Source organism: Bradyrhizobium sp. CCBAU 51627, assembly GCF_028128765.1.
Taxonomy (GTDB): Bacteria; Pseudomonadota; Alphaproteobacteria; order Rhizobiales; family Xanthobacteraceae; genus Bradyrhizobium.
Genome location: NZ_LBJG01000092.1, coordinates 57672 through 173014, shown reverse-complemented (window position 1 = coordinate 173014; position 115343 = coordinate 57672). Strand labels below are relative to the sequence as shown.

Below are 115343 nucleotides of genomic sequence, written 5' to 3'. Positions count from 1 at the left end.
CAGAAGTCGGAGCGTTGCGACGACAGCGCAGCACAGGTAAACAGATCGCAGCTGGGCCCAACTGAAGGTCATCGCCCCAAATTCGTCCGCGCCTGTACGGAAGGCTTTCAGCAGTTGCATGATGCGCTTTCGCGCTGAGCAGCGGATGTCCGCCGTGGTGCATTCCCGCAACCGCAGGAGTCCTATCGGCTTTCCAAAGGCGTCGGCGAGGCTATTGCAAACTGGCCCCGTCCAACTCAATTTAATATTGAGCTCGACATGCAAACAATCACGAGCGTCGCTGAACTTCGCCGCACTCTCACAAAATCCCGCAGTGCGATCAACGGGTCGGATTCGTGCCGACGATGGGCTATCCCCACGGTGGCCACCTGGCGCTGATTGCGGCAAGACAGGCGAAATGCGATGTGAGCGTCGTCACAGGAAGTCTATCCGAGCAATTTCGAAACCTTTGTTGAACCTGGCGACCTCGCGAGACCTCTGTGCGGAGCCTTGAGGCCTGGACATTTTCGCGGTGTCGCGACTGTCGTATGCAAATTGTTCAACATGGTGCAGCCTGACAACGTCTTTTGGCCAGAAGGATTGTCAGCATTGCACAGTCGTGCGTCGTATGGTGGTTGATCTCAGTCTCCCTATCGAGATCATCACCGTACCAAACGGTTCGCGAAAAGGATGGGCTCGGCATGAGTAGTCGCAACCGCTATCTCAGCAAGAGAGAACGTCAGTAGGCCCTAGCGATCAACCAGGGACTATCCGCAGCGCTCGATGATTTTCGGTCGGGAGAGCGCAACGTAGAAAAGCTGATTGCGGCCGCAAAGGCGCATTTAGAGGGGGTTGACAGACTGCAGTATCGACGGTGACACGGCTCAAAGCCGCCGACAGTCCACTGCGGCTCCCCGCGATGCTATGTGCGGCCGCCTACGTTGGCTCAACGCGCTGATCGACAAGTAATCCCGGCGTTGCCAACTCGGTGGCGCAAGGCGTGGCCAAGCCGCGCACAGCTTAGTCAGCTGACAGAAACGTTCAGGCGCTATTCTGAGAGGTGTATCGAGCTGGCAGCAGAGGGCGAGCTCCGAGAGGACTTTGTTCGGCGAGTAGCGAAGCGATATCGCGTGCCCACGGAATATGTAGGGCCGTGAACTGTGTGTCCGGCAACCCGCAAGTCTTGCGACGGAGATCACCGGCCAATTCGACAAACCTTGGTATAGTGCTTTGCAGCCGATGCTATATCACCCACTTACCTTTGTAGAGTTGAGCACCGGTCAGATCGTTTGTACTTTCGATGTCGAACCTGGATCGTTCGGTCTGCGGGACAGTGCGAAGCCTGAACTAACGCCTTGCTAGAAGTCGTTGCGTTCCAATCAGTTGTTAAGACGAACATCTTGGTTCGAATCTTTGGCCGAGTGCACGCAAAAAGGGCAGGGACTTCGTAGCTGGGGCTCTGGCACAGTCGCCGCGTTGCCGATCATTGCCATAGTAAGTTGCTGGCAAATTTACATCCCACTCCGGAAATACGAGTCGACATGGCATTTACCGCGCTTTTCATCAAACGTCCGGTATTGTCAATCGTCGTCAGTCTCCTGATCTTGCTGATCGGCTTGCGCGCCGCCACCCTACTGCCGATCCGGCAATATCCGAAGCTATCCAATACGGTCATCAATATCACGACTGTCTATCCTGGCGCCTCTGCCGACACGATCCAGGGGTTCATCACCACTCCCCTGGAGCAAGCAGTCGCGTCCGCCGAAGGCGTCGACTACATCAGTTCCTCGTCTGTGCTTGGTGCCTCGACGATCCAAGTCTACATCAAGCTGAATTTCGATCCAAACGAAGCGCTCACGGAGGTGCTCTCGAAGGTCAACTCAGTCAGATACCTAATCCCGAAGGAATCAAACGATCCGGTGGTCACGAAGTCGAGCGGTCAGACCACTGCTGTCATGTATATCGCTTTCTCCAGCGAGGAGCTGGCGGCCAGCGCGATAACCGACTACCTCTCGCGGGTCGTGCAACCGGTTATCTCAACCGTCGACGGGGTTGCAGCGGCAGACATCCTGGGCGGCCAGAGTCTTGCAATGCGGCTATGGCTCGATCCTGCGAAAATGGCTGGGCATGGCGTGTCGCCGGCTGAGGTTTCGGCTGCAATCGCCGCCAATAACTTCCAGGCCGCGGCGGGCCAGGCCAAGGGCTATTTCACTATCTCCGATGTCACGGCAAATACGGATCTGCGGAGTGTGGATGATTTCAAGCGGATGATCGTCAAAGCCAATGACGGTGGCTTTGTGCGCATGGAAGACATTGCGGTAATCGAGCTTGCCGCGCAGACGACAGACACTAGCGTCGCGATGAACGGCGAGCACGCGGTCTTCATCGGCGTGCAGGCGAGCCCGCAAGGCAATCCGCTAAACATAGTACGAGGCGTCCGAGCGCTGTTTCCGGAAATGGAGCGTAACCTGCCGCCGTCGCTGAGAATGAAAGTGGCCTACGACTCCACCCAGTTTATTCAATCATCGATCGATGAAGTGGAGAAGACGCTCATTGAGGCTGTCGCGGTCGTGGTGATCGTGATCTTTCTGTTCCTGGCCTCGCTGCGGTCGGTCATCATTCCTGTAGTCACTATTCCGTTGTCGCTCGTGGGTGTCTGCAGCATGATGCTCGCGCTGGGGTTTTCATTCAATCTCCTGACTCTCCTTGCGATGGTTCTCGCGATCGGTCTCGTGGTCGACGACGCGATCGTGGTGGTGGAGAACATTCATCGCCATTTAGAAGAAGGTGCGACGCCCCTACTGGCTGCTACAAGGGGCGCGCGCGAGATCGTCGGTCCTGTTATCTCCATGACGATCACCTTGGCTGCGGTATATGCACCGATCGGGTTTCTCGGCGGCCTCACCGGTGCGCTGTTCCGCGAATTCGCGTTTACGCTGGCGGGAGCTGTGATCGTGTCGGGAGTGATCGCTTTGACGCTGTCGCCCATGATGTGCTCGCTCTTCCTGAGGCGGGCCGAGGGGGGGCGATTTGCAAGGCTTGTGAACCGCGGGTTCGGCGCCATAACACGATGGTACGGCCGCAAGCTCGACCGCTCGCTCGACTATCGCCCAATTACCGGCCTATTTGCGCTGACCATGTTAGGCCTTGTCGGTTTTCTCTATATGAATATTTCCAAGGAGCTGGCGCCGGAGGAGGATCAAGGTATCGTATTCGCGCTAACGAAGGCGCCGAAATACGCCAATATCGACTACCTCGACTATTACGGCACCAAACTTGAAAACGCGTTCAAGAAATTTCCAGAGAGTGACTTGAGCTTCGTGCTCAATGGCATCAGCGGCCAGCAGAGTGGGATGGCCGGCATGTTGCTCAAGCCGTGGGACGAGCGCAAGCGATCATCGATTGTACTAAAATCCCTTGTTCAAGCCGAGCTGTCCAAAATCGAAGGCATTAACGCGTTTGCCTTTAGCTTGCCTCCGCTTCCGGGCGGTTCGGGTGGCCTACCGGTGCAGATGGTGATTAATTCGACGGTTGGCTTCCAATCCGTTTACGAGCAGATGTCGAAGCTGAAGGATGTCGCGCGCAAGAGCGGTCTGTTCATGGTGAGCGACTCCGACCTCGAGTTCAACCAGCCGGTGGCACGAGTTAAGGTTGATCGGTCCAAAGCCAACGACCTTGGCATCACCATGCAGACTATCGGTAGCGCGCTCGCCACTTTACTTGGCGGAAACTACGTCAATCGCTTCAATTTGCAGGGTCGTTCCTACCAGGTGATCCCGCAGGTCCCACGTCAGGAACGCCTGGCGCCGCAAGCAATCGGGAGCTATTATGTGAAAACTGCGACGGGCTCGATGCTCCCGCTCTCTACCGTAGTCTCCATCGAGACTGCGACCGATCCGAACGCTCTCACCCACTACAATCAGCTCAACTGCGCGACCTTTCAGGCCGTGCCGATGCCTGGCGTCACGATCGGTCAGGCTGTGGACTTCCTGGAAGCCGAGGCAAAGAAACTGCCCGCAGGATTCAGCCACGACTTTCTGGCCGACGCCCGCCAATACGTGTACGAGGGTAACCAACTGGCGATTACCTTTGCATTTGCAATCATCATCATATTCTTGGTGCTTGCGGCGCAGTTCGAAAGTCTGCGCGATCCCCTCATCATCATGATCAGCGTACCGATGGCAATCGTGGGTGCCTTGATCCCGCCATTTTTTGGCTGGGCCACTATGAACATCTACACCCAGGTCGGACTGTTGACGCTGGTTGGGTTGATTTCCAAGCACGGCATCCTGATGGTTGGGTTCGCCAATGAGCTGCAGCTCAAGGAGAGACTTGACCGTCGCTCGGCTATAGAGATGGCGGCGCGCGTCCGACTGCGTCCAATCTTGATGACTACGGCGGCAATGGTCACGGGCTTCATACCCTTGTTGACTGCAACCGGAGCTGGCGCCGCGAGCCGCTTCTCGATTGGGCTCGTGCTCGTCGCTGGCATGACTGTCGGCACGCTGTTCACGCTTTTCGTGCTGCCGGCGGTCTATGTCGTGTTCGCGTCCGACCACCGCGCCGATGCGAGCTCCGGCCGCGCGAAGAACGCCGCCGAGTTCGGCTTCACCGGCGCGGCTGATTCCCAGCTGGCCAAGCAATGACGATAAATTCAATCCAGGTTCGCTCAGTGGCAAGCGAGGGAGCCTGCGATCGCTTCACGCTCCGTTACGCATTGAGATCTTCACGCCGTGGTGCCGAGCTTTGCGGCTATTGGGGGCTCGGAAGAACACATCGGTGATCCCCGGCTGCTCCGCTAAGGTGTATTGCACCGTGCATTTCAAGGCAGCGGAATGCCCAAGCTCGACATCGCCGGGGGATAAGGGAATTGATCCTCGCCTGACAAAAGGTGCGTTGCTATTTATCCCAGGGCTCTTGAAGGAGAATTGTTTGCTTCCGTCTAACCGCGTCGCGTTGCTAGCTGAAAAATGATGGCGCTGAACCGCTTAGGGGTCGAGACGAGTTCAATTCCCTGGGAACGGCCCCGTACCCATGACCGACGCACTTACGGCTTTCGATACGAGAACCATTGATCGACAAGCCGAGAAACAAGCCGACGCGTTTTGGCTGAATGATCGTTGCCGGGTACCGGGAAGTGCAGCACAGCTTGCGTTGCACGATCGAAGTCGAGAACAAGAGCAACTGCTGAACGCAAAAACGGCCGCTGCCATTGTGAAGACGGGCGGAGCTGCTAAGCGAATGTCAGAATCTGCCGCAACCCGATGACCAATGGCCGCGCTGGCTCCCCGGCGTGTGACCGACGCCCTCCGGAGTGGGAAAATTAAGGAAATCCTGAGTTTGATGCTGCTATCTGGTTTCTGGCCGCAACGACGTGTTTTGCTGCCTTTGTAAATGGAGCCATTGGCTACGGCTTTTCGTCGCTGACTGTACCCTTTGCGCTAGTTTTTCGCATTCTCAACCCCGCCATTGTCATCATCGAGGTCTTCGTCAACGGGGTGGCGCCGCCCTATCGGAGCAAGCTGGCTGATCGGCCTGCCATTGGGGTGGATGCTGGGCGCTCTCTATTCGCTGACGACAATCTCCGGGCCTCCCATAGCGATGCTGTTTAACAACCAGGGCTTGGTCAAACACGAATTTCGCCGGCCTAGCGCTGGTTCGCGTGGTGGAATCGAGCGTTACCGCCTTCGTCTACTATCAGCTCGGCTTGTTCATTTACGAAAGCGGCAGCTTGCTCTATGTTTTTGTACCGAGTGTCATGCTTGGCGTCCCGCTGGGGTCCTACGTCATTCGCCGGCTTGATCCGGAGATATTCCGACGCATCTGTATGAGCTTTAATGCTTGGATCGTGGGCTTCGGTTTGTCACGGGTGCTGATTGAGGTCGATCTAGTGCAGAGCGCCTGGGCTTATAGCGTGATGGCGGCGGCGATACTGATCGATCTCTGCCTGCTATACTTGTTCTTTACAACGCACAATCCAATCTGGTCAGAGCGACGGTCTCGGCGAACTGCGGATATAAGCGCTTGAACGATGCCGGCGGGCAACTCGGTATCGAATGCGCGCGCGTCCTGGACCTGATCGACGCCGCCCTCTTCGGCGGCGATAATGATGGCATGCAAATCTGGTTGATTGCTCCAGACTTCCCAGCCCACCGGTGCCAGGAACCCGGGATCGCAGGACACCCCTGAACTGTTGGAGGCTGATGTTGCCGCCATGCCACTCGAAATGGCTGTTCCCGGCGGGCGACACGCTGGCCCAGAACAAACGAACTTAGGCCCAATGGCGGGAACCATCTGGCGGCCGGAAACCAGGACGAACGAATATCAAAAGCATCGGGGCCGACATTGGCCGCTTGCGCGTGGTAGCGGGGCTCGTTGTAGTGATCTCGCGAGACAGCGCCGCCACTTGTGATGAGAGCTTCCGATTGTGCAAAGTTGTCGGAAAAACGACGGCCGTGTTAGCCCCAACTACATAGAGGCGTGGGGGCGACGTCGGCTTTGTAGGCGTTGCGACAAGCCATGCTGAGCGTTGCGATCCGGCTGTCGCAGACCAGCAAAAACCATCGCCCTCGTATGGCCAGCTCATCCGGGAGAGATTGGCCGAAACACCGCCATCCCCAGGGGCTCGACGATCACCCCGGCTTGTCGCTCTCCGTGTGACGCAGTTCAGTATTTGTGACGGCATCGCATTTGCAGGGATGAAGAACGTCAATTTGAGGCCATCATCGTCGAGCCGCGCGCCGCGCTTGCAGGCGACGCACGCAGGATGAGGGGCGCCGCGCCCGCGAGTCCGTTCTCTCAGGAGCGTCCGTGATACCATGTGCCAATTTGTCTGCCGGCCTGCTTGGGACACGCCTGACATTTTTTGTGGCCGGATTCGGCCTCGCGGCCTGGGCGCCTTTGGTGCCACTCGCCAAGGAGCGGCTCGCGGCGGATGACCGCATGCTTGGTCTACTGCTGCTCTGTCTCGGAACGGGATCCGTCGTCGCGATGCTTTTGACCAGCGTGTTGAATTCGCGTTACGGCAGCAAGCCCATTATCCTCGCGGGTGGACTTGGACTCGCGATCATCCTGCCGTGCCTTGCAATTTCCGACACACCTGTAAGGCTCGGTGCCACGCTATTTGCTTTCGGCGTTTCACTCGGCTCGATCGATGTAGCCATGAACGTCCATGCGATTGAACTGGAGCGCGCCACGGGCCGTCTATTGATGTCCGGCTTCCACGCCCGGTACAGCATTGGGGAAGTCACCGGCTCTGCCGCGGTCACCTTGTTCGTCTCGCTGCAGTGTGGCTCGCTTCTCTCGACGCTGGTCTGTTCGGCGTTAGTAACGATCGCGATTGTGACGGCCTGGCCGAGGTTGCTGGCGACGGGTTCGAGACAGCAGGGGCCATTATTTGTCTTGCCCCACCGCAGTGTGTTGCTCATAGCGGTGCTCGCGGGTATCACCTTTCTTGTAGAAGGTGCAATGCTCGATTGGAGCGCTTTGCTTCTCGTTGAACGAGATCTTCTATCGGAGGCGCACGGGGGCATTGGTTATATGCTCTTCTCAATCGCCATGGCCGCAGGGCGTCTCAGCGGAGATGCCGTGGTGGCGCGAATCGGCGACCGTGCCACATTGATGCTCGGGACTGTGCTAATGGTAACAGGCTTCTTGGCCGTGATGGCCGCGCCCGTTGCGTTGATTGCTATGGCAGGGTTCCTGCTTATCGGATTGGGTATTTCAAATGTTGTACCCGTACTGTGTCGACGCGCCGGCAAACAGAACGTGATGCCAGCAGGCATAGCGATCGCTGTCATCACGACAGGCGGCTACGCGGGTATACTCGTCGGGCCAGCCGGCATCGGGCTCATCGCACACATCTTTGGCTTGCCCATGGCGTTCGGGATGTTAGGCGCGCTCATGTTCATCGTGATGCTGTCGGCGAGGATGATGATGACCGACCATTGCTAAGGCATTGGTCAAGAGGAAGGGAGCGCCGGTTCGCTTCCGGCTAGTGATCGCCCGTCGGCGTTTGAGATTTAGAGTCGATGAGCTCTCAACTGCTGGCAGCACGTCTCGATCTGATCATTCTCCTTTTCCTGCAAGTCGGCAGGGGTCCTTGGCGGCGACTGAGGGCAGTTGTTGACAATGAACGTTCGTCAACTTGCGAAGCAAGATTGATCGTGACGTGAGCGGCGAGTCTGCTAGGCCCGGCGTTCACCGCCGGTTGATCGTAGGATCGCCCCCTTATCCGGGAACAAGCGAATCACTCTGGTGCCGTCCGTCGCTGTCAGCCCGATACGCCCAGTATGCCAGCTGAATGCCATCCTTTAGCGAAGTCGTGGCGCGCCAGCCGAGCCCGGACAGCCGACGCACGTCGAGCAGCTTGCGCGGCGTGCCGTCCGGGCGCGACGTATCGAAGCTGATCTCACCTCGAAAGCCGACGGCGGCCGCGACCATGAGTGCGAAGTCGGCGATGCTGATGTCCTCGCCGCTACCGATATTGACCAGTTCCGACGAGGAATAGGTCTTCATCAGATGGATGCAGGCATCGGCGAGATCATCGACATAGAGGAATTCGCGGCGCGGCGTGCCGGTGCCCCACACCACGACGTTGCGGCTGCCCGAAATCTTGGCCTCGTGGAAGCGGCGGATCAGCGCGGCGACGACGTGGCTGTATTCGGGGTGATAATTGTCCCCGGGGCCGTAGAGATTAGTCGGCATCACGCTTATGAAATCGGCGCCGTACTGGCTGCGATAGGCCTCGGCCATCTTGATGCCGGCGATTTTGGCGATGGCATAGGGTTCGTTGGTCGGTTCCAGCGGGCCGGTCAATAACGAATCCTCTCGCAGCGGCTGAGGCGCCAAGCGCGGATAGATGCAGGAGGAGCCGAAGAACATCAGCTTCTCGCACCCATTGGCATGCGCCGCCTGAATCACGTTGCTCGATATCGCCAGATTGTCGTGGAGAAACTCGGCGCGCAGGGCGTTGTTAGCAACGATGCCGCCGACCTTGGCGGCGGCGAGGAACACGGCTTGCGGCCGCTTCGCGGCAAACCAGGCGTTCACCGCGGCCTGGTCGCGCAAGTCGAGCTCGCTGCGCGGCACCGTCAAGAGATCGGCCTGTTCGCGTGCTAGCCGGCGCATCAGCGCCGCGCCGACCATGCCGCGATGGCCCGCAACGAAAACCGTCTTACCCTTCAGTTCAAACGACGTGCTTGCCATTGGTCGCATCCTGCGTGGCTTCGACGAGATCGCTGGCGACCATTTCCTTCACCAGTTGCGAGAACGGCATCTTCGGAGCCCAGCCGAGCTTGGCGCGCGCCTTGCTGGCGTCACCGATCAGGAGATCAACCTCGGTCGGACGGAAATAGGTCGGATCAATCTGCACCAGGGTCTTGCCCGAGGCCTTGTCAACGCCGACCTCCTCGACGCCCCTGCCGCGCCATTCGATGCTGCGCCCGACCTCGGCAAACGCCACCTCGACGAACTCGCGGACCGACCGCGTCTCGCCGGTCGCGAGCACGAAGTCGCCGGGCTCGTCGACCTGCAGGATCCTGTGCATGCCATCGACATAGTCGCGGGCATGACCCCAGTCGCGCTTGGCGTCCAGATTGCCGAGATAGAGCGTGTTATCGAGGCCGACCTCGATGCGGGCGACGGCGCGCGTGATCTTGCGCGACACGAAGGTCTCGCCGCGGGTCGGGCTCTCATGGTTGAAAAGGATGCCGTTGCTGGCGAAAATGCCATAGGCCTCACGGTAGTTCACCGTGATCCAGTAACCATAAAGCTTGGCGACGCCATAGGGCGAGCGCGGATAGAATGGCGTGGTTTCCTTCTGCGGCACCTCTTGCACGAGCCCGTAAAGCTCCGAGGTAGAGGCCTGGTAGAACCGCGTCTCCTTTTCCATGCCGAGGATGCGGATCGCTTCCAAAAGGCGCAGAACGCCGATTGCGTCGGCGTTGGCGGTGTATTCCGGGCTCTCGAAACTGACCTGGACGTGGCTCTGGGCGGCCAGGTTATAGATCTCGGTCGGTCGGATCTGCTGCACCAGCCGGATCAGATTGGTCGAATCCGTCATGTCGCCATAGTGCATCAGGAACGGCACGCTGCCGACATGCGGATCCTGGTAGAGATGATCGACGCGCGCGGTGTTGAACGAGGACGACCGGCGCTTGATCCCGTGCACGTCGTAGCCGAGACCGAGCAAATACTCGGCGAGATATGCTCCGTCCTGCCCGGTGACGCCGGTGATCAGCGCAACGCGCCGCTTTGAGTCTTGAGCCGTCATGGTCTCTCGTAGTTGCGCCGGAAAGAAAGCCCTATGAAACGCTAGTGGGAGCCTTTTCTCGGCAACGCCTAGATGCGCAAGCCCCCGCCACCCGCAATTTGAGGAAAGCGATCGTTAGGTCCAGTGATACACATCATGTAGGAAAGCACACTATATACATAGATTTAGATTGGACGGGAGTGTGCCCACGCATTGATCTTCAAAACATCGAAGTCAACTAACGCTCGCATCTTCTTATATCCGCGATGATCCTAAGCAGGCGAGATGGATGCGATCGCCGTTTCGAGCGCAAGGGCGCGCTTGTCCAGGCTATATCTCCAACGAGATAGAAGCTGACGATCTGTGTTCCTATCTATCCTCAGGCGCAAGTAAGCATACGCCTGGTCTCGTCACGTCTTGGGAGACAACGATCTGAGGCCGCAGTCTTCGATGCATTTGCCGGATGACGAGATGCAAGCAAGCGCACGGTCAAGCCTCACGTCAATTCTTAGTCTAGAAAGCACCCCTACCGTTAACTTCCGGACAGAACCCCCGGTCTTGACGGTCGATTCATCGCCTGTGATCAGCGCTCTTGCCAATATCAAGCTCGCGGCAGGCAGTGGAGCGAAAGAAACGCAAGACAAGATGAGCAAGAGTAGTAAACGTTGGTATAGATGCTCCAACGTTTTGATATCGAAAGTTTACGCTCGTACAGTAGAGCTTCGCTGCCAGTCGTCTAATCTCGATGAGCGTAACTTGCCTCGGTACGAGTATGATGGGCCTCTTAAACCCGCGTCGGCAAAATGTTTCCGGTAGCACAGAACAATTCAAGCTAGAGCTGCTGCGCAGTTTGTACTCGATCGGCAGCCAAAAGCGGAATGTAAGCGGGCGAAACGATGATGGCTGAAGGAGGTCTAACTCACGCTTGTGAATGCGGCAGCGATACAGGCGGCCGCGAAAGGGCCCGAACCTGAAACCTGTTACCATCGGGCAAGCGAATTTCATGATCGGATTCCTGTAGGCGGGACCTCGGGCTCCTTGAACTTGGGCTGCATCGACCGATATGTGTGGAATTGTTGGCATTTTGGGGCGTGGTCCGGTCGTTGGCCAGTTGGTCGCGTCGCTCAAGCGATTGGAATATCGTGGCTATGACTCCGCAGGCCTCGCGACGCTCGAAGCTCTCCGTATCGAGCGCCGGCGCGCTGAAGGTAAGCTGAGAAACCTTGAAGAGCAGCTGCGCTATTATCCGCCGTTGGGTCATACCGGCATCGGTCATACCCGCTGGGCGACTCATGGAAAACCGACCGAGAGCAATGCGCACCCGCATGCGACGGAAAATGTCGCGGTCGTTCATAACGGCATCATCGAGAATTTTCGCGAGCTGCGAGCCGAACTGGAGCGGAATGGAGCCCATTTTCACTCAGAGACAGACACGGAGGTGGTGGCGCATCTCGTCGACTCTTATCTCAAGAGGGGCTACTCGCCGCAGGATGCGGTACAAGCGTCGCTGCCACGGCTGCGCGGTGCCTTCGCGCTCGCGTTCCTTTTCAAAGCCCACGACGATCTTTTGATCGGTGCGCGTAAGGGGTCGCCCCTTGCGATCGGACATGGTGACGGCGAAGTGTATCTGGGATCGGACGCGATCGCGCTCGCGCCTTTGACCGACAGCGTCACCTATCTTGAAGACGGCGACTGGGCCGTGCTTACGCGCACGACGTGCGTGATTTATAGCGCAGACGGATTTGTCGTCCAGCGGGAAACATCAAAGTCTGGCGTATCGTCACTCCTTGTGGACAAAGCGAATTATCGCCACTTCATGGCCAAGGAAATCCACGAGCAGCCGACAGTAGCGGGCAAAACATTGGCGCATTATGTCGACATGGCGGCCAAGCGCGTCGCCCTGCCGGTCACATTGCCGTTTGACTTTAAATCCATTCAGCGGATCTCTATTACCGCGTGCGGCACTGCAAGCTATGCCGGGCACATCGCCAGATACTGGTTCGAGCGGCTGGCGCGCTTGCCTGTCGAGATCGATGTAGCGTCCGAGTTCCGCTACAGGGAGGCCCCTTTGCGCCGTGGCGATCTCGCGATCGTCATCTCGCAGTCGGGCGAAACCGCTGACACGCTAGCTGCGTTGCGATACGCCAAGGACCAGGGCGTGCACACGATATCTGTGGTCAACGTCGCGACGTCGACGATTGCGCGCGAGAGCGAATCCGTTCTGCCGACGCTGGCGGGGCCGGAAATCGGCGTCGCTTCCACCAAGGCATTCATCTGCCAGCTGATGGTATTGGCGGCGCTTGCCGTCGCAGCAGGCAAACAGCGCGGTAAGCTGTCCGAGATCGATGAAACAAGGCTCGTGCGTGAGCTTATCGAAGTGCCGCGGTTGATTGCTGCGGCGCTGTTGATCGAGCCGCAGATCGAGAAACTCGCGCGTTATATCGCCGATTCAAGGGACGTGCTCTATCTCGGTCGTGGCACATCGGCTCCCCTGGCGTTGGAGGGCGCACTCAAGCTGAAGGAAATTGCCTATATCCATTCAGAAGGTTATGCCGCCGGCGAGCTCAAGCACGGACCGATCGCACTGATCGATGAGGCCGTGCCTGTGGTGGTGATCGCGCCTTATGACGATGTGTTCGAGAAGACCGTCTCGAATATGCAAGAAGTTGCGGCTCGGGGTGGCAAGATCATCCTGATCACCGATTCGAAGGGTGCTCTGGAAGCGACGGTGGACACGCTCATGACCATTGTGCTGCCTGAGATGGTCACAAGCTTTACGCCGATGCTCTATGCCATTCCGGTTCAGCTCTTGGCTTACCATACCGCCGTCGTAAGGGGCGCGGACGTGGATCAGCCGCGTAATCTAGCAAAATCGGTGACTGTGGAATGAGGCTACAGTTTTATATCGGAGCATTGAGGCCACTAATGGCGTGGGCGACCTCAGAATGAGAACGATCCCGGTATCAACAGGTCAATCATAGACCGATCCAGCTCGATGAGCAGGGTCAGCCCTGCTTGCGTCATCATCGTCAACCGACTAGCGCTACTGGGAGCGAGCGTTATCTTCCTGTCGTTGAGCGGAACGGTCGATAATAAGTGGGAATTACGGACAATTGGAAGATCCAAGTCGGTTCTCGGTTACCCAGCCTGCTATCTGGCCAAATCTGCCCGAAGCTCGGTTCACAAAAGATACTCTCTAACTCATCCTCCCACCTCGCCGATGGCGACGAACAAGTCGGTGCACAACAGCTTCGGGCCGCTCCGTCGCAGCTTATTCACTGGCAGCGCACATGCGCGACAACTTACTTTTCCCGATTGCCAGCATCCGCGCGATGTCGGGCACGTCGAGCATGCACTTCGGCCCCGGGACGATTGCTTAGGATTAGCAGTCCAGTTTGCCGATTCGATCGCGCGTGGCAGCGTTCACGCAATCCGCTTGAACCACACGTTCCACCGCGGCCCTCCGACCTGATAGGTGTCATCAGATCGATTGTTGGATACCTGACATTCCCGCGCAAGGTCGAGGGCCCAAAACCAAGTGCAGGGGGCGCCACACCGGAAGGACGCAGCGCCCCTGTATATGCGGCAGGCGAGTACTATTGGCCACTATCCGGGGCGCGGGCGCGGTTGCAACACACGCATTCTGAAGAAGCGGCGCTTTATCACTGCAACAAAGTGCCTGGACAGCTAGAACCGCAGCGGCTGACATTCGTCCCGTGGTTCGGCTGGGGTAACCGCGACGAAGGCAAAATGCGGATTTGGATAAATGAGCGCTGACGCCGAACGCGCGGGTCGCGCTTCCACGAGTCAACTAGACGACCTTTCTGGCGCAGGCGATATCGTTGGTCAGTCTGGAAATCGGCCAATCTATGGGGGCGGTCCGCGTGCTCCACTGACGTTGAAAAGAAAACCCGAATATTAAGCGGCGGGGCGGAACTTTTAAAAGAGTACAATCCGGTTGGCGTCAGCAGGTCAATCAGCGTCCAATTCCCAATAGAGGAGCTTCCTCGGAGGTGTTCGCGGCCTCTGATCAAAGCTGATGAATGCCAATGGCACGAGTGTGCCGCCATGTCGTTCAAAAGAAAGCCGTATGACAAGCCAACTTGAGGGGACCACGTCAGGTTTTCGTAAGTCAGGCTCCCTATCAGCGCCGCTGGGCCTAACAAGCCTAAACTAGATGCGGAAATGTATGTCCGACGGGAGCACCAATCGCCATGTATAATCGGATCAATAGCTCGTCCTACTTCCAATCCTCTGACTTTGTCGGAACTGATGAGCAAATGGACGCAGACATCTTTTCGGATGCATTCGCAAATATGAGCTTAGCTGAATCTCGTTCCAGTAGCAGTTCATCTTCGGCAACAAGACCGTATTCGCTCGTTTCAAGCCCTCCCATAAAAGAGTTGAATCGTCAGTCATTCCGAGAAGCCGCGGCGGCCTATCATGGTGACGAAATCATGAAAATCGCCAACAACCCTCAAGAGTACTCCGACTTCGTGTCCGGCAAGGCAAGGCGAACTGCAGAAGTTGCCAAAGACTACGGGAGAACCCGAGATTCCAAGGATGCGCGATACTTCAGCTATCAATTGGGCAACAAGAGTGTCGGACTTCTAAGAACGGAAGGCGGCGACAGCATGACCGAGTTCGACGTCAAAAGGTGGAAGAAGCTATTTCCTGGACGCGACGGGACTACCTCTACTGTGGATCTTCAAGTCGTTCATCCGCTTGTCGAGAACGCTGGTGATATCCTGCTCGAGCACCAGCTTCGACTACCCGGCAGACAGCCGCCGCTGCTCAATTTACGTCCGGCTAATTCGGAAGCAAGAGCCCGTGCGGCAAAGATGGGATTCGTCGAGGTTGACGCAGACAACATGGTTCTCGACCCAGAGAAGTCAGACAAGTGGGTAAGGAATAGCGACGGCAAATGGCAGCGAAAAGGCACTGCTGCGCTGTATCTGTCCAAAGATGACGACAGTGAAGGTTGTGATACCGAGATCCCAGCGAGCCGCTCAACATACGACTATGAGGATGATTTTATGTGACCATGGTTCACCGGTGATTTGGCCCGATGGAGTAGACCAACTAGCCTGCTCCGGGCTCCTCTGTGTTTATCGCCGTTTCGGCCGAGAGTTCCTCTGAGTTGGCTCAGAATACTGCCCCAGTGCTCCTTCGCTTAGCGGTTGCTAATTGTTTGAGTATTGGAAGTAGGGGCTCACCGCGCGAGGCAATTGCGACAATGCTCGCTTGGGGTGCCACCAAAGTGCGCCCGGCCGCCGAGGCCGGGCGTTTGCGCGGAGCACGTTGGACGGCTCGGAGAGACCAGAAGTCTCTACAGATGGCCTACGAAATAGTAACGGCGTGGGCGCTTGCCGTGAGTCGTTGGGCAAGGAAATGCACAGCGAAGCGGCGCCGGATCGACAAGACGGCTGGTATGCGTCAACGGACATAACGACGCCGTGAGCACGAGCATCGTGCAGAGCTCTTTCACCAGAAAAGCGGTGACCAAGACGAACGGCGTCCTGGGCGAAGCTCCATTTCATCGTCACCGCAGTCGGGCTCAGCACAACCAATTTCGTGCTTGCCGAGCGCTCTCGGGGACAGCTCTGCTCCAGATGGAGTTAAGAAGTGCTGAGGGGCGTCGATGGCTCCGGGTCAGCATTACTTTGAGCGCCGACCTGGAATAAATCAAGCCGGCGTGCCCTCCGTCTCTCGCGGGGTTGTTGTTCTGCAGCCGCGCCCATAGTCGGTAAAGCGTGGGCGGGCAAGTCGCGGTTCCGACTGCGAAGACGTTGCTCAGTGCGTGATCGTCGTTCCGACGAGCATTTAGATCGGACAAGAACTCGCAGATTGATCGAATCAGATGTCACCTCGCTCGCCATATGCCGTCAATGCGATGTCGAGGCACTTGAGTAGCTCTTGCCTGCCAAATGGCTTGGCGAGGAAGCCAATCGCCCCGGCCTCCAGGGCTGACGCGCGCGCGCGCTCGTTGGGGAAAGCTGTAATGAAAATGAAAGGTGTGTCGTAACCACGCGTCCGCATCTCTGCCAGCAGCTCCAGCCCGCTCATAGTTGACATCTGCACATCGGTAATGACACAGGATGTCTCATTCAAGTACGGCGACCGCAGGAGTGCGTCGGCCGACGCAAATATCCGCACGACGTAGCCACGCGATTTCAAAAGGTTTTCTGTCGACGCACGGACGGAGACGTCGTCGTCAACGACGGAAATCAAAGGCGTGGACAAGATGAGCCCTCCCGACGCAGTACAGCGGCAGCCAAAGCGCTAGCCACTTTCGGCGAAAAGTGGGCTTAAGTGATGGAATTGTAAAATCATACTTGCGTTTGTTCGGAACGATTGACGCGAATTCCCAGCGTCTCGCTTATTCTGATCAGGTCGGCCAGCGACCGGGCACGCATCTTTTTCATTACGTGACCCCGGTAGATCTTCACCGTAATCTCGGCGAGCCCAAGTTCGGCGGCTACCTGCTTATTCATCAGGCCGGCCGCGACCAGTTTCATCACTCCCTGCTCGCGCGGACTTAAGGTCTCAAATAGAGACTGCAGGTTCGCGACCGTTCGCTGAGCTTCCCGTCTTTTGCGATCTCGTTCGGTCGCCGCAACGACGGCATCAAGCAGTTCCTGATCGCGGAACGGCTTGCTGAGAAAATCGACCGCACCTCCCTTCATGGCCTTGACGGTCATGGGAATATCGCCATGGCCGGTGATGAAAATGATCGGGATGTGTATGTTCAACCTGGCCAGCTCGGTCTGGTAGTCAAGGCCGCTCAAGCCTGGCAGCCGGACATCAAGAACTAGACAGCTTGTGACGTCCGGAATTGTGCTCTGCAGCATTTCACGGGCCGATCCAAACGCAACGACCTCCAACCCTACCTGTTGAAAAAGGTTCGTAAGCGAGCGGCGCACGGAGATGTCATCCTCAACGACAAAGACCATCGCTTTCGTCGAGGCCTCGGCACTGCTACCCTCACCTGGCGAGTCAAATCGTCCTGTCACTGGAGGGCCTCCTTGTGCACGGGCAGGACAAACTGGAAGGTCGCGCCCGGTTCATTTTTCTGGAGAAGCGATAGCCGTCCTCCATGAGCTTCCACGATAGAACGGCAGATCGAAAGGCCCATTCCAAGGCCACTCGACTTCGTGGTGAAGAAGGGATCCAAGACGTGGTCAGCGTCCTTCTCGGCGATCCCGACGCCGCAATCGGCGACGGCAAGCTGCACGTGCCCCAGATCGTCCTTGGATGATTGAATCAGAAGTTCGCGCGGCCGGTCCGTAACTGCGTCCATCGCCTCGATTCCGTTCATTACCAGATTGATGATCACCTGTTGTAGCTGAATTCGGTCACCGAGGATCCTAGGCAGCGCGGCCGCCAACTCGGTTCGCAACGTCACTCGGTGGCTCACCAGCTCTCGTGTTACCAGCGCAATGACGTCCCTAACGACCTCATTAATGTCGAGTGGCACCATCTCAATCTCGCCCTTCTTCGCGAGCGCGCGAATACTGCGGATCACCTCGCTTGCCCGGATTGCGTCCTCGATGATCCATTCCACCGAAGAGCGCGCGGCGGCAAGATCAGGAGTTTCCCGAGCCATCCAGCCGAGGCACGCATCGGCGTTGTTGAGAATAGCGGCGAGTGGTTGGTTTATCTCGTGAGCGATGGAAGTCGTCAGTTCTCCTAGCGTCGTTACACGCGTCACATGTGCAAGCTCCGCTTGTGCCTTTCGCAGCTCTTGTTCGGCCTGATCAGCGCGAATGAGAGCCGTTATGTCAGTGCTGACGCCACGATAGCCCAGAAAAGTTCCGTTTCCGTCGAAGAATGGCTTTCCACTCGTGCGGACATAGATCGGAGATCCCGTCCGATTCACGGTACGGTAGATGAGATCCCGAAACGGCAGATGCGCCTGCAACGTCGCCCGATGCTGATGCCACTTCTCGGGTTCTTCTTCCATGTCGCACGCAATGTCCCAGCGAAGCAGGCCCATCACTCCTGTCGCCAAAATTCCCGCAGCGCTGGTGTGCTCGGACAAGTGAGTGACCCGATGATCTGGCCCGGTCTCCCAGAGCCAGTCGGAAGCTGTCTCGGCGTAGTCGCGAAAGCGCTGCTCGCTTTCGCGCAGCGCGACAAGGGTGTTTTCCAGGCGTTCCCTAGCTGCATGCTGCTCGGTGACATCCATATGTGTTCCGATCAGCTCGCTGACATTACCATCGCTGCCGAGGACAACGTGTGCAACGGAGTGTATGCGCCTCATCCCGCCATCTGGCAGAAGAATACGAAAATCATACTCGAACCGTTCTTCCACGTGTTCAATCGCCTGCCGCTGCACCTCCTGTAGCCGCGGCAAGTCGTCCGGATGGATGCGCGATCGAATGGTCTCGATCGATACCGGCTCTTGCGGGCTAAAGCCAAACAGACGATCGACCTCGGCGGAGCGATACACGAAATCTAGACCGTAGACGTCCCAAGACCAGCTGCCTGTGTGAGTGAGATGCTGGGCCTCGGCCAGATAGGCCTCGCTGCGGCGCAGCTGCTGCTCTGCTCGCCTCGCCGCCGTAATATCCGTGGCTGCCCCAACAAACTCGATGTCACCAGAGGCTGTCCTCGTGGCTCGTGCCTGCGCATGAATGTGCTTTACCGAGCCGTCCGGTAGCAGAAGCCGGTACTCGTGCTCGAAATCGCTCGGGTCTCGCATCGCGCGATCGATAATTTCTCTAACCGAAGCCCTATCATCTGGATGCGTGCGCTCAACGACGAGCTGCGGCCCCGGCGGCACTGTCTGAGGGTCTAATTGGAAAATCCGAAATGTTTCTTTGGACCAGAAGGCCTCGCCCGTAGTGGGGTTCCAGCTGAAGCTGCCTGTATGACTCAGCTCCTGCGCCTGAGCCAAATGCGCTTCGCTCCGCTGCAGTGCAAGCTCGGTCTGCTTGCGCTGCGTGATATCTTCGCAGGCTATTAGGGCGACGGGGCGCTCGTCGGCCCAAAGCATGGCCTTGGCGTGTTCACGTACCCACAAAACAGAGCCGTCCTTCCTCACTTTCCGGACGTCCCAAGTGCGGGATTGTCCAACATCCTCAAAACACGCCCGAATGCATTTACGGACAAATGCACGATCCTCCTCAAGAAATATGCCGAGCACTGATTGGTCGATCAGTTCTGCACAAGCGTATCCCAGTTGTGTCGCGCCGAACGTATTGACGTTGAGGACAATGCCGGCTTCATCGACCATGAAGTACATGGCCGGATTGTGCTCGAAGATTGCGCGCCACCGTTTTTCACGATCCTCCAAATCCGTCGCACTTCGCTGAAGCTTGGCCGCAGCCACGCGCGCAGCCTCTCGTTCCTGGCGGAGTTTTCCAATCAGGTGCGTTCCCACAATCGAGACAATAAAGAATGCAACAACCACAGAAACATCGCGGGGATCATCGATTCGCAGACTGAACGCCGGCGGGGCAAAGTAGTAAGCGAGAGCAGCGATTGCCACGATGCAAAGCGCGGATGACGCGATGAAGCTGCCCATCAACGAAAATAGTAAGACTACTAACAAATAGGCGAACGCCGTGGCAGCGAAATGCGCGTGAAAGTACAAGCAAGTCAGTGTGACCGCGGCTAGCGTTATGCTGCCCAAGGTCAACTGAGGGGCTGAAAGTTTAAGTCTGCTGATACTATACATTTTGAGACCGTCCGGCCTGTTCTCCGGCGGGAGAGCTATAGCATTTTAGGCAAAAATGAGGCAATCTTAGACGCTTGGGTCCGCCTTAGACGCTTGGGTCCGCGGGTGAGCGTGTCCGAGATTGATCACCGCTGCCGAACTCAGCACGAGCGGGGAAAAAACGCATCATAAACATACGTATAGTTGTCCTAAACCTATCAATAGGCGTCGCAGACGGGGCTGCTGTCGAAGCTGAAATATCTGCTTTGCGCCGCTGCCGGTAGTCCTTTGGGCCAGTCTCTTGAGCCTACAGCCGATACATCCCCTTACACCCCTGAAATGAGAACAGCGGTTTCAGTTCAGCCGGGAGGTAGAATCGAAAGAAATCAGGCGCGCCTCCAAACCGGCAAAGAGCAGAAACAAGCTGCCGAATCACTGGTCTCGCGGGCACGAAGAACGCGCAAGTGCCATCCCGCCTAGCTGCGAAAGACTCGTTTCCATCTGGTTTCGCTGGAATCGAGCGGCGACATCGACGTCGAACCGAGCGCAGCCTTGCAACGACTCGCCACGCCTGCGTCGAGTGCCATCTAATCCACGCTGACCACACCCACCATGATCTGATGACGCAGCGCGCATAGTAACGACGGATGACGAGCTGCGTCCGCAGGATCCCTCCGGCGCTCTTACTCGTGTGAGGCAAGGGGAGCGACGTGCATATGAGTATTCGTATGCGGACTAATACCTAGTCCGTCACGCCGGACGTGTTCTGTCGCAGTCTTGTTATCTGGCTTGGCAAAAATGTTGCACAAGCGCTCAGGTGGCCGGTAGCCCTGACCGCGAAGAGAGAGAAGCCCTGAAAAAGGCCTACTTCTTTGCACGCCTGCCTCCCAGGAGAGCCGTCTGGCCGCCGCGCAAGGGCTGCGCACCGGAGAGCGCATGAGATAGTTATTCGTGCCCGAATGGCGGCGGCTAAGATCCCGGACCTACCTCATTGTGCTTGTAGTGTCGATAGTGGTGGAAACGGTGGGCTGGCTGAGCCGAGCCTGCAGGGTCATGTGATCGAGCTCGCCTTCCCACCAGGATACGAACACAGCCGCGATGCCATTGCCGATGATGTTGGTAAGGGCGCGCACCTCGCTCATGAACTTGTCGATCGAAAACACGATTGCCATACCCGGCACCAGAGCTGGGTTTACCACCGATAATGTCGCAGCGAGCGTGATGAAGCCCGCGCCGGTGACGCCGCTTGCTCCCTTCGACGTTAGCATTGCGACGAGCAGGATCGTGAGCTGCTGGCCAAAGGTGAGATCGACGCCGAGTGCCTGGGCAATGAACAATGTTGCAAGTGTCATATAGATATTAGTGCCGTCAAGGTTGAAGGAGTAGCCAGTTGGCACCACCAGCCCGACTACCGGCTTGGAGCAGCCCAGCCGCTCGAGCTTCTCCATCAATTGCGGCAGCGCGCTTTCGGAGGACGACGTACCGAGCACGATCAGAAGCTCGTCCTTGATAAAGACAAGGAACTTGAAGATTGAAAAGCCGACGAGGCGGGCGATCAGACCAAGCACCACCACCACAAATAGCGCAGCCGTCACGTAGAACAGAGCGATGAGACCGATCAGATTGCCGAGTGCTGCGGGCCCGAACTTGCCGACCGTGAAAGCCATGGCGCCGAAGGCGCCGATCGGGGCCGCTTTCATTACAATAGCGATTACCCCGAACACCGCGTGCGCGACGTCGTCAATCATCCCGCGCAGACGTTCCCCACGCTTTCCCAGCGCCATCAGGGAGAAGCCGAAAAGGATCGCGAACAGGAGAACCTGCAGAACATCGCCGCGAGCGAAGGCGCCGATCACGCTATCGGGAATGATGTTGAGAACAAAGTCGACAGTTTTTGAGGCTTCCGCCTGCCTGACGTAATTGGCAACCGCCGCAGCATCCGGCTTAACCGCAAGGCCATGGCCGATTCGGACCAGATTGCCCATAACAAGGCCCAACAGCAAGGCAAAGCTGGAGACGATCTCGAAATAGAACAGCGCCTTGACGCCGACGCACCCGACTTTCTTGGCATCCTGAATATGCGCAATACCAGATGTGACAGTGCAGAAAATAATCGGCGCGATCACCATCTTGATGAGCTTGATGAACCCGTCACCAAGCGCCTTGATCCAGTCGTTGGTGGCGATAGACGGCCATAGGCAGCCAACCATGACGCCAATTAAGATCGCGATTAGCACCTGGACGTAGAGTATCTTATACCAAGCTTGCGACGCGCGTACAGGCAACGCAGTTGCCATGGTGGTCATGACGCTTCCTTCCCGAATATACTCGAATGTGAGCCGCCGCTTTGTTGAGAGGCGACAGCGTCATGCGAGACCAATCATTTTAGCCTTGCCCTGATTGAAGACGGTTCCGAGAGCCGGCGCGTCCTTCCAAAGGCAGACGTTTAGTTACGTTGTCCTTTCTCCCTAAGCAAGATATGCACCAGATCCCAAACTGCGGCCGATTAACAAGTCGCAGCAACTAGCCTGTGTTCGGCGCATCGGCTTGAGTGCTCGTACCGCGTTCGCGCAAGGTCGAACAAAAACCGTCACGCGCATTAGCGCAGTTACGTCTCGGCTGGAGTGCTGAGATCGATGCAACAGTATGTGGCATTGGTAAAATTGATATTTTGGATCGTACGCATTTACCGGATGGAAGCGTGGCTTGCGACTCCATTGCGCGGACAAGATCTTTGATGGATGAACTGCGTTGCCGCTAGCGGCGAAGCTCGTTAGTGCCGGAGCGTGTGTCTCCACGCCTGTGCTGACCCTGCGCATTAGCTGGGACGGTCGAGAGGCGGCCCTTCGCTCGCGGCCCCTCGCGCCTTTGCCGCGTCGCAGAAGCAGCGTACGACGAGTTCTTAGCTAGATCTTTCGCGTTGCTGCCGAGCGTTCAGCTGCCGGCCCCGGCGAGGGCGGCGTTTGAGCCGCCTACAAACCAAAACAGGCATATGCCGAGGTGTAGAAGTCTGCCGTTTTTGTTGCGCGCTGTCACTGTCTGCTCGGGAACAAAGATGCCTGAAATCTGACAGAGCGCTCGATTCACTCCACAGTGACGTCGGCGCCTGCGCAACTTTTTTACATTGAGCATAGAGCCGCCACAGTTCGCACGCGGCACAGGAATTGCTGATGACATACGAGAAGCTGCCGCCGTCGGTCGGATCGAGGCGCACTTGTCACAGGAGTTGTCGATTGTGATGCTGCTATTGCTCGCAGAAGCGACGCACGTGAATTCGGCGGCCGCAACGAGCTGCCGCGCCACCAAATGGCTATTCGCGCCGCATCGCTGGATGCCCCGGACATGCAGGCGATCACTGTCAGGATACGGCGACCTGCGCTCACTGGCGGGCTGACGCACGTGAATGTCGATTCGTCAGAGATTTCGCAATCCGTTGCGCTCACGATCGAGCTCGCTAGCGTGACGACCGTGATCCTCCTCGTGATTGGTGTGCCCCTCGCCTGGTGGCTAGCCCGCTCAAAGACTTTTTTGAGCGAGGCGGTGGCCGCGATGATCGCACTTCCACTGGTGCTACCTCCAGCGGCTCTCGGCTTCTGCGTACTCGTTTTGCTCGGCCCCGACGGACCGGGTGGCGTTCTCGCCTCTTTCTGGGGCGGGCGCACGCTCGCTTTTACCTTCGGGGGTATCGTGGTCGGATCGGTGCTCTCGGCCCTGCCATTGGTCGTGCAGCCTATACGTAACGCCTTTGTTGCGGTTGGCGATCACCCGTTGGCAATGACAGGGCGTGTTTCGCCATTGTATGCCTTCATTGCCATCAGCGCGCCGCTGGCGCGACTGGAGCTTGTTAAAGCAGCCCTGCTCGGATTTTCTCATACGATCGGCACATTCGGCGTCGTGATGATGATCGGCGGCAATATTCCTGGACGGACCAAGGTGTTGTCGGCCTACGTCGTAGACTACGTCCAAGCGTCGCGTTGGCACGAGGCAAGTGTGGTTGCCGCTGGTATGGTGATGGTCGCCCTTGCGACAATCTTCACCTTAGCCATCATCGACAGACATTGTGCTAGGCGAGGCACCGAATCATCCTAGCCTTGCCAGCCACACATATCCGACAGCGGCCGAGCCGCAGTACAAACCGGATCCATCCGTCCTTTCGAGGCTACAATGAAAAACCTTGTTATGGTCGCAGCGGCAGCTACAATCGGCTTCAATTCAGTGCAGTCCGCGCCGCTGCCCGAAGCGAAGGCCGATGACGTCGGCGTTTCTCAGCAGCGCCTTGCAAAGCTAGACCAGTTCTTCGCTCGGGAGATCGCGAGTAAACGCGTGCCGGGCGCGGTGGTTGCAATCGCCAGAGACGGCAAGCTGATTCACTACAAGGCGTACGGACAACTCGATCCGGCAAAAGGAAGGTCGATGCGGCTCGACGCGATATTCGCGCTTGCTTCTATGACCAAGCCGATGGTGGCCGTTGCGGGTCTTATCCTCATGGAACAAGGTCGCCTGCCTCTACAGGCCAGACTTACGGATTACTATCCGGAATTCGCAGGCATGAAGGTGGGAGTGCCACAGCATGACGGTTCACTGAAATTTCAAGCGCAGAATTCTCCGATCTTGATCCACGATCTTTACCGCCACACATCCGGGCTCACCTATGGCGGGCCCGCCCACAGCTCAGACCAAGTGGCGCGTCTCTATCCCGATTTCGCTGCTCCGGCACTAAGGGGTGATAAGCAGGCTTTCATCGAAGCCATTACCAAGCTGCCGCTAGCGCATCAACCGGGGACAGAATTCGAATACGGCTTCTCGACCGATGTGCTGGGAGCTGTCGTGGAACAAGTCAGCGGACAGCGATTGGGCGACTATCTTGCCAGCAACTTGTGGAAGCCAATCGAAATGCAAGATGCCACTTTCCATTTGTCGGAATCGCAACGCAAGCGCCTGGCGCATCCATTTCCAGACGACCCGCTGACGGGAAAACCACAAGAGATCGAGCTCCTCGAAACTCCGACGAATTTTGACTGCGGGGGAGCCTGCGCATTTGCGACAGTCGGTGACTACGTGCGCTTTGGACAAATGCTCCTGAACGGCGGGGAGCTCAACGGCCAGCGCATTCTTGGTCCAAGGACGGTGCGTCACATGATTTCCGATCACCTCGGACCAGGGATCAAGAATAAGGTTGCCAATGTGGAGGCGCACCGTGCCGGCTTCGGCTTTGGGCTTGGAGTGGCTGTACGCATCAACGAGGGGCTCTCGGCGGTTCCGGGCAATCCAGGTGAGTTCACATGGACTGGCGCCTACGGGACACAATTTTTCTGCGACCCAAAAGAGCGTCTGGTCGCGGTGGTCGGGACGGCGGCGCCCGGAGAAATCCGGAAGTATTACCGCGAACAAGTCCAGTATATCGTCTATGCTGCGATAATCCGATAATTCGCTTTCCGCCGAAAGGCGCGATGAGCCGCTTGGTGTAGTAGGCGGACAGTATTGCTAGGACGGATCGATGCCGACTGAAAGTAGGCGCCGCCGTTTTCTATCGGCGTCAGACGAATCGCAGCATGCTTCAAAAACGCAATCGCCTCCGCCATTGCGAAGAATCTCCTTCAAGCAAGGTGGGTGTCGCGATGCGCCAACGACGTCGCGCCTTGCTAACGATTCGCTTGCGCGATGAAGGCTCCGAGGTGATAGCCGTAAACGTCCGGTCTGTCGCCGCCAACGGCGCCGTAGAAAGCCGCGCGACGAGCCGCTTTGAAACCAAGGGCGGATCGGATCGAAGCAGACCTAAAAAGGGAGTTAGCGTGCGCACCGCAGGTCAGCCCATTGCGGGTTCTCTTCCTCGCTCGACAGCCGCTTTGGTACGGGCTGCCTGCATAGTTGCGACTATGAGCGCTTCAACGCATCCTTGTCAGTAATCGGCAGGTCTGATTGAGGCGGGGGCAGTGCGATGCCCGTCAACTGAACCAATTCTGTTCAACGATCGGCATGACGAGTGTCGCGGTTGTGCAGGAGCGTAGTCCCCTGCATGGGTGAACCATAGTGCTTACTTGTTGAAGTGCTCACATCGACTCTCACTGGACAACATGAGCGTGACAAATCAATGCTCCCGCTTCTGGCACGCTGGTCGGGTCCGACAATCCGCAGACCTCGAAGTGGCGCCTTGATATCTTTCAAGTGTTTCGCTTCGCTGGCCTGTTTCTTGCTGAACGTCACCAATTCGTAATGGCTGGCGACAATTCGCAAGGACGGTTTCATGGGTGATGGAAGGGAAACGTTCTACAGCGTGATCAGACGCCAGGGTATCACGCGTCGTAGTTTCCACAAATTCTGCAGTTTGACCGCCGCGAGCTTGGGACTTGGTCCGCTCACCGCAAGCAAAATTGCGCACGCCCTGGAAACCAAACCGCGTGTGCCCGTCATCTGGCTGCACGGGCTCGAGTGTACCTGTTGCTCGGAAAGCTTTATCCGCTCGGCCCATCCCTTGATCAAAGACGCGCTGCTGTCGATGATTTCGCTCGACTATGACCATATGATCATGGCGGCGGCAGGACACCAGGCTGAGGCCATCCTGGAGGAAACCCGTGCCAAGTACAAAGGCGGGTATGTGCTCGCCGTTGAAGGCAATCCCCCGTTGAACGAAGGTGGCATGTTTTGCATCGACGGCGGCAAGCCGTTCGTTGAAAAGCTCAGGTCGATGGCGGAAGAGGCTATGGCCATCGTCGCTTGGGGCACGTGTGCATCCTGGGGATGCGTGCAAGCGGCCAAGCCAAATCCGACTGGCGCGGTGCCGATCGATAAGGTGGTCACCAATAGGCAGATCATCAAGGTGCCTGGATGCCCTCCTGTCGCGGAGGTCATGAGTGGCCTTGTGACTTTCATGACCACGTTCGGAAAGCTTCCCGAGCTTGATCGCCAAGGGCGCCCAATTATGTTTTATTCCGAGCGCATTCACGATAAGTGCTATCGGCGGTCCCATTTCGACGCAGGCCAATTCGTCGAAGAGTGGGACGACACCAATGCACGCAAGGGCTATTGCCTGTACAAGATGGGCTGCAAGGGGCCAACCACCTACAACGCCTGTTCGGCACTTCGATGGAACGGCGGCGTTTCATTTCCGATTCAATCCGGCCACGGCTGCCTCGGCTGCTCCGAAGACAGCTTCTGGGATAAAGGGCCATTTTACGACCGACTCACAACCATCAAGCAGTTCGGCATTGAGGAGAACGCCGACGAGATCGGCATGGCCGCTGCCGGCGTGGTGGGGCTAACCGTCGCTGCCCACGCGGCGGTCACCGCCGTGAAGCGGTTGACCCACCGGCCGGATCGCTCAGCCGACAAAGGCAAACCGAGTTGAGGAGGGGACGACAGTGGCCGTCCAGACGCCGAATGGGTTTAATCTCGATCGTTCCGGCAGGCGAATCGTTATCGATCCGCTGACGCGCATCGAAGGTCACCTCCGCATCGAAGCCAATCTCGATTCCGAGAATGTGATCCGCAATGCGGTCTCAAGCGGGACGATGTGGCGTGGCATCGAAGTCATCCTGCGCGGGCGCGATCCGCGCGACGCCTGGGCGTTCACCGAGCGGATTTGCGGGGTCTGCACCGGCACCCATGCGCTCACCTCCGTGCGCGCAGTTGAAAATGCACTAGGTATTACGATTCCGGAGAATGCCAATTCGATCCGCAACATCATGCAGCTGTGCCTGCTCGTGCATGATCACCTCGTACATTTCTATCACCTCCATGCGTTGGATTGGGTCGACGTGGTCTCCGCGCTCAAGGCCGATCCCAACTCGACCTCTACACTGGCGCAGTCTATCTCGCCCTGGCCACTGTCATCCCCTGGCTATTTTAAGGATTTGCAGATCCGGCTGACCAAATTCTTCGGATCAGGGCAGCTCGGTCCGTTCAAGAATGGCTATTGGGGGCATCCGGCCTACAAACTGCCACCGGAAGCGAACCTGATGGCGGTCGCTCATTATCTGGAAGCGCTCGACTTTCAGAAGGAGATCGTCAAGATCCAAGCTATTTATGGTGGCAAGAACCCGCATCCAAACTGGCTCGTGGGCGGCGTGCCGTGCGCGATCAACATCGAGGGAATCGGTGCGGTGGGCGCGATCAACATGGAGCGACTGAGCATTGTGTCCTCGATCATCGACCGCTCGATCGAGTTTGTCGAGCAGGTCTATCTGCCCGACGTTACCGCGATCTGCTCGTTCTATAGGGATTGGCTCCACGGCGGTGGTCTTTCGAGCAAAAGCGTGATGTCCTATGGCGACATCCCCGAAAAGGCCAATGACTGTTCCGCCGAGAGTCTTAAGCTGCCGCGCGGGGTCATTCTTGATGGCAATCTCAAGGAGATACTGCCGATCGACCATGGTGACCCCGAACAGATCCAGGAGTTCGTCGCGCATTCATGGTATAAATACCCCAGCGATTGCTGCGGACTGCATCCCTGGGATGGTATTACCGAGCCGAGTTTTGAACTTGGGCCAAAACTCAAAGGCAGCAAGACAGATATTAAGGAACTCGACGAGGGCGGCAAATATTCCTGGATCAAAGCGCCGCGCTGGCGCGGCCGTGCCGTGGAGGTCGGGCCGTTGGCCCGATACATCCTCGGCTATGCGCAAGGCAAAGCCGAGTTCAAGGAGCCAGCCGAGAGACTGCTCAAGGAGCTCAATCTTCCTGTGACTGCGCTGTTCTCGACGCTTGGCCGGACTGCGGCGCGGGCGCTCGAATGCCAGTGGGCGGCCCATCAGATGCGTTATTTCCAGGATAAGCTCGTAATCCACATCAAGGCGGGCAATACGGCAACTGCCAATATCAGCAGGTGGAGCCCGGAAAGCTGGCGCAAGGAAGCCAAAGGCTACGGGTTCACTGAAGCGCCTCGCGGTGCGCTCGGGCACTGGGTTAAGATCAAGGACGGTAAGATCGACAATTATCAATGTGTCGTGCCGACGACGTGGAACGCATCTCCTCGCGATTCGAAGGGCAATATTGGCGCTTTTGAAGCTTCCCTGATCGGTACCCCGATGGCCGATCCGCAGCGGCCTCTGGAGATCTTGCGCACCATCCATTCCTTTGATCCGTGCTTGGCTTGCTCGACGCACGTGATGAGTGCTGAGGGCCAAGAAATGGCTTCAGTTAAAGTTCGTTAGGTTCATGCAGGACAGGGCTCAGAAGCTTCTTGCCGCCGTCGATGCGGCACCGACTGCTCGCAGGAGGGGCGGCGGCGTCGCCTACATTTATGCGCCGGTGCGACTCTGGCATTGGGTTAATGCCGCTGCGATTCTGGTGCTGAGTTTAACCGGCTATTTTATTGGAACCGGGACACCAGCGACGTGGGGAAAGGCAAGCGGCAGTTTCCTGTTCGGCTATATCCGCTTTGCTCATTTCTCGGCGGGATATGTGCTCAGCGTCGGCTTTCTTCTACGCATCTACTGGGCTTTGATGGGAAACGCGAATGCCATACAAATCTTTTGCGTGCCGCTCTGGCGCGGCTGCTTTTGGTGGGAATTGTACCACGAGATTCGCAGGTATGCCTTCCTTACGGTTGAGCCTGAGAGGGGCCTCGGGCACAACCGCCTTGCCCAGCTCGCAATGTTCTTCATGTTTACGCAGACGATCACATTCATGGTCGTCACAGGCTTTGCACTTTATGGGCAAGGTGCTGGTACTGACAGCTGGCAGTACAAGGTGTTCGGCTGGGTGTTTTCACTCTGGCCGAACAGTCAGGACGTCCACACCTGGCATCATCTCAGCCTATGGGTGATCGTGATGTTCGCGCTGGTCCACATCTACGCGGTGCTCCGGGACGACATCATGTCGCGCCGCAGCTTCCCTTCTATGAAGTAGGTGAGCGCGGGTTCGACGATTGACTGGGAAGCGGATGCTCAATCCGAAAGACAAAAGGCGGATTCTGGTGCTCGGCATTGGCAACATCCTGTGGGCCGATGAGGGATTCGGTGTGCGTGCGGTCGAGGAGTTTCATCGCCGCTACGCCGTCGCTGATAACGTCACCGTTCTCGACGGCGGCACCCAGGGGCTCCACCTCGTCAGTTTTCTTGAAGGGGCCGATTGCCTGATCGTGTTCGATGCTATCGACTATGGATTGCTGCCCGGGCAGTTGAAGCTTGTACGAGATGACGAAGTGCCAAAATTCACGGGCGCCAAGAAAGTGAGCCTGCATCAGACCGGCTTCCAGGAGGTCTTGAGCGCGGCCGATTTGCTTGGCCGACGGCCGCGAGAGCTCGCTCTTATCGGCTGTCAGCCCTTGGATCTGGAGAATTGGGGCGGTCCGCTGACCGCACCGGTGCGCTTTCAGATTGCCCCTGCAATTAAACTCGCTTGTAGACTCCTAGAGCAGTGGGACTCGCCGGCAAAACCGCGGAGCGCGCCGCTGGCTGCATCTGAACGGCTCTTGGCGAACAATATTGACCATGCGAATTATGAAAATGAGGGCGCAGCCGATCTAGAAGCCTGCGACTGACCATGTGCCTTGGCTTGCCAATGACGATTGTCGAGACTGACGGTATTACCGCGCTGTGCGAATATGGCAGTGAACAGCGGCGCATCTCCGTCATGCTGCTCGCTGATGTATCGGTCGGCGCCAAGGTGCTCGTTCATATCGACAGCGCAGTGCGGCTCTTAGACGAAAATGAAGCAAGGCTGATCTCCGAAGCACTTGACGGGCTTGAGGCCAGCCTCAACGGTCAGAACTACGATCGCTTCTTTGCGGACTTGATCGGTCACGAGCCGCAATTGCCGGAGCACCTACGCTAACGGTTCCGCTCCCTTGCGCGGACTGGGGTTCTTCACAGACCGAATTCCAGTCGCAGGAACATCGGCCTGGATAATGTCAGGCGCTATGCCGTTGGTTCGAATGCGAGCCGCGGCTGAAGGTGATTGGCATGCGCCTTGCTAACCGCCTGCTAGCAGAACCGAACATTATTAGAAAGAAGTGCGATGAAGTTGCAGCCGGCGCAGCGTGGTCTGAGACGACCCACTCAGTCGGACGTGGAGGGCGTCAGCGCGGATGCGCGCCTGGCCGTGCACGCTCCCGGGAAGGTGACCGTGATGCCGCTGTCGGCGGCCGATCCCCTACATAGGCTTCGGATCATCCAGCTCGCATTCTTCCTTTCTGAAGTTATTCGGCCAAGCATGCAAGGTGCAGTACACTCGCGCGGGGCTAGTGGCACACCAGTCGGCCGGCGTAGACCGTCGACGCCGAGCCTATGCCAAAGGCACGATATACTCCGCCTAATCGGCAAGATACGGGCCCGTTTGCTCACGATCGACCGCATCTCCGGACCGATTATTCGGGCACACGCCGGCGGCATCGGCGTCGGCAAGTGCAATGCCCGTGGATACAGGCAATGGAACATCGCATCGTGAAAACAGCGATCCCCGTTGTATCCGGCGCCGCCGACCGGGCGGCGAGCGACTTTACCACTAGATCTGGATGTCTCGATGTATTCTATCGCCACGCGACGAGTGCGCTCTTCAAGCACGCCTGGCGCGATTGCGACGAACGTGCAAGGAAGTATCCGAACGCCACCTTGCTGTTGTCAACTGCCGCTGCTGCCGTTGGGGGGCAGAGAAGCGGTGCTCCGACACAATTGTACGATCTCGCATATCTCAGCGAGGCCGAGCGCAAGCTGATCGACGAATTGCTCAGAGAAGGGGAGGTGACCGGCGTGGTTGCGCTGCCGGATGGCTGTTTGGCGCAAATCCGGGAGTCCGTGCTTGCGGGCATCTGGCGCGTCCGCATCGGGACCCAACCGGCAAACGAATATGTTGAGGTCGGAGGGATTCCGCAGATTGTCCGGCGTGCCGCAACTGACCTGACGTCCGCCGATCTTGTGATTGGCACGCCGCCGCATGGCGCGATGAACGTTCAACCGGTGCTGGCCGAGATACGCGAGCGGGCGCGAGTCTGGCGATGTGGCATGGATGCGCATATCATCAATCTCACGTTGCTACCAATGAGCATTATCGACCTGACATTCCTACAGCAAAGCTTGGGCACCGGACCGGTCCAACTCATGTTGCGGGGCTACGGCGCCTGCCGAGTGCAGGCGACCGGGACTAGGAATGTTTGGTCCGTGCAGTTCTTCAATTCCACGGACAACATCATCCTTGATACGCTGGAGATTGGGGGCGTGCCGATTGTTGCGTTGGCTGCCGACGAGGATCTCCAGGACTCTGCCGAACGCTTGCAGGAAATCATTAAGGCGTACTTCGCATGAAGCGCTCGTGCATTTGGTGTCAGGTAGGAGTCCGCAGACAGCGCGTGCGCATGGGCCATAGCTTGCGCGCGATCATGGGGCAGCGTTGCGCATGATCGTCGCTGCCAGCAACAGAATCCATGTCCGCGTATTGCTGGCTGCCGACGTAGTCGCCTCGGTCGAAATCCTGCCGCGAGTCCGGCCGCCGCTGGCGCGGATATTCACCGGAAAACCGGCCTCGTCACTGCTCAATGTCGTGCCCCGGCTCTTCGCGTTATGTGCCGCTGCGCAGCAAACCGCACTGTTGTCCGCGATCGAAACCGCGCGCGACGAAGTGATCACCCTCGCAACAAAACAGCATCGTATTGCGCTTATCGTTACTGAGCGCATCGTGGATTTGGTACGGGGGCTGTTTGTCGGACATCTTACACCAGACGTCGCCAGTGTGGCGGCAATCGGCTCCGCGATATCGGAACTGTCAGCGCTTGTCCGCTCCGAACAGCCAGCCTGGGGCCCCCCTCAACGGGAAGCAACAGCACGGATTGTCGCTGCGATGGGCGCGCTGGGCGTACCGAACGACGGGAGCGCGCTCAGGTCCGGTAGCCCACTGGCGCGTCGGGTTGCGGCGCTCAGTGAGGTCGGCCTGAAGTCTGCTCCGACGGGACACTCGTTTCTGTCCGCTGCTGACGACCTCAATATCACGAACCGGTTGCTCGGGGATGACTCGACGTTTTGCTGTTGCCCCGATCTCGAAGGACATGTGCCCGAGACGGGTCCATGGGCGCGCCAAATGACCCGGGATCGGCTGTTGCTGAGACCGTTCGGTGCAGCCGAGCGGCTGACGGCCAGAATTGTTGAAATCGTCCGGCTATGTGCCTGGCTTGAGGCCGGCGCTCAGATTGACGCCGCGGAGCATGGGATTATCGAAAGATATAAGCTAGGGCCCGGCCGTGCAGCGGCCGCAGTCGAATGCGCCAGGGGCCGTCTCTACCACGCGGTTGAGCTTGATGCTCAGGGTCGGATATCCCGCTTCGAATTCCTTGCGCCGACGGAGTGGAATTTCCACCGGCGCGGACCGCTTGTACGGAACCTGCAGGGGGCGGTGCTGACGGCTCGACGACGCTGTGATGAAGTGCGCGCATTGATTGCATCGCTCGATCCATGCGTCGGGTTCACCCTCAATTTTCGCGAAGTTCGCGATGCATGAAATGGCGATTTGTCTTGGGATCATTCAGATCGTCGAGGAGAAGGTACGGGAGCGATCCTCTTCCCGGGTGCGGAGCGTCTGTTTAGAAATGGGAGCGCTGAGTCATGCCGCGCCGGAAGCGATCAGGTTCTGCTTTGCTGTCGCTGCAACGCGAACCGTTGCCGAGGGCGCCGCTCTTAATATCGTCGAACTACCAGGCGTTGCCTGGTGCATGAGCTGTTCGAAAAGTGTCGAAATTTCACGACGCGGTGAGTGCTGTCCTTGCTGCGGCAGCTATCGATTGCAGGTAATTGCCGGCGAACAGATGCGAGTAAAAGAGCTGGAGATCGATTGATGTGTACCGTTTGCGGCTGCACGGAAGGGACGCCGTCGACTAAACACTTGGAGGCGAATGATGCGGAGAGTCATGAGCGATACGCCGACCATGTACAGGACGATTGCGATGGCCATTCTGTCCTTCCGCCGCCCGACCAAAGTCCCCCGCTCTCAAACCACGGTGGCGATAGTTATAACTGTCGTCGGTCGGCCCATCATCAGGCCCTTCCGAGCGGTGGCGCCGGCTCGGCTGGTTTAAGGGTCGGGGGCATGAGCAGAAAGAAGATCATTGAGATCGAGCGCGATATTCTGGGCAAGAATAATGGGATTGCCGCCGTCAACCGCGCACTCTTCGTTGCCGATGACCTGCTTGTCTTCAATCTTTTGTCCAGTCCCGGAGCAGGCAAAACGACACTGCTGGTCCGCGCCGTGTCCGAGCTGAAACGTAGGCGGCCGGTTGGGGTTATTGAAGGCGACCAGCAGACCTCGAACGATGCCGAACGTATTCGGGCGGCCGGCGTGCCAGCCGTTCAAGTCAATACCGGCAAGAACTGCCATCTCGATGCTGCAATGATTGGCGAGGCTTATCGCCACTTGCCGCCGCTCACAGGCGGTATTGTCTTCATCGAGAATGTCGGTAATCTGATCTGTCCCGCTGCCTTCGATCTTGGCGAGGCCCGCAAGATCGTAGTTTTTTCGATTACGGAAGGTGAAGACAAGCCGCTCAAATATCCTGATATGTTTGCCGCTTCGTCGCTCATGCTGATTAACAAGATTGATCTGGCGTCGCTGCTTGATTTCGATTTGGGAAAGACCATCGAATACGCCAGACGTGTCAATCCAAAGATCGACGTGCTTGTCGTTTCGGCTCGTACTGGAGAGGGCTTTGGCGCGCTCTACGCCTGGATCGATAAGCAGGCGGGCGATCAGAGGCGCATCGTAGAGGACACAAGGCTATGAGCGCCGCAGCCACCTGCGACCGAACACGGCTGCGCGTGCGAGTGAGCGGGGCAGTGCAGGGGGTCGGCTTTCGTCCTTACGTTTATGGACTCGCCATGCGGTACGGATTGGCCGGGTTTGTCATCAATTGCCCCGAGGGCGTCATCATCGAGGTCGAGGGCCACCGTGCGTCGGAGTTTGTTGCCACGTTACCGCTCGAGGCGCCTCCATTGGCACGCATCGACCACATCTGCGTTCGGGAGACTGTGGCGCTCGCGGCGAAGGACTTTTCCATCGGCACGAGCGAAGTCGGCAAATTGTCAACGCAGATCGTTGCCGACGCCGCGGTCTGCCCGCAATGCCTCAGCGAGCTATTCGATCCAGAAAATCGGCATTACCTTTACCCGTTTATCAGTTGCTGCCATTGCGGCCCACGCTACACCATCGCCGAACGGCTTCCGTACGATCGCCGTAACACCGTGATGAGCGCTTTTAGCTTGTGCGCCGCCTGCGCGGCCGACTATGCCGATCCAGCGAGCCGCAGGTTTCACGCAGAGGCGATCGCGTGTCCGGCATGCGGTCCTCGGCTCAGCCATGGGATCAGCGTCATTGTCGCGGCAATCGCGGGGGGACAGATCGTGGCGATAAAGGGGCTGGGCGGATATCAGCTTCTTTGCGATGCGCGTAATCAAGAGGCCGTGCAGCGTTTGCGCAGGAGAAAGCTCCGCCTTCAGAAGCCACTCGCAGTTATGGTCGATTCCATAGAGGGCATTGGCGAAATCGCGGAGGCGAACGCGGCCGAGCTTACGCTGCTCGAATCCATCGCACGTCCTATCGTCCTCCTGCCAACGCGCAACAATCTGGCGCCCGCCATAGCTCCTGGTTTATCACGAGTGGGTGTCATGCTGCCCGTAGCGCCGCTGCATCACCTCATCTTCCATGCGTTTCGCTCGCCGCAGGCGCGTGCGGGGTCTGGCCCGGTCATCGTCGTCACCAGTGCAAATCTCTGCGGCGAACCGCTCCTGATCGATAACGCGCAGGCGCTGCGGCGACTCAAGGGGGTCGCCGACCTTGTCGTGACCCATGATCGCGATATCTTGACGCGTGCTGATGATTCCGTGGTTTCAGTGGTGGCCGGCCGGGCCCAATTCATTCGCCGCGCTCGCGGTTATGTTCCCGAACCGATACGGCTTGCAAGGTCCGTCCCGCCCGTGCTCGCCGTCGGCGGGGCACTGAAATCGACCGTCACCATCACGCGGGACGACCAAGCGTTCGTCTCTCAGCATATTGGGGATCTAAATACGGTCGAAGGCATTCGTGCGTTTGAGAAGACGATCCGACACCTCACATCGAGCCTCGACGTGGAGCCCGTCGCCGTCGCCCATGATTTGCATCCCGATATGGCTTCTACCCGGTTTGCGGAGGCAAATGCCCGCGCGCTGGTCGCGGTTCAGCATCACCATGCACACGCTGCCGCAGTGATCGCCGAGCACGGCCATGCGGGACCTGCGCTTGCCCTGGTGCTCGATGGACATGGCTTTGGCTCCGAGGGCGGTAACTGGGGTGGCGAACTATTGTTGTGCGAAGGGACGTGGTCCCGACGCATCGGGCACTTAGCGCCCCTGCAGATGCCTGGTGGAGATCGTGCAGCCCGCGAGCCGTGGCGCATGGCGAGCGCAGTATTACACGGGCTCGGCCGGGGTAACGAAATCGGGCAGCGCTTTGCGGCGCAGCGCCAAGCCGGGGGGCTGTCGGACTTGCTCGACCAGCCGGGCGGGACCACCACGACCAGTGCGGGACGGTTGTTCGATGCGGCAGCGGCGCTGCTGGGGATTGCGAATTTGCAGAGCTATGACGGCGAAGCAGCGATGAAGCTCGAAGCGCTGGTGCGGCAGACTGCGATTCTGGAAGCCGGCTGGACCATTGATGGCGGCGTGCTGTCGCTTAGTCCGCTATTCTCGCGGTTGATTGCTGATGACATTGACGTGGCCGGCGGAGCCGGGCTGTTTCATGGCACTTTCGCCGCCGCCTGCGTTGACTGGGTCACGCGCTCTGCGCGGACAACCGGCGTTAATACCGTGGTTCTGAGCGGTGGCTGCTTCCTGAACGCAGTGCTGGCGGACAAAATCCCGCGCGGTTGCAGCGATGCCGGTCTTACCCCGCTGGTGCCGCAGCGGCTGCCGCCCAATGATGGCGGTTTGAGCCTTGGCCAGGCCTGGATTGCCGCTCTACAGATCGCTCAACAGTCGCCCGCCAGGGGAGGAACTGCCTGATATGTGTCTTTCGGTTCCGGCAAAGATCGCCAAAATTCTTCCTAACGAAATGGCCCTCGTGTCCATCGATGGCATCAGCCTGGAGATATCGATTGCCCTCATCGACGAGCTTGACGTCGGCGATTGCGTCCTGGTCCATGTCGGCTATGCGCTCGCTAAGATCGATCCGATAGAAGCCAAGCGCACGTTAGAGCTCCTGCAGGAGCTAGGCAGCGCTGCGCAGGAATGCCGATCGTGAAATATTCTGACGAATTTCGCGACAAGACCATCGCGCAGGGACTTGCGCGTGCGATTGCCGCTGAGGTCAGTTCACAAAAAGCCTACCGGTTCATGGAATTTTGCGGTGGACACACTCATGCCATCTCCCGCTACGGTCTGGAGGATCTGCTGCCCGCGAACGTCCGGATGATTCACGGGCCCGGTTGTCCCGTCTGCGTTCTGCCGGCGAGCCGTATCGACATGGCGATCCGGCTCGCCGAGCGACCAGAGGTCACTCTGTGCGTCTACGGCGACCTGATGCGCGCGCCCGGGTCGCAAGGACAGTCCCTGTTGCGAGCTAAAGCGCTCGGGGCCGACATTCGGATGGTCTACTCGACCCTCGACGCTATCCGGCTGGCCGAACAGACGCCGGGCCGTGAAGTGGTTTTCTTTGCCATCGGATTTGAGACCACGACGCCCCCGTCGGCGGTCATGATTCGCATTGCCGAGAACAAACGGTTGGAGGGCCTTAGCGTGTTCTGCAATCACGTGCTTACACCCTCCGCGATGCACAGCATTCTCGAGAACCCGAAGATCCGCAACACAGGTGGGGTCCCCATTGACGGCTTCATCGGGCCTGCACATGTCAGCACCATTATCGGTACGCAGCCTTACGAGCCCCTGGCGGAACAGTTCGAGAAGCCGATCGTGGTCGCCGGATTTGAACCACTCGACGTGCTGCAGGCTATCCTGATGCTGGTGCGGCAGGTGAACCAAGACCGCTACGAGGTAGAAAACCAATACAGCCGTGCAGTGACACGCGATGGCAATCGGCGCGCCAAGGAGGAGGTGTCGCAGGTATTCGAACTGCGTGAGCAGTTTGAATGGCGTGGGCTTGGACTCGTACCCAACAGCGGACTGAAGCTTAAGCGGTCTTACTCAAAGTTCGACGCCGAGACGCGTTTTGCGATCCACGACATGCGTGTCGCAGACAATCCGGCCTGTGAGTGCTGCGCGATCCTGCGTGGCGCCAAACGGCCGGTCGATTGCAAGTTGTTTGGAAATGTGTGCACGCCGGAAACGCCCATAGGGGCCTGCATGGTGTCATCAGAAGGCGCTTGTGCGGCGTATTGGACCTATGGCCGAGTTCGCGATGAGCAGATGAGGCAGACGTCATGAGCGTGAAAGCCGATCAACGCAACCTCGACCTGGAGAACGGACGCGTTGAACTTTCCCACGGATCTGGAGGCCGTGCCATGGCACAGCTGATCTCCGGCCTTTTTCACCAGGCCTTCGGTAATGAATGGCTCGCCCGGTGCAATGATCAGTCGGCGTTTGATGTTTCGGCAGGCAGGATGGTGATGACGACTGACGGCTATGTGGTTTCGCCACTGTTCTTTCCCGGCGGCAATATCGGGTCCTTGGCTGTGCACGGCACGATCAATGATGTCGCGATGTCCGGTGCGCGTCCACTCTATTTGTCAGCCAGCTTCATCATCGAGGAGGGCTTCCGGTTTTCCGATCTCAAGGCAATTGCGGATTCAATGGGCGCGGCGGCGCGAGGGGCCGGCGTTTACATCATTGCCGGGGACACCAAGGTCGTAGAGCGGGGCAAGGCGGATGGTCTGTTCATCTCTACGGCCGGGATCGGGCTTGTGGCCGGGGGGCTCGATCTCTCCGCTGACAAGGCAAGGGTCGGGGATCGTGTGCTGCTGTCAGGTAGCCTCGGCGATCATGGGGTGGCGATCATGTCAAAACGTCAGAACGTCGCTTTTCAAACCGAAATCGTCTCGGACTCAGCAGCGTTGCATAATCTCGTAGCGTCCATGCTTGCCGCAGGTGGGGGAGGCATCCGGGTGATGCGCGACCCCACGCGCGGTGGGCTCGCTGCTGCTCTCAACGAGATTGCGCATCAATCCGACCTCGGGTTTCATCTGCAGGAATCAACCATTCCGGTGAAGCCCGCCGTTGCGGCTAGCTGCGAACTCTTTGGACTCGATCCGATCCATGTCGCCAACGAAGGCAAGCTCGTTGCGATCGTGGCGCCTGATTCGGCCGATGCCGTTCTTGCAGCCATGAAGGCGCACCCGCTCGGGTCCAATGCGGCTGATATTGGTGAGGCGGTGGCTGACGATCACAAATTTGTTCAGATGACGACCGATTTCGGCGGCCGACGAATCGTTGACTGGCTGTGGGGCGAACAATTGCCTCGGATCTGTTGAACAGGCTGCGCAACGTCCTTTTTTGGCGGCCATTTACTATCAATGGTGATTAGCCATCGGCTCCACAAGCGCATCACTTGGTAGGCAATCCTGCCTAGTTGGCAACTTGCCATCTTTGCTGCTTGAGAAGTTCGGCGAGGCTGGAGTCGGTTGTTAGCTTTTCTGCGGGGCGAGACCGCAATTCGGAACGATTCATCGCTATCGCGCAGTTTTCGGCGGTTAGGCTCAACGAATAGGATCGCACGATCTGCCCGGCACCCCGTGGGTTTGAAATCCTGCGAAGCCTGCAAAATATCGCTGAATTCCTGCGCCATTTTGTCGGCTGCGTCGCGATATCGCTGCACGCTTCCGATAAGAAGGGCGGATCAGGCTGGGAGTTTCAAATGAAGGTCGGAGTACCGAAGGAAATCAAGGCGCACGAATATCGCGTCGGCCTTACCCCTGGAGCTGCCCGAGAATACGTGGCAGCGGGCCACCGCGTGATGATCGAGACTGATGCCGGCGCTGGCATTGGTGCAACCGATGACGATTATCGCAATGCTGGCGCAACGATTCTAACTTCGGCGGCTGAGGTATTCGCATCGAGCGAGATGATCGTAAAGGTTAAGGAGCCTCAGCCGGCCGAATGGTCCCAGCTGCGCGAGGATCACATCCTATTCACCTATTTGCATCTGGCCCCGGACCCGGATCAGGCTACCGGCCTCTTGAAATCTGGATGCACCGCGATCGCCTATGAGACCGTAACTGATGCGCATGGTGGTCTTCCACTGCTGGCGCCGATGAGCGAGGTCGCGGGTCGGCTTGCGATCGAAGCGGCGGGTAGCGCCCTAAAGCGGAGTACAGGCGGGCGAGGGCTGCTGATCGGTGGGGTGCCCGGGGTTCAGCCTGCCCGAATCGTCGTGATTGGAGGTGGCGTCGTCGGTACGCACGCGGCGCGCATGGCGGTCGGTCTGGGCGCAGAAGTGACCATCATCGATCGTTCGATAATCCGGCTGCGTGAGCTGGACGAGCTATTCGAAGGACGCGTTCGCACCAGGTTTTCGACCATCGAGTCGGTGGAGGAAGAGGTATTTGCGGCGGACGTGGTGATCGGTGCGGTGCTCGTCCCAGGTGCGAGCGCCCCGAAGTTGGTCCGCCGGAGCATGCTGAGCTCGATGCGCAAGAGGGCGGTACTCGTGGACGTCGCTATCGATCAGGGCGGGTGCTTTGAGACATCGCACCCAACCACTCACGCTGATCCAACTTACGAAGTGGATGGAGTCATTCATTATTGCGTAGCCAATATGCCCGGTGCCGTACCGCTGACCTCGAGCCAGGCACTGAATAACGCGACCCTGCCGTTTGGTTTGGCTCTGGCCAACAACGGTTTTTCCGCCGTACTCGAAAATCCACATCTGCGCGCAGGCCTCAACGTCCATCGGGGCCGGCTAACCTACAAAGCGGTGGCCGAGAGCCTCGGGCTGCCCTTCTCACCGATCGAACAGGCTGCGGCCTGATCCCAGAGGCCCTCATGGGCGTTTCCTCCCTGACTTAGGCCACCCTTCGGGGTGGCTTTTTTTTCGGCTCCATCGATCTGCTGAGCGCCGCCGGCATCTATTTCTCGCTCAGGGCGAAGCGGAGGATCACCAGACGAACGCCTGGCTTCAGTCGTCCACACGATGGGAAGACAATGTACTTTCACCCATACAGCGCCTATGAATGCCGGTGTTGCTGGATAATCCAAGGCAATTGAGAATGCGTCCCGCGGATCCCAGGAGGACGCGCATTTCCGGAGCGACTTCATCTGGAGCGATCGCCGCGAGCTTTCCGACTGGCCGTGAGGCGCGGACCGGCGGTGACTCCGCTATGCGCACGCCACAGCATCGAGATCAAGCTGCTGTCAGGCCCCTCGTAGGATTTGCGACATCGTGTCGAGGCGGCGATTTGCGTTATGGAAAATACTGCAGACGAACCAAGCTCAAACTGTCTGGCACAAGACTTGATAGCAAGAAACTGTCCCGCACTTTTGCTCATGGAATCGCAGTGATGGCCTACAAGATAATCGCATCCCAATGCACCGTCTGCGGTGCGTGTGAGTTCGAGTGTCCCAATGCCGCGATCAGCCTGAAGAACGACATATATGTTATCAATGCGTCCCAGTGCACCCAATGTGAGGGCCATTTTGACGCGCCGCAATGCGCCGTCGTTTGCCCGGTGCCGGATACATGCGTGCCGGCAAAGGTGGGGTAGCCGATGAGAGGAGCTCCCGCACGAATTTATGGAGATACTCGACAGCCGCCGCCTTTTCGATCCATCTCCTGTTTTACTCAGTCGCTGGTCCGAGTTTGCGGGCTTGCGCAATCCGCTCGGATTGCCGCCGCTTCGATGATCGGTCGGTTCGAGGATTGAGAAGCAATCGTAGATTTCCGCCACATCCTTAAAGAAGGCAAACGCGAACTTATTGAGGTTCTCCCCGCGAACCCGCGCTCGGCTCGCTGTCGTCAGGTTATATTTGTCTGTTAGGCGTATTAGTTCTTCCACGCTGGTCGATGCTTGCTGGCTCACTAAGCATGGCTACTCGACGGCTCTGCGGAGTCGCTATGTAGAAGGCGGCTGGCTACAACAGCCCGCGCGGCAGGTTTATACCCGTTCTCGCAGCCCCCTCAGTTGGCTGCAGGTCGTCATCTCGTTGCAGCTTCGCCGGTTTTCTGAACAGCTCAAGGGTGACGGCCAGGCAATTGCAAAGCTAGATCGCGAAGCACAGATTGAGGCTCAGAGGAGGGTTCCAGGGGACAGAAGCCTTTTCAGCGGATTGAGAATGATCCGTGATTAAGAGGCCGCATCGGGGGCGGGCGGCTCTCACCGGGGTGAGGGCCTGGCGCCCCAGTCGCCAGTCTTGGCTGCGTTCCCAGAGGAGCTTTGGCGAGCGGCGGATGATCAACCCGCTCCCTTGCTGCCGAGTTTCGCTTGGCGGAGCTTTGGGAGGAAGCGGAGCGAACGGCCAATTGCCAACTGAAAGCGTCGACACCCCGGGCTTGATGGAGATGCTGATTTCGTCGCCCTATTCGCCACCGGGGAGTGTTAATCAGCTCACCACGCCAGTTCTGGCTGTCGATCCAACGGAGCTTCGCGAGAAAGCGGTGGATTGAGCACTCCAGTCGGCAGCTGAAAGCCTCGACACTGCCGAGTTGATGGAAATGCTGACTTCATCTCCCTATTCGGCATCGGGCAATGTGAATCAGCCGAGCTCGCCGGTTTTAGCTCTCGATCCAGAGCGGCCTCGGGAGGACGCGGGGGATCGAACGCCCCAGTTGCCGCGAGCCTGTGTCGGTCAGCCCGCCTTGCACCCGCCTTCCGCCTTCGATCCCAGAATACTGCGGTGCCGGATACGCTCGAGAGCTGCGCAGGGAATTTCACGCACAGCCCGCCTTGTTCCATTTCGAACAGGCCCAAACCAAGAGTTCTCTGCGCAAAGCGCGATGTCGGATTCGCAACAACACCCCTTTTGCCGCACGAGGCGCGCTAAGCAACTTTGATTGTTCGGTTTTTTGTGCTGACGAGACGCTGGCATGCTGGTTGCAAAACTTGGGTCAAGAAGCCGCCCTCGCAACAGCTAACCTTTGAAGGACATCAGATGAGTCTCGCCACGACCCAGAGCATCGCAGAAACCAGGGCTCGCAACAAAGAGCTGATCGAGGAGGTGCTTAAGGTCTATCCGGAAAAAACCGCGAAACGGCGTGCCAAGCACCTCAACGTTCACCAAGCCGGCAAGTCAGACTGCGGGGTGAAGTCCAACATCAAATCCATACCTGGCGTGATGACGATCAGAGGCTGCGCCTATGCAGGGTCAAAGGGAGTGGTCTGGGGACCGATCAAGGACATGGTTCATATCAGCCATGGCCCGGTCGGCTGCGGTCAGTATTCGTGGGGCTCGCGACGCAACTATTACGTCGGCACGACCGGCATCGATAGCTTCGTGACTCTGCAGTTCACCTCCGACTTCCAGGAAAAGGATATCGTATTCGGCGGAGACAAAAAACTGGACAAAATCCTTGATGAAATCCAAGAGCTGTTTCCACTTAACAACGGCATCACGATCCAATCGGAATGCCCGATAGGGTTGATCGGCGACGATATTGAGGCCGTGTCAAGAGCGAAATCCAAGGAATATGGCGGCAAGACCATCGTGCCGGTCCGTTGTGAGGGCTTCCGGGGCGTGTCGCAGTCACTAGGCCATCACATCGCTAACGATGCGGTGCGCGATTGGATTTTCGGCCACCTCGAGGGCGACGGCAAACCAAAGTTCGAGCCGACGCCGTACGATGTTGCGATCATCGGAGACTACAATATCGGCGGCGATGCCTGGTCATCACGAATTCTGCTGGAGGAGATGGGCCTTCGCGTGATCGCGCAGTGGTCCGGCGACGGTTCACTGGCCGAGCTCGAAGCAACGCCGAAGGCAAAGCTCAATATTCTGCATTGCTATCGTTCAATGAACTATATCTCACGCCACATGGAAGAGAAGTTCGGTATCCCTTGGTGCGAGTACAACTTCTTCGGACCTTCAAAGATCGCGGAGTCGCTACGCAGGATTGCAGGTTATTTCGACGACAAGATCAAGGAAGGCGCCGAGCGAGTGATCGAGAAGTATCAGCCGCTAGTGGATGCCGTGATCGCAAAATATCGCCCGCGCCTGAAGGGCAAGACGGTGATGCTGTACGTCGGCGGGCTCCGTCCGCGTCATGTTATTGGCGCATATGAGGACCTAGGGATGGAAGTAATTGGCACCGGGTACGAGTTCGGTCACAACGACGACTATCAGCGCACAGCTCAGCACTACGTGAAGGACAGCACGCTCATCTATGATGACGTCAATGGCTATGAGTTCGAGCGCTTCGTCGAAAAGCTCAAGCCTGACCTTGTCGGCTCGGGCATCAAGGAAAAGTACGTTTTCCAAAAGATGGGTGTGCCGTTCCGGCAGATGCATTCGTGGGACTATTCGGGTCCATATCACGGCTATGACGGCTTTGCGATCTTTGCGCGCGACATGGACATGGCCGTCAACTCGCCGGTTTGGAAGAAAACGAAGGCCCCCTGGAAGGAAGCTTCGAGCGCCAAGCTCCAGGCTGCAGAATAAAGCAATTCATCTCGCTCTCTGGGAAAGCCGGGGCGATACAAATCTCGATAGTGAAGGATTTCACCAATGGCGCAGAGTGCCGAGCAAGTGCTCGATCATGTCGAACTGTTCCGCGATCCAGAATACCAGCAGATGCTGGCCAAGAAGAAGTTATTCGAGAATCCTCGCGATCCTGCCGAGGTCGAACGTATCAAGGAATGGACGAAAACCGCCGAATATCGCGAAAAGAACTTTGCGCGGGAGGCGCTAGCGGTAAATCCGGCCAAGGCTTGCCAGCCGCTTGGCGCCGTATTCGCCTCTGTTGGCTTTGAGCGCACCTTGCCCTTCGTCCACGGCTCGCAAGGCTGTGTGGCCTATTACCGCAGTCATCTATCGCGGCACTTCAAGGAGCCTAGCTCCTGTGTCTCTTCATCAATGACGGAAGACGCTGCCGTATTCGGCGGTCTGAACAACATGACCGACGGTCTCGCGAACAGCTACAACATGTACAAACCGAAGATGATTGCGGTTTCCACTACCTGCATGGCCGAAGTGATCGGCGATGACCTCAACGCCTTCATCAAGACGTCAAAAGAAAAAGGCTCGGTTCCGGCGGACTTCGACGTGCCGTTCGCCCACACGCCGGCGTTCGTTGGCAGCCACGTCACCGGTTATGACAATGCGCTCAAGGGCATTCTGGAGCATTTTTGGGACGGCAAGGCCGGAACAGCGCCGAAACTGGAGCGCAAACCGAATGGATCGATCAACATCATTGGTGGATTCGATGGCTATACCGTCGGCAACCTTCGCGAGACCAAGCGCATCTTGGAATTGATGGGCATCCAGCACACGGTTCTCGCCGATAATTCTGAAGTGTTCGACACTCCGACAGACGGCGAATTCCGGATGTATGAGGGTGGTACGACGCTGGAGGATGCGGCGAACGCGATTCACGCCAAGGCGACTATTTCCATGCAGCAGTGGTGCACGGAAAAAACGCTGGCATTCGTGGCGGAGCACGGCCAGGACGTTGTATCCTTCAACTATCCGGTGGGCTTATCCGCAACCGATGACTTGATCGTCGCGCTGTCACGCATCAGCGGCAAGGAGATTCCCGAGCAACTCGCGCGAGAACGTGGTCGCCTGGTTGATGCCATCGCCGACTCCAGCGCTCATGTTCACGGCAAGAAGTTCGCGATCTATGGCGACCCGGATCTTTGCTATGGATTGGCTGCGTTTCTGCTCGAACTCGGCGCCGAACCGATTCATGTGCTTTCCACCAACGGCAACAAAGCGTGGGAAGAAAAAATGCAGGCGCTGCTTGCAAGCTCGCCATTTGGGCAGGGCTGCCAAGTCTATCCGGGTCGAGACCTCTGGCACATGCGCTCGCTCTTGTTCACCGAGCCGGTCGATTTTCTGATTGGAAACACCTACGGGAAGTACCTGGAGCGTGATACCGGAACGCCACTGATCCGCATCGGCTTTCCGATCTTTGATCGGCATCACCATCACCGCTCCCCCGTATGGGGCTATCAGGGCGGTCTAAATGTACTGGTGAAGATCCTGGACAAGATCTTCGACGAGATCGACAAGAAGACCAACGTTCTTGGCAAGACGGACTACAGCTTCGACATCATTCGTTGATGAGCGACTACAGGTGCCATCGCCCAAGCACAGGACGATGGCACGAGCATTTATTTGCCCTGAGAGGAAACAGGATGAGTTCACTAGCGGCCACGGTGCAGAATATCTTCGACGAGCCGGGCTGCGCCAAGAATGCCAGTAAGTCGGAGGCTGAGCGCAGGAAGGGCTGCACCAGACAGTTGCAGCCGGGTAGCGCTGCCGGCGGCTGTGCTTTCGATGGCGCGAAGGTTGCGCTGCAGCCGTTCACAGATGTCGCTCACTTGGTACATGGTCCGATCGCGTGCGAGGGTAATTCCTGGGACAATCGCGGCGCGGCGTCGTCCGGCTCGGATCTGTGGCGCACCGCATTCACAACCGATTTGAGCGAAACCGATATTGTTTTCGGAGGCGAGAAGCGGCTCTGCAAAGCGATCAAGGAGATCATCGAGAAGTACGATCCGCCCGCCATCTTCGTCTATCAAACCTGCATCCCGGCGATGATCGGCGATGACATCAACGCAGTCTGCAAGGCAGCATCTCAAAGATTCTCAAAGCCGGTGATCCCGATCAATTCTCCGGGTTTCGTCGGTTCGAAGAACCTCGGTAACAAACTCGCCGGTGAGGCCTTGCTCGACTATGTGATCGGGACGCGAGAACCGGACTACACCACGCCGTACGACATCAATCTGATCGGAGAATACAACCTTTCGGGAGAGCTCTGGCAAGTGAAGCCATTGCTAGACGAGCTCGGAGTGCGAATTCTCTGCTGCATCTCCGGCGATGGTAAATATCGCGAAGTCGCTTCATCTCATCGCGCGAGGGCGGCGATGTTGGTGTGCTCAAAGTCCATGGTCAACGTGGCACGCAAGATGGAGCAACGTTACGGGATCCCATTCTTCGAGGGGTCGTTCTACGGTATTCAGGATTCAAGCGAATCGCTACGCCAGCTCGCCCGCTTATTGGTTGAACGCGGCGCCCCGACAGATCTGCTCGGGCGCACCGAAGCGGTGATCGCGCGCGAGGAAGCGCGGGCGTGGGCTGCCATCGAGCCGTACAAGCCGCGATTCGAAGGCAAAAAGGCCTTGTTGATGACGGGCGGCGTCAAGTCATGGTCGGTCGTTGCGGCACTCCAGGAAGCCGGGCTGGAGTTAGTCGGAACTAGCGTGAAGAAATCGACCAGGGAAGACAAGGAGCGCATCAAGGAGCTCATGGGGCAGGATGCCCACATGATCGAGGACATGACCGCGCGCGAAATGTACAAGATGTTGAAGGACGCAAAAGCGGACATCATGCTATCAGGCGGCAAGTCGCAGTTTGTCGCGCTGAAGGCGGCGGTGCCGTGGCTTGATATCAACCAGGAGCGTTGCCACGCCTATATGGGCTATGTCGGAACGGTTAAGCTGGTGGAGGAGATCGATAAGTCACTCTCCAGTCCGATGTGGGAGCAGCTACGTCGACCAGCGCCATGGGAGGCATTGGCCAAGGAGAGGGAGCAGATGCAATCGCCGATGGCCGCAATCGCCTGCGATCCGGCGCTCGCCGAAACCGCGCGGCGCGCGAGGAAGATCTGCGTGTGTAAGAGCGTTGATCTGGGCACGATTGAGGATGCAATTTACGTGCACGGCTTGAGGAGCGTCGCAGCGGTCCGAGAGCATACCAATGCGGGCGGTGGCTGCTGTCGAAGACGCATCGAAGATATGTTTGTGTCCGAGCCGTCTGACATGCGACAGGCCGCAGAGTAGGGAGTCGCCATGGCCCTCGTCACGGCGCCAACAAAAGCCTGCGCTGTCAACCCGCTGAAGATGAGCCAGCCGATCGGCGCCGCATACGCCTTCATGGGGCTGCGCGGGGCGATGCCGCTTCTGCACGGCTCCCAGGGGTGCACATCCTTCGGGCTCACGCTCTTTGTGCGGCATTTCAAAGAAGCAATACCGCTGCAGACCACCGCGATGAGCGAGGTTGCGACCGTACTCGGCGGCTATGAGAATCTCGAGCAGGCGATACTGAACATTTATAACCGTACCAAGCCAAAGATCATCGGGATCTGCTCGACCGGTGTCACCGAGACCAATGGCGACGATGTCGATGCGTACCTCAAGCTAATCCGGAGCAATCATCCGCAACTCGCAAAGTTGCCACTGGTGTATGTATCAACGCCTGATTTCAAGGGCGCGTTCCAGGATGGCTGGGAGAAGGCTGTTGCACGCATGGTGGAGGTACTGGTGGACCGGCCCAGCGCCAATGGCCTGTGGTATCCATCGAAGGTGAATGTTCTGCCGGGGTGTCACCTGACGCCCGGCGACCTTGATGAACTCCGTGTCTTGTTGGAGGATTTCGGATTGTGTCCCTCCTTCCTCCCTGACTTGGCAGGATCCCTCGACGGGCATATCCCCGAAGAGTTTACGTCAACGACCATCGGCGGCATTGACGTGGACGAAATCGCGAGCATGGGGCGCGCAGGGTGGACGATTGCAATCGGAGCGCAGATGAAGCGCGCGGCTGAGGTCATGCAGGCGAAGACCGGCGTGCCTTTTCGCGTGTTCGAGCGGCTGTGTGGTCTCCATCCGAACGACGAATTCATGATGTTTTTGAGCGAGATCAGCGGCCGCCCGATACCCTTGAAATATCGACGGCAACGCAGTCAGCTCGCCGACGCTATGCTGGACGCTCACTTCCATATTGGCGGTCGCAAAGTCGCGATCGGTGCTGAGCCAGACCTCCTGTTCGATTTGTCCGGCATGCTGCACGATATGGGCGCGCAGGTGACCGTCGCCGTGACGACCACTCAGTCGGAGGTGATCGAGCGGATCAGGACCAAGGAGGTTCTCATTGGCGACCTCGAAGATCTGGAAGGACTTGCCAAACGAAAACGTTGTGACCTGCTGATCACGCATTCGCATGGAAGGCAAGCGGCGGCGCGTCTGAAAGTGCCGTTCTATCGTACAGGTTTTCCGATGTTCGATCGACTCGGCGCGGGACACCAACTATCCGTGGGCTATCGTGGTACCCGCAATCTGATCTTCGATATCGCCAATCTCGTTATCGCGCACCGCGAAGAGAACGACGGCCCTACGCCCGATAGATGGCGGACTGCGGCCGGATCGCCGCGACGATCCGGGTATCGCAGCTCCACCGGCGCAGCTGAGAGCTCCACTGTATGAAGATCGCATTTGCCACTCAAGACCTGAGACGCGTCGATGCCCATTTTGGTTGGGCAAAGAATATCGCAATCTACGATGTCACGCCTGGCGGGCACGTGTTTCTCAAGGCGGTTGAGTTTGGGGGCGATCTTAAGGAAGACGGAAATGACGACAAGTTGGCGCCGAAGATCGAAGCAATCAAGGATTGCGCAATCCTTTACGTTGCCGCCATTGGCGGTGCTGGGGCTGCGCGAGTGGTGGCCAACAAGATCCATCCTATCAAGGTGAATAAGCCAGAAAGCATTCTGGTGTTGCTCGAAAAACTCGAGGGCGTACTAAAGGGCACGCCACCTCCTTGGCTACGCAAGGCCATGGCAAAGGACCGACGGGGTACGTTCGAGTTCGACGACTGAGGTGATATGACCGGGAAAAGAGAGCAGCAGGGGAGCGCCTCCGACGCGCCGTTCCTCATGGAGTTGATCAAGGTTTGGCGTGCTCAGGACACCAACGGAGCCTGGGAGGCGAAGAGCGATCTCGATCTGCTCAAACTCTATATTCTGGACAAGGAGAACCGGCGCGCGTCGCCGATTATCGGTGATCCTGATCAGGATGCGTTGCGGCGGCTTAAGCTGTTCTTCGATGCGGTCGCGCTCTCGATCGAGAGGGAGACCGGCGCGATGACCCAGCCGATTCTGGATCTGCATCATGAAGGCTTCGTCCGCATGGTGCTCATCTCAGGCCGTCTGATCGCTGTGAACAAGCAGCTGCGCGATGTGCATCGCTTCGGATTCGATAGTTTGATAAAGCTCGCGCAGCAGGGCGACAAATGTGTCAGCGACGGAATCGACCTGATTCGGAAATTTCCGGACGTGGCGAACTACTGGGGATACTCATGAGCGATCGTGAAACACTGAAGGCAGAACTAAAGAAACTGTCCGTCCAGGCGACGCAAGCCAAGATGGATCTGCACGACCTTTCGGAAGAATTGCCCATCAACTGGACCTCGATTATGGTGGTGGCGCAGAAGGCGTACGATGTCCATGCCGAACTCGAGCGCAAGCATCGCGAGCTGAAAGCGCTGGAAAATGCTTGAAGGGGGAGTGCATGTCATTTGCAACGCGAGACGGCCGCGACTGGACGCCACAATACTTGACCTCGATCGATGCCAAGAAGTGTATCGGCTGCGGCCGCTGTTTCAAGGTGTGCGGTCGAGATGTCATGACTTTGAAAGGAATCAACGAGGAGGGCGAACTCGTCAGCCTCGACAGTGACGAAGACGATGAAGTCGAAAAGAAGATAATGGTTCTGAGCGATCAAGGCGCCTGCATCGGCTGCGGTGCGTGCGCTAGGGTTTGCCCAGCCAACTGCCAGACCCATGTTTCAGCCGGAGCCGAGGCTGCCTAGCGAAGCTGATGAATGGGGGAGAAGCGGGAGATAGCCCCCGCTTTGCGGAAACAATTGCAGGCATGCAGCCGGATGGCTCGCCATCCGAAACAACGGCGCGATACGCTCTGGTTTCGAACTCGCCCATTGCAGAGATGGACCGAGATGACTTCATGGTGGGGGGAAGAGATTCCAGTTTGATTATTCAACGATTGCAGGGCGCGTTTGGAAAAATGCTGGAAAATGCCCTCTAGCAATTTCAATAAGTTGGCAGTCGTTTCCAAATGAGACCAGCTCTCGCAGGAGGAACAGTCCCGGGCAAGGGGCGCGAAAGGAGTATTTGGGAGCGGACACCGCGGTCACCCCTCGCTTGCGGGCAGCAGGCCAGCGAGCACCTGCGCTTCCGACTTGAGGGACTTCAGCGCGAGCTTTTGCGACTGCGCCTCGAAGCGGGTACGGATGGCTGAGACCGACAGCGCGCCGCGCAATTTGCCCTGATTGTCAATGACAGGGACCGCGGCGGCTGCGACCTCCGGATCGCGCTCGCCAAGCGAGACGTAATATCCTTGCTCCAGCACCTTCTTCCGGCTCGCCCCGGGGCCGTCGCCATAGACGGCCAGCACATGCCCGGCGGCGCCGCGATCGAGCGGCAGCCGTTGGCCCTCGTCGAGATGATGCCTAACGGCGCGGGGCGAGTTCACGCAATACAGGCAGATGCGCTCGTTGCCGTCACGAATATAGAACGACGCCGTTTCTCCGGTGGCCTCTACCAACCGGCGCAACGTCGGCCGAACGAGATCGCCGAGGTCCAGGCTCTGGCGATACAGCGACCCGAGGCGCCAAAGCTCCGGCCCTGGTCGATACAGCCGGTCATCGCCGCGCGTCAAGAAGCCCCCCTCTTCCAGCGTCGCTGCGAGCCGCAGCACGGTGCTCTTGTAGAGATCGGTCGCCGTCGCAAGCTCGGTCAGAGTCAGTTCGCGGCGCTCAGGCCCAAATGTCTTGAGAATGGCGAGCGCGCGCGCCACGGCATCCACACCAGTCTTGGTCATCTGCGATTCCGGTTCTATCGTACAGAACTAATATTCATGAGCCGCCGATAAATGCAATAATAAGCGAAGCTGCGCGATCGACCTCGTCGGCCAGCTGAACCGGCGCGTGCTTCATCTTGATGATCTGGTTCAGCTTGGCCCGGAACAGATCGCCCGATCCCCTTGTCCCTTGCTTCTTCGGTTGGATCGCCACCTCCGATGCGACGATGGAATCATGACTGGCGATACGACAGAATACAAAAAAATGAAACTGCAAGGCTCCGGTGCCAGGTACACCAAACACTGCATTCGCAAACGAGTCCACAGCGACAAAATGCGATCCTAGCTCAATCGCTTAGCCGTTCGTCTAGGACGACGAAGTAGCTTCCTCTTCACCAGAGCGCACGACAGATGCTCAACCTCGGCGCGTCAGCTCATAGTCAGCTACAGCTCTTACCATCGTCGGTAGAGCTCGCGCGAGCTCAGCACCGCCAAACCGTACCGACAGGAGAACGATCCGATGTATGGCCGAATTGTTGGCTCATCCAGCCAATCCACAAGCGCTATTCAGGCTGATGAATCGAGTCATTCAGATGACGAGGGCTTTGCGGAAAGACTTGCAGGCATGGCACCCGATGCTGGCCCAAGTTCGTCTCAGGCAGCGACACGGCCGTACTCCGTTCTTTCCAAACCTCCGATCTTCGAGATCGACATCGATGCCTTCGGGAAAGAAGTCAAGGCCTTCTATGGCGATGACATCAAGCAAATTGCCGAAAATAAACTCTCGGAGTATCCGGATTTCATATCCACAAAAGCTCAGCGCGCAGCAAACGTTGCTAGAACCTACGGTCACACCGACGAAGATACGGTCGAGGCGCGATATTACGCCTATCGCTTGGGTGACAAAACTGTTGGGCTTCTGAGAACAGAAGGCGAACTTCGGGTAGGAGGAAGGCGATTCAGTGCCCAGTTTCCCGGAAGAGACGCGGTCACATCCCAAGTAGATCTTCGGGTTACTCATCCGCTCGTAGAGAACGCTGGCGATATTCTACTGGAGCATCAGCTTCGGCAGGACGGCGAGCGAGCATTGATTATGTCAAAACCTGCGTTGCCAGGCATCGAACAACGTCTGGCTCAGATGGGCTTTGTTCCTGTGAGTGATAAGAATCACTGGGTGCTTGATCCTCACCAGCATCCCGACAAGTGGACACATAACGCTGAAGGTAAATGGCAACGGGTAGGCAAACCTGAAGGATATCTCGCCGCCGAGAGTAGTGGTGCTCAGGCGAAAATCGAGCGAGCTCCGAGTGAAGCAAGTGATGAGACAGAGTCGTCCGGCGATGACACGTCTTGGTACTTCGAGCGCCTTAATCTAGGCCCGAGTTCGGCTGGCGAATAGTCGCGTGAACGAGGCCGGACTTAAAGCGGTGGCTACTGAGCTCAGTGACTATGTTGCTGCAGGAATGGCTCGCCACTTCAAGACGACCTTGCGTTAGGCGGCGGGGTCGCGCCCGGAGTGCTGCACCAACCAGCGCTGGGCCGCTCGCCGCCAGCGCGGCTTAGCCCTCAGCTGCCTGAGCTGGCGCTGCGCAGCACCGGGGTCGGCTAGGGGGCGGTCGCCGACCAATCCTGCTGAACCATAAAGTCGGGGACCCTCCGCTCGCGAGCGCAATGTGCTTTGTCAATCCACCAAAGCAGGGCCCGTAGGAGCGGCGGCGTGCGCTCAACGAGTACCATGAAGTGATCACGAAGCAGATCGAGGACAAGCAAGCGGGAAATGATATGGTCTCTCCGCGAGATGGTCAAACTTGGCCTCGAGCTTCGCTTGGAGCTGTGGGGAAAGTGCGTGATGACGGCCTGAGATAGGCGGCGTATCGAGGCGGGTGTAGAAGCCTGCCACCTTCGAGGAGAGTGATGCGCATGAATGAGACTACCAATATTGTCCCGCATTGTCTGCCTACGAGATCGCCGACCCACTAACGGTGTCCTGCGCCGCGGTGCGCGGCAGCATCTCGCGCGTGCCGTCGAGGTCGAAGCCGAGGCATTTCTTGCCACGCTGAAGGGCTTGAAGCTTGCCGACAGACTTCGCGCGGCTTGGTTACGGTCCGGCGCGAACATTGTGACCGGTATCGTCCTGGTCGAGGTGGCGTCGGCGAAGGTTCGTGACCACGGGGCGGCCGGAGATGGCTGGCGGATCCGGTTCAGCTCGGCGATCCTGCCGCTGTGAGCACGTCAGACCAGAACTCTGGATGTCTTGTTGCCGGTCGCGGCATCTCGACCGGTGATTTCCAGAGTGACGGCCTTGCGGGGCAAAAACGCGTCCACCCTGTCACCTGCAGTGGGTTCTCCGGCTGACGGCGGAGTGGCAAGGCGAGTACGAGAGCCTGCAAAGGCGCGATCTGTGGGCGTGCCGATACGCGTACCTGTGAGCTGACGGGGCTTGCTGCAGGCCGCATGGAAGATCATGAGGAAGGCATGCTGTGTGCGGAACTGGCCTGAATTGTGCGCCCGGTCCAACGAGGTGTGCTCCAATGGCGAAGTTTGCGCATTGGTTTGTCCGAAACACGAGCCGTTCCCGCACTTGTACGGTTCTTGCAGCGTTGATTGCACCGCGACAATGAAGAACGTCTTGCAAAAAACGAGCGATGAATGCAACCAGATGCGATCTATGCGATTTGCGGCTTTAACGACATTCCGAGCCGTCAGGCCATGGGATTTAATCTTATAGTCGTCGATGATGACGGCAATCACCGCCCGTGGTCCATCATTGTGGTGCGCTGGGGCAAGAAGGTGCTTGGCTATGTCAATGAATGCCCCCACAACAGCGTCAATTTGGACTGGGAGCGGAACCAATTCCTCGATCCATACGGCATCCGGCTGATGTGCGGCAAGCACGGTTCGACCTTCGACCTCGGCACCGGGCGGTGCGTCGAAGGTCCATGTCGGGGCAAAGCGCTCACACCGATCCCGTTGCCAGTTCTAGATGGTGACATCTGTGTCGTCGGTGTGCATCTTGTGGAAGACGATGCATCGGCCAACGACTGAAGACCGCGCTCAGACCGGCCGGTTCTCGTTGCGGTTTTTCACAGCCTCCATCCTCTTTAGTCCGTCGTCATACGAGATCTCCTCATAGGATAGATCGAGATCCTTTGTGGCATCGAGGAGGTAATCAAGCTTGCCGCCCGGATCGAGCTTCTTGACGTCGTCCTTGTTCAGCCCGACCAGGTCCATGAGCTCCTTCCAAACGGTGGATTCATCGCACGGTAAGACGTGGAAGTTAATCTCGCCGAGCTTAACTCGGTATTTCGCCAGCAAATCGATGTTGTTGCAGAAAATGAAGTAGCTGCCGGTTGAGCTTAAGGCACCGTCGAGGACGGTCGCGACGTCAGCAAGATACGCGAAGGAATGTAAGTAGCCAGCCAGCACAGGAATGGTGCGTTCTCCGTCCTGCGCGATCGTCAGAACCTGCTCGATCGAATAGTCTGGCGGACGTTTCTCGTCAGCGACCTGAGTCTGGAACTTTAGTGCGATGTCGCCCCGAAAGCCGAACCGGCCCGGCTTGGTGGTCGCGCCTTTGAGTACGGCGTTGAGAAGGCGGCCCTCCTTCTCAAGTCTGCCGAGTGCGGTGTTCTCGATTGCAGTCATTAAATTGTCCTCGACTAAGCTCATCACCGACCCTTTGGGCGGTGTCAGATGAGATGCAAATCGCCTGCCGTCGCATGCGTAGCGGCCTTCAATGTAGCTTAGAAAGAAAACGCGCCGGTGGCCGGAACCGCCTCAAGTAGCCTTGTCAGGATCCCAACATCCGTTCCAAAGCCAACAGTGCGAAAGCGAGCATCACCCGGCGTCTGCGCGCTGGCACGTGACTTGCTCTTAGCTGGGTCCAAGCTGATGAGGGAAAGACGTGATCAACCTGACGGATAGCGCAGTGAATGCAATCAAAAGCGCGATTTCATCGTCGGCGCGCCCAGCCGGTGGTCTGCGCGTCATGATCGAAGCAGGCGGCTGCAATGGATTCAAATACAAGATGGGCTTCGCCGAGGAGCCAAAGCCTGACGACACCGTGATCGAACGCGATGGGCTGAGGGTGTTCGTCGATAACAAGAGCCGTGAGCATCTGGTCGGCACGACTATTGATTTCGTGCTGGGTCCGGAGAGCTCTGGCTTTACCTTTCACAACCCGAACGCGACCGCGAACTGCTCCTGCGGAAAATCGTTCGGCTGAGGGAAAACATTGATCAATGATGAGGAGAAGGCATTGAACCGTGCCGGCCGAACCAGAACAACTGAGGATATTGTCGTTCACTACGAAGCGGGAGGGTCGCATTCGCGGCGTGCACGAAGAGATCCGGCCCAATCTGCAAGCCGGCGGTGGCGACTGTTAGCTGATCGGCACGATAGCAGCATGCTCATGGCAAGGCCGGCCGGTGCTGGCAGGTCGTGCAAGCGTTCGAGAAGGTTAGGAGGCATTCAGGCGCGACTCATAGATTCGATCGGAGGATTGGACCGCCTGGTCGTCGTTGCTGCTGCAGGCGAGGTGGTGGATTGAGCGAAAATCGAGCGCCGATCTACCTCGATAACAATGCAACGACGCGGACTGATCGATCCGTCGTGCAAACAATGTTGCCTTTCTTCACTAAGCAATTCGGCAATGCCTCGTCAAGGCATGCCTTCGGCAGCGAGGTCGCAGTCGCTGTGAGGCAGGCCCGGAGAAGCCTGAGCGGCCTGTTAGGTAGTGCATACGATCATGAAATCGTCTTCACCTCGGGAGGGACCGAGGCCAATAATGCCGCAATCCTCTCTGCGCTTGCGACGCAAGAAGGTCGGGACGAGGTGGTCACCACTTCGGTTGAGCACCCCGCCGTACTTGCGCTAACGGAGCAATTGGCGGCAAGGGGAATCAAGACGCGCATTGTACCCGTAGATGCTTGCGGCAGGCTCGACATCGAGGCGTTTCGCTGCGCGATTGGGCCACGAACAGCGATCGCCTCGGTTATGTGGGCCAATAACGAGACCGGAACGATGTTTCCTGTGGAGTTTCTGGCCGGGTTGACCCGTGAGGCGGGCGCGCTGTTTCACACAGATGCGGTCCAGGCGATTGGTAAGGTGCGCTTAAACCTAAAGAACAGCGCGATCGACATGTTGTCGCTATCCGCGCACAAACTGCACGGCCCCAAGGGGGTCGGCGCGCTATATTTGCGCAAAGGGATTAAATTCCGGCCCCTGATCTGCGGCGGATCACAGGAACGAGGGCGACGCGGCGGGACCGAGAATATTCCCGGTATCGTCGGACTGGGAAGAGCTGCCGAACTTGCGGCGGAGCGGCTTGAACCCGAGCGCGTCCGCATTGGCGCGTTACGTGACCGCCTTGAGCAGGGAATTTTGCGCAATGGCGGGTGCGCTGTGCTCGGCGACATCGGCAATCGTTTGGCGAACACGACCAATATTGCCTTCGACCATCTCGAAGGCGAAGGCATTGCCCACCGTCTCAACCGGGCGGGCATCGCCGTGTCGCTCGGATCAGCCTGCAGTTCGGGCTCAATGCAGCCATCGCATGTTCTGCGTGCCATGCAGGTGCCGGCGTGGCGGATGCACGGCGCCATTCGCTTTTCTCTTTCGCGTGAAACCACCTTCGCTGAAGTCGATGAGGTCGTGTGCGCAGTGTCAGATATCGTGGCTCGCATGCGCGCCACCTGCAGCGTCACAGTCGGGGAGTAGACCTAGTGAAAATCATGATCCGCCGCTCTCCGGACGCGGGACTGTCGATCTACGTGCCAAAAAAAGATCTCGAAGAGCCAATCGTGGCCTCCGAGTACGAGACCCTATGGGGCGGCTGGATCAAAGTGGCTAACGGCTGGGTGCTCGATTTGCCCGAGATGGCGAGCGACACACGGCTACCGATCACAGTCGACGCGAAAAGGCGGGATGAGAACGGCCACGACCCGTGAAGGCACTCACGGAGATCGACTTTCTCGATGCGGCGGATGCAAAGGTAACTCTCGTGGACCTTGGCGCCCGCCTGGGGACCGGAAGCATTATCATCTATCTCGTCCTGGTATGACGGAATTGTTCAGATGCGATGTGCTGAGCGCACCCAGAGGCATCGGTCGGCTTCCTTTGCCGGCAGGTTGGCCTTGCCCCGGGGGTCTTTGGGGAAAGAATGGCTGTCGGCGCAGCATATCAAGATCAGCAAACGTGAGCCCGCCGCGACGGCATGGATGGCGCAGACAATGCTCGGCCAGTTGGGTCGAGGCGATTGCACCATCATCTTTGGCCCTCATTGCTGCCCGTCATAGTAGGACGCGTGTCGCCCACTATTAGCCTTATGAAGTCCGGATCCCCCATTTGGGATCCGCCCAATTGGAAGCGGCAGCGCGTGAAGCCCCGTTTGGATGAAGCCGGATGCGGGCGCGTCCAGCGCGAGAGTGAATGCGCAAGCGCTGGAGCTCTGAGTGAGAATGGCGACGCTTCTGTCGCTTTGCCGACAGGCTCATCATTGCTGTTATTGCAGCGCAAACGCTATCGTTGTGATAACTCGGTGGACTACGGTTGCAATCGCACATCCTGGCCATGGCATGCAAGTTGCTATGCAGCTTCCTGAAGCGCGCTCAAGAATGACCTGGGGCGATGATGCTTTCAGAGATAATGGGAATGAACGCGGTCGTGGGACGTGGAAAGTATATCAAAGCTGCAATGAATGGCGGGAACATCATGCAGCCCATCACCGAGCATAAGGGCTGCCGCGCTTCGGCCAAAACCGGGCGGGCGAGCTGCGGCTCGCAGGCCAGCCAAGGCGATCTGCCGATCGGGATATGGGAAAAGGTCAAAAACCACCCCTGCTATAGTGAAGATGCGCACCATCATTACGCTCGCATGCATGTCGCGGTAGCGCCTGCTTGCAACATCCAGTGCAATTACTGCAACCGAAAATACGACTGCGCCAATGAATCGCGTCCCGGTGTGGTGAGCGAGAAACTCACCCCCGAGCAGGCGGCGAGAAAAGTGATCGCAGTGGCGACGACCATTCCGCAGATGACAGTGCTTGGCATCGCTGGTCCCGGCGATGCTCTGGCCAATCCAGCAAAGACGTTTAAAACGTTCGAGCTGGTCAGCCAGGCTGCTCCCGACATCAAGCTGTGTCTGTCAACCAACGGACTCGCACTGCCGGACTATGTGGATACCATCGTCAGGGCCAAAATTGACCACGTCACCATCACGATCAACATGGTCGATCCGGAAATCGGAGCCAAGATTTATCCGTGGATCTTCTTCAACCACAAGCGATACGCCGGCATCGAGGCGGCAAGGATACTCACCCATCGCCAGCTGCAAGGCCTCGAGATGCTTAGCGAACGCGGCATTTTGTGCAAGATCAACTCGGTGATGATCCCGAACATCAATGATGACCACCTGGTCGAGGTCAATAAGGCGGTCACGTCGCGCGGTGCCTTCCTTCACAATATCATGCCGCTGATCTCTGCGCCCGAGCACGGAACAGCATTTGGTCTCAACGGTCAGCGCGGCCCGACGGCGCAAGAATTGAAGGCGCTGCAAGATGCTTGCGAAGGGCAGATAAGCATCATGCGGCATTGCCGCCAGTGCCGCGCTGATGCCGTCGGTCTACTCGGCGAGGATCGCAGCGCAGAGTTCACTAATGATCAGGTGATGAAAATGGACGTCCAATATGACTTAGCGGTGCGCAAGGCTTATCAGGAAACGGTAGAGAATGAGCGCCGTTCCAAGGTCGCCGCCGGCCAAAGGGAGCTTCCGGAAGTTTCCGGAGAGATGGCCGCGATCACTCTTCTGGTGGCGGTCGCAACCAAGGGCTCCGGGTTGATCAACGAGCACTTTGGACATGCAAAGGAATTCCAAGTGTACGAGCTTTCCACATCCGGCGCCAAGTTCGTCGGTCTACGGCGTGTGGAAGGTTACTGCCAGGGCGGCTATGGCGAAGAAGATAGATTATCCGCGATCATGCGCGACATCCGTGACTGCCATGCGGTCTTCGTCGCTAAGATCGGCGGCTGCCCGAAAAGCAGTCTGATCAAGGCGGGAATCGAGCCGGTTGATCAATTCGCTCATGAGTTCATTGAGAAGTCAGCGATCGCTTGGTTCAGATCCTATCTCGACAAGGTGAAGCGCGGGGAGATCCAGCACGTGCAGCGCGGCGAGCCTGCGTGTCGGCTGGGAAATCGGATCTCTGCGGCGTAAGGAGAAGTATGTGCCGTTCAAAATCATCGCCTCGCAGTGTACGAGCTGCTCAGCCTGCGAACCCTTATGCCCGAACGTTGCTATCTCCGAGAAGGGGGGAAGCTTTGTCATTGAAGCGGCAAAATGCACCGAATGTATCGGCCATTTTGACGAGCCGCAATGTGCCGCCGCCTGTCCGGTCGACAATACCTGCGTGGTTGACACGTCGTTGCCTCGCTACCAAGCGCCAGTCTAAAGCGTGAGCCCTCATGAGCGGCATGCCAGGACTTGGTGCCGAATACGTCGCAAGCGCCGCCCGTTGGATCGGAGGTGCCGACGTTCGCTCTCCCTTATGGACGGCGACTGCTCTGGATTATCCTGCTGTTGCTGGTCGGCAGCATGGCTTGGCGGCATTTCGGCGGTCGAGAGCGCTTCGTAATGCCGAGAGCGGCCTTCCAGGCCGCGCTCCCATCGTTGATGTGGTTGACGATATCGCGCGCGGGCACGAAGTGATGTGGAATGTCGCGTCGGGGGCCATGCGGCCTCACTGCATCTCTAGAGCGAGCGAATGCATAAGGAGCGGTATATGAACAGCATTCTTCGCGACAGCGACGTCGTCGAGCTAAGCGATCCGCCCGTCTTCAGCTTTGGCCAGAAGCTTCGAGCCAATCGCACCATCCGCAATGATGGCACCTATCCCGGTAAGGAGATTGGCGACGTCTTAGTCAAGAAGGGGGAGGTGGGTTACGTCATCTCGATCGGTACGTTCTTACAGCAATTCTACATCTACGGTGTAGAGTTTTTGGAAAGCGGCCGCCGCGTTGGCATGAAACGCAAGGAGCTAGAGCCAGTAGATGCCTGCGAGGAGGTCGATGATTTGCCATTACCGGAGGAGTCATGACTAAGCAAGGTGTTACGAAATATCGGCGGGGCCAGCGCGGCAAACCCGCCGCCGACCTCATCAAGGACCGCTCACTACCAATACGGAGCCCGACGAAGCTTTGCTCGCCGCCAGAACGACCCGCCAGACCATCATCGATACTCTCAACAACGAAGTTTATGAGCCGATCTTTATTGTGCGATTTTGGTGAGGAGCTGCTCATGTGCTGATCTTCAAGAAGAAATCAAAGTGCTTTGAATGGAGGCTTTCGTCATGAATGCCGCACTGATGAGGAAAGCAAAGACCGGGCTAGTTCCTCACCCCAACGAGCTTGATCGCAAACGGATCGAGCGCGGCTTGAACGCGCGCAAGCGCTATCTCTACGTCTCGCCAAACGTGACGCCAGTGAGGGGCGGCTACCTCATCGAGAGTCCCTGTTGCTCGCGCAACATCGACAAGGACGGCGCTTTGGTGGACGTCGCGCTGATTCTTTATGATTCCGTGAGCGGGATCTGGAAGCTGTTTCACAAGAATCACGCGGGGGGAGTCTGGGAATTCTACAGCCTTTATCACCGCTTGACTCCTGCAATCGACGAGTTGAATGCGGATCCCGAGCGCCTGTTCTGGCAATGAGGGGCCGCCGTGTCCGAGGGATAGAGGAACGACGATGGCGCTCACGACGGACGCATTGATCGAATCGAACAACTGCATGCTGCCGATGGCGCCGACATGCGTCACCTTGTCGAGCTGCGCCGCTGCCTTCCGCAGCTTGCTTGTGTGCGCTGTGATGCGTCAGGTTTATCGGATCAGCCGTTCCAACAGTGTCCTCGTTTCGATCTTCATCTGCTTGATTGATTGGACCACTGCGTGCAGATTACGGCTGACCGAACGCGAGCGACCGGGATTGTATTGGCCAAGATGAATGTTGGCCGGTGAGCACTGAACCAGCGGAATATGGCGTAGTGCATTTTAAAATTTCCGATGAAATCCCAGGGCAAGCAGATCGAGTTTATCGTCGAGACCATGAAAGATGTGGCGACAACGTGGGCGCCTGCGCGGCGATTGACTGAGATGCTCGTCATCCAAGACAAAGAAGTACGAGAGATTCATTGCGGTGAGTTTAGGTTTTGTCAGCGCAAGAGATGAGCAAGCGGACCAAGGACACCTGGTTTGTACGGCGTTGCCGGGCGACATCGTGATCCGCCCAGTGCAGGAGGGTGCCGGCCGCCGAAGACAACGCATCTAGAAAGCCGCAAGAGAAATGTTCCAGGTGAGTGCGGAGAAGGCATGCTCGATCATTAGAAAAGTCTCGGCGTGCAAGGCGCGGCTTGAGGCAGGCGCCAAGATGTCCGAAAGCAAGCACATTACAATCGAGTGTGTCGGTGTCCAGCTCGTGATCGTTGGTGTCCAAAAACGGGAATCGGTATGAACTCTCAAGAAGTCATCATCCACGTCCGCTTCGCGCCGAACGGGCGGGTGATACAAATCAGCGAGCGTCCAGCAAAGCTCACTCCGAACCAATGGTTTGATGTCCTCAACACCCGTGCGAGCTCGGCTTATCGGCCGCTCGCTCGGGGCCGAGGGGTTTTTCGGCTGAGCCGGACTGCGGTCGATGCCTTCAAGCAGGGGACCGCGGGGCCGGCATCAGCGAACGGATTGCCGGCGACTTGATAAGCGAGCAGATCGAATCAGTCCGACCGACGCCATCATTCTGATCGAGGCCATGGGCTTTTAGCCCGTCTCAGATCGCTGCTAGGGGCGAGAAGCGCCGACATAGTTGCGACTGCGCCGAATTGTGAGACGCACCCGTTACACATCTGGTGGGCAACTTGCTTTGGAGAACTTGAATGACAAGTGAGTGGTGAATGAATAATGAGATCGGAAGATGACGTTGGTATTGATCAGGAAGCGCTTTCGGACGCCAAGGCATCGACCGCTCATCTTCAGCGGCGACAACGACTATGCCGCCCTCTCATTCCGGCTGCTTTCGCAAGGCGGGTGGGAATCACTCGTGTCCATCGCCAATGGGGCGTTCAATCGTTAGACGTTGTGGGCGACTATGTGCTCACACCTCATCCCTCCAGCTGAAGTCAACTATCGGAGAATAGGTGCGTGAATTCAGAAGACAGAGTCGATCTCCCGCAGCTCTATAGGCATCACGTTTTCGCGTGCAACACGCAGCGTCCGCCAAGCCATCAGCACGGCAGTTGCGGCGCCTCCGGCGCGCAAGGTCTCTGGGATCGAATGGGCAAGGCGATCGAAGCGCAAGGCCTCAACGATATTGGCTTCGCGACAGCGGGCTGCCTTGGCTTTTGTAACGCTGGTCCCTTGCTGGTTGTCTACCCCGATGGCGTCTGGTATCGCGCGACCACGCCTGAGGACGTTGACGAGATCGTCAACTCCCACCTCAAGCAGGGCAAACGTGTCGACCGCCTTGTGATGGTGCTCAAGCGAAGCTAGAGGCGTCGCTTGCGGCCACTTGCCCTGGCTGGCAAGGATGAACGGTTTGTTCGTCCATGAGCCGGCCGTTGGGAACTCAGATCGTCTGAGGTTAACCGGGCACCTTGCGCTCAGGAGTGCGTTGACAGCACGTCATTGAGCTTGGCGCGGCGTACCGTTTCTATAAAGCCAACACTGGGAAATGGCTCCGTTGCATCGCGCGACGAAACAGGCATATGATCATATGCCTTGTCGATGTTTGTGTACTGTCACTCACGTGCGGCGCGATCCGTAAGTCGCAGCGGGCGCAATGCTGCGAATGGGTCCCTCTCTTGCGAGCTGACGCGTCGTTGACGCGTCAGCCGGCTTCCTGCCACAGTGCGGTGAGAGTAGGAGATGCGCTCGATGAGCTCGCTGCGTCCGAGTTGATCAAACGAAGTCTCCTTTATGACCCCGTTCTCTCGTCAGAACTTGTAAGCGACGCCGCCGCTGACGAGCCATGGATCGATATTTGCGCGGCCGGTAACGGCAATCGCATTGTTTATGGTCGCCGAGTACTCCGGCCGGAGCCACAGCTTCTTCACGTCAAAGTTGAGGCCCCAGTGACGATCAAGCATGTAATCGAAGCCGAATTGGATCGCAGCGCCGAATTGGTTTCTGAGGTGTAGATCGGTGACGGCAAGACCGGCGAGCGACGTGTTGGCTGCCGATTGGTTGAAGAATACAGTGTAGTTGATGCCCGCGCCGAGATAAGGCTTAAGCGGCCCAAAATCGGTGAAGTGATATTGCAGGGTCAGTGTAGGCGGCAACAGCCAGGTTTTTCCGATATCGAGCCCAGTGAGCGCGCCATTGCCGCTGATGTGATGGCTAGTCACGCCGAGAATGAGTTCAGCAGCTAAGTTGTTTGTGAAGAAATAGGTGATGTCCAGCTCTGGTATGACTTGATCGCTGATCGAAAGCCCAGAACTTGGGGATGAGAGCGATGGCGTCCCGGAAACGTTGACCGAACTGCCTGCGGTATCCGGCAAAACGCCGAGCACGCGCAAGCGGATCATCCATGGGTTGCGGGGTTCAATTGGAGGCGCTTTATAGTAGACCGGCGCCGGATCCAGATCCGCACTACGTGCCGAGTTGCTGGCCCACGGGGTCGCTAGCGCGAGGACCGATGCCATCGCCAGAACTGTTCTTGCTCTCATCGAATTCTCCATTCCAAAGTCGCGCGAGATGCCGCGCAAGGTCTCTGTCACACATTGGGACTGCCGGAGGATTTGATATCGATCAAAATGAGAGCGGCGGTTAGTGCAATCATGCCTGTAAGTTGTATTAGGATCACACCGGCGAAGCGTGGTGATCTGTTCTGATCGTTAGTGTATCCAAGAGGTCGTCTGAGCCGAGGCTCTCGAAGCAGCTGCCTCTCGGCTTGGTGCTCTGATCAATCCAAGCCGCGGAAGTCATGCGTGATAAAGCCACCGACTGCCGCGAATCCTCTCACGGGTCGCTAAGGCGGACGGGCGACATTCAAGCGCAATATTGGCGATGTCTCCCTACGGAGTAGGCATCTGCGCGGGCCGTCTCAGCAGAGGCCTACTCTGTTACTACCCGTGCAAGCCGCAAGTGGAGCACGTCATTTTTGGCATGGCAAACGCGCAGCGTTTCCTCGCGTCTGCGGGCAACACGTGCCGTTTGCTTCTTGCAAGCATCCCTCGAGATCATCGTGAGCCTTGCGGCCAAGTAGCGACAGCACGAGCTCATGATCGAGTCCGGCACATCGTGCCGCGTCAACCTCAATCAGCGGTCGTCGTATCAGGAGCGGATCGCCAGCCATCAGTGCGAGTGCGTTTGCAGCATCGACAGAATCGGGGTTGACTTCGCCTGACTTGATACGAGGCGCGGCTCGGTTGAACCAGGAGCCGACGGGCATATTGCGGAAGAAGCTGCGCAATTCGTCCGCATGCCATGGCTCCGTCAAGATGTCTTTGACGACCACGTCGTGGCCCGCGGATTGAAACGCTTGAATCTGACGCGCATTCGTGGCGCAGCCGGGCTTCTGATAGAAAATGATTGTCGCCACGGCAAACCTATGTACGCGTTGTGAGACGAACGGGTGGCACGGCGCTGCTGCATCCGGCTGCCCATTTGAAATGCTTGCTGATCATCTCCAATATCAGTGCACCAGGCGCCGTACCGTAGTTGCAATCCTCGCCGCGGGTCCGCCAGGTTTCGAGCCCGACCGACATGTTCATTATCCTCAAATCGCCCCTCTTATCAGAGGAGCAGCAAGTTCCGCTCCACAACTGAGACATCGGAATAGGTGCCGTCAATTCGGTTTTTTGGCGCTGATGTTTGTGGTTGTTTGTTCGATGTCCGACAGCCGCGCAGATTCTGTTAGATCCAAAACGGCCAACGATCACGCACCAGCCGGTTGGCTTTTGGAAACGTAATCAGAAGCTTAAGGTACGCGGTCAAGCGTTGGCACGGCCGTTGCTAATAAGCGGAAGCAACACTGAGTGAGGGCTGAGTGCAGGCCGACGCGTAAGGCGAGCGATGCGCTCCTTCCCTTCAACCCGTGTGGCCCCCGCTTCTGCGAGAGAAACAAGCTCGCGCGAGAAGCGCGAGCTTTTGGATAATCGGTTGATGGAGAGCAACATGGCTTCACTAAGACAAATCGCGTTCTACGGGAAGGGCGGCATCGGCAAGTCCACCACTTCACAGAACACGCTGGCGGCGCTAGCCGAGCTGGGTCAGAAAATTCTGATTGTAGGGTGCGATCCGAAAGCGGACTCGACCCGCCTCATTCTGCACGCCAAGGCTCAAGACACGATTTTGAGCCTCGCCGCGAGCGCCGGCAGTGTGGAGGACCTAGAGCTCGAGGACGTAATGAAGGTCGGCTACAAAGACATTCGCTGCGTGGAGTCCGGTGGTCCAGAGCCAGGCGTCGGCTGCGCCGGCCGCGGTGTCATCACGTCGATCAATTTCCTGGAAGAGAACGGCGCCTACGAGAACATTGACTATGTCTCATACGATGTGCTTGGCGATGTCGTTTGCGGTGGCTTCGCGATGCCAATCCGCGAGAACAAGGCGCAGGAGATCTACATCGTGATGTCTGGTGAAATGATGGCGATGTATGCCGCAAACAACATTTCCAAGGGGATCTTGAAATACGCGAACTCTGGTGGGGTGCGGCTGGGCGGTCTGATCTGCAACGAGCGGCAGACCGACAAGGAACTGGAACTGGCGGAAGCGTTGGCCAAGAAGCTAGGAACTCAGCTGATCTACTTCGTGCCCCGTGACAACGTGGTGCAGCATGCAGAGCTACGCCGCATGACGGTGCTTGAGTATGCACCCGATTCCAAGCAGGCTGATCACTATCGGAAGCTCGCGGCCAAGGTTCACAACAATGGCGGCAAAGGCATCATCCCGACCCCGATCTCAATGGATGAGCTCGAAGACATGCTGATGGAGCATGGCATTATGAAGCCCGTGGATGAATCAATCATCGGCAAAACTGCCGCCGAACTCGCAGCCTCGTAAAGGTCGCGAGTCGCGGCCTTGTAAAGGCGCGCGACAGATGCCGGTCTCCCTCACCATCCGTCCCGGGAGACCGGCATGCTGACAAACGACGGTCGCCAACACCAGGGTGCGCCGTGACCAAGCTTGCATTGGGAAGACCCACAGAGTTATGTCCGAGCCGCACGTCTTTCCGTTCGTGGCTACTTGTGCTGTTGACGCCAACAGCCAGTCGCATAGGGGAATTACGACCTACCGCTTGCTCACCGGTAGGCATCCTGCAGATGCCGATATCGCCACCGATAGCAATTTCGATCGTCATGTTTTGGCGTCTATCCTAGCCGCTGCCACGATGGACGGTGGCTCCCTTCTTGAGAAGGTTGGCCTATCCGGCGTTGAATTGGCGGCCTTGCTGGAGCGGTACTTTTCCTCAACCGAGATCAAGGGCGCGGAGCAGGCTTCGCCTTTCAGGTGGGAAGACGACGAGGAGATCGCAATGGTTCGCGATCTGTTGCTCAAGCAACGCTCGACCGAAGGGGATATCGGCCGCTGGCTGGCCGCGATGATCGCGCGCCGCGCCATTGAGCCGGACCATCTCTGGGAAGCTCTTGGCTTGCGCAATCGTGGCGAACTCTCTCTGCTGCTGAGCCGGCATTTCGCGCCGCTCGCCGCGCGAAATGTCAATAATATGCGTTGGAAGCGCTTCTTCTACCGCATGCTTTGCGAGAATGAAGGGCTTGGGATGTGCACGGCACCCGTGTGCACTCAATGTGACGACTTCAACATCTGCTTCGGCGAAGAAAGCGGTGAGAGCCGGATGGCCGAGCGCCGGCGCGATTTGCTGTTGCAGGCCACAGCTTGGCCGGGTGTGGCCAGCGGCCGGGTATTTGAAATGCCAGGAGAGTCCGCAACGGCACCCTCATCCGAGACAGCGTCGTCGGATTTGTAGTCCGCCCGGTGAGAGGAGGGCGTGGGTGACGCCATTTGGATGCGAGCGGATGGCTACGTGTTCAAGGCGGCAGGATCGAGTGCTCCGCTACAATTCTCACATCCTGGTGCGCCGCAACGAACCTGTCGTAGGGAGGCGCGTTCCGTTTCATAGCGCTGTCGCATTTGCGACAATCCATTGGCTGAAGAAGATCAGAAAAAAGGGGCGTTAGCTTCTTCAATGGCTGGACTGTTATGACCGGCTGGCATGCTGGTTGCTGGAGTGTCGGCAGTTCAAACTATGAGGAGCTCCCGAGTGGTTGCCGCCAGCACCGCCGCCAAACCGGCTTGGTCCGATAAAACCGTGCGCCAACTCTACCGCGGTAAACGAGACGCCATTACGCCATGGCCAGCAGGCACGTGGCGTTACGTTCGCCGACGAGGAGAAGCTGGCGATTGCGCGGCCGCCGGCGTGGGGCGGAGTCACAAAGACTGCGGCGGAACGCGGTCCATGGGCAACAAAGACATCGCTACCATCCGCGCCATCATCGAAACAGATCTTCCGCTCGCGATCACGGGCTGGTACGCGCGCACGGGAAACCGGTCCCGACGTGGCGGTCGAAGCAAAGGTGGTCATGATCAATACGTGATCCCAATCTGCGATATCCAGACCGCCTCCAAGCTGTGTGGTCATCAGGACTCGGTGTGGAATGGGTTAAGTAAGTACTAGGATATCCCGGGGTGCGAACATGAGGTCGCCGTGAATGATGAGAACTCCCTCCGCGCCGTCACCGATTTCTCATAGACCGATAGCCAGCGCAAAAGCCGCGCGCGCGTCGCTTTAGTATTTCAGATCCGCTCAATGTGGGCGCTGTTCAGAGCTAATCCGAAGGAGAATGTTCGATGACCAACTCATCCCCAGGAGCGGGTATCCTGGAACGACTCGGCAAGGCCTCATCGGCCGAGGATTTCTTTTTGCTGCTTGGGGTCGAGTACGACCCCAAGATCGTGGATGTCGCGCGCCTTCACATTTTAAAGCGCATGGGACAATACTTCGCCCAAGAGCAATTTTCTGGTGCCGCAGAGTCGGAAATCAGAGCTCGATGCAAGGCCATGTTGGAGCAGGCCTATGCAGATTTCGTGGCATCGTCACCGATCCAGGAGCGAGTGTTCAAGGTTATGAAGGATGCCGTCGCAGACTCTAGGAAGCCTGCGGCCTTTGTCCCCTTGAGCGAGTTGAAGTGACCTAGCGTTCCACTGTAAGCGAAGTCTGCCCGACGGAGCCGAGGCGCTCCGTTAATGCGAGCTTTCTATTCTTGGGGGCAAGTCTCTGCGGCCATAACCCCACCAACGACTGTCGTATTCCCGCCCATGTCTGAATTGTTTTGTTCGTGACTACGATATCAGCAGCTGTTTGAAGTGTCGCGCAAGCCATTACTTCCCACCGACTTTCAACCGTCTTTGCAACTGGTACGACACTTGCCTGATGTCCCGCTGATCCGGTCATCGATGCTGACAAATGGTAGCGTCCGCGATGACTTTGATGGAGGAGCCATGATGCTGCTTTTACTACCTGCCAAGCCGCCCTGCGCCATTGTATCGAGGCGCACGATTCCGGCAGGTCCCTTCGCAACGGTCTCTGACGCGGTCGCAGTTTCGTAGCGACGGTGAGATGGTAGTCAATGATTAAGTGTCCCTTTCGCGCTACTCCTGTCGCGGGTATGCACAACAGCATCCGCATGAAATCGACTCCCGATTCCGCTCAGATCTGTCTCCATCTCATGGCGGATAGAAACTACGCCACGAAGAGCGGTAGCATCGGCCCATACGGACTGCTAGCGCTGGAGGCGCGGCGAGCGGGCTCATCAACCAGGCCTGGGACCGGCCGGTTAGAATCAGCACGGCGTCCTGGCCTGCTGCGGTGGCGCTCGTCGAACCTGGCGCGCAAGGGTTCCGTTTGCAAGATCTCTCCAAATCCGGCCGAACGGGTACGTCTATTGCGACGACGCGTGTTGTTGTGCGACCGATGCGAGCACGCAAGCGGGCAGAGCAGCCAGCCACTTGCTGACCAAGAGTAAACTTCAGTTAACGAGAGCGAAGAAGCAACCCGTGGCGCGGGCGCGCCTATCGTTGAGAGGAATTTAGACCATGAGCAACGTCAGCAGAACGGCCATGCCACCGGGGGCCGGCCGCGGTGCAGCGAAAAAAGAACTGCCGGAGCACTTCAAGTCCTACAAACACGTCTGGGTCTTTGTCGAGCTCGAGCGTGGCCAAGTGCATCCCGTTTCCTGGGAGCTCATGGGTGCGGGGCGCGGCCTTGCTGACAAGCTAAAGGTGAATCTTGCCGCCGTCGTTATCGGTCCGGAGGGGCAGCACACACGTAATGCAGCACTTGAAGCCTTTTGCTATGGCGCCGATCTGGCCTATCTCGTGAGCGACAATGTCTTGTCGGATTACCGCAACGAATCCTATACCAAAGCGCTTACCGAACTCGTCAACACTTACAAGCCCGAGATATTGCTGTTGGGAGCGACGACGCTCGGTCGCGATCTCGCAGGTTCCGTGGCGACGACTCTGTCGACGGGGCTCACTGCCGATTGCACCGCGCTGGACGTGGACACCGATGGTTCGCTTGCGGCGACGCGTCCAACCTTTGGCGGCTCGCTGCTCTGCACAATCTATACCTTGAATTATCGTCCGCAGATGGCCACTGTCCGCCCGCGGGTCATGCCGATGCCTGAACGTGTTGTGCGCGATGCCGCTCGTATCATCGTTCATCCGCTCGGCCTTGTCGAAGACGATATAGTCACAAAAGTATTGTCGTTCCTACCCGACCGCGATGCAGAAACGTCCAATCTTGCCTATGCCGATGTGGTGGTTGCGGGCGGGCTGGGGCTGGGATCGCCTGAGAATTTTCGGTTGGTGCGCGAGCTCGCAACTTTGCTTGGCGCTGAATATGGCTGCTCGCGTCCTCTCGTGCAAAAAGGGTGGGTTACGCCTGACAGGCAAATCGGCCAGACGGGCAAGACTATCCGGCCGAAGCTCTATATTGCCGCGGGCATTTCCGGTGCGATCCAGCACCGAGTTGGCGTCGAGGGCGCGGATCTGATCGTGGCTGTCAATACTGACAAGAACGCTCCGATCTTCGATTTCGCTCACCTGGCGATCGTCAGTGATGCCATGCAATTGCTACCGGCGCTGACGGCCGCATTTCGCGCGCGGCTTTTGCCAGATTCGCGCGCTAGGATTGCGGTCTAGAGGAGATACGGATGATTGAAGAGAGATTCGATGCGATCGTGGTCGGAGCCGGTATGGCCGGCAACGCTGCGGCATTGACGATGGCCAAACACGGTATGAAGGTACTGCAGCTCGAGCGGGGCGAATATCCCGGATCGAAGAATGTGCAGGGGGCCATCCTCTATGCCGACATGGTGGAAAAGCTGGTCCCCAAGTTTCGAGAGGAGGCGCCGCTCGAACGTCACGTGATCGAACAGCGGTTCTGGATGATGGACGATCGTTCCCACGTCGGCATGCACTACCGTTCGGAGGACTTCAACGAGGAGCGGCCGAACCGCTACACGATTATACGTGCCCAGTTCGACAAATGGCTTTCTTCCAAGGTGCGGGAGGCTGGCGCGATCGTGCTGTGCGAGACGACCGTCACAGAGCTCGTGCAAGACGACCGTAAAAGGATCGTCGGTGTTCGTACAGATCGCCAAGACGGGGAAATACATGCCGACGTCGTCGTTCTGGCCGAAGGCGTCAATGGCCTGCTCGGCACGCGTGCGGGCCTGCGCGCGCGTCCGACACCCGAGACCGTTGCGCTTGCCGTGAAGGAGATGCATTTCTTGCCTCGTGAGACCATTGAAGCGCGCTTCAACCTCAAGGGCGATGAAGGCGCCGTGATCGAGGCTGCCGGTACGATTTCCCGCGGCATGACTGGGATGGGTTTCATCTACGCCAACAAAGAGTGCATTTCGCTTGGCATCGGTTGTCTCGTCGCCGACTTCCAGCGCACGGGTCAAACGCCGTACGGCCTGCTCGATCAATTCAAGAGGCACCCCTCTGTGGCGCCCCTGATAGCAGGGTCGGAAGTAAAGGAATATTCGGCGCATCTCATTCCCGAAGGCGGTTACAAATCTATCCCGCAGCTTTATGGGGAAGGCTGGGTCGTAGTGGGCGATGCGGCCCAACTTAATAATGCCATTCATCGTGAGGGCTCAAATCTCGCGATGACCTCCGGCCGTATCGCCGCCGAAGCGATCGGTCTGATCAAATCGCGCGGTGAACCGATGACTGCAGCAAATCTGTCAATCTACAAGAAGATGCTGGACGACTCTTTCGTCATCAAAGATCTGAAGAAATACAAGGATTTGCCACCCCTCATGCATACCCACTCCCAAAATTTCTTTCTCACCTATCCGCAGCTCATCTCCAAGGCGATGCAGAACTTTGTGCGCGTCGATGGTACGCCAAAGGCTGAGAAGGAGAAGGCGAGCCTGAAATCCTTTGTCAAGGCGCGGTCATGGTCAGGTCTGGTCGGCGATGCTTGTCGTCTTGCCAGGGCCTGGCGCTGAGCGCAACAGTGTGAAGCCCAACAATGGAACGCAAAAGCATGAATGTCGAACCCTCGGTGCGCGTCGAAGACAAGCTGTATTACAACCGTTATCTTGTCGACGTCGGTCACCCTCACGTCAGGATCCGTGCGCACAAGACGCCATCGCCGCAGCTCCTCGCACTTTTGAAGGCCTGCCCGGCGCGATGCTACGAGCTCAACGACGACGGCCAAGTCGAGATAGCAGTTGACGGCTGCATCGAGTGCGGTACCTGCCGCGTGATCGCCGAGCCGACCGGCGACATCCAATGGAGCCATCCGCGCGGCGGATATGGCGTTCTGTTCAAGTTTGGCTGATGAAGGGACGCCGGGCAGTGGTGGGACCAACGTTAGGCGTAATCTCACTGTATCCGTGGCGCGTTCACCGTCAGTTGGATGGCGCCGGGTATTCGAGCAAGACACGTCATGGGGACGCTGCGCAAGGCATGACTTGCAGATATCACACTCGTTCGGAAGCCGCAAAGGGCTGGTTGTGGCGCCACTGAGTAGCGCCACAGTGCCCTGGAGCGGATGGCAGAGGAAAGATCAGTCTCCCGCCTGAGGGGAGACAGGCCCAGCGGCCTCGATTGCGATCGCCACTGACTGTATGATCGCAGCAAAGCGCACGGCGGTCTGGATCGCTTCCGAATTGACGCCCGCGGCTCTCAGTGTCTTCTCATGGGCATCGATGCAGACACCGCAGCCGTTTATGGAGGAGACAGCAAGCGACCACAGCTCGAAATCGACCTTGTCCACGCCGGGATTGGCGCTCACGTCCATACGCAGCCGCGGCGGCATCGTCTTGTATTCCGGGTTGGAAGCGAGGTGAGCGAAGCGGTAGTAGACGTTGTTCATTACCACTAGAGCCGCCGCGGCTTTCGCTGCAGCGATCGCTACAGATGTCATCACGGCGGCGGCTGCCGATTCGACCGCGGCAATCAGAGCTGAATTGCGGGTGGCAATGGCGCTCGCCAACAGCACCCCGTATTTTCGTTGCGGCGAAAGCGTCTCATCGGCCACCAAGGAGGTCAAGTTAAGCCTGACATCCTCCGCGAAGTCGGGAATCCTGTCGTATATTTGTTCGATCGACGACATGCGGCGTCAAGCAACTTTCAACGTTTCGCCGCCGATTTCGCGGTTGCAGGGACAGAGCTGGTCGGTTTGCAGTGCGTCCAGAACGCGGAGTGTGTCCTTAGGACTGCGCCCGACGCTGAGATTCGTCGCATAGACGTGCTGGATCGTGTTTTGGGGGTCAACAATAAAGGTGTAACGATAGGCAACCCCTTCGGGTGAACGCACACCAAGACCATCGACGAGCATTCCCTTTGTGTCGGCAAACTGCCAGATTGGTAGATTGTGCAGGTCGACATGTGAGCGCCGCCAAGCGAGCTTGCAGAACTCGTTGTCAGTCGAACCACCCAGTACAACCGCATCGCGGTCAGCGAATTCCTTGGAAAGGCGGGCAAACTCAGCGATCTCCGTCGGGCAGACGAAGGTAAAGTCCTTGGGATAGAAGAAGATGATCTTCCATTTTTCCGGAAAGCTCATTTCGGTCAGCGTCTCAAATGCACTCTGTCCTTCTTCTTCCTGCGCTTGAAAACCGGGCTTCACGCCTGTGATTTCGAACGGCGGCAACTGACTTCCAATTCCGAGCATGCTGTCCTCACACATTTTGCTTTTTTGGATCGTGACCTCACTGCTGGAGCAAACTATATGCCACCCCTTCTTAGGACGGGAATGGGCGCAATAAGGCAAGCCCAGCGGCTTGGTTTCAGGCATGCTCGCGCGCTTGGTGCCTCGATCCCGCTAAGCTGGCGGTCATCTGGATCACCTGCGCTCGCACACAACCCGTTGGGCCTAAGAAACACCCCCTCGGAGCCTTTGAGCTCGACAGTACGCGAGCGCAGGCTAGGCGGTTGGCGCGAACACGGCAGCCAGTCCTGAACCGTAGCAATCTCGTTCTCGACCGGCGGGCACTGCAGAGGCGACTAGGGGTTGACGTCGGCTTGGGCTATTTAGCCGACGAAGCCGGTTGAACTGCGACATCTCGCCATTGAAGGCCGACAGCCGGCGCGTTCGCAAGGCATCAAGGTGGCCAGGAGCCGACGCCCGAGCTAAGACGGCTGCCGGAGATGGCCAACGATTCCGATGGACGATTTCCGAGCCGACGTACTCGGGAGCCGCAATGTCACCTTCAAGTGGTCCGGCATCGTTGTGACCAATAACCGCAGCTGCCCCGCGCCGCCGCTTGAGATATCCAACCACTGCTGCTGCAAAAGTCGACGATCACAAGGCAGCAGCGTGTCAACGTTCGCGGTGAGGCTCGCCAGCCGGCAAGGCGGTTTTCGGAAAGTCTGTTAGGACAAGTACGCCCCGGGTTATCGTAACGAATTCGGCGCGAAGGCCCCAGGCTCCTTCTCGTTGTTCGGCGAATTTTCGATCTCGAGGCTCGGCTGCCGAGTGGTTGGGAATTCTAGATCTTGTCCCGTCGCAACGTCGATTGCGAGCATAATGTGTGTGCCATTTGCTCGCCTCGAGTGTTGCTGCGCCTGCGGCCGACGCCTATGCCTTGCTGCGCGACATCGTGAGCCAATTCGGCCAGTAGCTTATCGACATTGTCTTTTGGAAGGTAGAGAACTGCCCAGGAGGCTATTCGGATCTATTTCATCTAGATCACGGCCGGGGGTCTTGTTGGTGTTTCTCTCGCATCCGGGCATACCTGTCGAAGGTGCTCATGCGGATGCGGCGGGCGTTGCAAGCAACCGCTCGGCAGCCCGAGCGGAACGGCGCGCGCGACCTCCGCGAATACTTCCGCTCCAATGCTGAGCCGTAGCACATCAAAGGAGCGGCGCGTGATGCGCGCCAAAAGCGGCACGCTAGAACGGCCGGTTTCAAGGATCAGAACCAAGGTGACCTCAGCCTCGCCGTGCGGCAGGGAGGCTGTTATGCGTGCTCGAAATACATTGAGGATAGAGCTAGCGCGCGGACGTTCGCACGCAATGCTGACGTCGTCGGCAGCGATGCGCAGCCGCAGCTGCGCGCCCGGTCTAAGCGGCACTCCGGGTATCAGAAAGCGCGCAGTCTTGAGGCGGAGCATGATCAGCCCATAGCGCCCGTCATAACCGCCGACCACCGTATCAAGACAGACTGCCGCTTCGCCGCGCCTCGCAAGCGCCGGATCGCCCTGAACGATATTGAGCGGACCGGCCGCAGTCACGGCGCCATCTTTCATCATGACGAGCTGATCGGCAATACGCTCGATATCAGCGATGTCATGGCTGATGTAGATCATTGACAATGGAAGCGTTTGCCGCACGCGCTCGAGAAATGGCAGGATCTCGCATTTGGCGCCGCGGTCGCGCACAAGAAGCGGATCGTCCAGCAAGAGTAGCCGAGGCTGGCCTAACAGCGCGCAGCCAAGGGCAAGTCGCTGTCGCTCGATCCCGGAAAGGTGTGATGGCGAACGCTCGAGCAGTGGGGCCAGGGCGAGCAATTCGACCACACCATCAAAATCGATCAGTGTCGGTTCCGATTTTGACGCGTTGTATAAAAGGGTGCGTCGTACAGACAATTGAGAGGAGAGAATCGGTGGCTGGAAGACATATGCGACGCGACGCATATGAGGTGGTCGAAACGTCGTCTCATCCTGCCAAATCTCCCCATCAATCGCACAGAATCCATTTGGTAGACGCTGCACGCCAGCGATGCAGCGCGCGAGTGTAGTTTTACCGCACCCGGGGGGACCAAAAATCGCTGTGACCCCTTTGGCCGGTAGGCTGAATTGCGTATCCAGCGGAATGCTTGCGGGAGAGCCGTTGAAGGCAACTTCAATATAGCCCTTTTTGGCTTCTCTGATGAAACTGCGCATGTGCTGTATCTTCTCATCTGTGTCACGATCCCGGTGGCTGCAATGGAGGTGATCGCCATGCCTCCGACGATCCATTCTATTCCGCTCCAGCAGGGTGTTTTCAGCTCGCGTGAGGGCATAAGGTGGGAGGGCGGACCGCAGATCGGTGTCAAGACTTCAGTCTTATTGAGCATCTCCGAGCCGCTAGGCTCGTGGCAATCAGACGCTGTCCTGTGCGCTACCCATTGAGAGGTAAGCGGCTTTCCGGCCGCGCGAGGTTGTCACTCTGCTTGGCGGGCCGAGGGCTTCTGCTGAATGTTCGAATGGCGCGGCTTGAGAGGTGTGCCGGCAAAGATGTCGGATCACGCCAGGGCTGAATACCAGCTTCCGGACGGAAATCGGCCTCAAGCATCCCAAAGTTTCGCGAGCCGATTTGAAGTCTGCGCAGGTCCTCATAATCGTGGCCTCTGCACTCTCAGGTGCGAGCAGCATCAAAGCCAGATCAATCAGAATGAATCGAATAAGCCTCATTGGAACCCCGCTCCGCCGCCACCGCTTCCTTCGCAACTGGCTGATCCTCACCCAGCAATCGCTGTGCCGTTTCAAGGAGTATCTGGGCGGCTAGTGGCAAGGCAGGCTTTGTATCGGTCTCCACCCAGCGTCTCAGATCGCTGCATCTTATTGTAAGAGTTTGGACGTTCGCGTCACCAACCGCGCATGTAAGAGCTACGAGATGGCACCCGAAGATGATACGATGCCTATCGCAGAGGCCATGGTGCTTGGCGAATATGCGTCCGTAAAACTCGTCAATGATGCGCAAGTCCATGCCATCCGATTGGTGTATCTTCCGATCTGAGCAGAGGGACGGTCGGCGTCCGATCGTTCGGAAAAAGCGCTGATATAAGATGATATGCGGTGCCTGCGCGCTTAAAGCGCTTGAATCGACCGTAGCGTCAGGTTGTAGGCATTGCGAAGCAGAAAGCCATATCGGGAGCCAACATCGGTACACAAGCGCTAAACGGCCGATCTCTGTTGCATCCCGGTCTTCGCAATGCGTATTGCGCGTTGAGGGACGATGATTCGGGCCCTCTAATCATTGCGTCGGCCCGGAACAGCGAGCCGGTGGCTGCCGAGGCGTTGCAATCCGGTAAACGGATCGCCCTCGCGGGGCAAAGAAAAATAGTGAAGCATATGCGGATTAAGAGAGGTGTGGTGAATCAATTGCGACGAATGGGCTGGACTTGCAACGCGCATCGCGCTGCAGCCGCCCTCGCTGCGATCGCGATCGCAGCGACGTGGTGCACAGCACACGCTCGCGCGCGAGATCGTCGCGCCGAGGACGTCTTGGTGTCGTGCAAACCAGACGTGAGCCGCTTCTGTGACCGCTTTACAGGCCGTAGCGATGTTGATGTGGCCATTTTTTGTCTTAAGGACAATTTCAAAAACTTGCGCCGCGAATGTCGACGCATGATGCCAACCGCCGCGGACGGAAACAACGGACCGAGAGAATCTCTGAATAGGCGTCCCGGAGGCCTTCATCGAGAGTGAGGGGCGGCAGTTGCGAACTCGAACGATAGTGAGATGTTCAGACTGACTGGCGCTGGGGTTTGGCCAGGGCGTTGGCTGAAAGGCGATCGGGCTGGAGCATCAACCTGCGAGGTGCAGCTCAACTATCTGAGGACTGATCCGTGAATCGATTGGCCTCGATCAGCGATAGACGGTGCACCCACCCGTGTTACGAGGTTGTGGTGCGCCCCGTATTTCGATTTCGTACCGCAGCATTTGTGCTTTATTGAGCGCTGCAGCATTCGGCGACTCCGAGGCATTCGTCAGAGGGCTATCGGTTCGCTGTAAGTGTCCGACGGACAATCTGCGTCAGCTGTAGAGATAATGGGCCAGACATATGCAGGAATTCTGGACTACTCACCAATCTATGGTGTCGTGGTCGGCGACTAGGTATTTTAGGGAAGGTGGCGAAGTCGGTTGTGACAGGTAGAAGACCATCCAGGTTTTTCTTGCATTTCCCAGCTTGGGATTACCTTCGGCTGGACCGCCGGCCTCAAGACAACAGATTGAGCTAGGAAGCTCGTTTGTTAGCCGCTGATCGACTTGCCGAATGTAACGCTTGATGCCATCGCGGCGTTCTCGATGACCGCTTCAGGGGAATGGCTTCGCCCGATCGTGGTCCTCTCGACCGAACACACTTTTGGCCCCAAGGCCAAAGGAAACGCCGTCGACAAGAGTCCTTCAAAGGCAGAAAGCTGTTCAAGTAGCCGTTTCTCAACGAGCTTGCGCTCCGCGCCAGGAAGACTAGCATTAAGTAACCGACGGCAGCGCCAGATTTCGTTTCGCAGCCATCTGATCTCACTTAGTGTATCATCAATCGAAGTCATCACAGATGTTCGTCCCTGGAGTATCAAGCATGGCGATCGTCGTCGAGCGGCCGTCCCTCGGCTTTGCATTCCTGCCGAGTTGAGCCGAGGACTTGCGACTTCCAGCGTCGTTCTTCCCCGCCGCGGCGAGCAGTTCGGTGTATGCAACTCTTACCAATCAATATCACCCTACACTGCTCGTGTGACGATAAATCGCGGCAGATCCTCGCGTTTTCACGGCGCCGCGATCGTGTGTCCTGCACAATTCCAGCGCTCCACAGGATTGGTGTGGCCGGAGAGTACTTAAATAGATCCGCGCTACTACGGGCATTCGCAATCGCCGATGTGATCGCCAAGAACTACAGAATTGAACAAAACAGAAGGACTAGGTCTTGAGCCAGGCGGAGAATGGCAGTGGGGCTAGCTCGCCCCAAGCCACAGCAAAGTTGCCGGCGTAAGTGCGCCGCTGCCGTCGTGCCTGCACCCGGCACCAGGCGGTCTAGCTCGAACTGATTCATCTGCGCAGGACCGAGCTTAAGGTTGAGAAATCGATGGGGGGCCATCAGTCTTCCCGTCGCTCCGGTGTCCGTCAGCTTATCGACAGCTAGCTTCCACATTATGAACATCGCTACTCGTTCGCAGGCTCGGCTCAAAAGGTTCAGGCCTCGCAGGCGAGACCGGGGTGGACTCCGATATCAGCCGATCCACGGGCGGGATGTCGCCGGCTGCACTGCCTGCAGTTGCTCGGTGGCACCTGCAGAAGCGTATTCGCGCCGGTCGTGCGGGACGGCCCGATTGTGGGATCACACCTCGTTTCGGTCGGCCGGTGGGGTGTCAGCGATAGGGGGGACTACCAGTTCTAAGATGCGCCGACCCGGCGCGTTCGCTCCATTTTGCTACCTAAGAAACCATATCGATGAACGCAGAACAGCTCGGCGCAGGTACTCCTTCCGCAACTTCTGATTCCGAAAGCTCCCAACCGGGCTCTCCGGCCGCGTCGCAGTGGGGAGAGGCCTTGAGGGACGTGCACGCGTCCGCTGCCGAGGCGGTTGCCTGGCAGGAGGAGGTGTTGGCCGACTGGGCTGCCGAAGACGGGCAGGCGCAACATGAGGATCGGCAACAGGCGGTAAGTCTTACGAGCGCTTGGCGGGGCACGGGTGATCTCGATGAGCCGCTAGCTCTGTCGTCTCTGTCCCTGACTACGTTAACTGCGCCCATTCTGGCCGGCGTGCGCCGCCTGAATGTCGACAACAATCAGCTGGCAAGCCTGCCCGAACACCTTCCAGCAACGCTTCAGGAGTTGGACGCCAGCGGTAACCGCCTGACCTACCTACCCCGGCTTCCGGCCGGGCTCCAGCTTCTGAACGTCGAGTACAATCAGTTGACGGAGCTGCCCGAGCCTCTTCCGGCCGGGCTCGAATGGTTTAGCGCCAGCCACAACCGGCTGACCAACCTGCCTGAGACCGTCCCGCACCAGCTGTTATGGCTCGGCGCCAGCAACAATCAGCTGACCAGCGTGCCCGAGACGCTGCTGACGCGTCTAAGCCGCGAGTCGAGCGTTAATCTGGAGAATAATCCGCTCGCCGATTGGGTGCAGGTCGGCCTGGCAACAGCGATGCGCGCCAGACACTATGCCGGCCCTCCGGTTTTCATCTCGACCATGAGTGGAGCGTTGGAGGTTGCGGCGCGGTCCCTGCAAGAGGTTGCCGCGGAGTGGCTCGAGGGCGAGCCCACGGTAGTGGCCGCTTGGCAACACTTCGCCCATGAGCCGGGGGCCGCGGACTATGCACATTTCCTTGACAGGCTCCGGGGCACCGTGAATTACCATCACGAGACGTTCCGCCAGGCGGTTGCCGAAGATCTGCGGCAGGCAGCCGTCAGGCCGCGTTTGCGCGAGCAGTATTTCGAGTTGGCTTCAGGAGCGAACGCGAGCTGCGAAGATCGCATTACTTTGGTCTGGAACGGCATGCAGGCAGCGCGCCTGAACGCTGATGTGGAGGACGGCGTCTATGACGGGCGAGTCGGCGAATTGCTTCAAAACGGCCGCGTCATGTTTCGCTTGGAAGCGCTTGATGGGATCGCGCGCGAGAGGGTCAACTCGCTTCGTCGTGCCGATCCCGGCGCGGACGTCGATGAGATCGAGGTCTACCTTGCCTACCAGACCCAGCTGCGGGACGCGCTGGAGCTGAGGCACATTGCTCCCGACATGCGATTCATGAACGTCTCTCACGTGACCGAGGAGGATGTGGCCAGGGCCGAGGCATCAGTGCGGGACCAGGAAGCGGCGGAATTTACGGACTATTTGGCAGCGCGCTGGCAACCATGGGAAAGTGCGGTGAGGCGCATCGCACCCCAAGTCTATACTGAAATGCAGGAGCGGCTCGTCGACGCCATGGGCGTACAGTTTGAAACCCGCTTGAATGGGCGACTGGCCGAGCATGGCCTGACAGGCGATGCCGATGCCGAGCGGGTCCTCGGCGCAGAGATACGAAACGAGATCGCCCGGGAGATCAAAAGTGCGGTCTTGCATCAGGTGCTCAGGAAACTCGACCTTGAGCTATGAGCGCCCTCCGAAGGAAGGCCCCGCCGATCCGCCTAACCGATTACAACGTGAAGAGAGTCATCGACTCTTTCGAGGACGTGCTCTTTGGAAGAGGCATTCGCGAATGAGCCACCGTCAATTGCCCCTCGTGCTGTCCGTCGGGACGATTACGGTAAGGATGGAGATCCAAGCGAAGAGTCGCATACAAAACTCCATGCATTCGCGTTGCGAACGCCATCGAAGTCAGGGATCAACGACCATTCGGAGCCCGGGCGAATAGATGGCGATCAGGCCGAACTCTCAAGTGGACCTTGTGCAACGTAGGCTATCGATATCCGTCGCCCGCGGTCGATCGGACTTTCGCAGCGTCACACTCGAATCCAGATCGCGAAACATGCTGTAGTTCCGTCGGATCCATTGATGCAGCTCGGTGGACCAGTCCTTCTCGTTGCGCAGATATCCAGTGAAGGAAAAGCTAAGCCGGTCTATATATCTTTTGAGGAACAGCGGAAGTGCGGAAATGCGAACCACCCGCTCGCTATCCATCGCCTCAGGTAATCCGCCGCGCAGCACGAATTCATTGTGGACGGTGATCAGCGACGTCGGCGGAATTCGCCGCCGCAGCATTTCATAAGCGCGAAGGGAGATACGGTCTGCGGCTGCGACGAAGAGGATGATAGGGGCGACATAGCAGCGCGCTGTCTCCTTCATGAAGCCAATCTCCTCGCACATCTTGAAGAATTCGTCGAAGGCGTGAAAGCCAAGGTCAATTACCTTGGCTACACGATCGTGGATGATAAGAGGGTCCATCAGCTGCATCTTGCCGTAAGTGTCGATCACATCCGCGGTCTCCGTGATGTTGGGGAGGTAGTCAAGCAATGACGGCTCTTTCAAGTTGACGTCAAACGACAATGCTGTGCCGTTTTTCAGCAGCAAGAACTCGCTCATGGCCCGAGCGATGAGGGTTTTACCGACCTGCGGGCTAGGAGAGCAGATGATGTAGATGGGGGTCGCTAACATAGCCAGCAGATCAATTTCGTTTCGTACGTGGGCCCGACCTGAGCTCGCCAGATATGCGACTACTTCTCGCCGGCCCGGGTGGCGGACTTGGCGCCGGCCAATTCCGTCAAGTTGATTCGGTCAAATTCGCTCCAGACATTTGCCAGCCAGTGCCGGACATAGCCGCGCAGCACGAAGGAGTTGTTCGCGGGTTCATCGTTCCGTGCTTTGTTTGCGACGAAGTCTATGAATGGGACGGATGCGATCTCCACCTGCTCATAGGCCATCTCGTTAAGCTTCGGTATGGTCAACTCAGTCGCATGTTTGATGCGGTGAAAATAGGAATTGTAAGTCGCTTGGTCCCACTGGAAGAATTGAGTGTCGTTAATGAAGTTCTTGACCAGGTAGTACTTTGCGCCGCTCATGAAAGTCGCGGTTTCCGCGATCTCGTCGAGCGACGCGATGGATGATCCAAGGATGTGGAACACCGCAAATGTGATCTGGCCAGACCGTGCCGAGTCCAGAAAGCCGATGTCGCGCAAGGAAGCCAGCGCAGAGGAAAGTAGGCCTGCGCGAGCATCGATGACAGTGACGGACAGCCCTGAATTCAAGGTATCGAAGATCTTCATCTGGTCCGTGGTCGTCGTCATGTCGACGATCTCAGTAATCCCAGGATAAAAGCGCTTCAGCGTTCCCCGAGGCCACTCTGTGTCGAATGCGCGTGTTTGCACGCTGTTCACGCTGAAGTAGTCCAGTAGCGTTCGTGATACGGTCGTCTTCCCGACTCCTCCCTTGTCCGCGCCGACCACAATTACCACTGGCTTTACCATAGAAACGTCTCCTGAGACTCTCGCTATCGCCGCGCGCGAAGTGCGCAATCAGCGCGTCTCTGCTTTGGTTGCGAACATGGCGGAAAGAAGGGGCAATGAACCTTGGGTGCGAGAGTTCTGCAACTGATAGACGTTTTCAACATCAAGCGAGTAACGTCGTGTGATGATGCAGGCCCGAGAATGGGAGCAATCACTTGTAGTGGCGATTTACGTGAGGTTTGTGCCGCTGGAATGCGCGGGCCAAGAATCAACTTTCTGCCGGCGGTGATCGTTGCATTGCCAAGAGCTATGGAAGCCGTCGCTGCCACCATCCAATTTTCATGAAGCAAACGAGTCTTACGTTACGTCAGATTGCGAGCTCGATGAGAGCGCAAATCAAGCCGATGCTATGCGGCCCGACTATAGGTTGGCAGACCATCAAAGGTCTGCTGGATCAGATCGTCTTCTTTCGGACGAGAGCGAATTGGCTGGCTAGTTCCCGAGAGGCGACCGTGAACGAGCGAGCTCTCACTCTGCCGAAGAATGTCGGGATATGCGAACGCTGAAACGCGTTGGTGACGCAATAGCAGGCATGCATCTGTTCGCTCTGCAGCGAGATTATCGCTGTCACTGAGACCAAGATCGAAGGGAGAGCTGACCTCTGGCCGACGGTGCAGCACCGGTGGGGAAGCGATATCGGATGCTCCGTTAAAAGAAGCCGACGTCGAATGGTCGGAACCGTCGATCTTGTCTCGGACAGAGAGTTCGCCGAGCTACGTACTACGGGGCGACAAGGACTCTTAGTGGAATGAACGATAGCCTGGCGGGTGTGCACTCTCGTTGGGCGCTTCCTTGGGGCAGAAGATACTATACGCTAGGGTTTTAAGGCGCCCACTCTGACCACCCTTCGATATGCTAAGCAAGTCCGCCTGAAATGGGTTGCGAGCTGTGCGTCAAGTTCTCTTTCTTCTTATCGATCGCGCTTGACGTAATTGATCTGCAAATTCGGCCTCGGCCTAAAGCAGCTACGTCATGCTCTACTTCATATGGAATAACAACCGCAGCATGCTGAGGCCGCCCACTATAGTTTGCGCTCCAGGGGGCATCGATCCCGCCGGCGCAACGGTATATAGCGCCGGCATGGCAAGGCAATGCAACTCGAACACTCCTGAACGCGCTTAAGCCGCATACTCACTGTAATCAATCGAGGGATGCCTGAAAGGAGGGGTCGAGCTCGAAGCTGCCGCCGAAGGCCGGCCGAAAGTAGCGATCCCCTGGCGATGCGAAGAGCTCCGATCCGGGGCTCTGGCAGGTTGGCAATCTCTGTCTTATTTGGCTTACCTGAAGTTTAACTCGGACTGCCGCCATGTTTAAACGCGTTTGCGCAAAAGCGGCCTCGAGCGAGGGCAGGGAAACTGCGTAACCAGCGAATATCTTCACGACCAAAGGCGAGTGGCTAGACGTACTCTGCGCGCATGAGCGAGACGCTTGCTAGGCGTCTGGGCTGCAAGAAAGCTAAATTGGGCGGCGTCGTCGGGGCGGCGTCCAGCTAATCGAGGCCTGGCGGGGGTGTGGGCCCCAATGGCACGGTAATCGGCTGCGCTGCGTCCTTTGGGGAGCGGCCGACGATAACTGTGAGCAGACCCTGGCCCCACAGCCGCTGCGCCGCTCTCTTGGCGTCCTCCAGCGTCACTCCATCGATCACGGCATTCTGCTTTTCGAAATAGTCGATGGGCAGCTTGTCAAGCTGATGCTGCAGTAGCGTTCGCGCAAGCTTTGATGATGTGTTGAGAGCCACCAGTTGCGAGCCCTTCACATAGGACTTTGCGTCATCGAGTTCCTGCTGAGTCGGTCCTTCCTCGGCGATGTGACGGACCTGCTTCTCGATTTCTTCGACCGTTTCGCCAGCGCGATCGGTGCTGGTGCCGCTTTTGCCGAGAAACATGGCTGAATGATCCAACCAGACAAGGCGCTCACCGACGGAATAGGCCAGGCCGCGCTTCTCGCGAACTTCGCGGAAAAGGCGGGACGTCAGCCCGCCGCCGCCGAGGATATGGTTAACGATATAGGCGGGCATGAAATCCGGCTCGTTGCGACGGACGGCTGGACCGCCAAAAGTCACAATTGTCTGCGGCACATCGAGCCGAATGAAGACCCGCTGCGGCGGCTTTGCTGCGATGACTTCGGCAACCGGCATCGCTTCCGCGTTGCTCGGCAGGCTGCCAAAGGTGTTGTCGAGCAACTTGCAGACGACCCCTGCATCGACGTCGCCGACCACTGCGATTTTGAGCGTGTCTTTTGCGATCACGCGTCGGACATAACCCTTGAGATCCGCGACCTCGATCTTCGGCACGCTTTCCAGCGAGCCTTCGGCTAGGCGAGCATAAGGATGATCCCCAAACGCGACTTCGAGGAACTTGCGATGGCCCAGAGACGAAGGATCGGTCGACTCGTGCCGAAGGCGCGCGAGCACAATAGCACGGATCCGTTCGACGTCGGATGCGTCGAAACGTGGCGAGGTTAGCGCCATCCGTAAAAGCTCGAAGGCCTCGTCCGCGTTGTCCTTCATCGTGCGCAAGGCACCGCGGAAGTGATCATGGGTCACGTGAAAATGCATCTCAATAGCACGACGGTCCAGCCGCTGATGAAAGGTCTTGAAGTCAAATTCGCCGGAACCTTCCTTGAGCAGGCCAGAAACCATGTGGCCTACGCCAGGCCTTTGAGCGGGGTCCTGAGTCGCGCCGCCGGTAAAGGCATATTCCATCGAGATCACTGGTACAGTGGAATCCTGCATGAACCAGGCTTCTATACCGGCAGGCGAAATCAGGCGCTTGATCCTGGTCCGATCAAGTGACCTCGGGGCGGCAACCGAATTTGGCGAAGCGAGCATCGTGATGGAGAGCGAGGCTCCCCCGAGGAGGATCCCACGTCGTGTGCAAGGATGGTTCACTAGAGCTTCTCCCAGTGTTGTGGAGTGGACTCTTTGATGAGATAGCCGGTCACCGCTCGTTTCTTGTCTAGCCATTTCTGCACGACGTCGTGCACCTGCTGTGCACTGACCGCGCGGATGTGGTCCGGCCAGCGTTGAATATCATCGATGCATAGTCCCGTCGTCAGGCCGCGGCCATACCGGTGCGCGAACATTTCCTGACTATCCTGAGCGTATGTGACCTGCGCAATCAGCCGCGCCTTCGCCCACTGGAGATCTTCAATGCTCGCGGGAGTGCGGGCAACGTCGGCGATTACCTCGTCGATGGCGCGCTCGATCAGGCCGAGGTTGACGCCAGGTTTTGGTATGGCGGAAATCTTGAATAGCGAGGGATCGAGCGCGGCAGAGCGGTAGCTCGCTCTGGCAGTGACCGCGAGCTGCTTTTCGACCACTAGCGAGCGATAGAGATATGAGTTGACGCCGCCGCCCATCAACTGCTCGAGCACCTCGAGCGCTGGACTCTCCCCCGCGACCGCGGTGCGAGCAGACGGTACGAGATAATAGCGGTGCAGGGCTGGCTGCTCGACGCGGGAATCGGCCAACGTCACTCTGCGCTGAGCGGCCGGCGTCGGCTCCTGCGGCCGCAGGCGTTCCGGAGCAATCGATGGTTGAGCGGGGATGGCGCCAAACGTCTCCTTCACCATCGAGCGCACTTCCTTGGTGGCTACGTCGCCAGCGACGATCAGGATCGCGTTGTTCGGTGCATAGAAGCGCTTGTAGAACGTGAGGGCGTCCTCTCGCGTAAGCTTTTCGATTTCCTGGCGCCACCCGATGATAGGGTGGCCGTAGGGGTGGTTGAGGTAAAGCACAGCCATCATCTGCTCGGCAAGGCGGTTGCCGGGATGGTTGGCGACACTCATATTGAATTCCTCAAGCACGACGTCGCGCTCGGAAAGTACGTTCTCGTCCTTGAGAATGAGACCGGTCATGCGGTCGGCTTCAAAATCCATCATCGTGCCGAGGTGCTCGCGAGGCACGTGCTGGAAGTAGCTGGTGAAGTCGAATCCGGTAAAGGCGTTTTGATAGCCGCCGGCGCGCAGTACGGCTTTGGAGAATTCATCCGCCGGATGGTTGGACGTGCCCTTGAACATCAGGTGTTCGAGGAAATGCGCAAGCCCCGATTTGCCGGGCGGTTCATCCGCGGAACCCACCTTATACCAAATCATCTGAGTCACGACCGGTGTGCGATGATCCGGGATCACGACCACCTGCAGGCCGTTCTGAAGCGTGAAGCTTGCTGGTCGATCTGATCTGACCGTTCCGGCAGAAACGTTAGCCTCATCAGAGAGGCATAAGCCGGTGCTATCATCCGTTGTGCTCTTGACCGCCGGGGCGCTGCACATCGTCGAGCCCGAGGCATCAGCGGCGGTGCCTGCCGCCGTGGCGGTGACCGAAATCCGGTTCTTCATGGCATCGCCTTTCCGTTCCATACTGGTCACTGTGGTGAGGAAATCCGACAGGGAGGGTAGCCGCGCCCCGTCTTGGCAAACAGTAGAGCAAGAACCGGACCAATCGCGGGTTGGCGCCTCGCGCACGCAGCGGGACACAAAACAGAACCGGCGCGTAATGTTTTGGCCAAATGTAAACCGTCGACGTGTCGTGAACACGACCTTGCGCACAACGCGTCACGATATGAGGCCGGCACAACGCCCGGCAGGCTTGCCGTCACACGTATCGCTCTACACGATGATTGGCTTGACAATACGCCTCATGGTCGCGAAGCGGGAGTGAGCGAGCAGCTCCGTAGATCGGCTCGTCGCCAATTGCCCAAGAGTGATGGAGCGTGCTGTTCTCTAGCGCGTCTTAGAAATGGCTTTCTGCTGCATAGGCGCGCCCAAGTGCCATCTCATGAAGTGCGATCATAACCAGTAGCGAGGAGTCCTCCTTCAGATGTTTCAACAATCGCCCCAAATCATGCGATCAAGCGTCCCAAGCCGAAGCCTAGCTCCGTCACATTAGCTAATTCTTCTCTCTGTTATCTGAACAACGAGCTGAACCCACGGGATGCCAAAAGCACCCAGATAGAGCACTGCCGGGCGGGTTTGATGTGGACGTGTTCCTCCGGAAGACGTTCATGTCGGCCGCCGTCATGCCGGCAAGGCTCTGCCAACCAATCATGCCGTCCACTCCCGACGGCCAACGGACGAAAACGGTTTTCGACCAATTTCTTGCCCGGCATGGCAGGGGAGGAGATCCTCACATGACCGGACTGTCTGTCATGTTGAAGGTGCGCCGCCACCGCGCTATAGCACTTAGTGCCGCTACATCGCGGGATTTCGGCTAATGCAAGCCCGCGTTATCGATGAGCGGATCAGTAACCCGGAAAGCTATTGTTGAGTTGATTTCATCTCGCCCAGGAAATTGTTCGCGCCAATCATTGTTGCCCTTAAATAGCTCACTCATGCGATCTCCGGGTTCCGTTCTTAGTAGCCCGACGCTCTTATTCCCGAGCTGATAGCTGAAAAAAACGCGCTTTCTCCGAAATAGACTTCGCGCCGAAGCGAAACGCCGTGTCCGTGTGCGTTGAGCGTTGGAAGTCCAGCGAGAGTATCGCCGCGGCTTAGCAGCGATATCCTGTATGTCTCCTCCATAAAAATCTGCCAGCTTGTCCTCAAATGAAGATCTTGAGATCTCAACCACCGGCCGCTCGCCAACCAGCGCGTATGTCGGAACTGCTCGCGAAGATGCATCAGAAGATGAGCTCGATGGCTCAAAAATCAGATCAGAGAATACATCCGAAAAACCTTTGGCTATCCGTATAGGAGTCATCGGTCGCGCTCGTTCTCAGTCATCGGACCCGGAAACACGTTCCCCATTTGATGAATTGTAAGTGTGCTTAAACATAACACTTCCTGTTCGTGCCGACGAGGGCCGTGCCGATTGAGATTCCCCGCTCATAGTAAGCCTACTGTCGGCAAGCTGACAGCTAAGCATCAAAATGTGCTCTTCCGCCTCTCTCTTGATCGCCACTTATCTTGAACGAGCCAATGATTTCCGGGCGTCCGCCTGCGGGGCTGGGTCGCTATCGCCGGCCTCCGTCTTGCCTTCAAGGGCGAGGGACAGTCCGAAATTGTTGCGCAGCATCGGGTTTGCAGGTTCCACCGCGAGAGCTTGGCGGTACAGTTCCTGGGCCTCCTGGTGCCGGCCCTCGTGATCGAGAACAACTGCTTTGGCATTCAATGCGCGCAGGTCGCCAGGGGCTGCCAATAACACGCCCTCGAGCACGTCGAGCGCATCATTCGGACAGTTGCGTGCCAGCAGGGCTCGCGCAAGAGGGATAGCAGCATCGATGTTGCTAGGCTGTTGCTTTAAGGCATCGCGCAGAACCGCTTCGTCAGGATCTCGGCCGAGCGCGTGCGAAATGCGCTCGCGCGCGGCTGGGTCGATCTCTTTGGTGTCTGCGAGGCCGGATGTGGACGTCTGCTGCGGTGATAGGCCATGTTGACCTGGGCTAGCGCAGCCAGCGAGCAGCACAATAGCTAGCACCGCAAGCAAGGCCGGCCGCAGCGTTGGACTGGTGGAGCCCAAATATCGGCGGCACCTGGTTTCATTAGATTTCATTGGCTACTCACGAGGAAGTGCCGCGCACTCTTAGCTTGCAGTTGTTAGGAGCCCTCCCGAGGAAGGCGCCTTGGGAAGCTTGACGGATCCAATCGGTTGGACCGTGAAGTCCGCGGCGAGATCTTGATACGACAGAACAGGCAGGTCGATCCCGTTGCGCGTGAGAAAACCGCGCACAAAACGCCGGATATCCATCGAACCGAGGACGACAGGCTGACTCTTACTTTGCGCGATGGTCGCATGGATCTGACGAAATTGTGCAAGCAGCTTTTCGCTCTGCCATTCGTCCAGGACGAGGTATGGTCCGACGGCCGTTTCCCTTACTGCGCCGCGGATGATTTCCTCGCTCTCACGCTCAATGATAAAGGCGACGACGACGCGATGGGCGTTAGCATACCGAAAGCAGATTTGCCGCTTTAAGGTAGCACGAACATATTCGGTGAGAAGGACGGCGTTTTGCTCGCGCTCGCTCCATTCTGCCAATGCCTCGAGGAGCAAGCGGGTATTGCGGATTGGAATGCCCTCATCGAGCAAGCGGCGTAGTACCTCGGCGATCCGAGGGACGGTGGCTGTACGCAGTACCTCCTTCACCAGATCAGGATATTCCTGCTCCATCCGGGCGAGCAATTGGCGGGTTTCCTGGATACCCACCAGGCGCTGTGCATAGCGCGTCAATGTGGAATGCAGACGTAAGGCAAGAACTTCGCTCAGCCGATGATATCCGATTCCCGCGGCCTTGAGGGCCGCTGCATGCCGTTCTTCGATCCAGACCCGATTCGTTTCAGGGTCTTGCTGAAAGGGGATGCCGCTCAATTCGATGTTCGCCACATCGTCGTTGAGCGCCAGGTGGCCAGGATTGATCACATCGCGCTCAACTGGCACACTATCGACATCCACCCGGAATTGCGACGAGGACAAGCTCTCGCCAATCTGGGCCGGGATGCGCGGAATAGTGATGCCAAGGTCCGCCGATACGAGCCTAGAAACACGCAAAATGCTCTCTTCCAGCTCGTCTTTGTCGATCGAATCCGTCAGGTTCGGTGCAAGGAACAACGCGATCGGAAGTGCTTCCGCATGTGCGGTCTGCTTCTGAGTCGCTGCAGGGGGCGGCGCCGAAGCAGCGGCGCTAGCTCCTATTTTGGCGGCAGGCTTGTCGCCTTTGGGGCTGACCTTGACGTAGCTTGCCGCAGCAAACAGGACGGCCAGCACGACAAACGGCGGCAAAGGAAAGCCGGGAACTAGCCCCATGAATACCAAGACGCAGGCGGCTAGCCTAAGTGCCTGCGTACTTGCGGTAAGTTGGTGAACGATATCGGCGCCGAGTTTGAGCTTGGATGGTCCGTTGACGCGCGTGACAATGGTCGCGGCGGTAATTGACAGCAGCAACGCCGGAATCTGCGAAATGAGCGCATCACCGATCGTCAAAAGTGTATAGTGATGCAGCGCTTCATCGAGCGACATACCTTTGGAGAGCAGTCCGATGCTGATTCCGCCCAGCATATTGATGCAGATCACGATCAGACCGGCGATCGCGTCGCCCTTAACGAACTTCATGGCACCATCCATCGCGCCATGAAGTTGACTCTCTTGCTCTAACGCGGCGCGCCGGCGACGTGCTTCGTGTTGATCAATATGGCTGTTGCGCAGGTCCGCATCGATCGCCATCTGCTTGCCTGGTAGCGCGTCAAGCGTGAAGCGCGCGGACACCTCTGCGACGCGTTCGGCACCCTTGGCAAGAACCATGAATTGGACCATGGTCACGATCAAGAATATGACGATACCGACCGCAATATTCCCCGAAATGACGAAGTCGCCGAAGGTGTGAATGATGCTACCGGCGTCGCCCTCGGCAAGGATCAGCCGCGTTGTTGCAATCGTTAGCGCGAGCCGAAATACGGTAGAGATCAGAATGACGCCCGGCAAGGACGAGAAATCAAGCGGTGTGCTGAGATAGAGGGCAACCATCAGCAGCAATATGGCAAAGCCAAGATTGAAGCCGATTAGCATGTCGATCACGACGATTGGGATTGGCATGATCATCATGCCGATCGCCAGAAGCAACATCAATGCAACCATGAAATCCGGCTGGGCCGGAGCGCGCACGAAGAAGTCACGCAGAACGTTGGCCATGATAGATCCCTATTGCGTTTTGACGAGGGCGGTGCTCGCGCGCAGTGACACATAGCGCTGGAAGACCTCGCGAGCCTCGGACATGCGGCCAGCGTGCCGGAGTGCGTGACTGCGCAACAGCGTCATCGGTATGCGGGAAGAGGGTTGCGTATCAAGTGCGTCCAGCCGGTCCAGCACATGGAGTGCTTCCTCGCCAAGGCCCTCGGCGATTAGCGTGTAGGCTAGAATGCGCAGTAAACCGACGTCGTTGGAATGCTCGCGGGCTGCAATTCGCAGCAGAGCCAGACTCTGTGCGCTCTGCCCGCACGCAAGATGGACATATGAGAGTGCGCAAAGCAGGTCGCGCTCCGGCCCGGAGATCGACGGAACATCGCCGGATTTGGAGACTTCTGGAACCAAGGGAGCGGCGAGATGCTGCAATCCATCAGGATCGGCCATAGCTATCCTTTGATTAAGCTGTTTTGATTTTGCCGGAGCATTAGTAACCGCTGAAGTTCCTGCTGCAGGATTGCCAAACACTCTCGCGCCGTCTCGTCTTCCGGCGTCGCCTCCAACGTTCGCGTCAAGCGTTCCAGAAGAGGACCATGCTTGTCGGCGCGCAGTACGTCCGGATGACGGAGGCGTGGAACGACGAACGAGAGTAGTCCGCGAGACAGATTGGGACCATAAAGCGAAGCCAATGCCGCACGTGGATCTGTCTCATTTGCCCCTGCCTCGCCTTCGAATAAAGTGACGCGCGAAATGGCGCGGACGGAATGGACCTCGAGCGCCCCTTCGCTCGTACCGTCAATTGGCAGATCATGCGAAACCGCATCTCGCCACGACGCGCGCTTCGTGCCGCTATCCGAATGGGCGCCTCCGACATCGAGTTTATCACCTTGCGAGGGAGGCGAGCCGATTACCGCTGCGTGCTGGCCCGCATCTAATCCCTGCGATGAGGTGCCGGGCCCTACGGACTGCTGGGGCAGCCTAGCCATCGCCTTCTCCTTCTTTCTTGCAGGGTAGAGACCTTAGTATGGCAAAGCGGCAGATCGGCCGTTGCGGCTGAGCAGAACTCGTCCATCCTCAATTCGATCAACGGTCCATCCATTACTTAAGAGCGCGCCGACGAAATACTTCTGCCCGGCAATAAGCAGATAAGGTTCTCTTCCACGCCAGACGGCTTGGACGGCAATCGAAGACGGCATCTTCTCCTCTTTCACCATGACAGCATTCACAAGGGTCGGGGTGCCATTGGTTTGACGATCGAACCATTGCTGGATTTCTTTCCATTTGGCGACGAGGTTCGGCGCAATTGTGCCTTCCGCGGTCACGACGCCGGGACCGCTCCCGATCTTGACGTCAAGAAGGCCCGCTCGTTCGATCTCTTGCCGCAGCGATGTGGCCATTTCATCGGCAGTTCTCGCATCAAAATGTTTCACGGTTGGCTTAGCGGCAATCTCGGCCGCGCGCGATGACTCAGTTCTTGTCGCCATCGCCCTATCGCCGGGGGCGAACATGCTTGAGAAGGTGCCGATCGCGATGCAGCTGAGCAAGATCAGGCTGAGGGTCACGATCGAGCTGCGAGAGCGCTTGCCCGAAGCAATTGGCTGGACATCCTCTGTCGACCAGCGGATGGAGATCGCGCCGGCATGCACGACCGCGGGAAGGGGCACTCTGACGCGCTCACCTGAAGTGATGCTCGCGTGACCGTCTATGCTAATATTGGCAGCGAGCGCCTCGACCTCGATCCAATCACGCTGCGGGGTGATGCGAAGGTGATGCGGTTCAAGCCCTTGTTCAACGAAGATCAGGTCAGCATCGAGGCCGCTGCCCACAATGCTGTCGCCGCCCGCCGCCTTTCCTTTGAGCCCGGTGTAGAGTCCCGAAAGCACCTCGAACTCGAGCGAAATAGAGTCGTTCACGATGATCTCCTGAATAACGAGAGAAGCCGTACGGCAGTGCCGTACGGCTCATCCAGAGTTCGTCATTCACGGCGCGGCGACGGTAGCAACTCGGTGAGCCACCCGTCTTGCAGAATTACTGGACGCGCTCGTCGGCGACCTTCTTCTCGGACGAGAGTTCGGTCGTAATTCTGCGCATTGCCACGGCCTGGGCCTGAACTTTCTGGCTCACACGCTCGAATTCAGCCATCTGGTTCTGGAAGCCCGTATCGCCGGTCTGCTGAACACCAGCAGCGCCGCCATTTCCGCCAACATTGTCAACTGCCATGTCTATTTACCTTTCTTTTGGGTTTTACCTGGTTCTGATTTGTTACGAGTTGCGGGCCGGCAAGACGATCGCAGGAATGGAAAGGAACATGGGCGTGCCGCCGAGCGTGCTGAGCCCAAGGTTCAGTTCCGGGCTCTTGCAGGCAGTGTCGGGCTTGGGTTGTACCTCGCTCTTTTCGCCGGCATCTTTGTGGTCTGCGGCCTTATCATGGCCACCCTTGTCGGGCACCAAGGCGTGGACCACCGTGTCAAAGACTTTGTCCACGGTCCCGCCCAGCGCCGAACCAATGGCCGCTCCGGCCGGCCCGCCAAGGTATCCGCCGGCAGCGCTTCCGATCATTTCTCCGATCATCGCATTCTCCTATGCTCGTCTTTTGCGCTCAACAGGGCGACTGCTCGCCTAGATTCAGCGGCCTCATGCTAGGGACGCTAGCTTTCGAAAAGCTGACGAGCCTCACGTTGAGGCGAGTGGGCTGCACTTTTGCCGCTGGCGTGCACCTGCTCGCAATCATCGGCTCTCCCGGCAGCGCCTATAGCCGACTTGGCTCAAGGCGGGTTGAACGGTGCTTAGTACGCGTTCAGGAATGATTTTACCTCGCGGAGGCTGCGCAAGCGCGTAGCCGGCAGGGTAGAGCGCGGAAGCCGGATAAGGTCATCGAGCCGTCGGACCTCACCTCTCGCTTGTCGCGTGCCGCTAACATGGGCAGCTTGCAAAAGGCTCGCGTTTCGCGAATTCTTATGCTGAGAAGCCAGTCGCAGCGCATGTTCAAGCTTATCGATCGGTCCTCGCAGATGATATGCGCCGACCGGCGGGTGCGCTGGTTGCGCGGCGAGGGCGGGATGATTGGGTGGTGCCCGGCAGACGTCACGTAACTCGTCATGAAGACACAGAGGCACCTCTGGTCAGACGAGTCTTGGTGAGAGGAAGCTTGCGATACAGTTCACCGAAGGATTCGTTTCGGACATCCGATCAATGTCAAAGTGAGTGCGGCTTCGCTCGCTGATCGTCGTCAGCTTTTCGACAGGTGTTCGGGCTACCGTCTCTGCGAGTCAAATGCGCCTGCTGTGCTCGTGCGGTCACTGTGATGGGGCGAGAGCAAGGATCTCACTAGGGCTGCCGGTTCTGGCAGGAGAAGTGGTCATTCTAAATGATGCGTTCTCATGCAGATCTGAAGCGGCGCGCCTTAGTTGACTATGCGCGGAACGCTCACAGTTTTACAGATTTCGTCTATGCAACAGGAGTGAACTAAATGCAGTATCTTCCCGTGGCCGGTCTCCCAGTGGTGGGCGCGCCCGACTCGATGAACGGAGTAGTGCCAGAAGGCGCGGTTGTCGCTCCCGCTTTCAACGCCTTGTTGGGGCAGTATGCTCCGGCGAGCTACCAGTACCTGCCGGTAGCTTCACCAGCCCTCGTCAGTTCTGTCGTTGGGAGTGTCGTGCCGGTCGCCGTAACGCCAGCCGTCGTTACGACCCAAGCGTACATGATGGCGCCTCCTCCTCCCACCATGCTGATGAGCCAGCTGAATCAGAATTCCGAGCCTGCTGTGGATCCGGTGTGGACGCATGAGGTCAAGGATGGCAAGGCCACAATCAACCTTGGGGACAAGTATACGATTACGGCCGATGAGAAGGACGGCACCTGGACAGTTCGCAACAACCAGACCGGTCATGTCACGGTAATTCATGGCGACCCCCACGTTGATGCCGACGGAGACGGGAAGGATGACTTCGATTTCAAGAAGGATATGACGTTTCAGCTCGACGACGGCACGAAAATTACTGTCAATAATGTCGACTACGGTAATGGTCAGGCCATCTCTTCAAAACTTACCATCACCAACGGTCACAACGCGATGGTTGTCGAGGGGCTCGGCGACGACAAGGATGGCAAAAACAATCTGAGGGTGACGCAGTCCAATGCTGGGATGACCGTTGACGAGTTGACGTCCGATGGTGCCCAAACAATCCATGAGAGTGGCCAGGGCTGGGTCGATGGTGCCGGGCGCGCCGTGAATCAGGCGAGTATCGATGCAGGCGAACAGGGGCGCGGGCCGGGCAACTACCAGTATGCAAGCGCGGCGCCTGCCTCTACGGTGCCCGTCTTCTTCGTTCCTCCTCCTCCGCCGCCTCTTGCGATGGTGCCTGTTGCTGCCGCCCAGGTGCCCACGCAGTCGTCTCAGCCGGCACCAGTGTGGTCGCATGAGGTCAGGGACGGCAGGGCTGAGATCAAGCTTGGTGAAAAATATTCGATGTTGGTCGACGAACATGACGGCACGGTGCTCATTCGTAACAATCAAACAGGCAAGATCACGGCGATTAAAGGCGATCCCCACGTCGATGCCGACGGTGATGGCAAGATCGATTTTGACTTCAAGAAGAACATGACTTTCCAGCTCGACGACGGCACGAAGATTACCGTCGACACCGTTGATATCGGCAAAGGCAAAACGATGGCCTCGAAGCTGACCATCACCAACGGCGACAATGCCATGGTCGTCGAAGGGCTTGGAGACCGCTTCGACGGTAAGAACAATCTCAAGGTGACACAGTCGAATGCCGGCCGTACGCTTGATCAGCTGACTTCGGATGGTGCCCAGACGATCTATGAACAACCAGGCTCGGGCTGGGTTGATCGGTCTGGACGCCAAGTGAATCAGGCTATCATCGACAGCAATGAGAATCCAGGCACGCCGTCGGATGCTTGAATTGGGCGTAAGCCCGGCTGGTACTGCCAAGCGATCCCAGCCTATCGGGTAAGTCACTGAAGCGGGCGCCAGCGCCCGCTTTTCGTGTTCGCGAGAGAGAGGATCGCCGCTCTCATCGCGCGATCGGGCCTTCTGAGCTCGGGCCAATCGTACCGACAAACACGCTATGACCTCAGGATCGGGCACCTCCAACATGTCTCGATGCTGGGGTCAGCGGTCCAGGAGTTGTGAAGCCATGGGCGCAGCGATGCTGATGTTACGGAAAATCTTAGTGGACCTCTCTGGCACACGATCTCGCGGGCGGCTGCAGAACCAATCGAGGATAACGGGCTGACGCAATTGATCATCAAGCGGGAAGCGCTCGGTTTCGCTTGAATCTCTGTTGGTCTGGCTAAAGAGCGCTCCTGATGAACGCTCATCGAAGAATATGGGGTATGCCCGGATGAGCAAGTCGCTGCGGCGCCTTCCCAAAGTTCCCAGTGTGATTGCGATTGGATTTGCGGACCGGCCGCACGGCTGGCCTGGAGGACCACCTAAGACGCGTCTAGCGACTACTATTGCCAAGTCCGCCTGCTTCGCCCGATCGATCTCGGTTCGGCTTGCCTTCCGGCAGATCCTTCCCTGTGCGCGTCTGATTATCCGGCCCTTCACCCATCATCTAGCTCGCTCATAGCGTCATCCATATCTGACTGGGAATCGCTTATGACTTGGGTCGCGACCGCAACCAGAGCCTTTTCGAAGGCTCGCTGCAACAATGCTGCGGGCGAGTTGTCGCCGCCGTTCGCGGCGTTATCGTTGTTTGCGCCAGCTTCGGGCGCCATAGCTGCGATATCGGCTGCGCCTGTATCCATGTCGTAAAACCCAGAAAGCGGCGGTGCCGCGAGATGACCTATTCTTGTCGTGCTAGCAGGGACAGCTTGCAAGAAGCTGACGAAGAGTGAAGCTGGATTAATGCCGTGATTCCTGCGCTCGATGTTCTCAGGTGGTCTCGTGTCGTGGAGTTTTGATGCGCAAAGGACTTGCTGGTTCGAATCATTTGGCCGCTGCGCGTCTGCCGAACATCGGCGCACATAGGTCCGGCTCCCGACGTGTTTGAGAGCCCGTGGATCGGATGGACATCTGCGTTCCGCTACTTTGGGATAGAGAGGTGGCCTTTGTCGCACGATACGAGCCAAAAAAAGCGCGCGATGGAAGTGCACCGTTTGGCCCGCGCGATCTTTGACTTGACCGCTGCCCTCGCGCGAGCTGGTCTGGCACTTATGAAACGGCATGAAAAGAGAAGCGTGGCCGCGGAATACCCGCCGGCAAGGTCGCCTCTTACCAGGTGTCCTGCCATTGAAGGCCGGTGTCGGCCCCGCGGGGATCGCCCTGCCGTTGCTCGGCTGCAGCCGTTAGCCGATGGACGGATCTTCCGCCTCTACAGGTTGCTCTTGCTCTCCCTCTTCAGGCCAAAGGGCCGGATCTAGCGAGGGTGTGAGACGAATGAAGTCTTCGTCTCTCCATTCTGCCGTATGAGGCACGCCGAGAATGGTAAAGATTGTTGTCGGGTGGTCCTGGCTTGGCTTCACTCCGCTTCACTCCGCTTCACTCCGCTTCACTCCGCTTCACTCCGCTTCGCTCAAGCATGTCGATCTGAGCGCCTGTGGCTGTTTGAGGCGTAAACACCCAGTAGTCCTTGGCGAGATGTCCGTCCCACATACGGAACGCGGAAAGTTCGGGCGGAGCCGCGGAAGACTCAGCTCGGGGCGGTGCCGCCTGCAATGGCTGGGCATGGGAGAGGCCGGCGTGCGCTGGCTCACCCTGAAAAGGGGCGATGCGCGATGGACCTGCATGCGAGGTCCCCGCTTGTGGCTCACCGTGACGTGGCTGGGCATCCGATGGGCCGGCATCCAGAGTCTGCCATATCAGATCTTGATCGAAGCCGGGATGTTCCTCGATCGCCTCAGCGATGGTCTGCGGCGAGAGATGCCGCGCGCCGTTTTCCGGCTCTGGCGCGGCGACGGCTGCAGTCGCGGGATACAGACTATCCTGCCAACCTGAGCCTGCCGAATCGGGATGCGCTAAATCTGGGTAAGGCGGATAGAGGTGCCCGGTTTCGAAGTATGGAGAGTAGGGATGGCCCGCGTCCAGATGGGGTGAATAAGCCTCGCCCTGCAGCACGGGATGGGCGAGGCCCTGCGCCAAAGCGGCAGCCTCTGTGCCGCTGAGCTGCCGCTCGAATTCGCTTACATCTGTAGTCGTCCGCGCTGCGTCGGGCTCCGGGTTCGTATTGGCCGGGGCGACTGCATTGAAATCCACCCTGTTTCTCCTTCTCGCGCGCATCGAGTCTATGCGAAGCCTCAGCTTGCTCGGAAGCACGCCCTCGGAGACCACATTGATCTTGATGCCTCGGGCTGCGTGCAAAGACAGCGCTACCCATTTCCCTCGAGCGTCCGGTCTCTGATCCATCTATCGGGGCTGTCACAAGCAAGGCAGCCGTCCAGACCTCGCAGGCTCATGCTGGGAACTTTAGCTTTCGAAAAGCTGACGATCGGATGATGTAGGCGGACGCCGGATGGACCGACTTCGCTCGGAGCGGTCTTGCAGCTTTCACCATCACTTCTGGCCTGGACCGGCTTCGCGCAAAATGCCCTCATGGTGCGGCGCTTCGGGAGAAGCTACCAGCCGCCCGTCCCGGAAGACCGTGCTCGAGGAGCCGCGAAACAACATCAAAACCGACTCGTGTTGTGGCCTCTCGGCGGCGACGGGACCGCGCCGGGCCTGCGCTTCCGCGACAAGGCCTTTAAGGGTCTGGTCCACCAGCGCAACAAATCGGGGTGGGCCAGAAGCAAGGATGAGGCCCTCGCCCGGAGCCGGTTTCACGATATAGCGCTCATCCGAGATGTTGAGCGCGTCGAGCGCGGACTTGAGCACATCGAAGCTGATTGGGTTCAATACAATGAGCCGGCTTTGCGCCTCGTGGGCGGCGGAGATGTAAAGCACGAGCCCGTCGTAATACCACTGAAGATTGTACAGGGCAGTCAAACGGTCAAGGAATTCTCGTGGCGGCAGGTCCGGCATCCGTCCGCGAATCCGGCCCCTGACGTCGGCGCTTACATTGACCCTGACATTGAGATTGTTTCCGAACTCCTGCAGCGCCGCAGAAAGATCCTGATCGAGAACGGTGTAGCTATAAGGGGCGGACGGCAGCGAAAGGGATGCAGCAGACGAGCGCATTATCCCGATACAGAGGAAAACGCCGGCACAAAGAGCTCTTTTCAAAATATGTACCACCGTGGATCGCGCGAGCATTCCTGGACGCCTTCCGCTCATCATGAGGTTGGAGTTTCTTCCCACCTTGGAAGCCAAACGTGATCTTTAGATGACGCAGGCAGCCCGATCTCCGTCAGGTTTTCGTCAGCTCGCCCGCCTATGAACTTGATCGGTTCATCGGCTAACGCCTAGGTCTCAACAAACGAGCACAATGACTCACTCCATGTTGTTAGGCGCAACGCCGATCCCTCCCAATTCAGCCGACTGTCTTTCCAGTGCCTGCTCTCCGGCAGCTGCTGGTGAGCAGGCGCGCTTTGAGCAGTCCCTGGCGCAAGTAGCTTCCAATCAGGGATCTGCTTTCCCGCCCGCGGACCGGCCCGCAGCAGCTCCGCCAATATTGGAGGTCCAACGCACGAATGTGCTGGGGAGTCCGCCCGGTGACCGGATCCTCCAAACCGTTTCCAGTATCTACCAGGGCCGCGCCGTTCCTCCGCCGATTGCGCCGGCTGCCGTGACTGTCGTGCAGCCTGGACCGGCTGCGCAGCCGCTTTTGCAGGTGGATAACGTTGGTGCACATGCGACGGTTAAGCCGGTTGGGGCCGATTTTGAGTCGATGATGACGAATCTGCGAGACGTATACAGGGATGTTATTCAGGTTTCCCTCGTCTCCAAGGGCACCAGCGCCGTCAGCTCGTCGCTAAACAAGCTGCTATCGGCTGGCTGAGTAAGCTGATGACTGGCGATATGAAAAGGGGTAGCTGCGGCGGCCATCAATCGTGGCGGCGGCTTCGCATGTGTTTTGCTATGCCCCTTCTCCTCTCGCTGATCGGTTGTAAGGCTGATCTCTACACCAAAATTCAAGAGCGTGAGGCTAATGAGATGCTCGCGCTTCTCCTTGGCAAGGGCGTTGATGCCGTCCGTGTTGTTGCGAAGGACGGAACCAGTACAATCCAGGTGGACGAAAAGCAGCTCGCTTATTCGATTGACCTGCTCAATGTTGAGGGGCTGCCGCGCCAATCCTTCAAGAATCTCGGCGAGGTGTTCAAGGGATCGGGCCTCGTTGCCTCGCCGATCGAGGAGCGGGCACGTTACGTTTATGCTTTAAGCGAAGAATTGTCGCGCACGATTAGCGATATAGATGGCGTCCTTTCAGCGCGCGTCCACGTCGTTCTGCCGAAGAACGACTTATTGCGACAAGATGCGACCCCGTCCTCAGCCTCGGTTTTCATTCGCCATGGCTCCAACGCGAAGCTCTCGGCACTGTTGCCGCAGATCAAGATGCTCGTCGCAAACAGCATTGAAGGGTTGTCCTACGACAAGGTTGCGGTCGTCTTCGTGCCGGTCGAGCGCGCTCCAATCGAGCAGCCTGCCGCGCCGGTAATGCCTACGGTTCAGTCAGCAAGAGTCGGCTCAGCGCCGTTACTTGCGCTTGCTGTGGGAGGCGCCGGAGCGGTATTCGGCATCGTATCTTGCGTATTGCTGGGCCCGCGCATGCGTCAGTGTGGACAATCATCACGTAAGCTGAGCATATTCGGTGGGCGCTCGCGTGTGCCTGCTGACCAGGCGGCGGGCAAAAAGATGATTGCTGATGCGTCATAGTCTGGACGCTCATGTCGGCATTAATGTCCACCACAACCACAAGACCCAATCCTTCGTTCACGGTTGCAGTCGATCGGCTGCGCGAGCTTGCTGCCTCGGTCGATACCGGTCGTTTTGCTGCGCTTCTTGACCCGCTCCTTTCGCCTTCCACGTTGGCTCGGCTACAGCAGAGTGCCAGGCTGCAGCCAAGGCTTGCCGAGCTGCTGCTGGGCAGCAAGGTGGAGGCTAGCTGCGCCGACTGGAACGAAGATGCTCTCTTCGGGCATGATCCGCGGCGGGCCGCGCTGCTCGCGGGCAGCATCTGGCATGCACGCTCCATCCTCAAGCTGGTTTCCAGGCACGATCTGCCGATATTGGTGGAGTTGATCGGTGCCGAAGCGCATGTTTTCGCTGTCCGGCATTTATCAAGTGCCGTCGCAACGACCCCGATCCTCGATCCAGAGCAATTGTCGCGACAGATCGAATATGACGGGCATGCTTGTCTCGGCGCCTGGCTCGAACAGACTTCGTCCCTTGGTCGTATCCGCGTGCTTCTACGCTTGCCCGTGGGGACGGCCGCCGAGAGTCCAACTGCCGAGCACCGTAGCGCAGCAGGCCCGCTGCTTTCCCTCGTCTTGGCTCAGTTGCGTACAGAGGATGCCGGAGCATGACGGCCGATGCCCTAGGATCGCCCGCGTCCCCACAGATTCGGCCTCTTGGACCCCTGATAAAAGCTGCGCAGCTTGAGATCTGGCACGATGCCGTACGGGCGCGGGCCGCTGCCGAGCGGCATCTGCGGCGGGTGCGCGGGTGGGCACGCCAGGCTTATGAGCGGGAACGGGCGCGGGGCCGCGCCGAGGGTTCAAAGGCTGGCGCAGAGGAAATGGCTCGGCTTATTGCGCAGACGACTTGTGAACTGGCCCAGCGCAAGGCGGTTCTGGAGCGGGAATTGCCGCAAGTGGTCTTTGAGATCGTTCGCGATCTGCTTGGCGCGTTTGATCCGGGCGAGATGCTGGTCCAGTGCGTTCGTCATGCCATCGAGCAAAGATACAAGAACACGGAGGTTTGCCTTCACGTATCCCCACTGAAAGCCGACCTGCTAGCCAGTGAGTTCAAGGACTGTGACGGAATTGAGGGCCGTCCGAAGGTCAGGATTGAGGCGGATCCGGCGCTGAGCGCGGATCAATGTGTCTTGTGGAGCGAGTTTGGCAATGTCGATCTTGGCCTTGCCGCGCAGCTGCGCGCGCTGCGTCTCGGCTTTGGCTTGTCAGAGGAAGCTGAATCGTGACCGTGCCACGATCGACCCATCATACCGCGGCCGCAGAAGGAACTGTAAAGGCGGCACTTTCGTCCTTGAGATCTTCCGCCAAGCACATCGATACACGCGCTGTCCGCGGCCGGATTACGCGGGCCGTGGGCACGCTGCTGCATGCCGTCTTGCCGGAGGCCAGGGTCGGGGAACTATGCTTGTTGCAGGATCCTCGCAGCGAATGGTCGCTCGAGGCCGAGGTGATCGGTCTGTTGCCGGACGGGGTGTTACTCACGCCCATCGGGGACATGGTGGGGCTGTCCAATCGCGCGGAGGTGGTGACGACTGGGCGAATGCAGGAAGTGGCTGTGGGCCCCGATTTGCTCGGCCGCGTCATCGACAGTTTTGGCCGACCGCTCGATGGCAAGGGCCCTATAAAAGTCGCCGAATCCAGACCGCTGCGCGGCAGGGCGCCCAATCCGATGAAGCGGCGCGGGATTGAACAGCCGTTCCCGCTCGGCGTCCGTGTCCTGGATGGTCTTTTGACATGCGGAGAAGGTCAGCGGATCGGAATCTATGGTGATGCCGGTTGCGGCAAGTCGACGCTGATGTCGCAAATCGTAAGAGGCGCGGCGGCCGACGTCACTATCGTTGCGCTGATCGGCGAGCGCGGTCGAGAGGTGCGTGAATTCATTGAACGTCATCTTGGCGAAGCTCTTCACCGTTCCGTCGTTGTGGTGGAGACCTCCGACCGTTCGGCGATGGAGCGGGCCCAATGCGCCCACATGGCGACAGCACTGGCCGAGTATTTTCGTGATCAGGGCCTTCGCGTCGTTCTGATGATGGATTCTCTGACGCGCTTTAGCCGCGCTATGCGTGAAATCGGCCTTGCAGCAGGAGAACCGCCGACGCGGCGCGGATTTCCGCCATCCGTTTTTGCGCTGTTGCCGGGCTTGTTGGAGCGCGCCGGCATGGGCGAGCAAGGCTCCATTACGGCCTTCTATACCGTGCTTGTCGAAGGTGACGGCACGGGTGATCCAATAGCGGAAGAATCACGCGGCATACTTGATGGCCACATCATTCTCTCCCGCGCGCTGGCCTCTCGGGAGCATTTTCCGGCTATCGATGTGCTGTCGAGCCGCAGCCGCGTCATGGATGCAATCGTGTCCGTGTCGCATCGCAAGGCGGCATCCTTCTTCCGTGATCTGCTCTCACGCTACGCTGAGGCCGAGTTCTTGATCAAGGTGGGTGAATACAAGCAAGGCTCTGATCCGCTGACCGATCGGGCGATCGCCTCGATCGAGCAGCTGCGGGCCTTTCTGCGCCAGGGGCAGGGTGAGGCGTGCAGCTTTGAGGAGACGATCGCATGGATATCGCGTTTGACCGCCTAAGTCCCGCTCATGCCTCAAAGCTGCGGCTCGTAAAGGACATGCGGGAGCGAAGCGCCGTTCGTGAATTGTCTGACGTGGAAGCCAAGCGCCACCTCGCGACTCAAGCTGTCCAACAAGCTTGCGAGCACCTTGCACTTGCCGAAGAGCGCCGCGCAAAGGTCGAGGCGGAGCTCTATCGGGAGATCCTCGCAGCCGATGCGATATCTGTGTGCGAACTGCAGCGGCGCTATCATCTCATCATCGGGCGACTCACAGACGAGATCACAGCGGCACAGCGCGTTCTTGACAAGGCCCGTGCTGCTCAAGAGCAAGCTGAGGCTGCGGTTATCGAGGCCAGGGCCGTTTGGACCAAGCGTTCAGCGGCGAGCCAGAAATGGCGTGAGATCGATCAGGACGTTCGGCGCATCACGAATGCTCATTTCGAAGCCGCCACCGAAATCGAAGCCGATGATGAAGTCTTGCTCCGCTACCGGCGAGGCCCATCAGGGCAGACGGGAGGTGAGCCAGCATGATTGCAGATCCTCTCCCGCGCGAGCTAGGGGCCTGCGGCGCGGAAGCCGCACCGGCATCGCATCGGCCGGCTGAGCCCGCAGCCTTCATGCCGGCGCTGATTCTCTCGCACGCCGTAGCCTTGTGGCTTAACGAGATCGCAGCGTTGCGTGCGCCCGTGCAAGGCCTCCTCGGCGAGAAGCCGCTCTCTGTGCGCGTGAGCCGAACCGTCTGGCAGGCGGAGCCGGCTGCGGCGTCGATGCTTGACTGCGTCTTCGAAGTAGATGGTGACACCTTGATCCTGTCCTTGCCAGGTAAGCTTGCGGAAGCGCTGGTTGGGACCGTGCAGGATGGGCTTACCTTGCCGTCTGAGCCGACGCGTTCGCTGGTCCTGGAACTTGCGCTTGAACCCTTGCTTGCCCCGCTAGAAAGAATGACGCAGCGGAATCTGCAGCTTGTCCGCACCGAGGAAGCGCGGAGTACGAGGCCCTATCTTGAACTTGACATCGCCTATGGTGAGCTCGCCAGCAAGGCTCGGCTGCTTCTATTCTCGCCACTCGACGGTCCCGTTCCGCCGGCTTTCACCGTCCTCGGCGGGCTGCTCGGCCGATTACCGCGACAGACGGCCAGGCTGCTTTCCGAAATCCCGGTCATCGTTGCAGGCCATATCGGTTCGCTCCGCGTCGCGATCGGCGTTCTTCGCCAAGCAGAGCAAGGCGATGCGCTGCTCCCGGACGCAATTCCACTCGCGCGAGGCCAGATCATTCTCGCTGCAGACCGATTGTGGGCCCCTGCAGAGATCGGCGGCGACAGGCTGGTGCTGCGAGGCCCATTCCGCTTGCGATCCCACCCCCTAAAAAGTGAAGATGTGATGCCCGAAAGCCAGTTGCAACAGCAGCCCCCGTCAGAGGCGGATATCGACAGCATCGAGATCACACTCGTATTCGAATGTGGCCGCTGGCCGATGCCGTTGGGAACCTTGCGAACCATCACCGAAGGCCACGTGTTCGAACTTGGCCGGCCTCTTGATGGGCCGGTCGATATCGTTGCCAACGGCCAACGTATCGGCCGGGGCGACATCGTGCGGATCGGCGACGAGCTGGCTGTCAGGTTGCGCGGCAGGTTGGCGCTTAATGACTGAGATTCAACCCAGCATCCTTGCGCTTCTTGCGATAACCGTCGGCCTTGGCCTCCTGGCCTTCGCTGTTGTCACAACCACCGCCTTTATCAAGGTCTCAGTTGTTCTCTTCCTCGTGCGCAATGCGCTGGGGACCCAATCGATCCCGCCGAACATCGTCCTTTACGGGGCGGCACTGATCCTGACCGTCTTCATCAGCGCTCCGGTCTTCGAGCAGACCTATAACCGCCTTACCGATCCGCAACTTCGCTACCAGAGTTTCGATGACTGGCTGACGGCCGCCAAGGAGGGACAGGAGCCGCTGCGTGCTCATCTGAAGAAATTCACCAATGAAGAGCAGCGCCGCTTCTTCCTGTCGTCCACCGAACATGTCTGGTCGGAGGAGATGCGCGGCAGCGTAACGGCAGATGATTTCTCAATTCTCGTGCCGTCGTTTTTAATTTCCGAACTCAAGCGTGGGTTCGAAATCGGCTTTCTTCTCTATCTTCCCTTCATCACGATCGATCTGATTGTCACGACGATTTTGATGGCCATGGGTATGTCGATGGTATCCCCCACGGTGATATCTGTCCCCTTCAAGCTCTTTTTGTTCGTCACTATCGACGGCTGGTCACGTCTCATGCACGGGCTGGTACTAAGCTACACGACGCCAGGAGGTTGACCATGAACGAAGCCAGCATTCTTACGCACCTTAGTCAATCGCTCGTGCTCTTCTTGATCTGGGTTCTGCCGCCGCTGCTTGCAGCTCTCATCTCCGGACTGATCATTGGCCTCATCCAGGCGGCAACTCAGCTCCAGGATCAAACCCTGCCGCTGACAGTCAAGCTTCTGGTCGTCGTCGCCGTGCTAGCCGGGTTCTCTCCCGTACTCAGCGCTCCACTAATCGACCAGGCCGAGCACATCTTCAGCGAGTTTCCAGCACTCACCGCAAGATACTAGCAGAGCTTGAATGGCTGGCCCGTCACCCGCAGAGGCGCAAGCCCTCGTTCAGGGCACGATCGAATTCGTCGCCGCAACTGGGCTGAGTGCGGCCCGCGCCCTAGGCATCATGCTGGTGCTTCCCGTCTTCACCCGGCCGCGTATCAGCGGCCTCGTTCGGGGAAGCCTGACGATTGCGATCGGACTGCCGTGCCTCGCTCAGATCAAGCTCGGTCTGCAGGCTCTGGACCCGAACACGCGCCTGGTCAGCGTTACCATGCTTGGCCTGAAGGAGGTGTTCGTCGGTCTTATGCTCGGCATCCTGCTCAGTATCCCAATGTGGAGTATACAGGCAGTCGGCGACATCATCGATACTCAACGAGGAATTTCAAGCCAAGTTGCGGGGGAGGATCCCGCGACGCACAGCCAAGCGTCCGGAACCGGGCTTTTTCTCGGTGTCACGGCGGTTACGATCTTCGTTCTGGTCGGCGGGCTGCAGACCATGGTGAGCGGCCTTTATGGCAGCTACCTAGTGTGGCCTGTCTATCAGTTTCTGCCTGCCATGACAGCGCAAGGGGCAATGGAATGTCTGGCCCTTCTCGATCGTATCATGATGACAACCTTATTGGTCGCCGGGCCGGTGCTGGGCCTGCTGCTGCTGGTTGATATCGCGGTCATGATGCTCGGCCGTTTTGCATCTCAGCTCAAGATGAACGATCTCTCCCCGATGATCAAGAATGTTGCGTTCGGGGTCATCATGGTCAGCTACACCGTCTATCTGCTTGAATATACCGGAGCCGAAATCCTGACCTCGAACAACATGCTAGAGTATCTGAAGAAGCTGTTGAGATGAGCTCTACGAGTGAGGAGAAAAAACTTCCTCCGACGCCCAAGAAGCTGCGCGATGCACGCAAGAAGGGGCAGAGCGCGCGCAGCTCGGATCTGGTGAGCGGCGTCAGCGCTTGTGCCGGTTTCGGCTGCCTGTGGTGGCGAGCGGGTGCGATCGAGGACAAGTGGCAGGAGACGGTCCGGCTCGTCGATAAACTGCAGGAGCAGCCGTTCACAAGCGCGGTGCCACAAGCGCTCAGCGGCTTGCTAGAACTTTCGATTGCGACTGTCGCTCCGTTGCTCGCCGCCGCCGTGACAGCAGCTCTTCTGGCCAATGTCCTGGCTAATGGCGGCTTTATGTTTGCTTCGGAGCCGCTCAAGCCGAAGCTTGAGAAACTGGATCCCATCAAAGGCTTGAAACGCATCGCCTCGAAACGTTCGGCCATCGAGCTTGGCAAGACCCTGGCTAAGGTAGTTTTGCTTGGTGCGACCTTCTTTCTCACCGTGATCGCGAGCTGGAAAGCGCTGGTGTACCTGCCAGTCTGCGGCATGGGCTGTTTTGGCTTCGTCTTCACCGAGGTTAAGCTGCTGATTGGGATTGCCGCCGGAGCTTTTCTGGTCGGCGGATTGGCTGACCTTCTAATCCAGCGCTATTTGTTTATGCAGGACATGCGCATGACGGAAACGGAGGCCAAGCGGGAGAACAAGGAACAGCAAGGCAACCCGCAGGTGAAGCGTGAGCACCGGCGTCTTCGGCAAGAGTCGGCCAACGAGGCTCCGATCGGCATCAGTCGGGCCACGTTGATATTGCGGGGATCGGCAAAGCTGATTGGGCTGCGCTATGTCCGAGGCGAGACCGGCGTTCCGGTCTTGGTCTGCCGCGGCGAGGGCGAAGCTGCTTCGCAGCTGCTTGGTGAGGCGCGCGCGCTGCACCTTACCATTGTGGATGACGATGTCCTGGCGCGTCAGCTGCTCGGCAAAGCAAGGCTCGGCAACCCGGTTCCCTCGCAATATTTCGAGTCGGTCGCAAAAGCACTCTATGCTGCGGGGCTAGTCTAGGTCATCCTGTTCTGACGCTCCGATCTGCAGCCTGGCGCTCGATGAAGGCTCGGACGTTCGGCGAGGCGACGATGGAAAGCCTCTGGGCCGCGGCCTCGCCGACCGGATCACCGGATCAGCTGCGGCGCCAAGCGCAATAACTTGTCGGCCATTTCGAGAGCTGCGGCGCCTACACCCTCGAGGACGCCCACTTGTACCACCTTGGCTAGAGGGGCCCTGCCATTCGGTTAACAAGCCGGTAGCGCTGATCGTCAACTAGGACGGCCGCCATCTGTAGCATGCTCTCTGGTCGCCTATCTTGAGCCGCGCTGCTACAGGTTCATACGATCACAGCGTTTATACGTCTCAAGATCGGCCTGAGTGCCACATTGCGCCGCACACGTTCGAGAGCCGCAGGGCATAAGCCTGCGTGCGGGGGGAAAAGCAAGCCTCCAGCTAAACTCGGGACGCAGGAGTATCGCCACCATTGTCCATCAACGCCGTCTTCCCGCGCAGGGTGCCTGCAGCGTCTATTGCTTCACCTAACCCAACCCGCTAGCTGACACCGGACAAGCTTCGCCGAACATTGAAGGTTTGCGCCGGGAGTTAGCTCGAGGCATGGATTTCGCATTCGGTCGGCAAGAACCTCTGGATGATCCCGTATAGTTGTGCCGCGGCGGTCAAGTGCCTGGCGGTCGCCTGGTTGCGCGAGTCGCCGAGATGGTTCTAATGGATCATGTACGCAGCCGGCGTATCTGCTTCCGGCCGTCGAGGGCATCCACTGCGATCAAAGTCCCTTTCAGGTGGCCCGTCCAGGAGCGCTCGTTGGCTCACAGGGCAGGGCCGTCAACAGGCCGAGCAGGCTGCCAGTGAAGCCTTCGAAGCAGGGTGGAAGCGATCACCCGTTCCAGCGGCTTGGAGACCTCGTAGACAATTATTGAATGTTGATTGCTGCTCCATGTACGTGCGCTCACGGACTTTGTCTCCGCCATCCATCTACGCGCAGCCGCCACCATCCTCCATCCGATCGCCCCAGTTCTCAGCCTCTGGGCGGGCGCCGATGAGCATAGCGACAGCACACGGACGCGAGCTTTACAGCCTGGGCTCTCGCCGTATCGCTCCCTCCTTTGCTGGCACGTTACCAAATGAGGTAGGTATCGCGTGTTGGCAATTGTGGTACCTTGTAGGGGATGATCGAAATGAGCCGCGAACAACTTGGTACGTTATAAGCCCTTCAAGCCAGGAGATCTCGAATGGCACCGAATGCAAGCGAAGACGAGAAACGCGAGCGGCGGCCACATGTCGGGCACGACCCGGCTTTGGTATCTGGCGCTTCCGCCGATGGCGCTGGAAAATCTACGACGGCTGCATCGCCGATTCCATTTACGTTTCGGGAATGGCAGAGCTCGATTGAAGCGACAAGCAACCTGTTCGCTACGGCCCTGAAGGACGGACTAGGTTTGACTGCTTCCATTGTGCATGACCAGGCCACCTTTCTGAAGAATATTGCGGACTCCAAAACTTCCTCGGAGCTGTTGAGGTGTCACCTGGATTTCCTGGAGAAATTCTGGTCGAGGTCGTTCAGCGCCGGCTCGAAAATATTGGATCATCTCAAGCCACAGCCATCACCTGCGGGAAGGCAGGCGATTCACTGAGCCTGCAATAAGAGCCCAATCGCAGCTACTTCCTCCAGAGCCGAGAGCATATGTCGCCCACGGATGAAGGTGTGGAGCGCTGCACGTGGGTTCAGCTGACCTGCCAAGTACTCCTACGATTGCTCTGAACTCACGATGTCGCGAGGTAATCTACGATTCGTATTGCCGTAGATACCTCTCTTTTTGTCGGCTAGAGCTTTTGTTGGGCGGAGGCAGGCAGCCGCTGCGCGCTCAAGGTGGCGCAGATCCGGTTGGGCGGCCGATGCCGGGATGAGTGATGACATGATCGCCACAAGCCGGGGCGTCGGCCACTTGGCGGTCCGCCACCCTTCGACGTTTTTGTCGAAGGCAACCTGGCGGAGAACCAAAGCGAAGAGCCGCCTACCGGGCAGAGCGCGAGCTCAACGACAAGTAAGAGGCCCTTCTGGTGGCCGCCGCCTGCAGTCCTCCGACAGGCCGGGTGCTGGACACTGCTGGCTGTCGAGATGCTCAGGCTGACGTGGTACCAGAGCCTGTCGCCGGAACGTCGTTCTCACTCTCGACCGCAACTGGCCCACACGGGCCGCTTTCGTTTTGGGAATTGCCGGGTCTCGTCAGCTTTCAGTAAGCCAGCCCGGATATAGAGCCGTTGTGGTTAACGGGGCGTGGCAGGGACAGCGCTATCTATCCAGAACGGTCAGCGCCGAGTCACGCTTTCCGCTAAACTCAACGGCAGCGCGGGGCGGCAGGATAGTGCCTTTTTCCAGCCCCCCAGGTCGGTAGGCGCCAGGCCGCGCCCGCGCTGCTACCTGTCGCCGACCATCTGTGGTCAGCTTTAGTGGTTTTAAGCGTTCCGGGGGTGGACATGGACGGCTTCAACTCAACATGTTCGCCTTATGCGCCGCAAGTGCGGCGCAACCAGCTGTTGCCAAGTTTGTCTCTTTATGTGCCCCCGAGCTGGCAGCACGGAGATCAGTGGGCGCCGGAAGAACTCAAGTTGCGAATGGATTTGCACAAGCTTCTGCCATCCGTGTCTGAGCCAAAGAAAAGTCTCACTCTCGGGGGCGTGAACTACACGGCCAGTATCGGGCCGCCAGGCTCTGAACACGAGATTTTTCTCCGCAGAAACTGAACTGGCTTCCGATTGAAGTCAGAAGGCGGAGAGTCGCGCCCGCGCTGCCTGCGATCCGAAGCTGATCGCCGAGCCACGTGAGGCAACTACAAGTCCTGCGGCGAGAGCTTCGTCGCCCTGGCCGAGGGTGTCGCGCGGCGATCAGGATGGAAGGCAGCGTCAATCAAGGTGAGAGAGTTTCGCTGGGCTCGTGACGTAGGGAGGGCGTAGCCCGACCGGAGTTACGAGCCCAGCGTCGGCGCGATCCCGAGGAGGACCGCGCCGACTGGTGATCGCGGCCGGCGGGGTTATGCAGGTGGTTCTTCCGCCAAGAGGAATCACTCGCGTGCCCGGCCGACACATTACAGATCACCAGATGAGGCTCTACATGAAGTACCGTCAGACCGATAGCCCGCCAGTGGCGGCGGCCAAGGCATCATTCAGTGCGTCGACCGCCTATCGGATCGAGAGAGACCCCCGATTTCCATCGCAAAGGAAGGCGCCCCGCGGCCGGCGACGGCCGGACCCGTTGAGCGACGTGTTCGAGACCGAGATCGTGCCGATCCTGAAGGCGGCACCTGGCTTACGCCCGGTGGCGGTGTTCGAGGAGATGCTACGGCGTCATCCGGATCTCGGCAGCGGTATCCGTCGTACCCTGGAACGTCGGATCCGTGCATGGCGGGCGATCCACGGCGAGGAGCAGGAGGTGATCTTCCGCCAAACCCACGAGCCTGGCCAACTCGGCCTCTCCGACTTCACAGACATGGACGAGTTGGGTGTTACAGTTGCGGGTGCACCGTTGGATCACCGTCTCTATCACTTCCGTTTGGCCTATTGCGGGTTCGAGCACGCCCACGTCGTGCTTGGCGGCGAGAGCTTCGTTGCCTTGGCCGAAGGCCTGCAGAATGCCCTCTGGTCGCTCGGTGGGGCGCCGCGGGAGCATCGGACCGACAGTCTATCGGCCGCATTCTGCAATCTCGATCGTGATGCACGGGACGATCTGACGCAGCGATACGAGGCCCTTTGTGCCCATTACGGCATGCGGCCTTCCCGCAACAATCGAGGCGTTGCTCACGAGAATGGTTCGATCGAAGGGCCTCACGGTCATCTCAAGCGAACAATCGCGGACGCCTTGCTGCTGCGCGGAACTGTCGATTTCGACGATCTTGCCACCTATCGCGGCTTCATCGACGAGATCGTCAGCCGCCGCAATGCCCGCAACGCCAAGCGGATCGATAGCGAGCGCGTGGTGTTGCAGGAGCTGCCCGATCGGCGCACCTCCGACTACGAAGAGGTGATCGTCCGCGTGACCTCGTCCGGCGGCTTCACCCTGCGCAAGGTGTTCTACACGGTGCCATCGCGCTGATCGGTCACCGGCTGCGGGTGCGCCTTTACGACGATCGTCTCGACGTGTTCGTCGGCGGCACCCATCTCGTCACCCTGCCGCGTGGGCGGCCGCATCCCAATGGCAAGTACGACCAGGTCGTCGATTATCGGCACGTGATCCATTCCCTGCGGCGCAAGCCGATGGCGCTTCTCAATCTGGTCTACCGAGATCGGCTGTTCCCGCGGAATGCCTATCGGAAGACCTTCGATCGCTTGCGCGAACGCTTGCCGGACAAAAAAGCCTGCCGGATCATGGTCGATCTCCTCGCGCTCGCTCATGAACGCGGCTGCGAGGCCGAACTCGCCGATCAGCTCACCGCCGACCTCGAGGCCGGCCGACTGCCCGACCTCAACCGGCTACGTGCTCACTTCGCCCCCGATCCCGCCAACCTGCCGAACGTCGTGGTGCAACTCGTGCCGCTTGCGACCTACGAATGCCTCATCGGTACCGCCGAGACCGGAGGTGCCGCATGAGCGTAACGAACACGGTTGATGCCGCGCGCCTCAATCTGTTGCTCAATGAGCTCCGGCTGCCTGCCATCAAGGTGCTGTGGGCGCAATTTGCCGAACAGTCCGACAAGGAAGGCTGGCCGGCCGGCCGCTTCCTCGCGACCATCGCCGAGCACGAGATCACCGAACGCGGCCGCCGTCGGATCGAACGACACCTTGTCGAAGCACGTTTGCCCGCCGGAAAGACCTTCGACAGCTTCGACTTCGAAGCCGTGCCGATGATCTCGAAGGCGCAGGTGATGGCGCTCGCCGCCGGTGACAGCTGGCTGGGCAAGGGCGCCAATTTGCTGTTGTTCGGCCCGCCCGGCGGCGGAAAGAGCCACTTGGCGGCAGCGATTGGCCTGGCCCTCATCGAGAACGGATGGCGCGTCCTCTTCACCCGCACCACCGATCTCGTGCAGAAGCTCCAGCTGGCGCGACGCGAGCTCAACCTCGAGGCGGCCATCAATCGTCTCGATCGCTTCGATCTCCTGATCCTTTCCGCCTATTCTTCTGCAAGCTTTTAGGCCGCCTGCCTTTTGTGAGTTCGAGCTCCTTTTTAGCGTCTCACCTCGTCTTGTGGGCGAGTTGTTTCAGCAGCTTTTCGTTGCTCAATTTCTGCTACAGTCCTGCGTGAGTTGCCGTAGGAACAGACAGAACGTAAGATCAAACTCCTGCCAATCAGAAGTGGTAGTTCACGCCAACCCGCATCGTATGAAGCTGTTGCTTGAAGGAGACGGGCGTCGTGACTCCAATAGCGATGGCAGCAGGCGCAATGTCGCCCGTCTGCACACGGCTCGCGACGGAAATCGGCAGCGTTACGTCTTGCCTGCCGAAATCGAAGTAGTCATACTCAACTTTGGCTGACCAGCCGGGCAGGAAGGCATACTCCACGCCGGCCCCCAGTGTGCCGCCAAAGATCTTCTTGGTCGCTCGGCCATCGGCAGTACCGTTAGCAGCAAAGCCAGTCCCCAAGTTCGACGTAACGGCAAAGGACTGGTTGATGCCGATGCTTGAATCGGCCCAAGCTGCGCCGCCCTTGATGTAGACCAGGCCGCGGTCGCCCACCGTGAGGCCGACCCGTCCGGTGATATCGGCAATCCATTTGGTGTCGTTCGTACAATTCAAGACCACAAAGCAGCCATTGCGCCCCTTGACACCACTCCACAAAAAATCGCCTTCCACGCCGTAGACCATCACACCGGACTGGAAATTGTAACCGGCTTGTACGCCACCGAGGAAGCCATTCATCTGCACCTGCGGCAATGGCACAGTAAAATCGGCAGTGCCGCCGATGAGCTGGTTTACCGTCTGGTTGACTGGGGCGCCAATGAATGTGTTGCCCACAGCGGGGGCGGTCTGGCTGGTACCCCAACCCGAGCCCACACTGCCGCCGATGTAACCTCCAGTCCAGCTGAAGAGAGGATAAACGGGAGCTGGCGCTTTGACGATAGGTGCCGCAGGCAAATCGGCAGCTAAACTTCCGCTCACAAAAGCGATCGTCCCGAACGCAATGATGCCCGCGAGCGACAATTGCTTGTTGCACTTCATCCTAGAGTCCTCCTGCTGGGCACGGAAAATATTGCTGGCTTGATGCCAAGTTGTGGTTAGCTCGATAGTTGGTGCTGGCAGCCAGATCACCTCTGCAATCTGGTAGGCAGCAGCTTCTTGCTGCGACCGCGACAGCCGCTTCTAGCCGTGTCCGTTCCAGAAAGGCGAGCAGGCTCTGCATTCGAGCCTGTACGTCGGTGCTCAGCAATCCTTTCGCGAAGATCCCTGACACCGCCGAGTATTTCGGAGAGCAATGGCTGTTCTACAAAGCGGACGCGGTGGTGATTCTCGCGGCTCCCAACTGGACCGGCTGACGTTGGCCGACGTATAGCGCGGTATATCGTTAGTGGCTGTGCGTTGGTCTGGTTGTGAGTCCACGCCCGCTCTTGATGGGACTCACGATGGAGAGTGGGAGGCTCGATATTTTGGACGACTCGTGCGCTGCATTGTCGTCGGACTAGTAGGAGATGTCCTCGCTCTGGCTCACCCAAAAAGGCACAAGCTGCAAGCGCACGCTGGCGGTCCGAATTTCGGTCGCGGCATTGGGGGGAATGGGCAGCGTCGCAATTGTCGAGGCTGATCCACGAGCCGCGGTTTCAAAATGAAAGAGCGGCGCGGCCGTGCGGTTCATTCGCTTCGCCGATTTGGCCGAAATAGAAGGAGCGCGCGTCCCCCTTGAAGCCGAGAAATCTGGCCTACGGTTATCGATACCCTGACGAACAAAGCGCTCGCCATCGCCAGGGGCGCTGCCTGATCTTGTTGCGGCCGAGTCGGGCCGACATCGAAGCTGCCATACAGACGTTGATTGCTATTCGTAGGCTCAACCGCCGGTTTGCGTTCGTCCTCACTCGACGCCACGGCGGGGCTGCCGCGTAAGTGAAGCCGCAACGTCGCTCAATTCGCTCGGGGTGCTCGCGCTTACCTATGTGACAGCGTAATGAACATCAACACGCGCTTGGGGCAGGATTAGGCGTGACCGAGTGTGCGCAAGAGGGAAGAGCCTCGGAGGAAGTTCGTGAGCTGTGGCGCGATAGATCGTTGAAGCGTACTTCTAAGA

General features: G+C 58.2%; 102 protein-coding genes and 3 pseudogenes. 73 read left to right on the top strand and 32 right to left on the bottom strand.

What is annotated here, in order from left to right:
• Positions 1 to 258: 258 nt before the first annotated feature.
• From XH88_RS37120 to XH88_RS37095, 6 genes and pseudogenes are all read left to right on the top strand, one after another.
• A pseudogene (locus XH88_RS37120) lies at positions 259 to 937 on the top strand (4-phosphopantoate--beta-alanine ligase).
• 583 nt (positions 938 to 1520) lie between these two features.
• Positions 1521 to 4625, top strand: a complete 3105-nt coding sequence (locus XH88_RS37115; RefSeq protein WP_271673107.1) for an efflux RND transporter permease subunit — start codon at positions 1521 to 1523, stop codon at positions 4623 to 4625.
• 388 nt (positions 4626 to 5013) lie between these two features.
• Positions 5014 to 5247, top strand: a complete 234-nt coding sequence (locus XH88_RS37110; protein WP_271673106.1) for a hypothetical protein — start codon at positions 5014 to 5016, stop codon at positions 5245 to 5247.
• A 397-nt stretch (positions 5248 to 5644) separates the two neighbouring features.
• Positions 5645 to 6007, top strand: a complete 363-nt coding sequence (locus XH88_RS37105) for a hypothetical protein (protein WP_271673105.1) — start codon at positions 5645 to 5647, stop codon at positions 6005 to 6007.
• Positions 6004 to 6168 (top strand): hypothetical protein, encoded by a 165-nt coding sequence (locus XH88_RS37100; RefSeq protein WP_271673104.1) that lies wholly within the window; start codon positions 6004 to 6006, stop codon positions 6166 to 6168. The genes XH88_RS37105 and XH88_RS37100 overlap by 4 nt, the downstream gene beginning before the upstream one ends.
• Positions 6169 to 6807: 639 nt before the next feature.
• Positions 6808 to 7932, top strand: coding sequence for an MFS transporter (locus XH88_RS37095; RefSeq protein ID WP_271673103.1), 1125 nt, complete (start codon positions 6808 to 6810; stop codon positions 7930 to 7932).
• 276 nt (positions 7933 to 8208) lie between these two features.
• Here XH88_RS37095 and XH88_RS37090 read toward each other — a convergent pair whose 3' ends face one another.
• Together XH88_RS37090 and gmd are read right to left on the bottom strand one after the other, a co-directional pair.
• The gene (locus XH88_RS37090; RefSeq protein ID WP_271673102.1) at positions 8209 to 9186 is read right to left on the bottom strand and encodes a GDP-L-fucose synthase family protein; all 978 of its coding nucleotides are present in this window, start codon (positions 9184 to 9186) and stop codon (positions 8209 to 8211) included.
• On the bottom strand, positions 9167 to 10252 hold the full coding sequence (gene gmd / locus XH88_RS37085) for a GDP-mannose 4,6-dehydratase (protein ID WP_271673101.1): 1086 nt from the start codon (positions 10250 to 10252) through the stop codon (positions 9167 to 9169). Before gmd ends, XH88_RS37090 begins: the two co-directional genes overlap by 20 nt.
• 1042 nt (positions 10253 to 11294) lie before the next feature.
• Here gmd and glmS point away from each other — a divergent pair.
• The 3 genes from glmS (at position 11295) to XH88_RS37075 (ending at position 15273) form a co-directional block, all read left to right on the top strand.
• Positions 11295 to 13121 (top strand): glutamine--fructose-6-phosphate transaminase (isomerizing), encoded by a 1827-nt coding sequence (gene glmS, locus XH88_RS37080; protein ID WP_271673100.1) that lies wholly within the window; start codon positions 11295 to 11297, stop codon positions 13119 to 13121.
• Positions 13122 to 13327: 206 nt separating this feature from the next.
• A complete protein-coding gene (locus XH88_RS39360) occupies positions 13328 to 14008 on the top strand; it encodes a hypothetical protein (RefSeq protein WP_442868518.1) in 681 nt (226 codons plus the stop codon).
• A 437-nt stretch (positions 14009 to 14445) separates the two neighbouring features.
• Complete coding sequence (locus XH88_RS37075) at positions 14446 to 15273, top strand: Effector protein NopP (RefSeq protein ID WP_271673099.1); 828 nt, start codon at positions 14446 to 14448, stop codon at positions 15271 to 15273.
• Between the two features lie 814 nt (positions 15274 to 16087).
• Here the strand turns inward: XH88_RS37075 and XH88_RS37070 are convergent.
• From XH88_RS37070 to dctA, 4 genes are all read right to left on the bottom strand, one after another.
• Positions 16088 to 16474, bottom strand: coding sequence for a response regulator transcription factor (locus XH88_RS37070; protein WP_271673098.1), 387 nt, complete (start codon positions 16472 to 16474; stop codon positions 16088 to 16090).
• Positions 16475 to 16560: 86 nt separating this feature from the next.
• Entirely contained in the window at positions 16561 to 17244 is a 684-nt protein-coding gene (locus XH88_RS37065; RefSeq protein WP_271673097.1) for a response regulator transcription factor, read from the bottom strand.
• Complete coding sequence (locus tag XH88_RS37060; RefSeq protein WP_128947985.1) at positions 17241 to 19913, bottom strand: PAS domain S-box protein; 2673 nt, start codon at positions 19911 to 19913, stop codon at positions 17241 to 17243. The genes XH88_RS37065 and XH88_RS37060 overlap by 4 nt, the downstream gene beginning before the upstream one ends.
• 962 nt (positions 19914 to 20875) lie before the next feature.
• Entirely contained in the window at positions 20876 to 22198 is a 1323-nt protein-coding gene (dctA, locus tag XH88_RS37055; protein ID WP_271673096.1) for a C4-dicarboxylate transporter DctA, read from the bottom strand.
• A 1000-nt stretch (positions 22199 to 23198) separates the two neighbouring features.
• Between dctA and XH88_RS37050 the strand changes: the two genes are divergently transcribed.
• The 28 genes from XH88_RS37050 to XH88_RS36915 all read left to right on the top strand — a co-directional run bounded on the left by XH88_RS37050 (position 23199) and on the right by XH88_RS36915 (position 50759).
• A complete protein-coding gene (locus XH88_RS37050; RefSeq protein WP_442868517.1) occupies positions 23199 to 23981 on the top strand; it encodes a molybdate ABC transporter permease subunit in 783 nt (260 codons plus the stop codon).
• Between the two features lie 75 nt (positions 23982 to 24056).
• Positions 24057 to 25319 carry a serine hydrolase domain-containing protein gene (locus tag XH88_RS37045; protein ID WP_271673095.1) on the top strand — a complete coding sequence of 421 codons (1263 nt, stop codon included), beginning with the start codon at positions 24057 to 24059 and terminating at the stop codon, positions 25317 to 25319.
• A gap of 817 nt (positions 25320 to 26136) precedes the next feature.
• A complete protein-coding gene (locus XH88_RS37040) occupies positions 26137 to 27237 on the top strand; it encodes a hydrogenase small subunit (protein ID WP_271673094.1) in 1101 nt (366 codons plus the stop codon).
• A 13-nt stretch (positions 27238 to 27250) separates the two neighbouring features.
• Positions 27251 to 29041, top strand: coding sequence for a nickel-dependent hydrogenase large subunit (locus XH88_RS37035; protein WP_271673093.1), 1791 nt, complete (start codon positions 27251 to 27253; stop codon positions 29039 to 29041).
• 4 nt (positions 29042 to 29045) lie between these two features.
• Positions 29046 to 29738 carry a Ni/Fe-hydrogenase, b-type cytochrome subunit gene (gene cybH, locus XH88_RS37030; RefSeq protein WP_271673092.1) on the top strand — a complete coding sequence of 231 codons (693 nt, stop codon included), beginning with the start codon at positions 29046 to 29048 and terminating at the stop codon, positions 29736 to 29738.
• Positions 29739 to 29772: 34 nt separating this feature from the next.
• Positions 29773 to 30372, top strand: coding sequence for a HyaD/HybD family hydrogenase maturation endopeptidase (locus XH88_RS37025; protein ID WP_271673091.1), 600 nt, complete (start codon positions 29773 to 29775; stop codon positions 30370 to 30372).
• A gap of 2 nt (positions 30373 to 30374) precedes the next feature.
• On the top strand, positions 30375 to 30665 hold the full coding sequence (locus tag XH88_RS37020; protein WP_271673090.1) for a HypC/HybG/HupF family hydrogenase formation chaperone: 291 nt from the start codon (positions 30375 to 30377) through the stop codon (positions 30663 to 30665).
• A gap of 608 nt (positions 30666 to 31273) precedes the next feature.
• Positions 31274 to 32131 (top strand): hydrogenase expression/formation protein, encoded by an 858-nt coding sequence (locus XH88_RS37015; protein WP_442868520.1) that lies wholly within the window; start codon positions 31274 to 31276, stop codon positions 32129 to 32131.
• Positions 32132 to 32222: 91 nt separating this feature from the next.
• Entirely contained in the window at positions 32223 to 33317 is a 1095-nt protein-coding gene (locus XH88_RS37010) for a hypothetical protein (protein ID WP_271673088.1), read from the top strand.
• Entirely contained in the window at positions 33310 to 33651 is a 342-nt protein-coding gene (gene hypA / locus XH88_RS37005; protein WP_128947977.1) for a hydrogenase maturation nickel metallochaperone HypA, read from the top strand. Before XH88_RS37010 ends, hypA begins: the two co-directional genes overlap by 8 nt.
• A complete protein-coding gene (gene hypB / locus XH88_RS37000) occupies positions 33651 to 34592 on the top strand; it encodes a hydrogenase nickel incorporation protein HypB (RefSeq protein ID WP_271673087.1) in 942 nt (313 codons plus the stop codon). Before hypA ends, hypB begins: the two co-directional genes overlap by 1 nt.
• Complete coding sequence (hypF, locus tag XH88_RS36995) at positions 34589 to 36844, top strand: carbamoyltransferase HypF (protein WP_271673086.1); 2256 nt, start codon at positions 34589 to 34591, stop codon at positions 36842 to 36844. The genes hypB and hypF overlap by 4 nt, the downstream gene beginning before the upstream one ends.
• A 1-nt stretch (position 36845) precedes the next feature.
• Positions 36846 to 37082 (top strand): HypC/HybG/HupF family hydrogenase formation chaperone, encoded by a 237-nt coding sequence (locus XH88_RS36990; protein ID WP_271673085.1) that lies wholly within the window; start codon positions 36846 to 36848, stop codon positions 37080 to 37082.
• Complete coding sequence (gene hypD / locus XH88_RS36985) at positions 37079 to 38221, top strand: hydrogenase formation protein HypD (protein WP_271673084.1); 1143 nt, start codon at positions 37079 to 37081, stop codon at positions 38219 to 38221. Before XH88_RS36990 ends, hypD begins: the two co-directional genes overlap by 4 nt.
• Positions 38218 to 39264 (top strand): hydrogenase expression/formation protein HypE, encoded by a 1047-nt coding sequence (gene hypE, locus XH88_RS36980; RefSeq protein WP_271673083.1) that lies wholly within the window; start codon positions 38218 to 38220, stop codon positions 39262 to 39264. Before hypD ends, hypE begins: the two co-directional genes overlap by 4 nt.
• A 383-nt stretch (positions 39265 to 39647) precedes the next feature.
• The gene (gene ald, locus XH88_RS36975) at positions 39648 to 40760 is read left to right on the top strand and encodes an alanine dehydrogenase (RefSeq protein ID WP_128947970.1); all 1113 of its coding nucleotides are present in this window, start codon (positions 39648 to 39650) and stop codon (positions 40758 to 40760) included.
• A gap of 529 nt (positions 40761 to 41289) precedes the next feature.
• Positions 41290 to 41493 carry a 4Fe-4S binding protein gene (locus XH88_RS36970; protein ID WP_271673082.1) on the top strand — a complete coding sequence of 68 codons (204 nt, stop codon included), beginning with the start codon at positions 41290 to 41292 and terminating at the stop codon, positions 41491 to 41493.
• A gap of 211 nt (positions 41494 to 41704) precedes the next feature.
• Positions 41705 to 42076 carry an AbiEi antitoxin N-terminal domain-containing protein gene (locus XH88_RS36965; protein ID WP_333909291.1) on the top strand — a complete coding sequence of 124 codons (372 nt, stop codon included), beginning with the start codon at positions 41705 to 41707 and terminating at the stop codon, positions 42074 to 42076.
• Positions 42077 to 42176: 100 nt separating this feature from the next.
• Positions 42177 to 42392: a hypothetical protein gene (locus XH88_RS36960; RefSeq protein WP_271673080.1), complete on the top strand. Its 216-nt coding sequence runs from the start codon at positions 42177 to 42179 to the stop codon at positions 42390 to 42392.
• Positions 42393 to 42877: 485 nt separating this feature from the next.
• Positions 42878 to 44380, top strand: coding sequence for a nitrogenase molybdenum-iron protein alpha chain (gene nifD / locus XH88_RS36955; protein WP_271673079.1), 1503 nt, complete (start codon positions 42878 to 42880; stop codon positions 44378 to 44380).
• Positions 44381 to 44446: 66 nt separating this feature from the next.
• Positions 44447 to 46003, top strand: a complete 1557-nt coding sequence (gene nifK / locus XH88_RS36950; RefSeq protein ID WP_271673078.1) for a nitrogenase molybdenum-iron protein subunit beta — start codon at positions 44447 to 44449, stop codon at positions 46001 to 46003.
• Positions 46004 to 46077: 74 nt separating this feature from the next.
• Positions 46078 to 47724, top strand: coding sequence for a nitrogenase iron-molybdenum cofactor biosynthesis protein NifE (gene nifE, locus XH88_RS36945; protein ID WP_271673077.1), 1647 nt, complete (start codon positions 46078 to 46080; stop codon positions 47722 to 47724).
• 9 nt (positions 47725 to 47733) lie between these two features.
• Positions 47734 to 49143, top strand: coding sequence for a nitrogenase iron-molybdenum cofactor biosynthesis protein NifN (gene nifN, locus XH88_RS36940; protein ID WP_271673076.1), 1410 nt, complete (start codon positions 47734 to 47736; stop codon positions 49141 to 49143).
• The gene (gene nifX, locus XH88_RS36935; protein WP_271673075.1) at positions 49140 to 49535 is read left to right on the top strand and encodes a nitrogen fixation protein NifX; all 396 of its coding nucleotides are present in this window, start codon (positions 49140 to 49142) and stop codon (positions 49533 to 49535) included. Before nifN ends, nifX begins: the two co-directional genes overlap by 4 nt.
• A 6-nt stretch (positions 49536 to 49541) precedes the next feature.
• A complete protein-coding gene (locus XH88_RS36930) occupies positions 49542 to 50018 on the top strand; it encodes a NifX-associated nitrogen fixation protein (RefSeq protein ID WP_271673074.1) in 477 nt (158 codons plus the stop codon).
• Positions 50015 to 50215, top strand: coding sequence for a CCE_0567 family metalloprotein (locus XH88_RS36925; protein ID WP_271673073.1), 201 nt, complete (start codon positions 50015 to 50017; stop codon positions 50213 to 50215). Before XH88_RS36930 ends, XH88_RS36925 begins: the two co-directional genes overlap by 4 nt.
• Before the next feature lie 11 nt (positions 50216 to 50226).
• Positions 50227 to 50526: a ferredoxin III, nif-specific gene (fdxB, locus tag XH88_RS36920; protein WP_271673072.1), complete on the top strand. Its 300-nt coding sequence runs from the start codon at positions 50227 to 50229 to the stop codon at positions 50524 to 50526.
• An 8-nt stretch (positions 50527 to 50534) separates the two neighbouring features.
• Positions 50535 to 50759, top strand: a complete 225-nt coding sequence (locus XH88_RS36915) for a hypothetical protein (protein WP_271673071.1) — start codon at positions 50535 to 50537, stop codon at positions 50757 to 50759.
• A gap of 105 nt (positions 50760 to 50864) precedes the next feature.
• Here XH88_RS36915 and XH88_RS36910 read toward each other — a convergent pair whose 3' ends face one another.
• On the bottom strand, positions 50865 to 51554 hold the full coding sequence (locus XH88_RS36910) for an IclR family transcriptional regulator (protein WP_271673070.1): 690 nt from the start codon (positions 51552 to 51554) through the stop codon (positions 50865 to 50867).
• 34 nt (positions 51555 to 51588) lie between these two features.
• Positions 51589 to 51858, bottom strand: a complete 270-nt coding sequence (locus XH88_RS36905) for a hypothetical protein (RefSeq protein ID WP_271673174.1) — start codon at positions 51856 to 51858, stop codon at positions 51589 to 51591.
• Positions 51859 to 52053: 195 nt separating this feature from the next.
• Here XH88_RS36905 and XH88_RS36900 point away from each other — a divergent pair, with 195 nt between their 5' ends.
• Complete coding sequence (locus XH88_RS36900; protein WP_271673069.1) at positions 52054 to 52932, top strand: host specificity protein; 879 nt, start codon at positions 52054 to 52056, stop codon at positions 52930 to 52932.
• A gap of 540 nt (positions 52933 to 53472) precedes the next feature.
• Positions 53473 to 53760, top strand: a complete 288-nt coding sequence (locus XH88_RS36895) for a hypothetical protein (RefSeq protein WP_271673068.1) — start codon at positions 53473 to 53475, stop codon at positions 53758 to 53760.
• Positions 53761 to 53765: 5 nt separating this feature from the next.
• On the opposite strand, the gene XH88_RS36890 is transcribed toward XH88_RS36895, so the two are convergent.
• Entirely contained in the window at positions 53766 to 54188 is a 423-nt protein-coding gene (locus XH88_RS36890) for a hypothetical protein (RefSeq protein ID WP_271673067.1), read from the bottom strand.
• On the opposite strand from XH88_RS36890, the gene XH88_RS36885 reads away from it, so the two are divergent.
• Positions 54183 to 54578, top strand: a complete 396-nt coding sequence (locus tag XH88_RS36885; RefSeq protein ID WP_271673066.1) for a Rieske (2Fe-2S) protein — start codon at positions 54183 to 54185, stop codon at positions 54576 to 54578. The genes XH88_RS36890 and XH88_RS36885 overlap by 6 nt on opposite strands.
• Before the next feature lie 9 nt (positions 54579 to 54587).
• Here XH88_RS36885 and XH88_RS36880 read toward each other — a convergent pair whose 3' ends face one another.
• Complete coding sequence (locus tag XH88_RS36880; RefSeq protein ID WP_271673065.1) at positions 54588 to 55178, bottom strand: hypothetical protein; 591 nt, start codon at positions 55176 to 55178, stop codon at positions 54588 to 54590.
• A gap of 259 nt (positions 55179 to 55437) precedes the next feature.
• Between XH88_RS36880 and XH88_RS36875 the strand changes: the two genes are divergently transcribed.
• From XH88_RS36875 to XH88_RS36830, 9 genes are all read left to right on the top strand, one after another.
• Entirely contained in the window at positions 55438 to 55758 is a 321-nt protein-coding gene (locus tag XH88_RS36875; protein WP_271673064.1) for an iron-sulfur cluster assembly accessory protein, read from the top strand.
• A 320-nt stretch (positions 55759 to 56078) separates the two neighbouring features.
• Positions 56079 to 57251 (top strand): cysteine desulfurase NifS, encoded by a 1173-nt coding sequence (gene nifS, locus XH88_RS36870; RefSeq protein WP_271673063.1) that lies wholly within the window; start codon positions 56079 to 56081, stop codon positions 57249 to 57251.
• Between the two features lie 5 nt (positions 57252 to 57256).
• On the top strand, positions 57257 to 57481 hold the full coding sequence (nifT, locus tag XH88_RS36865; RefSeq protein ID WP_271673062.1) for a putative nitrogen fixation protein NifT: 225 nt from the start codon (positions 57257 to 57259) through the stop codon (positions 57479 to 57481).
• 703 nt (positions 57482 to 58184) lie between these two features.
• Positions 58185 to 59744, top strand: coding sequence for a nitrogenase cofactor biosynthesis protein NifB (gene nifB / locus XH88_RS36860; RefSeq protein ID WP_271673061.1), 1560 nt, complete (start codon positions 58185 to 58187; stop codon positions 59742 to 59744).
• A gap of 10 nt (positions 59745 to 59754) precedes the next feature.
• Entirely contained in the window at positions 59755 to 59979 is a 225-nt protein-coding gene (locus tag XH88_RS36855) for a 4Fe-4S binding protein (protein WP_080139663.1), read from the top strand.
• Positions 59980 to 60309: 330 nt separating this feature from the next.
• Positions 60310 to 60624 carry a nitrogen fixation protein NifZ gene (locus tag XH88_RS36850; RefSeq protein ID WP_271673060.1) on the top strand — a complete coding sequence of 105 codons (315 nt, stop codon included), beginning with the start codon at positions 60310 to 60312 and terminating at the stop codon, positions 60622 to 60624.
• 252 nt (positions 60625 to 60876) lie between these two features.
• Positions 60877 to 61236, top strand: a complete 360-nt coding sequence (locus XH88_RS36845; protein ID WP_271673059.1) for a DUF3024 domain-containing protein — start codon at positions 60877 to 60879, stop codon at positions 61234 to 61236.
• A 34-nt stretch (positions 61237 to 61270) separates the two neighbouring features.
• Positions 61271 to 61525, top strand: coding sequence for a hypothetical protein (locus tag XH88_RS36840; protein WP_271673058.1), 255 nt, complete (start codon positions 61271 to 61273; stop codon positions 61523 to 61525).
• Positions 61526 to 62715: 1190 nt separating this feature from the next.
• Positions 62716 to 63063, top strand: coding sequence for a (2Fe-2S) ferredoxin domain-containing protein (locus XH88_RS36830; RefSeq protein WP_271673056.1), 348 nt, complete (start codon positions 62716 to 62718; stop codon positions 63061 to 63063).
• Positions 63064 to 63506: 443 nt separating this feature from the next.
• On the opposite strand, the gene XH88_RS36825 is transcribed toward XH88_RS36830, so the two are convergent.
• Together XH88_RS36825 and XH88_RS36820 are read right to left on the bottom strand one after the other, a co-directional pair.
• On the bottom strand, positions 63507 to 64250 hold the full coding sequence (locus XH88_RS36825; RefSeq protein WP_442868519.1) for an OmpW/AlkL family protein: 744 nt from the start codon (positions 64248 to 64250) through the stop codon (positions 63507 to 63509).
• Between the two features lie 416 nt (positions 64251 to 64666).
• Positions 64667 to 65113, bottom strand: a complete 447-nt coding sequence (locus XH88_RS36820) for an ArsC/Spx/MgsR family protein (protein ID WP_271673055.1) — start codon at positions 65111 to 65113, stop codon at positions 64667 to 64669.
• A 575-nt stretch (positions 65114 to 65688) separates the two neighbouring features.
• On the opposite strand from XH88_RS36820, the gene nifH reads away from it, so the two are divergent.
• The 7 genes from nifH to XH88_RS36785 all read left to right on the top strand — a co-directional run bounded on the left by nifH (position 65689) and on the right by XH88_RS36785 (position 72388).
• Positions 65689 to 66573, top strand: coding sequence for a nitrogenase iron protein (nifH, locus tag XH88_RS36815; RefSeq protein WP_128948000.1), 885 nt, complete (start codon positions 65689 to 65691; stop codon positions 66571 to 66573).
• Positions 66574 to 66721: 148 nt separating this feature from the next.
• Positions 66722 to 67498, top strand: coding sequence for a nitrogen fixation protein NifQ (locus XH88_RS36810; protein WP_271673054.1), 777 nt, complete (start codon positions 66722 to 66724; stop codon positions 67496 to 67498).
• Between the two features lie 489 nt (positions 67499 to 67987).
• Entirely contained in the window at positions 67988 to 68206 is a 219-nt protein-coding gene (locus XH88_RS36805; RefSeq protein ID WP_271673053.1) for a hypothetical protein, read from the top strand.
• A gap of 173 nt (positions 68207 to 68379) precedes the next feature.
• Entirely contained in the window at positions 68380 to 68721 is a 342-nt protein-coding gene (gene nifW / locus XH88_RS36800; RefSeq protein ID WP_271673052.1) for a nitrogenase stabilizing/protective protein NifW, read from the top strand.
• Between the two features lie 903 nt (positions 68722 to 69624).
• On the top strand, positions 69625 to 70734 hold the full coding sequence (locus XH88_RS36795) for an electron transfer flavoprotein subunit alpha/FixB family protein (RefSeq protein ID WP_271673051.1): 1110 nt from the start codon (positions 69625 to 69627) through the stop codon (positions 70732 to 70734).
• Positions 70735 to 70745: 11 nt separating this feature from the next.
• A complete protein-coding gene (locus tag XH88_RS36790) occupies positions 70746 to 72053 on the top strand; it encodes an FAD-dependent oxidoreductase (RefSeq protein WP_271673050.1) in 1308 nt (435 codons plus the stop codon).
• Between the two features lie 38 nt (positions 72054 to 72091).
• The gene (locus tag XH88_RS36785) at positions 72092 to 72388 is read left to right on the top strand and encodes a ferredoxin family protein (protein ID WP_128947943.1); all 297 of its coding nucleotides are present in this window, start codon (positions 72092 to 72094) and stop codon (positions 72386 to 72388) included.
• A gap of 228 nt (positions 72389 to 72616) precedes the next feature.
• On the opposite strand, the gene XH88_RS36780 is transcribed toward XH88_RS36785, so the two are convergent.
• From XH88_RS36780 to modC, 3 genes are all read right to left on the bottom strand, one after another.
• Positions 72617 to 73165: a carboxymuconolactone decarboxylase family protein gene (locus XH88_RS36780; RefSeq protein WP_271673049.1), complete on the bottom strand. Its 549-nt coding sequence runs from the start codon at positions 73163 to 73165 to the stop codon at positions 72617 to 72619.
• Between the two features lie 6 nt (positions 73166 to 73171).
• On the bottom strand, positions 73172 to 73726 hold the full coding sequence (locus XH88_RS36775) for a peroxiredoxin (protein ID WP_128947941.1): 555 nt from the start codon (positions 73724 to 73726) through the stop codon (positions 73172 to 73174).
• A 1012-nt stretch (positions 73727 to 74738) separates the two neighbouring features.
• Positions 74739 to 75938 (bottom strand): molybdenum ABC transporter ATP-binding protein, encoded by a 1200-nt coding sequence (gene modC / locus XH88_RS36770; RefSeq protein ID WP_271673048.1) that lies wholly within the window; start codon positions 75936 to 75938, stop codon positions 74739 to 74741.
• A 712-nt stretch (positions 75939 to 76650) separates the two neighbouring features.
• Between modC and XH88_RS36765 the strand changes: the two genes are divergently transcribed.
• Entirely contained in the window at positions 76651 to 76773 is a 123-nt protein-coding gene (locus tag XH88_RS36765) for a hypothetical protein (RefSeq protein WP_271673047.1), read from the top strand.
• Between the two features lie 1237 nt (positions 76774 to 78010).
• Here the strand turns inward: XH88_RS36765 and XH88_RS36760 are convergent.
• Positions 78011 to 78310: a hypothetical protein gene (locus tag XH88_RS36760; protein WP_271673046.1), complete on the bottom strand. Its 300-nt coding sequence runs from the start codon at positions 78308 to 78310 to the stop codon at positions 78011 to 78013.
• 895 nt (positions 78311 to 79205) lie between these two features.
• Here XH88_RS36760 and XH88_RS36755 point away from each other — a divergent pair.
• Positions 79206 to 80852, top strand: coding sequence for an NEL-type E3 ubiquitin ligase domain-containing protein (locus XH88_RS36755; RefSeq protein WP_442868516.1), 1647 nt, complete (start codon positions 79206 to 79208; stop codon positions 80850 to 80852).
• A 279-nt stretch (positions 80853 to 81131) separates the two neighbouring features.
• On the opposite strand, the gene XH88_RS36750 is transcribed toward XH88_RS36755, so the two are convergent.
• The 11 genes from XH88_RS36750 to XH88_RS36700 form a co-directional block, all read right to left on the bottom strand.
• Entirely contained in the window at positions 81132 to 81851 is a 720-nt protein-coding gene (locus tag XH88_RS36750; RefSeq protein WP_271673045.1) for a hypothetical protein, read from the bottom strand.
• A gap of 59 nt (positions 81852 to 81910) precedes the next feature.
• The gene (locus tag XH88_RS36745; protein ID WP_271673044.1) at positions 81911 to 82660 is read right to left on the bottom strand and encodes a hypothetical protein; all 750 of its coding nucleotides are present in this window, start codon (positions 82658 to 82660) and stop codon (positions 81911 to 81913) included.
• Positions 82661 to 84188: 1528 nt separating this feature from the next.
• Positions 84189 to 85529: a M16 family metallopeptidase gene (locus XH88_RS36740; protein WP_271673169.1), complete on the bottom strand. Its 1341-nt coding sequence runs from the start codon at positions 85527 to 85529 to the stop codon at positions 84189 to 84191.
• A gap of 59 nt (positions 85530 to 85588) precedes the next feature.
• Complete coding sequence (locus tag XH88_RS36735; protein ID WP_271673043.1) at positions 85589 to 87037, bottom strand: M16 family metallopeptidase; 1449 nt, start codon at positions 87035 to 87037, stop codon at positions 85589 to 85591.
• Positions 87038 to 88598: 1561 nt separating this feature from the next.
• Positions 88599 to 89189, bottom strand: a complete 591-nt coding sequence (locus XH88_RS36730; protein WP_271673042.1) for a tetratricopeptide repeat protein — start codon at positions 89187 to 89189, stop codon at positions 88599 to 88601.
• A gap of 30 nt (positions 89190 to 89219) precedes the next feature.
• Complete coding sequence (sctV, locus tag XH88_RS36725) at positions 89220 to 91319, bottom strand: type III secretion system export apparatus subunit SctV (protein WP_271673041.1); 2100 nt, start codon at positions 91317 to 91319, stop codon at positions 89220 to 89222.
• 9 nt (positions 91320 to 91328) lie between these two features.
• Complete coding sequence (locus XH88_RS36720) at positions 91329 to 91757, bottom strand: tetratricopeptide repeat protein (RefSeq protein ID WP_271673040.1); 429 nt, start codon at positions 91755 to 91757, stop codon at positions 91329 to 91331.
• A 2-nt stretch (positions 91758 to 91759) separates the two neighbouring features.
• Positions 91760 to 92296, bottom strand: coding sequence for a hypothetical protein (locus tag XH88_RS36715; RefSeq protein WP_271673039.1), 537 nt, complete (start codon positions 92294 to 92296; stop codon positions 91760 to 91762).
• A 33-nt stretch (positions 92297 to 92329) separates the two neighbouring features.
• A complete protein-coding gene (locus tag XH88_RS36710; protein ID WP_271673038.1) occupies positions 92330 to 93223 on the bottom strand; it encodes a SctD/MshK family protein in 894 nt (297 codons plus the stop codon).
• Positions 93224 to 93338: 115 nt separating this feature from the next.
• Complete coding sequence (locus tag XH88_RS36705; protein WP_080138344.1) at positions 93339 to 93530, bottom strand: hypothetical protein; 192 nt, start codon at positions 93528 to 93530, stop codon at positions 93339 to 93341.
• A 42-nt stretch (positions 93531 to 93572) separates the two neighbouring features.
• Entirely contained in the window at positions 93573 to 93881 is a 309-nt protein-coding gene (locus tag XH88_RS36700) for a hypothetical protein (protein ID WP_271673037.1), read from the bottom strand.
• An 898-nt stretch (positions 93882 to 94779) separates the two neighbouring features.
• Between XH88_RS36700 and XH88_RS36695 the strand changes: the two genes are divergently transcribed.
• Positions 94780 to 96234, top strand: coding sequence for a DUF1521 domain-containing protein (locus XH88_RS36695; protein ID WP_271673036.1), 1455 nt, complete (start codon positions 94780 to 94782; stop codon positions 96232 to 96234).
• A 647-nt stretch (positions 96235 to 96881) separates the two neighbouring features.
• Here the strand turns inward: XH88_RS36695 and XH88_RS36690 are convergent.
• From XH88_RS36690 to XH88_RS36680, 3 genes are all read right to left on the bottom strand, one after another.
• Positions 96882 to 97085 carry a hypothetical protein gene (locus XH88_RS36690; protein WP_271673035.1) on the bottom strand — a complete coding sequence of 68 codons (204 nt, stop codon included), beginning with the start codon at positions 97083 to 97085 and terminating at the stop codon, positions 96882 to 96884.
• A 733-nt stretch (positions 97086 to 97818) separates the two neighbouring features.
• Complete coding sequence (locus XH88_RS36685; protein WP_271673034.1) at positions 97819 to 98532, bottom strand: hypothetical protein; 714 nt, start codon at positions 98530 to 98532, stop codon at positions 97819 to 97821.
• Between the two features lie 297 nt (positions 98533 to 98829).
• Positions 98830 to 99525, bottom strand: coding sequence for a secretin N-terminal domain-containing protein (locus XH88_RS36680; protein WP_271673033.1), 696 nt, complete (start codon positions 99523 to 99525; stop codon positions 98830 to 98832).
• Between the two features lie 172 nt (positions 99526 to 99697).
• Between XH88_RS36680 and XH88_RS36675 the strand changes: the two genes are divergently transcribed.
• The 14 genes and pseudogenes from XH88_RS36675 to XH88_RS36610 all read left to right on the top strand — a co-directional run.
• The gene (locus XH88_RS36675) at positions 99698 to 100210 is read left to right on the top strand and encodes a nodulation protein NolB (RefSeq protein ID WP_333909290.1); all 513 of its coding nucleotides are present in this window, start codon (positions 99698 to 99700) and stop codon (positions 100208 to 100210) included.
• An 8-nt stretch (positions 100211 to 100218) separates the two neighbouring features.
• Positions 100219 to 101085, top strand: a complete 867-nt coding sequence (sctJ, locus tag XH88_RS36670) for a type III secretion system inner membrane ring lipoprotein SctJ (protein WP_271673031.1) — start codon at positions 100219 to 100221, stop codon at positions 101083 to 101085.
• A gap of 11 nt (positions 101086 to 101096) precedes the next feature.
• On the top strand, positions 101097 to 101735 hold the full coding sequence (locus XH88_RS36665; protein WP_271673030.1) for a nodulation protein NolU: 639 nt from the start codon (positions 101097 to 101099) through the stop codon (positions 101733 to 101735).
• Positions 101732 to 102352 (top strand): type III secretion system stator protein SctL, encoded by a 621-nt coding sequence (sctL, locus tag XH88_RS36660; protein ID WP_271673029.1) that lies wholly within the window; start codon positions 101732 to 101734, stop codon positions 102350 to 102352. Before XH88_RS36665 ends, sctL begins: the two co-directional genes overlap by 4 nt.
• Positions 102349 to 103704 carry a type III secretion system ATPase SctN gene (gene sctN, locus XH88_RS36655; protein ID WP_271673028.1) on the top strand — a complete coding sequence of 452 codons (1356 nt, stop codon included), beginning with the start codon at positions 102349 to 102351 and terminating at the stop codon, positions 103702 to 103704. Before sctL ends, sctN begins: the two co-directional genes overlap by 4 nt.
• A complete protein-coding gene (locus XH88_RS36650; RefSeq protein WP_271673027.1) occupies positions 103680 to 104216 on the top strand; it encodes a hypothetical protein in 537 nt (178 codons plus the stop codon). The genes sctN and XH88_RS36650 overlap by 25 nt, the downstream gene beginning before the upstream one ends.
• A complete protein-coding gene (gene sctQ / locus XH88_RS36645; RefSeq protein WP_271673026.1) occupies positions 104213 to 105334 on the top strand; it encodes a type III secretion system cytoplasmic ring protein SctQ in 1122 nt (373 codons plus the stop codon). The genes XH88_RS36650 and sctQ overlap by 4 nt, the downstream gene beginning before the upstream one ends.
• Entirely contained in the window at positions 105327 to 105992 is a 666-nt protein-coding gene (gene sctR, locus XH88_RS36640; protein WP_271526509.1) for a type III secretion system export apparatus subunit SctR, read from the top strand. Before sctQ ends, sctR begins: the two co-directional genes overlap by 8 nt.
• A gap of 2 nt (positions 105993 to 105994) precedes the next feature.
• On the top strand, positions 105995 to 106270 hold the full coding sequence (locus tag XH88_RS36635) for an EscS/YscS/HrcS family type III secretion system export apparatus protein (RefSeq protein ID WP_271526508.1): 276 nt from the start codon (positions 105995 to 105997) through the stop codon (positions 106268 to 106270).
• 10 nt (positions 106271 to 106280) lie between these two features.
• Positions 106281 to 107102 (top strand): type III secretion system export apparatus subunit SctT, encoded by an 822-nt coding sequence (sctT, locus tag XH88_RS36630; protein ID WP_271673025.1) that lies wholly within the window; start codon positions 106281 to 106283, stop codon positions 107100 to 107102.
• Positions 107099 to 108136: an EscU/YscU/HrcU family type III secretion system export apparatus switch protein gene (locus tag XH88_RS36625; RefSeq protein WP_271673024.1), complete on the top strand. Its 1038-nt coding sequence runs from the start codon at positions 107099 to 107101 to the stop codon at positions 108134 to 108136. The genes sctT and XH88_RS36625 overlap by 4 nt, the downstream gene beginning before the upstream one ends.
• A 1232-nt stretch (positions 108137 to 109368) precedes the next feature.
• Positions 109369 to 109770: a hypothetical protein gene (locus XH88_RS36620; protein WP_271526505.1), complete on the top strand. Its 402-nt coding sequence runs from the start codon at positions 109369 to 109371 to the stop codon at positions 109768 to 109770.
• A gap of 1436 nt (positions 109771 to 111206) precedes the next feature.
• Positions 111207 to 112720 (top strand): annotated as a pseudogene (gene istA / locus XH88_RS36615) (IS21 family transposase).
• Positions 112717 to 113235, top strand: a pseudogene (locus XH88_RS36610) (ATP-binding protein); the annotation flags it as partial. The pseudogenes istA and XH88_RS36610, both read left to right, overlap by 4 nt.
• A 181-nt stretch (positions 113236 to 113416) precedes the next feature.
• On the opposite strand, the gene XH88_RS36605 reads toward XH88_RS36610, so the two are convergent.
• Positions 113417 to 114286: an outer membrane protein gene (locus tag XH88_RS36605; RefSeq protein WP_271673023.1), complete on the bottom strand. Its 870-nt coding sequence runs from the start codon at positions 114284 to 114286 to the stop codon at positions 113417 to 113419.
• Between the two features lie 457 nt (positions 114287 to 114743).
• Positions 114744 to 114917: a hypothetical protein gene (locus XH88_RS36600; protein ID WP_271673022.1), complete on the bottom strand. Its 174-nt coding sequence runs from the start codon at positions 114915 to 114917 to the stop codon at positions 114744 to 114746.
• Between the last annotated feature and the right edge of the window lie 426 nt (positions 114918 to 115343).

What these genes read in the sequence shown, in the direction of transcription:
- XH88_RS36635 (WP_271526508.1), top strand. Translation starts at nt 105,995, where the DNA reads ATGAACGAAGCCAGCATTCTTACGCACCTTAGTCAATCGCTCGTGCTC.
- XH88_RS36750 (WP_271673045.1), bottom strand. Translation starts at nt 81,851, where the DNA reads ATGTTAGCGACCCCCATCTACATCATCTGCTCTCCTAGCCCGCAGGTC.
- glmS (WP_271673100.1), top strand. Translation starts at nt 11,295, where the DNA reads ATGTGTGGAATTGTTGGCATTTTGGGGCGTGGTCCGGTCGTTGGCCAG.
- XH88_RS36805 (WP_271673053.1), top strand. Translation starts at nt 67,988, where the DNA reads ATGGGCAACAAAGACATCGCTACCATCCGCGCCATCATCGAAACAGAT.
- XH88_RS36810 (WP_271673054.1), top strand. Translation starts at nt 66,722, where the DNA reads ATGTCCGAGCCGCACGTCTTTCCGTTCGTGGCTACTTGTGCTGTTGAC.
- XH88_RS36785 (WP_128947943.1), top strand. Translation starts at nt 72,092, where the DNA reads ATGAATGTCGAACCCTCGGTGCGCGTCGAAGACAAGCTGTATTACAAC.
- ald (WP_128947970.1), top strand. Translation starts at nt 39,648, where the DNA reads ATGAAGGTCGGAGTACCGAAGGAAATCAAGGCGCACGAATATCGCGTC.
- XH88_RS36780 (WP_271673049.1), bottom strand. Translation starts at nt 73,165, where the DNA reads ATGTCGTCGATCGAACAAATATACGACAGGATTCCCGACTTCGCGGAG.
- hypA (WP_128947977.1), top strand. Translation starts at nt 33,310, where the DNA reads ATGCATGAAATGGCGATTTGTCTTGGGATCATTCAGATCGTCGAGGAG.
- XH88_RS36885 (WP_271673066.1), top strand. Translation starts at nt 54,183, where the DNA reads ATGCAACCAGATGCGATCTATGCGATTTGCGGCTTTAACGACATTCCG.
- XH88_RS37060 (WP_128947985.1), bottom strand. Translation starts at nt 19,913, where the DNA reads ATGTATAGTATCAGCAGACTTAAACTTTCAGCCCCTCAGTTGACCTTG.
- XH88_RS36720 (WP_271673040.1), bottom strand. Translation starts at nt 91,757, where the DNA reads ATGGCCGATCCTGATGGATTGCAGCATCTCGCCGCTCCCTTGGTTCCA.
- cybH (WP_271673092.1), top strand. Translation starts at nt 29,046, where the DNA reads ATGCAGGACAGGGCTCAGAAGCTTCTTGCCGCCGTCGATGCGGCACCG.
- XH88_RS36850 (WP_271673060.1), top strand. Translation starts at nt 60,310, where the DNA reads ATGAACAGCATTCTTCGCGACAGCGACGTCGTCGAGCTAAGCGATCCG.
- nifE (WP_271673077.1), top strand. Translation starts at nt 46,078, where the DNA reads ATGAGTTCACTAGCGGCCACGGTGCAGAATATCTTCGACGAGCCGGGC.
- XH88_RS36650 (WP_271673027.1), top strand. Translation starts at nt 103,680, where the DNA reads ATGGATATCGCGTTTGACCGCCTAAGTCCCGCTCATGCCTCAAAGCTG.
- nifW (WP_271673052.1), top strand. Translation starts at nt 68,380, where the DNA reads ATGACCAACTCATCCCCAGGAGCGGGTATCCTGGAACGACTCGGCAAG.
- XH88_RS37110 (WP_271673106.1), top strand. Translation starts at nt 5,014, where the DNA reads ATGACCGACGCACTTACGGCTTTCGATACGAGAACCATTGATCGACAA.
- XH88_RS36680 (WP_271673033.1), bottom strand. Translation starts at nt 99,525, where the DNA reads ATGCTCGCGCGATCCACGGTGGTACATATTTTGAAAAGAGCTCTTTGT.
- sctV (WP_271673041.1), bottom strand. Translation starts at nt 91,319, where the DNA reads ATGGCCAACGTTCTGCGTGACTTCTTCGTGCGCGCTCCGGCCCAGCCG.
- XH88_RS37050 (WP_442868517.1), top strand. Translation starts at nt 23,199, where the DNA reads ATGGCTATTCGCGCCGCATCGCTGGATGCCCCGGACATGCAGGCGATC.
- XH88_RS37090 (WP_271673102.1), bottom strand. Translation starts at nt 9,186, where the DNA reads ATGGCAAGCACGTCGTTTGAACTGAAGGGTAAGACGGTTTTCGTTGCG.
- XH88_RS36705 (WP_080138344.1), bottom strand. Translation starts at nt 93,530, where the DNA reads ATGGCAGTTGACAATGTTGGCGGAAATGGCGGCGCTGCTGGTGTTCAG.
- gmd (WP_271673101.1), bottom strand. Translation starts at nt 10,252, where the DNA reads ATGACGGCTCAAGACTCAAAGCGGCGCGTTGCGCTGATCACCGGCGTC.
- XH88_RS36665 (WP_271673030.1), top strand. Translation starts at nt 101,097, where the DNA reads ATGTCGGCATTAATGTCCACCACAACCACAAGACCCAATCCTTCGTTC.
- XH88_RS36690 (WP_271673035.1), bottom strand. Translation starts at nt 97,085, where the DNA reads ATGGATACAGGCGCAGCCGATATCGCAGCTATGGCGCCCGAAGCTGGC.
- XH88_RS36825 (WP_442868519.1), bottom strand. Translation starts at nt 64,250, where the DNA reads ATGGAGAATTCGATGAGAGCAAGAACAGTTCTGGCGATGGCATCGGTC.
- XH88_RS36795 (WP_271673051.1), top strand. Translation starts at nt 69,625, where the DNA reads ATGAGCAACGTCAGCAGAACGGCCATGCCACCGGGGGCCGGCCGCGGT.
- XH88_RS37040 (WP_271673094.1), top strand. Translation starts at nt 26,137, where the DNA reads ATGGGTGATGGAAGGGAAACGTTCTACAGCGTGATCAGACGCCAGGGT.
- XH88_RS36925 (WP_271673073.1), top strand. Translation starts at nt 50,015, where the DNA reads ATGAGCGATCGTGAAACACTGAAGGCAGAACTAAAGAAACTGTCCGTC.
- XH88_RS37075 (WP_271673099.1), top strand. Translation starts at nt 14,446, where the DNA reads ATGTATAATCGGATCAATAGCTCGTCCTACTTCCAATCCTCTGACTTT.
- nifX (WP_271673075.1), top strand. Translation starts at nt 49,140, where the DNA reads ATGAAGATCGCATTTGCCACTCAAGACCTGAGACGCGTCGATGCCCAT.
- XH88_RS36760 (WP_271673046.1), bottom strand. Translation starts at nt 78,310, where the DNA reads ATGACTTCGATTGATGATACACTAAGTGAGATCAGATGGCTGCGAAAC.
- XH88_RS36605 (WP_271673023.1), bottom strand. Translation starts at nt 114,286, where the DNA reads ATGAAGTGCAACAAGCAATTGTCGCTCGCGGGCATCATTGCGTTCGGG.
- nifB (WP_271673061.1), top strand. Translation starts at nt 58,185, where the DNA reads ATGAACGCGGTCGTGGGACGTGGAAAGTATATCAAAGCTGCAATGAAT.
- modC (WP_271673048.1), bottom strand. Translation starts at nt 75,938, where the DNA reads ATGCGCAGTTTCATCAGAGAAGCCAAAAAGGGCTATATTGAAGTTGCC.
- hypE (WP_271673083.1), top strand. Translation starts at nt 38,218, where the DNA reads ATGAGCGTGAAAGCCGATCAACGCAACCTCGACCTGGAGAACGGACGC.
- hypF (WP_271673086.1), top strand. Translation starts at nt 34,589, where the DNA reads ATGAGCGCCGCAGCCACCTGCGACCGAACACGGCTGCGCGTGCGAGTG.
- XH88_RS36740 (WP_271673169.1), bottom strand. Translation starts at nt 85,529, where the DNA reads ATGCTCGCTTCGCCAAATTCGGTTGCCGCCCCGAGGTCACTTGATCGG.
- XH88_RS36960 (WP_271673080.1), top strand. Translation starts at nt 42,177, where the DNA reads ATGATCAACCCGCTCCCTTGCTGCCGAGTTTCGCTTGGCGGAGCTTTG.
- sctL (WP_271673029.1), top strand. Translation starts at nt 101,732, where the DNA reads ATGACGGCCGATGCCCTAGGATCGCCCGCGTCCCCACAGATTCGGCCT.
- XH88_RS36970 (WP_271673082.1), top strand. Translation starts at nt 41,290, where the DNA reads ATGGCCTACAAGATAATCGCATCCCAATGCACCGTCTGCGGTGCGTGT.
- XH88_RS36735 (WP_271673043.1), bottom strand. Translation starts at nt 87,037, where the DNA reads ATGAAGAACCGGATTTCGGTCACCGCCACGGCGGCAGGCACCGCCGCT.
- XH88_RS36765 (WP_271673047.1), top strand. Translation starts at nt 76,651, where the DNA reads ATGGCACCCGAAGATGATACGATGCCTATCGCAGAGGCCATGGTGCTT.
- XH88_RS37010 (WP_271673088.1), top strand. Translation starts at nt 32,223, where the DNA reads ATGATCGTCGCTGCCAGCAACAGAATCCATGTCCGCGTATTGCTGGCT.
- XH88_RS36620 (WP_271526505.1), top strand. Translation starts at nt 109,369, where the DNA reads ATGGCACCGAATGCAAGCGAAGACGAGAAACGCGAGCGGCGGCCACAT.
- XH88_RS36910 (WP_271673070.1), bottom strand. Translation starts at nt 51,554, where the DNA reads ATGACCAAGACTGGTGTGGATGCCGTGGCGCGCGCGCTCGCCATTCTC.
- XH88_RS36790 (WP_271673050.1), top strand. Translation starts at nt 70,746, where the DNA reads ATGATTGAAGAGAGATTCGATGCGATCGTGGTCGGAGCCGGTATGGCC.
- nifK (WP_271673078.1), top strand. Translation starts at nt 44,447, where the DNA reads ATGGCGCAGAGTGCCGAGCAAGTGCTCGATCATGTCGAACTGTTCCGC.
- XH88_RS36695 (WP_271673036.1), top strand. Translation starts at nt 94,780, where the DNA reads ATGCAGTATCTTCCCGTGGCCGGTCTCCCAGTGGTGGGCGCGCCCGAC.
- XH88_RS36715 (WP_271673039.1), bottom strand. Translation starts at nt 92,296, where the DNA reads ATGGCTAGGCTGCCCCAGCAGTCCGTAGGGCCCGGCACCTCATCGCAG.
- XH88_RS36840 (WP_271673058.1), top strand. Translation starts at nt 61,271, where the DNA reads ATGGCGCTCACGACGGACGCATTGATCGAATCGAACAACTGCATGCTG.
- XH88_RS36675 (WP_333909290.1), top strand. Translation starts at nt 99,698, where the DNA reads ATGACTCACTCCATGTTGTTAGGCGCAACGCCGATCCCTCCCAATTCA.
- XH88_RS36625 (WP_271673024.1), top strand. Translation starts at nt 107,099, where the DNA reads ATGAGCTCTACGAGTGAGGAGAAAAAACTTCCTCCGACGCCCAAGAAG.
- XH88_RS37115 (WP_271673107.1), top strand. Translation starts at nt 1,521, where the DNA reads ATGGCATTTACCGCGCTTTTCATCAAACGTCCGGTATTGTCAATCGTC.
- sctJ (WP_271673031.1), top strand. Translation starts at nt 100,219, where the DNA reads ATGACTGGCGATATGAAAAGGGGTAGCTGCGGCGGCCATCAATCGTGG.
- sctQ (WP_271673026.1), top strand. Translation starts at nt 104,213, where the DNA reads ATGATTGCAGATCCTCTCCCGCGCGAGCTAGGGGCCTGCGGCGCGGAA.
- XH88_RS36775 (WP_128947941.1), bottom strand. Translation starts at nt 73,726, where the DNA reads ATGCTCGGAATTGGAAGTCAGTTGCCGCCGTTCGAAATCACAGGCGTG.
- XH88_RS36880 (WP_271673065.1), bottom strand. Translation starts at nt 55,178, where the DNA reads ATGACTGCAATCGAGAACACCGCACTCGGCAGACTTGAGAAGGAGGGC.
- XH88_RS37045 (WP_271673095.1), top strand. Translation starts at nt 24,057, where the DNA reads ATGAAAAACCTTGTTATGGTCGCAGCGGCAGCTACAATCGGCTTCAAT.
- XH88_RS36900 (WP_271673069.1), top strand. Translation starts at nt 52,054, where the DNA reads ATGTATGGCCGAATTGTTGGCTCATCCAGCCAATCCACAAGCGCTATT.
- XH88_RS36930 (WP_271673074.1), top strand. Translation starts at nt 49,542, where the DNA reads ATGACCGGGAAAAGAGAGCAGCAGGGGAGCGCCTCCGACGCGCCGTTC.
- XH88_RS36745 (WP_271673044.1), bottom strand. Translation starts at nt 82,660, where the DNA reads ATGGTAAAGCCAGTGGTAATTGTGGTCGGCGCGGACAAGGGAGGAGTC.
- XH88_RS36990 (WP_271673085.1), top strand. Translation starts at nt 36,846, where the DNA reads ATGTGTCTTTCGGTTCCGGCAAAGATCGCCAAAATTCTTCCTAACGAA.
- XH88_RS36755 (WP_442868516.1), top strand. Translation starts at nt 79,206, where the DNA reads ATGAACGCAGAACAGCTCGGCGCAGGTACTCCTTCCGCAACTTCTGAT.
- nifD (WP_271673079.1), top strand. Translation starts at nt 42,878, where the DNA reads ATGAGTCTCGCCACGACCCAGAGCATCGCAGAAACCAGGGCTCGCAAC.
- XH88_RS36600 (WP_271673022.1), bottom strand. Translation starts at nt 114,917, where the DNA reads ATGAACCGCACGGCCGCGCCGCTCTTTCATTTTGAAACCGCGGCTCGT.
- XH88_RS36730 (WP_271673042.1), bottom strand. Translation starts at nt 89,189, where the DNA reads ATGAAATCTAATGAAACCAGGTGCCGCCGATATTTGGGCTCCACCAGT.
- XH88_RS37025 (WP_271673091.1), top strand. Translation starts at nt 29,773, where the DNA reads ATGCTCAATCCGAAAGACAAAAGGCGGATTCTGGTGCTCGGCATTGGC.
- XH88_RS36845 (WP_271673059.1), top strand. Translation starts at nt 60,877, where the DNA reads ATGAATGCCGCACTGATGAGGAAAGCAAAGACCGGGCTAGTTCCTCAC.
- nifH (WP_128948000.1), top strand. Translation starts at nt 65,689, where the DNA reads ATGGCTTCACTAAGACAAATCGCGTTCTACGGGAAGGGCGGCATCGGC.
- nifN (WP_271673076.1), top strand. Translation starts at nt 47,734, where the DNA reads ATGGCCCTCGTCACGGCGCCAACAAAAGCCTGCGCTGTCAACCCGCTG.
- sctT (WP_271673025.1), top strand. Translation starts at nt 106,281, where the DNA reads ATGGCTGGCCCGTCACCCGCAGAGGCGCAAGCCCTCGTTCAGGGCACG.
- sctR (WP_271526509.1), top strand. Translation starts at nt 105,327, where the DNA reads ATGACTGAGATTCAACCCAGCATCCTTGCGCTTCTTGCGATAACCGTC.
- hypB (WP_271673087.1), top strand. Translation starts at nt 33,651, where the DNA reads ATGTGTACCGTTTGCGGCTGCACGGAAGGGACGCCGTCGACTAAACAC.
- fdxB (WP_271673072.1), top strand. Translation starts at nt 50,227, where the DNA reads ATGTCATTTGCAACGCGAGACGGCCGCGACTGGACGCCACAATACTTG.
- XH88_RS36700 (WP_271673037.1), bottom strand. Translation starts at nt 93,881, where the DNA reads ATGATCGGAGAAATGATCGGAAGCGCTGCCGGCGGATACCTTGGCGGG.
- XH88_RS36915 (WP_271673071.1), top strand. Translation starts at nt 50,535, where the DNA reads ATGAATGGGGGAGAAGCGGGAGATAGCCCCCGCTTTGCGGAAACAATT.
- XH88_RS37020 (WP_271673090.1), top strand. Translation starts at nt 30,375, where the DNA reads ATGTGCCTTGGCTTGCCAATGACGATTGTCGAGACTGACGGTATTACC.
- dctA (WP_271673096.1), bottom strand. Translation starts at nt 22,198, where the DNA reads ATGACCACCATGGCAACTGCGTTGCCTGTACGCGCGTCGCAAGCTTGG.